The sequence below is a fragment of the Jejuia sp. G7-7 genome (genome assembly GCF_055808955.1).
This window is the reverse complement of record NZ_JBVVSZ010000002.1, coordinates 403,700-519,042: the sequence shown is the minus strand read 5'-3', so window position 1 is coordinate 519,042 and position 115,343 is coordinate 403,700. Positions and strand designations below refer to the sequence as shown.

The 115,343-nt window shown below is 32.7% G+C and carries 98 protein-coding genes, 1 tRNA gene and 10 pseudogenes (2 of these 109 running past the window's edge); 77 read left to right on the top strand and 32 right to left on the bottom strand.

Annotation, left to right across the window (positions count from 1 at the left end; all coding sequences use genetic code 11):
• Positions 1 to 138: pseudogene (locus tag AC0L5U_RS12550) on the bottom strand (glycosyltransferase family 117 protein) (it extends 3,192 nt beyond the left edge of the window).
• Positions 139 to 353: 215 nt separating this feature from the next.
• On the opposite strand from AC0L5U_RS12550, the gene AC0L5U_RS12545 reads away from it, so the two are divergent.
• A tRNA-Gln gene (locus tag AC0L5U_RS12545) sits at positions 354 to 426 on the top strand.
• Positions 427 to 664: 238 nt separating this feature from the next.
• On the opposite strand, the gene AC0L5U_RS12540 is transcribed toward AC0L5U_RS12545, so the two are convergent.
• Complete coding sequence (locus AC0L5U_RS12540) at positions 665 to 1,489, bottom strand: universal stress protein (protein ID WP_473416745.1); 825 nt, start codon at positions 1,487 to 1,489, stop codon at positions 665 to 667.
• 134 nt (positions 1,490 to 1,623) lie between these two features.
• On the opposite strand from AC0L5U_RS12540, the gene rimP reads away from it, so the two are divergent.
• The 3 genes from rimP (at position 1,624) to infB (ending at position 6,159) form a co-directional block, all read left to right on the top strand.
• The gene (gene rimP, locus AC0L5U_RS12535) at positions 1,624 to 2,085 is read left to right on the top strand and encodes a ribosome assembly cofactor RimP (protein WP_473416743.1); all 462 of its coding nucleotides are present in this window, start codon (positions 1,624 to 1,626) and stop codon (positions 2,083 to 2,085) included.
• Positions 2,086 to 2,098: 13 nt separating this feature from the next.
• Positions 2,099 to 3,331, top strand: a complete 1,233-nt coding sequence (nusA, locus tag AC0L5U_RS12530) for a transcription termination factor NusA (protein WP_473416742.1) — start codon at positions 2,099 to 2,101, stop codon at positions 3,329 to 3,331.
• A 74-nt stretch (positions 3,332 to 3,405) separates the two neighbouring features.
• Positions 3,406 to 6,159 (top strand): translation initiation factor IF-2, encoded by a 2,754-nt coding sequence (gene infB / locus AC0L5U_RS12525; protein WP_473416739.1) that lies wholly within the window; start codon positions 3,406 to 3,408, stop codon positions 6,157 to 6,159.
• An 82-nt stretch (positions 6,160 to 6,241) separates the two neighbouring features.
• Here infB and AC0L5U_RS12520 read toward each other — a convergent pair whose 3' ends face one another.
• Positions 6,242 to 6,625, bottom strand: a complete 384-nt coding sequence (locus AC0L5U_RS12520; RefSeq protein WP_473416738.1) for an SPOR domain-containing protein — start codon at positions 6,623 to 6,625, stop codon at positions 6,242 to 6,244.
• A 221-nt stretch (positions 6,626 to 6,846) separates the two neighbouring features.
• On the opposite strand from AC0L5U_RS12520, the gene AC0L5U_RS12515 reads away from it, so the two are divergent.
• The 27 genes and pseudogenes from AC0L5U_RS12515 to AC0L5U_RS12385 all read left to right on the top strand — a co-directional run bounded on the left by AC0L5U_RS12515 (position 6,847) and on the right by AC0L5U_RS12385 (position 48,792).
• Positions 6,847 to 8,139: a c-type cytochrome gene (locus AC0L5U_RS12515; RefSeq protein WP_473418286.1), complete on the top strand. Its 1,293-nt coding sequence runs from the start codon at positions 6,847 to 6,849 to the stop codon at positions 8,137 to 8,139.
• 73 nt (positions 8,140 to 8,212) lie between these two features.
• Complete coding sequence (locus AC0L5U_RS12510; RefSeq protein WP_473416737.1) at positions 8,213 to 11,479, top strand: TAT-variant-translocated molybdopterin oxidoreductase; 3,267 nt, start codon at positions 8,213 to 8,215, stop codon at positions 11,477 to 11,479.
• 28 nt (positions 11,480 to 11,507) lie between these two features.
• Complete coding sequence (gene nrfD, locus AC0L5U_RS12505; protein WP_473416736.1) at positions 11,508 to 13,250, top strand: NrfD/PsrC family molybdoenzyme membrane anchor subunit; 1,743 nt, start codon at positions 11,508 to 11,510, stop codon at positions 13,248 to 13,250.
• A 9-nt stretch (positions 13,251 to 13,259) separates the two neighbouring features.
• The gene (locus AC0L5U_RS12500; protein WP_473416735.1) at positions 13,260 to 13,793 is read left to right on the top strand and encodes a DUF3341 domain-containing protein; all 534 of its coding nucleotides are present in this window, start codon (positions 13,260 to 13,262) and stop codon (positions 13,791 to 13,793) included.
• A 9-nt stretch (positions 13,794 to 13,802) separates the two neighbouring features.
• On the top strand, positions 13,803 to 14,357 hold the full coding sequence (locus AC0L5U_RS12495) for a c-type cytochrome (RefSeq protein WP_473416734.1): 555 nt from the start codon (positions 13,803 to 13,805) through the stop codon (positions 14,355 to 14,357).
• A 20-nt stretch (positions 14,358 to 14,377) separates the two neighbouring features.
• Positions 14,378 to 15,766 (top strand): quinol:cytochrome C oxidoreductase, encoded by a 1,389-nt coding sequence (locus AC0L5U_RS12490; protein WP_473416733.1) that lies wholly within the window; start codon positions 14,378 to 14,380, stop codon positions 15,764 to 15,766.
• Between the two features lie 30 nt (positions 15,767 to 15,796).
• A complete protein-coding gene (locus AC0L5U_RS12485) occupies positions 15,797 to 16,870 on the top strand; it encodes a cytochrome c oxidase subunit II (RefSeq protein ID WP_473416732.1) in 1,074 nt (357 codons plus the stop codon).
• A gap of 26 nt (positions 16,871 to 16,896) precedes the next feature.
• Positions 16,897 to 18,690: a cytochrome c oxidase subunit I gene (locus AC0L5U_RS12480; RefSeq protein WP_473416730.1), complete on the top strand. Its 1,794-nt coding sequence runs from the start codon at positions 16,897 to 16,899 to the stop codon at positions 18,688 to 18,690.
• A 228-nt stretch (positions 18,691 to 18,918) separates the two neighbouring features.
• On the top strand, positions 18,919 to 23,607 hold the full coding sequence (locus AC0L5U_RS12475; protein WP_473416729.1) for an Ig-like domain-containing protein: 4,689 nt from the start codon (positions 18,919 to 18,921) through the stop codon (positions 23,605 to 23,607).
• A gap of 27 nt (positions 23,608 to 23,634) precedes the next feature.
• On the top strand, positions 23,635 to 24,591 hold the full coding sequence (locus AC0L5U_RS12470) for a PorP/SprF family type IX secretion system membrane protein (RefSeq protein ID WP_473416728.1): 957 nt from the start codon (positions 23,635 to 23,637) through the stop codon (positions 24,589 to 24,591).
• A gap of 18 nt (positions 24,592 to 24,609) precedes the next feature.
• Positions 24,610 to 26,496: an OmpA family protein gene (locus AC0L5U_RS12465; RefSeq protein WP_473416727.1), complete on the top strand. Its 1,887-nt coding sequence runs from the start codon at positions 24,610 to 24,612 to the stop codon at positions 26,494 to 26,496.
• Positions 26,497 to 26,620: 124 nt separating this feature from the next.
• Positions 26,621 to 27,643, top strand: a complete 1,023-nt coding sequence (ruvB, locus tag AC0L5U_RS12460; protein WP_473416726.1) for a Holliday junction branch migration DNA helicase RuvB — start codon at positions 26,621 to 26,623, stop codon at positions 27,641 to 27,643.
• A 170-nt stretch (positions 27,644 to 27,813) separates the two neighbouring features.
• Complete coding sequence (locus AC0L5U_RS12455) at positions 27,814 to 29,154, top strand: cytochrome-c peroxidase (RefSeq protein WP_473416725.1); 1,341 nt, start codon at positions 27,814 to 27,816, stop codon at positions 29,152 to 29,154.
• Positions 29,155 to 29,201: 47 nt separating this feature from the next.
• Entirely contained in the window at positions 29,202 to 30,122 is a 921-nt protein-coding gene (queG, locus tag AC0L5U_RS12450) for a tRNA epoxyqueuosine(34) reductase QueG (protein ID WP_473416724.1), read from the top strand.
• A 54-nt stretch (positions 30,123 to 30,176) separates the two neighbouring features.
• Complete coding sequence (locus AC0L5U_RS12445; protein ID WP_473416723.1) at positions 30,177 to 32,468, top strand: NADP-dependent malic enzyme; 2,292 nt, start codon at positions 30,177 to 30,179, stop codon at positions 32,466 to 32,468.
• Positions 32,469 to 32,551: 83 nt separating this feature from the next.
• A complete protein-coding gene (ruvA, locus tag AC0L5U_RS12440; RefSeq protein WP_473416722.1) occupies positions 32,552 to 33,133 on the top strand; it encodes a Holliday junction branch migration protein RuvA in 582 nt (193 codons plus the stop codon).
• Positions 33,134 to 33,139: 6 nt separating this feature from the next.
• A pseudogene (sov, locus tag AC0L5U_RS12435) lies at positions 33,140 to 40,383 on the top strand (T9SS outer membrane translocon Sov/SprA).
• Between the two features lie 63 nt (positions 40,384 to 40,446).
• Entirely contained in the window at positions 40,447 to 40,827 is a 381-nt protein-coding gene (gene gcvH, locus AC0L5U_RS12430) for a glycine cleavage system protein GcvH (RefSeq protein ID WP_473416720.1), read from the top strand.
• Between the two features lie 5 nt (positions 40,828 to 40,832).
• On the top strand, positions 40,833 to 41,192 hold the full coding sequence (locus AC0L5U_RS12425; RefSeq protein WP_473416718.1) for a VanZ family protein: 360 nt from the start codon (positions 40,833 to 40,835) through the stop codon (positions 41,190 to 41,192).
• Between the two features lie 134 nt (positions 41,193 to 41,326).
• Positions 41,327 to 41,974, top strand: a complete 648-nt coding sequence (locus AC0L5U_RS12420) for an energy transducer TonB (protein ID WP_473416717.1) — start codon at positions 41,327 to 41,329, stop codon at positions 41,972 to 41,974.
• 289 nt (positions 41,975 to 42,263) lie between these two features.
• Positions 42,264 to 43,058, top strand: a complete 795-nt coding sequence (locus AC0L5U_RS12415) for an energy transducer TonB (RefSeq protein WP_473416716.1) — start codon at positions 42,264 to 42,266, stop codon at positions 43,056 to 43,058.
• A gap of 134 nt (positions 43,059 to 43,192) precedes the next feature.
• Positions 43,193 to 45,287, top strand: a pseudogene (locus AC0L5U_RS12410) (gliding motility protein RemB).
• A gap of 21 nt (positions 45,288 to 45,308) precedes the next feature.
• Entirely contained in the window at positions 45,309 to 46,013 is a 705-nt protein-coding gene (locus AC0L5U_RS12405; RefSeq protein WP_473416714.1) for a DUF4178 domain-containing protein, read from the top strand.
• A gap of 6 nt (positions 46,014 to 46,019) precedes the next feature.
• Positions 46,020 to 46,919, top strand: a complete 900-nt coding sequence (locus tag AC0L5U_RS12400) for a DUF350 domain-containing protein (RefSeq protein WP_473416713.1) — start codon at positions 46,020 to 46,022, stop codon at positions 46,917 to 46,919.
• A complete protein-coding gene (locus AC0L5U_RS12395; RefSeq protein ID WP_473416712.1) occupies positions 46,919 to 47,674 on the top strand; it encodes a hypothetical protein in 756 nt (251 codons plus the stop codon). The genes AC0L5U_RS12400 and AC0L5U_RS12395 overlap by 1 nt, the downstream gene beginning before the upstream one ends.
• Entirely contained in the window at positions 47,637 to 48,476 is an 840-nt protein-coding gene (locus tag AC0L5U_RS12390) for a spermine/spermidine synthase domain-containing protein (RefSeq protein WP_473416711.1), read from the top strand. Before AC0L5U_RS12395 ends, AC0L5U_RS12390 begins: the two co-directional genes overlap by 38 nt.
• 10 nt (positions 48,477 to 48,486) lie before the next feature.
• Complete coding sequence (locus AC0L5U_RS12385; protein ID WP_473416710.1) at positions 48,487 to 48,792, top strand: S-adenosylmethionine decarboxylase; 306 nt, start codon at positions 48,487 to 48,489, stop codon at positions 48,790 to 48,792.
• Here the strand turns inward: AC0L5U_RS12385 and AC0L5U_RS12380 are convergent.
• Together AC0L5U_RS12380 and AC0L5U_RS12375 are read right to left on the bottom strand one after the other, a co-directional pair.
• Positions 48,789 to 49,046 (bottom strand): hypothetical protein, encoded by a 258-nt coding sequence (locus AC0L5U_RS12380; protein WP_473416709.1) that lies wholly within the window; start codon positions 49,044 to 49,046, stop codon positions 48,789 to 48,791. The two genes, AC0L5U_RS12385 and AC0L5U_RS12380, sit on opposite strands and share 4 nt — an antisense overlap.
• 134 nt (positions 49,047 to 49,180) lie before the next feature.
• Entirely contained in the window at positions 49,181 to 50,056 is an 876-nt protein-coding gene (locus tag AC0L5U_RS12375; protein ID WP_473416708.1) for an MBL fold metallo-hydrolase, read from the bottom strand.
• Between the two features lie 120 nt (positions 50,057 to 50,176).
• Between AC0L5U_RS12375 and cyoE the strand changes: the two genes are divergently transcribed.
• From cyoE to tsaB, 16 genes and pseudogenes are all read left to right on the top strand, one after another.
• Entirely contained in the window at positions 50,177 to 51,070 is an 894-nt protein-coding gene (cyoE, locus tag AC0L5U_RS12370) for a heme o synthase (protein ID WP_473416707.1), read from the top strand.
• A gap of 1 nt (position 51,071) precedes the next feature.
• Positions 51,072 to 51,652 (top strand): annotated as a pseudogene (locus AC0L5U_RS12365) (cytochrome c oxidase subunit 3).
• A 324-nt stretch (positions 51,653 to 51,976) separates the two neighbouring features.
• Positions 51,977 to 52,966 (top strand): cytochrome c oxidase subunit 3, encoded by a 990-nt coding sequence (locus AC0L5U_RS12360; protein ID WP_473416705.1) that lies wholly within the window; start codon positions 51,977 to 51,979, stop codon positions 52,964 to 52,966.
• A gap of 52 nt (positions 52,967 to 53,018) precedes the next feature.
• A complete protein-coding gene (locus tag AC0L5U_RS12355) occupies positions 53,019 to 53,399 on the top strand; it encodes a cytochrome C oxidase subunit IV family protein (protein ID WP_473416704.1) in 381 nt (126 codons plus the stop codon).
• 67 nt (positions 53,400 to 53,466) lie between these two features.
• A complete protein-coding gene (locus AC0L5U_RS12350) occupies positions 53,467 to 54,183 on the top strand; it encodes a hypothetical protein (RefSeq protein ID WP_473416703.1) in 717 nt (238 codons plus the stop codon).
• A pseudogene (locus tag AC0L5U_RS12345) lies at positions 54,170 to 54,915 on the top strand (SCO family protein). The gene AC0L5U_RS12350 and the pseudogene AC0L5U_RS12345 overlap by 14 nt, the downstream one beginning before the upstream one ends.
• Positions 54,908 to 55,435, top strand: a complete 528-nt coding sequence (locus AC0L5U_RS12340; RefSeq protein ID WP_473416702.1) for a DUF420 domain-containing protein — start codon at positions 54,908 to 54,910, stop codon at positions 55,433 to 55,435. The pseudogene AC0L5U_RS12345 and the gene AC0L5U_RS12340 overlap by 8 nt, the downstream one beginning before the upstream one ends.
• A 78-nt stretch (positions 55,436 to 55,513) precedes the next feature.
• Entirely contained in the window at positions 55,514 to 55,663 is a 150-nt protein-coding gene (locus tag AC0L5U_RS12335; protein WP_473416701.1) for a hypothetical protein, read from the top strand.
• 111 nt (positions 55,664 to 55,774) lie between these two features.
• Complete coding sequence (locus tag AC0L5U_RS12330) at positions 55,775 to 56,476, top strand: ABC transporter ATP-binding protein (protein ID WP_473416700.1); 702 nt, start codon at positions 55,775 to 55,777, stop codon at positions 56,474 to 56,476.
• Complete coding sequence (locus tag AC0L5U_RS12325) at positions 56,469 to 57,698, top strand: ABC transporter permease (protein WP_473416699.1); 1,230 nt, start codon at positions 56,469 to 56,471, stop codon at positions 57,696 to 57,698. Before AC0L5U_RS12330 ends, AC0L5U_RS12325 begins: the two co-directional genes overlap by 8 nt.
• A 2-nt stretch (positions 57,699 to 57,700) precedes the next feature.
• The gene (locus AC0L5U_RS12320) at positions 57,701 to 58,123 is read left to right on the top strand and encodes an ABC transporter permease (RefSeq protein WP_473416698.1); all 423 of its coding nucleotides are present in this window, start codon (positions 57,701 to 57,703) and stop codon (positions 58,121 to 58,123) included.
• A complete protein-coding gene (locus tag AC0L5U_RS12315) occupies positions 58,123 to 58,944 on the top strand; it encodes an ABC transporter permease (protein ID WP_473418285.1) in 822 nt (273 codons plus the stop codon). The genes AC0L5U_RS12320 and AC0L5U_RS12315 overlap by 1 nt, the downstream gene beginning before the upstream one ends.
• A gap of 13 nt (positions 58,945 to 58,957) precedes the next feature.
• Positions 58,958 to 60,079, top strand: coding sequence for an efflux RND transporter periplasmic adaptor subunit (locus AC0L5U_RS12310; protein WP_473416697.1), 1,122 nt, complete (start codon positions 58,958 to 58,960; stop codon positions 60,077 to 60,079).
• A 2-nt stretch (positions 60,080 to 60,081) separates the two neighbouring features.
• Complete coding sequence (locus AC0L5U_RS12305) at positions 60,082 to 61,422, top strand: TolC family protein (RefSeq protein ID WP_473416696.1); 1,341 nt, start codon at positions 60,082 to 60,084, stop codon at positions 61,420 to 61,422.
• Between the two features lie 22 nt (positions 61,423 to 61,444).
• Positions 61,445 to 61,939 carry a TlpA family protein disulfide reductase gene (locus AC0L5U_RS12300; RefSeq protein ID WP_473416695.1) on the top strand — a complete coding sequence of 165 codons (495 nt, stop codon included), beginning with the start codon at positions 61,445 to 61,447 and terminating at the stop codon, positions 61,937 to 61,939.
• Entirely contained in the window at positions 61,939 to 62,616 is a 678-nt protein-coding gene (gene tsaB, locus AC0L5U_RS12295; RefSeq protein WP_473416694.1) for a tRNA (adenosine(37)-N6)-threonylcarbamoyltransferase complex dimerization subunit type 1 TsaB, read from the top strand. Before AC0L5U_RS12300 ends, tsaB begins: the two co-directional genes overlap by 1 nt.
• Before the next feature lie 49 nt (positions 62,617 to 62,665).
• Here tsaB and AC0L5U_RS12290 read toward each other — a convergent pair whose 3' ends face one another.
• The 6 genes and pseudogenes from AC0L5U_RS12290 to AC0L5U_RS12265 form a co-directional block, all read right to left on the bottom strand.
• A complete protein-coding gene (locus tag AC0L5U_RS12290) occupies positions 62,666 to 63,481 on the bottom strand; it encodes a mechanosensitive ion channel family protein (RefSeq protein WP_473416693.1) in 816 nt (271 codons plus the stop codon).
• 86 nt (positions 63,482 to 63,567) lie between these two features.
• On the bottom strand, positions 63,568 to 63,921 hold the full coding sequence (locus tag AC0L5U_RS12285; RefSeq protein WP_473416692.1) for a DUF1304 domain-containing protein: 354 nt from the start codon (positions 63,919 to 63,921) through the stop codon (positions 63,568 to 63,570).
• The gene (locus tag AC0L5U_RS12280; RefSeq protein WP_473416691.1) at positions 63,918 to 64,955 is read right to left on the bottom strand and encodes a thioredoxin domain-containing protein; all 1,038 of its coding nucleotides are present in this window, start codon (positions 64,953 to 64,955) and stop codon (positions 63,918 to 63,920) included. The genes AC0L5U_RS12285 and AC0L5U_RS12280 overlap by 4 nt, the downstream gene beginning before the upstream one ends.
• Positions 64,934 to 65,956 carry a thioredoxin domain-containing protein gene (locus tag AC0L5U_RS12275; RefSeq protein WP_473416690.1) on the bottom strand — a complete coding sequence of 341 codons (1,023 nt, stop codon included), beginning with the start codon at positions 65,954 to 65,956 and terminating at the stop codon, positions 64,934 to 64,936. Before AC0L5U_RS12275 ends, AC0L5U_RS12280 begins: the two co-directional genes overlap by 22 nt.
• A 140-nt stretch (positions 65,957 to 66,096) precedes the next feature.
• Positions 66,097 to 66,297: a dodecin family protein gene (locus AC0L5U_RS12270; protein WP_473416689.1), complete on the bottom strand. Its 201-nt coding sequence runs from the start codon at positions 66,295 to 66,297 to the stop codon at positions 66,097 to 66,099.
• Positions 66,298 to 66,385: 88 nt separating this feature from the next.
• A pseudogene (locus AC0L5U_RS12265) lies at positions 66,386 to 67,293 on the bottom strand (NifU family protein).
• Positions 67,294 to 67,431: 138 nt separating this feature from the next.
• Here AC0L5U_RS12265 and AC0L5U_RS12260 point away from each other — a divergent pair.
• Positions 67,432 to 68,436 carry a PorP/SprF family type IX secretion system membrane protein gene (locus AC0L5U_RS12260; RefSeq protein WP_473416688.1) on the top strand — a complete coding sequence of 335 codons (1,005 nt, stop codon included), beginning with the start codon at positions 67,432 to 67,434 and terminating at the stop codon, positions 68,434 to 68,436.
• Between the two features lie 74 nt (positions 68,437 to 68,510).
• Here the strand turns inward: AC0L5U_RS12260 and AC0L5U_RS12255 are convergent, their stop codons facing one another.
• From AC0L5U_RS12255 to AC0L5U_RS12245, 3 genes are read right to left on the bottom strand one after another with little or no spacing between them, the layout of a single operon-like run.
• A complete protein-coding gene (locus AC0L5U_RS12255; RefSeq protein ID WP_473416686.1) occupies positions 68,511 to 68,891 on the bottom strand; it encodes a hypothetical protein in 381 nt (126 codons plus the stop codon).
• On the bottom strand, positions 68,888 to 69,661 hold the full coding sequence (locus AC0L5U_RS12250; RefSeq protein WP_473416685.1) for a VWA domain-containing protein: 774 nt from the start codon (positions 69,659 to 69,661) through the stop codon (positions 68,888 to 68,890). The genes AC0L5U_RS12255 and AC0L5U_RS12250 overlap by 4 nt, the downstream gene beginning before the upstream one ends.
• A 13-nt stretch (positions 69,662 to 69,674) precedes the next feature.
• Positions 69,675 to 70,391, bottom strand: a complete 717-nt coding sequence (locus AC0L5U_RS12245; RefSeq protein WP_473416684.1) for an SIMPL domain-containing protein — start codon at positions 70,389 to 70,391, stop codon at positions 69,675 to 69,677.
• A gap of 210 nt (positions 70,392 to 70,601) precedes the next feature.
• Here AC0L5U_RS12245 and AC0L5U_RS12240 point away from each other — a divergent pair, with 210 nt between their 5' ends.
• From AC0L5U_RS12240 to AC0L5U_RS12230, 3 genes are read left to right on the top strand one after another with little or no spacing between them, the layout of a single operon-like run.
• Entirely contained in the window at positions 70,602 to 72,770 is a 2,169-nt protein-coding gene (locus tag AC0L5U_RS12240) for a tetratricopeptide repeat-containing sensor histidine kinase (protein ID WP_473416683.1), read from the top strand.
• A complete protein-coding gene (locus AC0L5U_RS12235) occupies positions 72,771 to 73,505 on the top strand; it encodes a LytR/AlgR family response regulator transcription factor (RefSeq protein ID WP_473416682.1) in 735 nt (244 codons plus the stop codon).
• Between the two features lie 18 nt (positions 73,506 to 73,523).
• Positions 73,524 to 74,039: a gamma carbonic anhydrase family protein gene (locus AC0L5U_RS12230; RefSeq protein ID WP_473416681.1), complete on the top strand. Its 516-nt coding sequence runs from the start codon at positions 73,524 to 73,526 to the stop codon at positions 74,037 to 74,039.
• Positions 74,040 to 74,868: 829 nt separating this feature from the next.
• On the opposite strand, the gene murI is transcribed toward AC0L5U_RS12230, so the two are convergent.
• The 8 genes and pseudogenes from murI to AC0L5U_RS12190 all read right to left on the bottom strand — a co-directional run bounded on the left by murI (position 74,869) and on the right by AC0L5U_RS12190 (position 83,231).
• Positions 74,869 to 75,648 (bottom strand): glutamate racemase, encoded by a 780-nt coding sequence (gene murI, locus AC0L5U_RS12225; RefSeq protein ID WP_473416680.1) that lies wholly within the window; start codon positions 75,646 to 75,648, stop codon positions 74,869 to 74,871.
• Between the two features lie 159 nt (positions 75,649 to 75,807).
• Positions 75,808 to 76,314, bottom strand: coding sequence for an OmpH/Skp family outer membrane protein (locus AC0L5U_RS12220; RefSeq protein WP_473416679.1), 507 nt, complete (start codon positions 76,312 to 76,314; stop codon positions 75,808 to 75,810).
• A 350-nt stretch (positions 76,315 to 76,664) separates the two neighbouring features.
• Positions 76,665 to 77,348 (bottom strand): OmpH/Skp family outer membrane protein, encoded by a 684-nt coding sequence (locus tag AC0L5U_RS12215; protein ID WP_473416678.1) that lies wholly within the window; start codon positions 77,346 to 77,348, stop codon positions 76,665 to 76,667.
• A 175-nt stretch (positions 77,349 to 77,523) separates the two neighbouring features.
• Positions 77,524 to 80,151, bottom strand: a complete 2,628-nt coding sequence (locus tag AC0L5U_RS12210) for a BamA/OMP85 family outer membrane protein (RefSeq protein WP_473418284.1) — start codon at positions 80,149 to 80,151, stop codon at positions 77,524 to 77,526.
• Positions 80,152 to 80,205: 54 nt separating this feature from the next.
• Positions 80,206 to 80,805, bottom strand: a pseudogene (gene uppS / locus AC0L5U_RS12205) (polyprenyl diphosphate synthase); the annotation flags it as partial.
• 56 nt (positions 80,806 to 80,861) lie between these two features.
• Positions 80,862 to 81,518 (bottom strand): type IX secretion system protein PorG, encoded by a 657-nt coding sequence (gene porG, locus AC0L5U_RS12200; RefSeq protein ID WP_473416677.1) that lies wholly within the window; start codon positions 81,516 to 81,518, stop codon positions 80,862 to 80,864.
• 132 nt (positions 81,519 to 81,650) lie between these two features.
• Positions 81,651 to 82,535 carry an NAD kinase gene (locus AC0L5U_RS12195; protein WP_473416676.1) on the bottom strand — a complete coding sequence of 295 codons (885 nt, stop codon included), beginning with the start codon at positions 82,533 to 82,535 and terminating at the stop codon, positions 81,651 to 81,653.
• Between the two features lie 36 nt (positions 82,536 to 82,571).
• Positions 82,572 to 83,231 (bottom strand): CBS domain-containing protein, encoded by a 660-nt coding sequence (locus AC0L5U_RS12190; RefSeq protein ID WP_473416675.1) that lies wholly within the window; start codon positions 83,229 to 83,231, stop codon positions 82,572 to 82,574.
• Between the two features lie 89 nt (positions 83,232 to 83,320).
• Between AC0L5U_RS12190 and AC0L5U_RS12185 the strand changes: the two genes are divergently transcribed.
• The 7 genes from AC0L5U_RS12185 to pth all read left to right on the top strand — a co-directional run bounded on the left by AC0L5U_RS12185 (position 83,321) and on the right by pth (position 89,516).
• On the top strand, positions 83,321 to 84,034 hold the full coding sequence (locus tag AC0L5U_RS12185; RefSeq protein ID WP_473416674.1) for a pyridoxine 5'-phosphate synthase: 714 nt from the start codon (positions 83,321 to 83,323) through the stop codon (positions 84,032 to 84,034).
• A 73-nt stretch (positions 84,035 to 84,107) separates the two neighbouring features.
• Complete coding sequence (locus AC0L5U_RS12180) at positions 84,108 to 84,872, top strand: alpha/beta fold hydrolase (RefSeq protein ID WP_473416673.1); 765 nt, start codon at positions 84,108 to 84,110, stop codon at positions 84,870 to 84,872.
• 36 nt (positions 84,873 to 84,908) lie between these two features.
• Entirely contained in the window at positions 84,909 to 85,256 is a 348-nt protein-coding gene (locus tag AC0L5U_RS12175; protein WP_473416671.1) for a phage holin family protein, read from the top strand.
• Positions 85,257 to 85,350: 94 nt separating this feature from the next.
• Positions 85,351 to 86,679 carry a trigger factor gene (tig, locus tag AC0L5U_RS12170; RefSeq protein ID WP_473416670.1) on the top strand — a complete coding sequence of 443 codons (1,329 nt, stop codon included), beginning with the start codon at positions 85,351 to 85,353 and terminating at the stop codon, positions 86,677 to 86,679.
• A gap of 144 nt (positions 86,680 to 86,823) precedes the next feature.
• Positions 86,824 to 87,498 carry an ATP-dependent Clp endopeptidase proteolytic subunit ClpP gene (gene clpP / locus AC0L5U_RS12165; RefSeq protein WP_473416669.1) on the top strand — a complete coding sequence of 225 codons (675 nt, stop codon included), beginning with the start codon at positions 86,824 to 86,826 and terminating at the stop codon, positions 87,496 to 87,498.
• A gap of 74 nt (positions 87,499 to 87,572) precedes the next feature.
• Positions 87,573 to 88,805, top strand: coding sequence for an ATP-dependent Clp protease ATP-binding subunit ClpX (gene clpX, locus AC0L5U_RS12160; RefSeq protein WP_473416668.1), 1,233 nt, complete (start codon positions 87,573 to 87,575; stop codon positions 88,803 to 88,805).
• An 84-nt stretch (positions 88,806 to 88,889) separates the two neighbouring features.
• Positions 88,890 to 89,516, top strand: coding sequence for an aminoacyl-tRNA hydrolase (gene pth / locus AC0L5U_RS12155; RefSeq protein ID WP_473416667.1), 627 nt, complete (start codon positions 88,890 to 88,892; stop codon positions 89,514 to 89,516).
• Positions 89,517 to 89,534: 18 nt separating this feature from the next.
• Here pth and AC0L5U_RS12150 read toward each other — a convergent pair whose 3' ends face one another.
• Positions 89,535 to 92,069 carry a zinc-dependent metalloprotease gene (locus tag AC0L5U_RS12150; RefSeq protein WP_473416666.1) on the bottom strand — a complete coding sequence of 845 codons (2,535 nt, stop codon included), beginning with the start codon at positions 92,067 to 92,069 and terminating at the stop codon, positions 89,535 to 89,537.
• Positions 92,056 to 92,277, bottom strand: coding sequence for a hypothetical protein (locus AC0L5U_RS12145; RefSeq protein ID WP_473416665.1), 222 nt, complete (start codon positions 92,275 to 92,277; stop codon positions 92,056 to 92,058). Before AC0L5U_RS12145 ends, AC0L5U_RS12150 begins: the two co-directional genes overlap by 14 nt.
• Positions 92,278 to 92,344: 67 nt before the next feature.
• Here AC0L5U_RS12145 and AC0L5U_RS12140 point away from each other — a divergent pair.
• The 15 genes and pseudogenes from AC0L5U_RS12140 to AC0L5U_RS12070 all read left to right on the top strand — a co-directional run bounded on the left by AC0L5U_RS12140 (position 92,345) and on the right by AC0L5U_RS12070 (position 104,529).
• A pseudogene (locus tag AC0L5U_RS12140) lies at positions 92,345 to 93,282 on the top strand (bifunctional riboflavin kinase/FAD synthetase).
• The gene (locus tag AC0L5U_RS12135; RefSeq protein WP_473416664.1) at positions 93,272 to 94,585 is read left to right on the top strand and encodes an HTTM domain-containing protein; all 1,314 of its coding nucleotides are present in this window, start codon (positions 93,272 to 93,274) and stop codon (positions 94,583 to 94,585) included. The pseudogene AC0L5U_RS12140 and the gene AC0L5U_RS12135 overlap by 11 nt, the downstream one beginning before the upstream one ends.
• A gap of 32 nt (positions 94,586 to 94,617) precedes the next feature.
• On the top strand, positions 94,618 to 95,886 hold the full coding sequence (gene serS, locus AC0L5U_RS12130; RefSeq protein ID WP_473416662.1) for a serine--tRNA ligase: 1,269 nt from the start codon (positions 94,618 to 94,620) through the stop codon (positions 95,884 to 95,886).
• 142 nt (positions 95,887 to 96,028) lie between these two features.
• Positions 96,029 to 96,151, top strand: a complete 123-nt coding sequence (locus AC0L5U_RS12125; RefSeq protein WP_473416660.1) for a hypothetical protein — start codon at positions 96,029 to 96,031, stop codon at positions 96,149 to 96,151.
• A 175-nt stretch (positions 96,152 to 96,326) separates the two neighbouring features.
• Positions 96,327 to 98,102, top strand: a complete 1,776-nt coding sequence (locus AC0L5U_RS12120; protein WP_473416659.1) for a tetratricopeptide repeat protein — start codon at positions 96,327 to 96,329, stop codon at positions 98,100 to 98,102.
• A 14-nt stretch (positions 98,103 to 98,116) separates the two neighbouring features.
• The gene (locus AC0L5U_RS12115) at positions 98,117 to 98,383 is read left to right on the top strand and encodes a SemiSWEET family sugar transporter (RefSeq protein ID WP_473416658.1); all 267 of its coding nucleotides are present in this window, start codon (positions 98,117 to 98,119) and stop codon (positions 98,381 to 98,383) included.
• A 182-nt stretch (positions 98,384 to 98,565) separates the two neighbouring features.
• Complete coding sequence (gene ald, locus AC0L5U_RS12110; protein ID WP_473416657.1) at positions 98,566 to 99,660, top strand: alanine dehydrogenase; 1,095 nt, start codon at positions 98,566 to 98,568, stop codon at positions 99,658 to 99,660.
• Between the two features lie 155 nt (positions 99,661 to 99,815).
• Positions 99,816 to 100,537, top strand: a pseudogene (locus AC0L5U_RS12105) (zinc metallopeptidase).
• Positions 100,538 to 100,539: 2 nt separating this feature from the next.
• The gene (locus AC0L5U_RS12100; RefSeq protein ID WP_473416656.1) at positions 100,540 to 101,256 is read left to right on the top strand and encodes a Bax inhibitor-1/YccA family protein; all 717 of its coding nucleotides are present in this window, start codon (positions 100,540 to 100,542) and stop codon (positions 101,254 to 101,256) included.
• 77 nt (positions 101,257 to 101,333) lie between these two features.
• Positions 101,334 to 101,912 carry a hypothetical protein gene (locus AC0L5U_RS12095; RefSeq protein WP_473416655.1) on the top strand — a complete coding sequence of 193 codons (579 nt, stop codon included), beginning with the start codon at positions 101,334 to 101,336 and terminating at the stop codon, positions 101,910 to 101,912.
• A complete protein-coding gene (locus AC0L5U_RS12090; protein WP_473416654.1) occupies positions 101,885 to 102,565 on the top strand; it encodes a hypothetical protein in 681 nt (226 codons plus the stop codon). Before AC0L5U_RS12095 ends, AC0L5U_RS12090 begins: the two co-directional genes overlap by 28 nt.
• 41 nt (positions 102,566 to 102,606) lie before the next feature.
• Complete coding sequence (locus AC0L5U_RS12085; protein WP_473416653.1) at positions 102,607 to 103,104, top strand: MutS-related protein; 498 nt, start codon at positions 102,607 to 102,609, stop codon at positions 103,102 to 103,104.
• A 57-nt stretch (positions 103,105 to 103,161) separates the two neighbouring features.
• Positions 103,162 to 103,398, top strand: coding sequence for a hypothetical protein (locus tag AC0L5U_RS12080; protein ID WP_473416652.1), 237 nt, complete (start codon positions 103,162 to 103,164; stop codon positions 103,396 to 103,398).
• Positions 103,365 to 103,661 (top strand): hypothetical protein, encoded by a 297-nt coding sequence (locus AC0L5U_RS12075; protein WP_473416651.1) that lies wholly within the window; start codon positions 103,365 to 103,367, stop codon positions 103,659 to 103,661. The genes AC0L5U_RS12080 and AC0L5U_RS12075 overlap by 34 nt, the downstream gene beginning before the upstream one ends.
• An 88-nt stretch (positions 103,662 to 103,749) precedes the next feature.
• A complete protein-coding gene (locus tag AC0L5U_RS12070) occupies positions 103,750 to 104,529 on the top strand; it encodes an amidohydrolase (RefSeq protein WP_473416650.1) in 780 nt (259 codons plus the stop codon).
• Positions 104,530 to 104,555: 26 nt separating this feature from the next.
• On the opposite strand, the pseudogene AC0L5U_RS12065 reads toward AC0L5U_RS12070, so the two are convergent.
• The 3 genes and pseudogenes from AC0L5U_RS12065 to AC0L5U_RS12055 all read right to left on the bottom strand — a co-directional run bounded on the left by AC0L5U_RS12065 (position 104,556) and on the right by AC0L5U_RS12055 (position 106,915).
• Positions 104,556 to 106,168, bottom strand: a pseudogene (locus AC0L5U_RS12065) (Ig-like domain-containing domain).
• 73 nt (positions 106,169 to 106,241) lie between these two features.
• Positions 106,242 to 106,691, bottom strand: a complete 450-nt coding sequence (locus AC0L5U_RS12060; protein WP_473416649.1) for a ComF family protein — start codon at positions 106,689 to 106,691, stop codon at positions 106,242 to 106,244.
• Entirely contained in the window at positions 106,688 to 106,915 is a 228-nt protein-coding gene (locus AC0L5U_RS12055) for a hypothetical protein (protein WP_473416648.1), read from the bottom strand. Before AC0L5U_RS12055 ends, AC0L5U_RS12060 begins: the two co-directional genes overlap by 4 nt.
• 89 nt (positions 106,916 to 107,004) lie before the next feature.
• Here AC0L5U_RS12055 and AC0L5U_RS12050 point away from each other — a divergent pair, with 89 nt between their 5' ends.
• Positions 107,005 to 108,549 (top strand): glycine--tRNA ligase, encoded by a 1,545-nt coding sequence (locus tag AC0L5U_RS12050; RefSeq protein ID WP_473416647.1) that lies wholly within the window; start codon positions 107,005 to 107,007, stop codon positions 108,547 to 108,549.
• An 87-nt stretch (positions 108,550 to 108,636) separates the two neighbouring features.
• Here the strand turns inward: AC0L5U_RS12050 and AC0L5U_RS12045 are convergent, their stop codons facing one another.
• From AC0L5U_RS12045 to AC0L5U_RS12035, 3 genes are all read right to left on the bottom strand, one after another.
• A complete protein-coding gene (locus AC0L5U_RS12045) occupies positions 108,637 to 109,176 on the bottom strand; it encodes a DUF3575 domain-containing protein (RefSeq protein WP_473416646.1) in 540 nt (179 codons plus the stop codon).
• An 85-nt stretch (positions 109,177 to 109,261) separates the two neighbouring features.
• Positions 109,262 to 109,729: an Lrp/AsnC ligand binding domain-containing protein gene (locus tag AC0L5U_RS12040; protein WP_473416645.1), complete on the bottom strand. Its 468-nt coding sequence runs from the start codon at positions 109,727 to 109,729 to the stop codon at positions 109,262 to 109,264.
• 171 nt (positions 109,730 to 109,900) lie between these two features.
• Complete coding sequence (locus AC0L5U_RS12035; protein ID WP_473416644.1) at positions 109,901 to 111,265, bottom strand: saccharopine dehydrogenase family protein; 1,365 nt, start codon at positions 111,263 to 111,265, stop codon at positions 109,901 to 109,903.
• Between the two features lie 38 nt (positions 111,266 to 111,303).
• On the opposite strand from AC0L5U_RS12035, the gene AC0L5U_RS12030 reads away from it, so the two are divergent.
• Both AC0L5U_RS12030 and pckA read left to right on the top strand, forming a co-directional pair.
• Complete coding sequence (locus AC0L5U_RS12030; protein ID WP_473416643.1) at positions 111,304 to 111,690, top strand: DUF423 domain-containing protein; 387 nt, start codon at positions 111,304 to 111,306, stop codon at positions 111,688 to 111,690.
• A gap of 95 nt (positions 111,691 to 111,785) precedes the next feature.
• Positions 111,786 to 113,381 carry a phosphoenolpyruvate carboxykinase (ATP) gene (gene pckA / locus AC0L5U_RS12025; protein WP_473416642.1) on the top strand — a complete coding sequence of 532 codons (1,596 nt, stop codon included), beginning with the start codon at positions 111,786 to 111,788 and terminating at the stop codon, positions 113,379 to 113,381.
• 102 nt (positions 113,382 to 113,483) lie between these two features.
• Here pckA and AC0L5U_RS12020 read toward each other — a convergent pair whose 3' ends face one another.
• Together AC0L5U_RS12020 and AC0L5U_RS12015 are read right to left on the bottom strand one after the other, a co-directional pair.
• Positions 113,484 to 114,233, bottom strand: a complete 750-nt coding sequence (locus AC0L5U_RS12020) for a uroporphyrinogen-III synthase (RefSeq protein WP_473416641.1) — start codon at positions 114,231 to 114,233, stop codon at positions 113,484 to 113,486.
• 18 nt (positions 114,234 to 114,251) lie between these two features.
• The gene (locus AC0L5U_RS12015) at positions 114,252 to 114,851 is read right to left on the bottom strand and encodes a DUF4271 domain-containing protein (protein WP_473416640.1); all 600 of its coding nucleotides are present in this window, start codon (positions 114,849 to 114,851) and stop codon (positions 114,252 to 114,254) included.
• Between the two features lie 184 nt (positions 114,852 to 115,035).
• On the opposite strand from AC0L5U_RS12015, the gene AC0L5U_RS12010 reads away from it, so the two are divergent.
• Positions 115,036 to 115,343, top strand: partial view of a polyprenol monophosphomannose synthase gene (locus AC0L5U_RS12010; RefSeq protein WP_473416639.1) — the beginning only. 454 nt of this gene lie beyond the right edge of the window; the window shows 308 of its 762 coding nt (coding positions 1–308); it begins with the start codon at positions 115,036 to 115,038; its stop codon lies off the right edge, out of view.

The window sequence follows — 115,343 nt, the reverse complement described above, 5'->3', positions numbered from 1 at the left end:
AGCTGAAGTTAATATGTACTCTCCAGCATCCCAGAAACTAACCGTAGGTTCAACTGTTAAACTATAAGTTGTCAAGGCAATTAAAAAAGAGAACCAACCTAAAATGGTGTTCCATTTTTTAAAATTAAAATCTAGCATCTAAAATTTGTATTTGTTTGGTTTGGCGAATTTAATATATAAATATGAAACAAGAATAAATATTATACTCCCGTTAACATTAACGCTTTAGTTAGCAACCAGATTATACTAGAAACTTAAAAAAAAATGAATAGTACTAATCGAGGTGGGATATTTTTCAAAAAAATACTTGTAAAAATAAAACTTTATACTAAATTTGCAGCCTCAATTAAAATTGGCCTATGGTGTAACTGGCAACACGTTGGTTTTTGGTACCAAAGAGTCTAGGTTCGAGCCCTAGTAGGCCAACAGAAATTGAATAAAGTCCTTACTTTTAAAGTGAGGACTTTTTGTTTTTAATAATTTGGGCGTTAACATAAGGGTCGGGTTTTAAGTTGTAAGTCCTTGGTCGTGCCTTCATGTGGGCTTTTTTGTGTAATCCCTAATGGACTTATCTGCTATTTTTTTCATTTACCATATCATGATTACAAGTTTTTGAAGTGTCAATATTCGAATTTCAGATAACTTTACACCCTTGCAAGAGATTCTATATCTTAAAAGTAACCACAGGTCTACGCGCATGGTTTACCAAATCTTCACTAATGCTGCCATTAAAAAAGTGAGATAATCCTTGTCTGCCATGAGTACTCATACCAATTAAATCAGCATTTACAGACTCAGAAAAATTCATTATGCCTTTTTCAATAGTTTCATCATTATAAATATGAATGCTACAATAATTATGAGTTACTGTATCCAAAAACCCTTGAATTCGTGCTTTCGCTTCTGTAGTGGTAACAAATTTATTGGCTGTAACTACCATTAATAAATGCATTTCTGCTTTAAATAATTCAGCAAATTTTAAAGCTTTTAAAAACGGCACTTTAGATTCTTCTTTAAAATCAGAAGCAAAGACAAAACTTTCAATCTTAAACGTTTCGTGTCTTTTTTTAACCACTAAAACAGGTACTTCAGAAGTACGTACCACTTTTTCTGTATTAGAGCCAATAAGTAACTCCTTAAATCCACTCACACCATGAGAGCCCATGATAATTAAATCAATGTCGTTCTTTTGGCAAACATGGTAAATACCTTTAAAAATATCATGAAATTCAACATTCTCATGTATTGTAATACCTTCTAAGTAGTCTTTGTTCATTAAATTTTCAAACTTTTTATGTGCCAATTTCATAAAAAATACAGCCTCAGGTAAATCCCGATAGGTTTTTAAAGGATCTACCTCATGCAAGGGAAGATCTAGCACATTTAATAAATAAATTTCGCAATTATGTTGTTTGGCTAATTGGGCTGCTACTTCTAAAGCTTTTTCAGCTTGTTCAGAAAAATCGGTAGGGACTAATATTTTTTTCATAATTCTGGGAGATGTGTGCTTAATAAAAATAAGGATTAATTCTTTAATAATCAAGATAAAGTATTATATTTGCAGCGTTGAAAGGCAAAAAAATGAATATGAGGGGACGGAAAGTCCCCTCTTTTATACTAAAAATGTTTAGAAATACAGTAAAAGATTTATTAGAAAACGGATTGAACGAACGCCCAGATTTGTTTTTGATAGATTTTAGCATCAATGAAGCAAATCACATTAAAGTCATTCTTGATGGCGATAATGGCGTGTTGGTTGAAGATTGTATGTTTATAAGCAGAGCCATTGAACATAATTTAGATAGAGAAGACGTAGATTTTTCTCTAGAAATAATGTCTGCAGGTGCTACAGCGCCACTTGTAAATAAAAGACAATACAAAAGGCATATTGATAGAACGCTGAGTGTTAAAACAGATTCTGAAAAATTAGAAGGTATTTTAACCGAAGCTACCGATAGTTCCATTCTTTTAGAATGGAAAACAAGAGAACCTAAACCTGTTGGAAAAGGTAAGGTTACAGTACAAAAGCAAGCAAATATTGCTTATAGTGATATTGTAGAAGCAAAAGTTATGATAAAATTTTAATTTAAGTAGAGATATGGAGAATGTTGCGTTAATTGAATCTTTTTCAGAATTCAAAGACGATAAACTTATTGATCGTGTTACACTTATGGCAATTCTAGAAGATGTTTTTAGAAGTGCTTTAAAAAAGAAATTTGGAGATGACGATAATTTTGATATTATTGTAAATCCTGATAAAGGAGATTTGGAAATTTGGAGAAACCGTGTTGTGGTTGCCGATGGAGAAGTAGAAGAACCAAATCAAGAAATTTCGTTATCTGAAGCTCAAAAAATTGAGCCAGATTTTGAAGTAGGTGAAGATGTGTCTGAAGAAGTGAAGTTAATAGATTTAGGAAGACGTGCTATTTTAGCATTACGCCAAAATCTAATTTCTAAAATCCATGAACACGATAACACCATAATCTTTAAACAATTTAAAGATTTGGTAGGCGAAATTTATACTGCTGAGGTACATCACATTCGTCACAGAGCTGTGATTTTGTTGGATGATGAAGGGAATGAAATTGTATTGCCAAAAGACAGACAAATTCCATCAGATTTCTTTAGAAAAGGAGATAACGTAAGAGGTGTAATTGATAGTGTGGAGCTTAAAGGAGCAAAACCTACAATAATTATGTCTAGAAGTTCTCCTGTATTCTTAGAGAAATTATTCGAACAAGAAATACCAGAAGTATTTGATGGTTTAATTACTATTAAAAAAGTAGTAAGGATTCCAGGGGAAAAAGCAAAAGTAGCTGTAGATTCTTATGATGATAGAATAGATCCAGTTGGAGCTTGTGTGGGGATGAAAGGTTCAAGAATTCACGGTATTGTTCGTGAATTAGGTAATGAAAATATAGATGTGATTAATTATACAAATAACGAACAGTTGTTTGTTACAAGAGCATTAAGTCCTGCACGTGTTACTTCAATTAAATTGAATGAAGAAACAAAACGTGCAGAGGTAATTTTAAAACCAGAAGAAGTAAGTAAAGCGATTGGTAGAGGTGGACACAATATTCGTTTAGCTGGTCAATTAACTGGTTATGAAATTGATGTATTTAGAGAAGGTGCCGAGGAAGATGTTGAATTAAGAGAATTCTCTGATGAAATAGAAGATTGGATTATCGCAGAATTCAGTAAAGCTGGATTAGATACTGCAAAAAGTGTATTGGAACAAGATGTTGCAGATTTGGTTAAAAGAATCGATCTTGAAGAAGAAACAATTAATGATGTTATTAGAATTCTAAAAGAAGAATTCGAAGATTAAATACCAATTCAATATTCCAAGAAATTGGAACTGAATAGGTATTCATAGTATATTTGAGATTTTAAAGGCAATTTATGGCTGATACAATTAGATTAAATAAAGTTTTACGTGAGTTGAACATTTCTTTAGACCGTGCTGTGGAATTTTTAGATTCCAAAGGCGTGGAAATTGAAAAGCGTCCTACTACAAAGATTTCTGAGGAGACTTATAATATTCTTTCAGATGAATTTGAAACAGATGCGAATAAGAAAATGAAATCGCAAGCGGTAAGCGAAGCTAAGCTAAAAGAAAAGGAAGATTTACGTATTAAACGTGAAAAAGAACTAGAAGAAAAGCAAAAAGCTCAGGAAGCCAGAGAAAAAGCGCAACAAGAAGAAGTGGTTAAAGCTTCTAAATCTCTTTCAGGTCCAAAAACTGTTGGAAAAATAGATTTAGATGGTAAGAAAGCTGAAGAAAAACCAGCTGAAACTAAATCAGTTGAAGCTGAAAAGCCGATTGTAAAAGAAGAGGCTAAAAAGGAAGTTGCTAAAACTGAAACTCCTAAAGCTGATGAGAAACCAGTTGCTGAAAGACCTGCTGTTGAAGCCAAAAAAGAGACTCCAAAGAAAGATCCTAAACAGGTGCTTATCGATGGAGAATTGGTAACTCCAGAGGAAGAAGTAAAAACACAATACAAAAAGCTTTCAGGACCTAAAATTGCAGGAGATAAAATTGATTTATCAAAATTCAATAAGCCAAAAAAGAAGAAAGAAGATAAAAAACCAGATGCAAAAGCGAGCGACCCTAAGAAAAAGCGTCGCCGTATTAGTAAAGCTGGTCCAGGTGGTGGAAACGGACAAAATAGAGGTCCAGGAAACCGTGGGAATGATAGGTTCAAGGGGAAACCTGGTCAAGGTCGAAGAAATATTGTAAAAGAAGAGCCTAGTGAAGAGGATGTAAAAAAACAAGTAAGAGAAACACTTGAAAAATTACAAGGTAAATCTAACAAAGGTCGTGGTGCTAAAAACAGAAGAGATAAAAGAGATAAGCACAGAGAACAAACTGAAATAGATTTACAACTAGAAGCAGCAGAAAGCAAAATTCTTAAGGTAACAGAGTTTGTTACGGCTAGTGAAATGGCTACCATGATGAATGTTGGGGTTACTGAAATCATTTCAGCATGTATGTCTTTAGGAATGATGGTAACAATGAATCAGCGTTTAGATGCTGAAACATTATCTATCGTTGCAGAAGAATTCGGTTTTAAAGTAGAATTTGTAACTGCCGATATTGAAGAAGCTATCGAAGAGGTAGAAGATAAGCCTGAAGATTTAGAATCTCGCGCACCTATTGTTACAGTAATGGGTCACGTAGATCACGGTAAAACGTCACTTTTAGATTACATACGTGAAGAGAATGTAATTGCTGGAGAATCTGGTGGAATTACGCAACATATTGGTGCTTATGGTGTACAATTAGAAGGCGGTCAAAAAATCGCATTCTTGGATACACCGGGTCACGAAGCCTTTACAGCCATGCGTGCGCGTGGTGCTCAAGTAACAGATATTGCTATTATTGTTGCAGCAGCTGATGATGATATTATGCCACAAACTAAAGAAGCTATTTCGCATGCACAAGCTGCGGGTGTGCCTATTGTTTTCGCTATAAATAAAATTGATTTACCAGCAGCTAATCCTGAAAAAATTAAAGAAGGTTTAGCAAACATGAATTTATTAGTTGAAGATTGGGGTGGTAAAATACAGTCTCATGATATTTCAGCTAAAGTGGGAACTGGTGTAAAAGAATTGTTAGAAAAAGTATTGTTAGAAGCAGAATTGCTAGAACTAAAAGCTAATCCTAAAAAAGCAGCAATTGGTACTGTTGTTGAGGCATTCTTAGATAAAGGTCGAGGTTATGTATCAACAATATTAGTGCAAGCTGGTACTTTAAAAGTTGGAGATTATGTTTTAGCTGGACAGCATAGTGGAAAGGTTAAAGCAATGCACGATGAACGTGGGAATGATGTTGTAGCTGCAGGACCTTCAACGCCAGTATCTATTCTAGGATTAGATGGTGCACCACAAGCAGGTGATAAATTCAATGTATTTGAAGACGAGCGTGAAGCAAAACAAATAGCTACAAAACGTGCGCAATTACAACGTGAGCAATCTGTAAGAACTCAACGTCATATTACGCTTGATGAAATCGGACGTCGTATTGCACTTGGAGATTTCCAAGAGTTAAATATTATACTTAAAGGTGATGTGGATGGTTCTGTTGAAGCATTAACAGATTCTTTCCAAAAACTATCAACTGAAGAAATTCAAGTTAACATTTTGCATAAAGGTGTTGGAGCAATTACTGAAAGTGATGTATTGTTAGCTTCAGCTTCCGATGCTATTATTGTTGGATTTAATGTACGTCCTGTAGGAAATGCAAGAGATATTGCTGATAAAGAAGAAATAGATATCAGAACATACTCAATTATCTATGATGCGATAAACGACCTTAAGGATGCAATGGAAGGTATGTTGTCTCCAGAAGTTAAGGAAGAAATTACTGGTACTGCCGAAATTAGAGAAATATTTAAAGTTTCTAAAATTGGAAGTATTGCAGGTTGTATGGTTACTAACGGTAAGATTTTTAGAAATTCAGGTATTCGTTTAATTAGGGATGGTGTAGTTGTATATACTGGAGAATTAGCGTCGTTAAAACGATTTAAAGATGATGCTAAAGAAGTTTCTAAAGGTTACGATTGTGGTATGCAAATTAAAAACTATAATGACATTAAAGAAGGCGATATAGTTGAAGCGTTCCATGAAGTTGAAGTTAAGAAAAAGTTGAAATAATTTATAGTTCTATTTCCAAACAAAAAAGCGAACCAATCTAAATTGGTTCGCTTTTTTATATTTATATATTTAAGTTTAAATATTAACGTTTCTTCGGTTTAAAAATAAAAGCTGCAGGGAATTTGCGTTTAATTCTTTTCAAAGCACGATCGGCTTCCAGTCTTGTGCTAAAATTCCCAGCCCAAACCTTAAAATTTGGAGTTTCATAATGCATTACAGGTCGCCATTGACCATAAGAATTTGCAAAATCTTTTTGAGCATTTTGAGCTCCAGAACGACTCCCAGAATACACTTGTATTTTATAGCGTCTAGAATCGGTTTCGTTCCTATTCATTTCCTTTTTTAAAGTCAACAATTCTGTAATCCTTTTATCTTGATTTACAGTTACTTTACCTTCTTGAGAGTAACTGTAAAATGATAGTAATACTAAACATATAGCTGTTAGTGAAAGGTTTTTTAAATTCATGTAATTCATTATTTATTGATCTTATGCAAATGTATACGATATAAACGTAACTCATAGACGTTTTCTTATTTAGAATTTCTCTAAATTAGCAATTAACAGTTCCCTAACATTTTTCAAATCGACTTTTAATATTACTTTTGCCAGAGATTTTATAACTGTGTTTTTTCAATTGTTTAATGAAAAAACCATACCAAAGTTTAGAAGTTAATATAACCAACAATATGAAACAGGTGATACACCGTAGATTAAGCAATACTATTCTTCGTTTAAGCTTAATTGTATTATTAGCGTTTACAACATCACTTTCGGCTCAAGAAGGCGATCCAGCAAAAGGGAAATCTTTATTTAATGCAAATTGTGCTGCTTGTCATAAGTTAGATAAAAAAATGACAGGCCCTGCTTTACGTAATGTAGAAGCTAGATTGGCAGATGAACAAGGTTTAGATAGAGATTGGATTTATGCATGGATTAGAAATAGTGCAGGCGTAATTAAGTCTGGTGATGCATACGCTAACAAGATTTATAATGAATATGGAGGAGCTGCAATGACAGCGTTTCCACAATTATCTGATGATGATTTAAATAATATTTTAGCATATACAGCTGCAGAGCCTACAGCTCCTCCGACACCAGTTCCTGGAACTGAAGTTGTTGGCCAATCAGCTTCATCAGGAGGCATTTCAAACGAAATCATCTTAGGTGCATTAGCAATTCTATTTATTTTGCTAGCCGCAGGTTTGTACTTAGTAAATAAAACATTACGTCGTTTTGCATCTGCTCAAGGTATAGATGTTCCTGAGGGTTCTCAAAGAACACCACTTTGGAAAGCATTTTTACAAAATCAGTTTTTAATGATTGTGGTTGCAATCTTCTTTTTGTTGTCAAGTGCTTATTTTGTTTATGGGTATTTATCTCAAATTGGTGTAGATCAAGGGTATCAACCAGTACAACCAATTCACTTTTCACATAAAATACATGCTGGAGATAATGGTATTGATTGTAAATACTGTCACTCTTCAGCTAGAGTTAGTAAAACATCAGGTATTCCTTCGTTGAATGTTTGTATGAACTGTCATAAATCAATTTATGAATACAATGGAGAAACATCTCCAGAATATTCTAAGGAATTTTATGATGGTGAAATCCAAAAATTATATGCAGCAGCAGGATGGAATGATGCCGATCAAAAATATACAGGAGAATCTAGTCCAGTAAAATGGGTGCGTATTCATAACTTACCAGACTTTGCATATTTCAATCACTCACAACACGTAACTGTGGCTGGGGTTGAATGTCAAACATGTCACGGTCCTGTTGAGGAAATGGAAATTATGTATCAGCATGCGCCTTTAACTATGGGATGGTGTATTAACTGTCACAGAGAAACTGATGTAAACGTAAAAGATAATGCGTATTACGAAAAGATTCATGAAGAGTTATCTAAAAAGTATGGCGTTGAGAATTTAACGGCTGCTCAAATGGGTGGTTTAGAATGTGGTAAGTGTCATTATTAATTAAAAAGAAAAAGTTTTAGTTCTGAAGAAATTCTAACAACTAATAACTAACAACTAATAACTAGTAAACAATATGTCATCAAACAAGAAATACTGGAAAAGTGTTGAAGAGCTAAACGAGAATAGCTCTATTGTTGAGACGCTAAAACAAAACGAATTTGTAGAAGAAATTCCTACTGATGAATTTTTAGGTGATAAAGAAACATTAGAGTCAACATCTACTACACGTCGTGATTTCTTAAAATATGTTGGTTTTACAACAGCTGCAGCTTCTTTGGCAGCTTGTGAAGGGCCAGTAAAAAAATCGATTCCTTACGTTGTGCAACCCACAGAGATTATTCCAGGTGTTGCCAATTATTATGCAACTACAATTGCTGATGGATTTGATTTTGCAAGTGTTTTAGTAAAAACTCGTGAAGGTCGTCCAATAAAAATAGAAAATAATGCTTTAGCTGCTACTAATGGTAGTGCAAACGCTAGAGTAAATGCTTCTGTTTTAGGGTTGTATGATAGTTTAAGAGTTCAAGGTCCAACAAAAGGGGGAGAGGCTATTTCTTGGAGTGATTTTGATGCTGAAACTACTAAAGCTTTAACAAACGTTGCGGCAGCAAATAAGTCAATTGTGTTATTAACACAAACTTATGCTAGCCCATCTACAAATAAATTAGTCGCTCAGTTTTCTGAAAAATACGGAAATGTAAGTCATGTTGAATATGATGCAGTTTCTGAATCTGCTGCTTTGGATGCTTATCAAGCAAAATATGGAGAACGCGGATTAGCCAATTACGATTTTTCACAAGCAATGACTATTGTTTCTGTTGGTGCTGATTTCTTAGGAGATTGGCAAGGAGGAGGCTTTGATTCAGGTTACTCTAAAAATAGAGTTCCAGATCACGGGAAAATGTCACGTCATATTCAGTTTGAAGCTAATATGTCGCTTACTGGTGCAAATGCAGATAAGCGTGTGCCATTAACTCCAAGTCAACAAAAACAGGCATTAGCGAAATTATACAGTTTAGTAGTTGGTGGTGCAGTTGCTACTGATTTACCAGACCATATTAATGCTGCTGTTCAAAAAGCTGCTTCTGAATTGAAAAAAGCTGGAAGCAAAGGTGTTGTAGTTACAGGTATTCAAGATGTGAATGCACAAACAATAGCTTTAGAAATCAACGCTTCTTTAAATAGTAAAGCATTTGATCCATCTACACCAATTAAAACAAGACAAGGAAGTGATAAAGCGGTACTGCAATTAGTTGGCGATATGAAGGCAGGTAAAGTTGGAGCCATCATCATGAGTGGTGTTAATCCAGCATATACATTACCAAATGCTGCCGATTTCTTGGAAGGTTTAAAGAAAACAGAATTATCAATTGCTTTTTCTTTAAAAGAAGATGAAACATCTTCTGAAGCGCAATATATAGCTGCAGCCCCTCATTATTTAGAATCTTGGGGTGATGTAGAATTGAAAAAAGGACATTACGGGTTGATTCAACCGGCTATTCGCCCTTTATTTGATACTAAACAATTTCAAGACGCTCTATTAAAGTGGACTGGAAACGATAGTTCTTACCATGATTACATTAAAGCTACATGGAGTTCTAGTGTATTAGGCGGACAATCATTTAACAAAGCATTACATGATGGTGTATTTGTATATGGTTCATCAAACGGTACAAACGGAAATGCATTTGAAACTGTTGAAACAACTTCAACATCATTAAAAGATAAAAAGAAAAGAACATTAGTAGGAGGTATAATCCATGATGTTGCTGTAGGTGTTGGTATCAAAGATGAAGACAAAGATGAGTTTGTTACTTCAACATCTTCTAAAAGAATAAACAACGGGAATAGTTCATCAGCGATAGCTGGTGTTGTTGGAGGGGCAAGTGCTGCAAAAGCATTAGCGTCTTCTACTAAATCTGAAGGTTTAGAGTTAACATTATATACCAAAGTAGGTATGGGAGATGGGCAACAAGCCAATAACCCATGGTTACAAGAGTTTCCAGATCCTATTACAAGAGCATCTTGGGATAATTACTTAACAGTTTCTAAAGCTGATGCGGATGCCTTAGGTTTAGAAAATACTCATGTAGCTACTGGAGCATTGAATGGTAGTTATGCTACTGTTAATGTTAACGGTGTGTCTCTAACTGCTCCTGTAATCATTCAACCTGGGCAAGCAAAAGGTTCAGTTGGTTTAGCTTTAGGTTACGGAAAAACACTAGGTTTAAAAGAAGAAATGCAAACAGGTGTAAATGCATATCCATTATACCAAAACTTCAATACTACGCAATCTGTGACTGTTGAAGCTGCGGCTGGAGAACATGAATTTGCTTGTGTGCAATTACAAAATACGTTGATGGGTCGTGGAGACATCATCAAAGAAACTACGTTAGAAATTTTTAATACGAAAGATAGGGATGTATGGAATAAAGTACCTACTGTATCTTTAAATCACGAAGAAACTCCAGTAACATCTCCAGATGTTGATTTATGGGATGAATTTGATCGTTCAATTGGCCATCACTTTAACTTATCAATCGATTTAAATGCTTGTACAGGATGTGGTGCTTGTGTGATTGCTTGTCATGCTGAAAATAATGTACCTGTAGTTGGTAAAACTGAAGTACGTCGCAGCCGTGATATGCATTGGTTACGTATTGATAGATACTATTCATCTGAAGAAACATTTGCAGATGATGATACTAAAAAAGAAGAATTCTCTGGATTATGGGGAGAAAGTGGTTCATTAGGTGGATTTGGAGAATTAGAAAATCCTACTGATAATCCACAAGTAGCTTTCCAACCAGTAATGTGTCAACATTGTAACCATGCACCTTGTGAAACTGTATGTCCTGTGGCAGCAACATCACATGGTCGTCAAGGTCAAAACCATATGGCGTATAACCGTTGTGTAGGTACTAGATATTGTGCAAATAACTGTCCATATAAAGTACGTCGTTTCAACTGGTTCTTGTACAATGGAAATGATGAGTTTGATTACTACATGAATGATGACCTAGGACGCATGGTACTAAATCCAGATGTTGTAGTACGTTCTCGAGGTGTGATGGAAAAATGTTCTATGTGTATTCAAATGACACAAAAAACAATTCTTGATGCCAAACGTGATGGTCGTCAAATTAAAGATGGAGAATTCCAAACGGCTTGTTCAGCAGCGTGTAGTAATGGAGCAATGAGTTTTGGAGACATCAATGATAAAGGCAGTAAAGTTGCAAAACTTAAAGAAGATAATCGTATGTATCACTTATTAGAAAGTGTTGGTACTAAGCCTAATGTGCAGTACCATACTAAAGTGAGAAATACAACTGAAGCATAAATCTAATTAAAGAATCAATTATATAATTATGGCGTCTCATTACGAAGCACCTATTAGAAGACCTTTAGTTACAGGGGAAAAATCATACCACGATGTTACTGTGGATGTAGCAGCACCTGTAGAAGGAAAAGCCAATAAGCAATGGTGGATAGTTTTTGGTATCTCACTTGCCGCTTTTCTTTGGGGAATTGGATGTATCATTTATACCATATCAACAGGTATCGGTACTTGGGGTTTGAATAAAACCGTAGGTTGGGCTTGGGATATTACAAACTTTGTTTGGTGGGTAGGTATTGGTCACGCAGGAACACTTATTTCTGCGGTACTATTATTATTCCGTCAAAAATGGAGAATGGCAATTAACCGTTCTGCAGAAGCGATGACAATTTTCTCGGTAGTGCAAGCAGGTTTATTCCCAATTATTCACATGGGTCGTCCATGGTTAGGCTATTGGGTGTTACCTATTCCAAATCAATTTGGATCATTATGGGTAAACTTTAACTCGCCCTTACTTTGGGATGTATTTGCAATTTCAACATATTTATCGGTATCATTAGTATTCTGGTGGACTGGTTTATTACCTGATTTTGCCATGTTACGTGATAGAGCTATCAAACCATTTCAAAAGAAAATATATTCTTTATTAAGTTTTGGTTGGTCAGGTCGTGCAAAAGATTGGCAGCGTTTTGAAGAAGTATCATTGGTACTTGCAGGTTTAGCAACACCTTTAGTACTTTCTGTACATACTATTGTATCGTTTGATTTCGCGACATCAGTTATTCCAGGGTGGCATACAACAATATTCCCACCATACTTTGTTGCTGGTGCGGTATTCTCAGGATTTGCAATGGTAAACACACTTCTTATCATCATGAGAAAAGTGTGTAACCTTGAAGATTATATTACAGTACAACACATTGAGTTAATGAACATAGTAATCATGATTACCGGTTCTATAGTTGGTGTGGCTTATATTACAGAGTTGTTTATTGCTTGGTATTCTGGTGTAGAATACGAACAATATGCATTCTTAAACAGAGCAACAGGACCTTACGTTTGGGCATATTGGATGATGATGTCTTGTAATGTGTTTTCCCCGCAATTTATGTGGTTCAAGAAACTAAGAACAAGTATTATGTTCTCATTCTTTATCTCAATTGTGGTAAACGTAGGAATGTGGTTTGAGCGATTTGTAATTATTGTAACCTCTTTACATAGAGATTATTTACCATCTTCATGGACAATGTTTTCGCCAACATTTGTAGACATTGGAATATTTATCGGAACCATAGGATTCTTCTTTGTATTGTTCTTGTTATATTCTAGAACATTCCCTGTGATTGCACAGGCAGAGGTTAAAACGATTTTAAAATCGTCTGGAGAGCGTTATAAAAACATTAGAGAAAGAGGAGATAGTTTGGTAGGAACTGGAGCAGATGCTAGAACATCAGGTAATGTTGTTGTAAAACCTGTTGCCAAAGCCAAAGTTGAAGCGCCTTCTAAAGATGATAATTCTGAGAAAGTAAGTAATCTTTTAGGAAGTATTGGTGCTTTTGATGCTGATACTCAAACTGCTGATGATTTAAAAGTGATTAGTGGTATTGGTCCTAAAATGGAACAAGTACTAAACAGTATTGGTATTTATACTTACGAACAGGTAAGTAAGATGACGAAAAAAGAATACGACTTGCTAGATGAAATTACAGGTTCTTTCCCAGGAAGAGCAGAACGTGATGATTGGTCTGGACAAGCTAAAAAATTAATAAACTAAATATAGTCAATGGAAGCTTCAAAAGTTATTCACGCTATTTATACAGATGATGATATTTTAATGTCGGCCGTTAAAAAGGTTAAGGCAGAAAAACATCACATTGAAGAGATATATACACCGTTTCCGGTTCACGGACTAGACAAAGCTATGGGCTTAGAGCCTACACGTATTGCTATTACAGCTTTTATGTATGGTTTGGTAGGTTTAACAGTTGCAATTGTGATGATGAATTTTATCATGATTGAAGATTGGCCACAAAATATTGGTGGTAAACCTAGTTTTAGTTACATAGAAAACATGCCAGCTTTTGTGCCAATTATGTTTGAGCTTACAGTATTTTTTGCAGCTCACTTAATGGTAATTACATTTTATCTAAGAAGTAGAATGTGGCCATTCAAAAAAGCTGAGAATCCTGATCCAAGAACTACTGATGACCATTTCTTAATGGAAGTAGCTGTTCATGGAAATGAAAGTGAATTGGAAAGCTTGTTAGCGGAAACTGGAGCAGTAGAAATTAATTTAGTTGATAAAGAAGCGCATTAATATAGTTATATGAAAAGCTTGATTAAAATATTAGTAATAGCAGTTGTGTTCGTTGCAGTATCTTGTAAAAAAGATACAGCACCAAATTACCAATTCATGCCAAACATGTATGAATCTGTTGGTTATGAGACTTACGGCGAAAACGATATGTTTGTAAATGGAATGGAAGCAAGAACACCAGTTGAAGGTACTATTCCAAGAGGTTTTGTGCCATTTGATATAGAAAATTCTACCGCTGGGTATGATTTAGCAAAAGGGACGCTGAAAAGTCCATTGTCAGCTGATGACGTAGATTTAGAAACAGGAAAAGTGTTATATGATATTTATTGCGGCATTTGCCATGGTAATAAAGGTAACGGACAAGGCAAATTGGTAAAGCGAGAAAAGATATTGGGTATTCCAAGTTATGATGATGCTGGTAGAGCAATTAATGAAGGAAGTATTTACCATACTATTTATTACGGTAAAAATGCAATGGGTAGTTACGCGAATCAATTAAACGAAGAAGAACGTTGGCAAGTTGTCGCATATGTTTTGAAGTTAAAATCAGATTTAGAAAAGTAAGAAGATAAGATTATATAGATATGTATACATTTTCAAATAAATTAAAGACATTTTCTATCATACTAATTGTTTTAGGCGTATTAGGTGTAGGATATGGTTTTATGACATCTCATAAATCTTTTGAAGAAGTTGAGCACATGTTAGCTGAAGAAGCACATCATGGTGGTCATGGAGAAGAGGCTGCTCATGCTGCACCAAGACATGATGCAGATGCAGAAGATAATCATGCCACTAATTCTCATGATGAGAATGGACATGAAGAAGAAGCTCACGGCGCTCATGGAGAGGTAGATGCCCATGCAAAACATGTAGAACATGTTCAGCACCAATTAGCAAACAGACCTTGGTCTGCGCTTTACGTAGCAGCATTTTTCTTTATGATGATTGCATTAGGTGTTTTAGCATTCTATGCGATTCAGATTGCATCTCAAGCAGGATGGTCTCCAGTATTATTTAGAGTAATGGAAGGGATAACTTCTTATTTATTACCTGGTGCTCTAATAGTTTTAGGTATTGCTGTTGCTTCTCACTTTATTGGACACAATAATATATTCATTTGGATGGATCCTGAAGTTGTTGCTCATGATAAGTTAATTCAAGGAAAAACAGGATGGTTAAACATTTGGGGTTTCATTATTAGAGGTTTAATATTTATTGGAGGATGGTCAGCTTACAGACATTTTTCACGTAAATTTTCAATTGCTCAAGATACTTCCGATGATAGAAGCAACTTTAAAAAGTCATTCAGAATTGCTGCTGGATTCTTAGTATTCTTTATTTATACTGAATCTATGATGTCTTGGGATTGGATTATGAGTGTAGATCCGCATTGGTTTTCAACATTATTTGGATGGTATGTGTTTGCCAGTATGTTTGTAAGTGGAATTACAGTAATAGCATTAATTACTATCTACTTAAAATCTAGAAATTACCTAGAGTTTGTAAATGAAAACCATTTACATGATGTGGCTAAGTTTATGTTTGCTTTTAGTATTTTTTGGACATACTTATGGTTCTCACAGTTCATGTTAATTTGGTATTCAAATATTCCAGAAGAGGTAACTTATTTTGTAACACGTTTCCAAGATTATAAATTACCATTCTTAGGTATGGTAGTGATGAACTTTGTGTTCCCAATTTTAATGTTAATGAATGCCGATTACAAACGTATTCCTTGGTTTGTAGTTATGGCAGGTTTAGTAATATTATTTGGACATTATATAGATATTTTCAATATGATAATGCCTGCAACAGTAGGGGATAGATGGTTTATTGGAATTCCTGAAATAGGTTCTGTTTTACTATTTGCTGGATTATTTATTTTTGTAGTATTCACAGCTTTAACAAAGGCACCTCTTCTTGTAAAAGGTTATCCTTTAAGAAAAGAGAGTGAAGAATTTCATTATTAATTAAGTTATAAATAAAGACGACCGACAACAATGACTGCTTTATTAACAATTATAGTTTTAGTATTTATTTTAATAGCCATTTGGCAGATGGTAAAGATTTTCGATTTAGCACAAGCTAAAAGCGAAGACTCAACTGCTGGTGTTGCTACCGATAAGGATAATACATTAAATGGGTATTTAATGATGGGCTTTTTGGCATTCATCTATATCATAACCATTGTATGTGTTGTAAAATATGGTGATTTGCCATTAATGTCTAACTCTGCATCAGAACATGGTCCAACCATTGATAATTTGATGTGGATTTCCATGATTCTTATTTTCTTTGTACAAACAGTAACTCAGTTTTTATTACACTATTTTGCTTTTAAATATAAAGGCGAAAAAGGAAAGAAAGCCTTATTCTTTGCTGATAATAATAAGTTAGAATTTATTTGGACTATTATTCCTGTAATAGTTTTAGCGGGTTTAATTATCTACGGATTAAATACTTGGATTAACATTATGGGTGTTGATGAAAGTGATGATCCTTTAGTAGTTGAATTATATGCACAACAATTTAACTGGAAAGCTAGATATGGTGGTGCAGATAATACTTTAGGTAAATCTAATGTTAGATTAATTGATATAGATCGCGCAAATATTTTAGGCTTAGATGAATCTGATCCAAATGCTCAAGATGATGTGATTACTACAGAATTACATTTACCCGTTGGAAGACCTGTTCTATTTAAAATGCGCTCTCAAGATGTATTGCATTCAGCTTATATGCCACACTTTAGAGCACAAATGAACTGTGTTCCGGGTATGATAACGCAATTTGGATTTACGCCAACAAAAACAACTGTTGAGATGCGTGAAACCCAAGAAATGAAAGACAAGGTTAAAAGAATTAATGAAATAAGAGTAGAGAATAGTAAAGCATTAGTAGCTAAAGGAGAAGATGCTTTAGAACGCTATGAGTTTGATTACTTATTGTTATGTAATAAGATTTGTGGAAAATCCCATTACAACATGCAAATGAAAATTGTAGTTGAATCTCAGGAAGAATATGATGCTTGGATTGCAGAACAAAAAGCATTCAAGAACTCTTTAATTAACTAATACAAAAAGAAAAACGATATAAGATTATGTCAGCACACGCAGATACTCACGACCACGACGACGATCACGGACATCATCATAAAGAAACGTTTGTGACTAAATATATTTTTAGTCAAGACCATAAAATGATTGCAAAGCAGTACCTTATTACAGGTACAATTATGGGAGTTATAGGTGTAATAATGTCTATGATGTTCCGTATGCAAATCGCATGGCCAGAAGAACCAAATGTGCTTTTCGAAGCATTATTAGGAAAATGGGCTCCAGATGGCGTTATGGATGCTGATATTTATTTAGCATTGGTGACTATACATGGTACTATTATGGTATTCTTTGTATTAACAGCTGGTTTAAGTGGCACGTTTAGTAACCTTTTAATTCCGTTACAAATAGGAGCACGTGATATGGCATCAGGCTTTTTAAACATGGTCTCTTATTGGTTATTCTTCTTGTCAAGTGTAATCATGGTAATTTCTTTATTTGTTGAGGCAGGACCTGCAGCAGCAGGATGGACTATTTACCCACCATTAAGTGCTTTGCCATTAGCTCAAGGTGGATCAGGTATGGGTATGACTTTATGGTTAGTGTCTATGGCTATATTTATTGCTTCTTCTTTATTGGGATCGCTTAACTATATAGTTACTGTTATTAACTTAAGAACAAAAGGAATGTCTATGACTAGGTTACCATTAACTATTTGGGCATTTTTTGTAACAGCAGTTATTGGTGTTATATCGTTTCCAGTATTATTATCTGCAGCTTTATTATTAATCATGGATAGAAGTTTTGGAACATCATTCTTCTTATCAGATATATTTATTCAAGGTGAAGTATTACATTACCAAGGTGGATCACCAGTATTGTTCGAACACTTATTTTGGTTCTTAGGACATCCGGAGGTATATATTGTAATATTACCTGCAATGGGTCTGGTTTCTGAAATAATGGCATCAAACTCACGTAAACCTATATTTGGGTATCGTGCAATGATTGCTTCTATTTTAGCAATTGCATTTCTATCAACCATAGTATGGGGTCACCATATGTTTATTTCAGGAATGAATCCATTCTTAGGGTCTGTATTCACATTTACAACATTACTAATTGCTATTCCATCTGCGGTAAAAGCATTCAACTGGATAACTACGCTTTGGAAAGGTAATTTGCAGATGAATCCTGCGATGTTATTTTCGATTGGTTTTGTATCAACATTTATCACAGGTGGCTTAACAGGTATTATACTTGGAGATTCTGCGTTAGATATTAACGTACATGATACATATTTTGTTGTAGCTCACTTCCATTTAGTAATGGGTATTTCAGCGCTTTACGGAATGTTTGCTGGAATTTATCATTGGTATCCTAAAATGTTTGGTCGCATGCTAAATAAAAACTTAGGTTATATCCACTTTTGGATAACTGCAGTTTGTGCTTATGGTGTTTTCTTTCCAATGCACTTTATAGGTATGGCAGGTTTACCACGTCGATATTATACAAATAGTAACTTTCCATTATTTGATGATTTAGCAAACGTAAATGTAATTATTACCATTTTCGCTTTAGTTGGTGGTGTCGTTCAAATCGTTTATTTATACAATTTCTTTAGTAGTATTTTCTTCGGAAAGAAAGCGGTACAAAACCCATGGAGGTCTACCACTCTTGAATGGACAGCTCCTGTAGAACATATGCACGGAAACTGGCCAGGAGCTATTCCTCATGTTTACCGTTGGGCTTATGATTACAGTAAGCCTGGTCATGATGTTGACTTTGTACCTCAGAATATTCCACTAAAAGACGGAGAAGAGGAACTGCAGCATTAATATAATACATATCTTACAAAATAAAACCCACCTATAAGGTGGGTTTTCCTGTTTAAAAGACTTTTTTATCGATGAAATACAAAAATATTTCAAAAAACACGATGAAATACAAAAAAATCAGTTAAATTGCAGTCGGAAAATATCGATAACCTCTGCTTTTATCAATAGCATTGGGTTTGAAGTCACTTTCCATTGCTATTATAACATGATTTTAAAACTAAATCACCGATGAAAACAAAACCTACCTTAAAGAACGTATTGTTTTTTGCGTTTTTTATTTTAATGCTATTGGGTACGTCTATTACATTTTCCCAATGTCCTACTATTGTAGATACAAGCCCTCCACCAATATGTGATGCTTCGGGTTATACTTTTAACGATTTAAATACTTTTGCTACTGACTCTGGTGGCGGGATAGTATGGTATGATTTACCCTCTGGAGGAAGTCCTTTTAATATAAATCAGTTAGTTAGTGAGGGTACTTATTATGCTGATGATAATACTGGATCCTGTGGTGTTAGAGTATCGATTACTGTCGATTTTCAAGTTGATACATCAGGAGAAAATTTAGATAGAATTTACTGTACAAGCGAAAGTGCTACTATCCAAACTTATATTGATGATGTATTACAAGGAAGTATACCACCAAGTGGTTCAGTTGAAGTGTATAATGATTTTGATTTAACAAATCAGGCAAGCCCAACCGATGCAATTCCGGTAGGAGCTTCAAATTTTTATATCGTTTTTGTAGATAGTGGTGGATGTAAAAGCCAAATTGAAGTTGGTCAAGTTGGTGTTTTTAGTGCTCCTACTGATCCTACTCCTGCAAACCCACAAGCCTTTTGTTCAGATACAAATCCAGTAGTTGGAAATTTGGATCCAGGTACTACAGCAACAAATTTTAATTGGTATGCTAATATTGATGGTTCTGGAGATCCAATTTTGCCGGCATTACCATTAGCAACCCCTTTAGTTGACGGAAATACATATTATATCCAGATTAATGATATTTTTTGTGTAAGTAATGCGGTAGCAGTTACAGTTAATATAGATGATCCAGTAAATGCAGGAAATTCAGGAAATCTTGAATATTGTAATGATAATTTACCAGCTTCAGATTTTAATTTATATGATGAGTTAGGAGGACCAAAAGATGCAACTGGTAATTGGTCAGGGCCTTTGACTACATCAAACGGAAATTTAGGAACCGTAAATATTTTATCCTTAACTACTGCAGGAACATATACATTTACATATACAGTCCCAAGTAACGGTGTTTGTCCAGATGGAACAGCAAATGTTACCATTACAGTTTATGAAACGCTTACCTCAGGAGTACCATCAACAGTAAATCCAGCTTCTTTTTGTGAATCTGGGTTACCAACTGATTTTGATTTATTCTCATTATTAGAGAACGAAGATTCTAATGGACAATGGACAGCTGGAGCATCTAGTACAGATCCAGTAGTATCGTCACCAGTAGATTTTACAGGTTTTACACCTGGAACTTATAATTATACGTATACTCAAAATGTTTCACCAAGCCCTTGTCCAGAAGAATCTACTACAGTACAAGTCATAGTTTTGGTTGATCCAAATGCAGGAAATGCAGTTAATCAAACATTTTGTGAAAATGATTTAGCAGCAAATTCACCTTTTAATTTATTTGATGCTTTAGATGGTTCTCAGGATAACAATTCTGGAACATGGACAGATGTTGGAAATACAACCATTTCAAATTCAATAGATATTACAGGATTTACCGTTTCAGGAAGTCCGTATGTATTTAATTATACCATTGATAACGGAACATGTTCTGATACTGAGCAAATTTCAATTACTATTGAAGACGCTCCAGAATCAGGAACACCAGTAGTAACCTTTCCAGACTATTGTGAAGGTTCAGCACCTACAAGTTATAATTTATTCGATTTATTAGAAGGCGAAGATCAAACAGGAACTTGGTATTCTGGAACAGATAATACAGGAACTGCAATAACAAACCCGATAGATTTATCAGGATTAACCCCAGGAACATATAATTATACATTTGATGTTGATGCCATAGGAAGTTGTGATGATCCACTAGTTACTGTGAGTATTACAATCAATCCATTACCAAATACAGGTACACCAACTTCACCAACCTATTGTGAAAACGATTTGGCTGCAAATTCACCGTTAGATTTATTCGGTCAGTTATCTGGAGAAGATTCGGGTGGTACATGGTCAGACGATAATACATCAAGTGCCTTAACAGGAAGTGAAGTTGACTTAACACTTTTAACAATAGGGTCGTATAATTTCACATATACAATTACGGATGCTAATAACTGTACAAACAGTTCAACAGTTACAATAACAGTAGAAGACGCTCCAGAATCGGGAACACCAGTAGTAACCTTTCCAGACTATTGTGAAGGTTCAGCACCAGCAAGTTATAATTTATTCGATTTATTAGAAGGCGAAGATCAAACAGGAACTTGGTATTCTGGAACAGATAATACAGGAACTGCAATAACAAACCCGATAGATTTATCAGGATTAACCCCAGGAACATATAATTATACATTTGATGTTGATGCCATAGGAAGTTGTGATGATCCATTAGTTACTGTGAGTATTACAATCAATCCATTACCAAATACAGGTACACCAACTTCACCAACCTATTGTGAAAACGATTTGGCTGCAAATTCACCGTTAGATTTATTCGGTCAGTTATCTGGAGAAGATTCGGGTGGTACATGGTCAGACGATAATACATCAAGTGCCTTAACAGGAAGTGAAGTTGACTTAACACTTTTAACAATAGGGTCGTATAATTTCACATATACAATTACGGATGCTAATAACTGTACAAACAGTTCAACGGTTACAATAACAGTAGAAGATGCTCCAGAATCAGGAACAGTAAACACTCCAATTGAATTTTGTATAGCAGAAATAACCGCAGCCCAAACTTATAATTTATTCGATTTATTAACTGATGAAGACCAAGCTGGTTCTTGGAATGACGATGATGCTTCGGGAAATTTATCAGGCAATACTATAACAATAGATGGTCTAGCCGCTGGAACATATAATTTTACTTATGATGTAGATGCTATCGGAACTTGTGATGATGTAAATGTAACAGTAAGCATCATTATTAACGATACACCTGCTCCAACCGCGACTTCACCACAAGAATTTTGTGATACCGCAACACTTGCCGATTTATCAGCAACAGGAAATGGAATTAAATGGTATGACGCCCCAATAGGAGGCACGCTTCTAGCTGATACAGATGCTTTAGTAGATGCTCAAATTTATTATGCAACTCAAACAGATGCTACAACAAATTGTGAATCTTCAGTTAGAACAGCAGTTACTGCAACTATTTATCAAACACCAAATGCAGGAGATCCTAATGCAACAGTAATTACAGCTTGCAATGATAACAATTCTATTGATTTATTTGCAGGCTTAGATGGCACTCAAGATGCAGGCGGAACATGGCAAAATAATGATAGCGTAGGTGTTTTAACAGGGAATATTTTTGATGCTACAGGTGTTGCTGTAGGCATGTACCAATTTACATATTTGGTTACTGCATCTGCACCATGTGTTGATGATAGCGAAACAATAACAATTACCATTGAAGCACCTTTAAATGCAGGTGCAACTATTAATCCAAGCTTAGATATTTGTAGTAACAATGGCGCGGTAGATTTATTTACGTTACTTGGAGGAGCTAATACAGGTGGAACTTGGTCGCCAGTTTTAACAAGTACTACTGGAGTTTTTGATCCGTTGGTTGATGCAGAAGGAACTTACACATATACCTTAAATAATTCTTGTGGAACTTTTACAAATCAAGTAAATGTTTCAGTAACTCAAGCACCAAATGCAGGAACTGATAATGCTCTAGCAATATGTGTGATTGATGATGAAGTAGACTTATTTACTTTATTAGGGAATGCACAATCAGGAGGAACTTGGTCGCCAGCTTTAACAAGTGGTACAGGGGTTTTTGACCCCTCCGTAGATACTTCTGGGGTGTACACGTATACTATTACTGCAATTGCACCATGTTCGCCAGATAATACGGCAGAAATTACAGTAACCGTTAGTGATAGTCCGCCATTAGTCGTACTTGATCCAAATCCAGAATTTTGTTTAGTTAATAATCCAACTGTTGCAGATTTAGCCATTAGTGTTCAGGCAACAGGAACCATCAATTGGTATGAAGATGCAGCCTTAACAATGCCTTTAGATACAACCGATACTTTAGTTGATGGTGCAGATTATTTTGGAACTCAAACTAACGATACAGGTTGTGAGTCTTCTGTGAGTGTTCAAGTAAATGCGACTATAAATGATACTGCAATACCTACTTTAGATGATGCTGCTGAAGAATATTGTATCAATGATAACCCAACAATTAGCACGTTATCAGATAATATTGTTGAATATGATGCTAATGCAAATAACTTAAGATGGTACGATACTGCAACTGGTGATTCTGCAATTTCAGAAAGTACTACACTTGCTAGTATAACCTATTACGTAGCATTATTTGATGCAGTAACAGGATGTGAAAGTTCAGTAAGATTAGAAGTCACTCCAGATATAACCGCCTGTGGTAAAATTAAACTGCCCGATGGGTTCTCACCAAATGGCGATGGAGATAATGATACTTACGATGTTGATAATCTAGCCATTTTATATCCAAATTTCGTCATGGAAATTTATAACAGAAACGGAAACATTGTGTATAAGGGCAATGCTAATTCTCCAAGGTTTGATGGTACATCAAATCAAGGAAGGGTTGTTGCAAAAGGAGATTTACCAGTAGGTGTTTACTTCTATATTTTCAACTTTAATGATGGAGTTAATAAACCAGAACAAGGACGCTTATACTTAAGCAGATAATTTATAGATAAAGCAAAATTTAAGAAAATGAAACATTTAAATATATATCATAAAATAGCTGCTTTGTTAGGTATAATAATATTGTCTTTTCAAAGTAATGCACAACAAGATCCTCAATTCACACAATACATGTATAACATGAGTGTCATAAATCCAGCTTACGCAACTGCAGAAGAAGGTATTTTAAACTTAGGAGGCTTATATAGAACACAATGGGTAGGATTAGAAGGAGCTCCAAAAACAGGAACCTTTTTCGCCCATACACCCATCAATGAAAAAATTGAAATGGGAATATCTTTCACTAATGATAATATTGGAGATATTGTAAACGAAAATAACATTTTTGCAGATTTTGCCTATGTGTTACCTGTGGGTATTGAAACAAAAATATCATTTGGCGTAAAAGCAGGTGTAAGAATGTTTGATACAAATTTTACAGGCTTACAATTACAAAACGGGCCAGCAAGTGGAGATGTTGCTTTCAACGAAAACATAAATAGAGCGTTTCCTAATTTAGGGATTGGTGCATTCTTTTTTACCGAGAACTATTATTTAGGTTTATCAGCTCCAAATATGTTGTCAACTAAACATTTAGAAAATGAAAATGGTATTAAAGCAACAGGTATTGAAAGCGTACATTACTTTTTTACAGGTGGTTATGTGTTTGATATTAATAAAGATTTAAAATTGAAACCTGCATTTATGGGTCGTGCTGTAAAAGGAGCGCCCTTAGCATTAGACATTACAGCAAATGTCCTAATTAATGAAAAATTAGAAGCTGGTTTGGGCTATCGTTTGGGCGATGCTATGAGTGCTTTGGTTAATTTCAGAATTACACCCGATCTTAGAATTGGATATGCTTACGACTATACAACTACTAATTTAGGAGATTTTAATTCTGGATCGCACGAAATATTCATTTTGTTTGATGTTGATTTATTCGGATTTAAAAACGGATATGATCGCTCACCAAGATTCTTCTAACATTTAATACTAGGAAACATGAAAAAATATACATACATACTCGCAGGCCTTTTATTAATTAGTGGAATGGCAACTGCGCAAAAGAAAAATTTAAAGCGTGTTAATAAGCTTTTTGAAATGAGAGCCTATAAAGATGCTGCTGAAATTTACGAAACCAAAGAACGTAATCAAGAAGTGCTTCAAAATTTAGCCGATAGTTATTATTATAATGCAAGTCTACAAAAAGCCATTAAAACCTATAGAGAGTTATTTGTTGAATATGGCGATTCTATTGATATAGAATATCATTTTAGATTTGCTCAGGCTTTAAAAGGTGTGAAAGAGTATAAAGATGCAGATAAACATTTAAGCAGATATTACAACAAACCTGTTAATACACTTGCTTTTATAGAGCAAACAGATAAAACAACACCACATACCTTCAAATTAAAACAAATTGAAAACAGAAATTCTAGTAGTGATTTTGGTTTGTCGTTTTATGGCGAAGATAAAGTAGCTTTTGCTTCAGCAAGAAACTCAGAAAACCCAGCGTATTCATGGAATAACTTGCCGTATTTAGATTTATATAGTGGCACACTCAACAGTCAAAATGTTTTAGAAAATGTTGCGCCATTTTCGGAGTCTATTAATACCGAATCTCATGAAAGTAGTGCCGTATTTACTAAAGATGGCAAGACAATGTATTTCAATAGAACAAATACAACACGTAAAAAAACTGATGCCGAACGTATTGCACATATAAAAATTTATAAGGCTGAATTGGTTGATGGTAATTGGACAAACGTTACCGCATTGCCATTCACTTCAAACGCTTACAGTACTGAGCACCCAGCATTAAGTAAAGATGAAAAAACATTGTATTTTGCTAGTGATATGCCAGGAACTTTCGGGAGTTTTGATATTTATAAAGTGGCAATAAATGACGATGGTACTTATGGCGAACCTGAAAATTTAGGAGAAACTATAAATACAAAACACAGAGAGCAATTCCCGTATGTAAGTAAATATAATGTGCTGTATTTTTCATCAATTGGTCATTTAGGTTATGGGGGATTGGATGTTTTTAGAAGCAATATGGTAAATGGTAATTTTGATAAACCAGTAAACTTAGGAAGTACGATAAATAGTTCTTTAGACGACTTTGCATATGTTGTTAGAGAAAAGGATAACAAAGGTTTCGTGTCTTCAAATAGAACAGGTTATGATAGATTGTTCGGTTTTGCAAGAGAACAAAACCCTTTAACGATGTATCAAGTAGAAGGTATTGTGCAAGATTTAAATAGTAAAGCATTATTAGCAGGATCTTTAGTGACTTTGTTTGATGAATCAGATACTGTAATTCAAGATACTATAGTTGGAGATGATGCCTATTATAAATTTAAAATAGAACCGAATAAAAAATATAAAGTTCGCGGAACACGAAAAGCATACATTCCTCAGGATGTAGAGTTTTCAACTGATAGTAAAGGTAAAGTACAGCATGATATTTATTTGTCTTTAGAATCTTTTGCTGATGCTGAAGAGCGTGTTAAAGAAAAAGAAGATGGTAATGTACAAGTTGAATTAGATAAAATTTATTTTGATTTTGATGAAGCTATCATTCGTGAAGATGCAGCAGTTACTTTAAATGTCTTAGTGGATTTAATGAAAAAATATCCATCTATGGAAGTTGAAGTATCTGCACATACTGATGCCCGTGGTCCAGATCAATATAACTTAGATTTATCTAAAAAACGTGCAGCCTCAACTTTAGAGTATTTAGTAAGTCAAGGTATTGAACGCAACCGATTAAAAAGTATTGGTTATGGAGAAATGCAACCACTAAACGAATGTGTTAAAGAAGGTATTTGTGATGACAGAGAATACGATATCAACAGACGTTGTGAGTTTACGATATTAAAATAACCAACCACCAAATAATCTAACCAATTATTTAATGAAGCCTTTCTGCATTGGAAAGGCTTTTTCTTTATATTTGCTTGTGTTGAACTTGTTTCAGTACCTTTGTTATTAAAGAGATATTAACTTAATGAACGAAAACTTAGATCCAACAGACGATAATTTTTCCCCAGAAGAATTAGATGTAGAAAGAAAGTTAAGACCCTTGTCTTTTGATGATTTTACGGGTCAAGATCAAGTATTGGAAAACCTTCAAATATTCGTTCAAGCTGCAAATTTAAGAACCGAAGCTTTAGATCATACATTATTTCACGGACCTCCGGGGCTTGGAAAAACCACACTTGCTCACATTTTAGCTAATGAATTAGAAGTTGGAATTAAAGTGACTTCAGGCCCAGTTTTAGATAAACCAGGAGATTTAGCAGGATTATTGACAAATTTAGATGAACGAGATGTTTTATTCATAGATGAAATCCATCGATTAAGCCCCATTGTAGAAGAGTACCTCTACTCAGCAATGGAAGATTATAAAATCGATATTATGATTGAAACGGGTCCAAATGCAAGAACAGTCCAAATCAATTTAAGCCCGTTTACATTAATTGGAGCAACAACACGATCAGGATTATTAACATCTCCAATGCGAGCACGTTTTGGAATTCAAAGTAGATTACAATATTATAAAACCGATTTGCTAACTACTATTGTACAACGAAGTGCTATGATTTTAGATGTGCCAATTTCTATGGAAGCTGCAGTTGAAATTGCAGGACGAAGTAGAGGCACACCAAGAATTGCAAATGCACTATTACGTCGCGTTCGGGATTTTGCCCAAATAAAAGGCAATGGTAGTATTGATATTAAAATAGCAAAATTCGCATTAGAAGCATTAAATGTTGATGCCCATGGTTTAGATGAAATGGATAACAAAATATTAACTACTATCATCGATAAATTTAAGGGTGGTCCTGTTGGTATTTCAACTATTGCTACTGCTGTAAGCGAAAGTCCAGAAACCATTGAAGAAGTTTATGAACCATTTTTAATTCAACAAGGTTTTATCATGCGTACACCTCGTGGTAGAGAAGTTACAGAGCAAGCCTACAAGCATTTGGGGAAAAATAAAGGAAGTATTCAAGGCGGATTATTTTAGATTAGTTATGTCTAAATAGCTTTAAATCAAGTTTTTTCAAAGACAAAAATTGCACTTCATCGAAGTTTTAACAGCACAACTAATTTATAGGTTTTTTATCAAATTAATGTAAGGTTTTTGATATAGCGCGTTAGTTTTACATCATAAATAGTAACCCAAACCTATTTGATATGAAAAACCTTAAAACTTACAGTCTTCTGTTGTTATGTGCTTATTTTTTAAATTCTTGTGCAACAGATAATGATGATTACGTTGAAACACCATCGCAATCTATTCTAGAAAAACGTATTGTTGAAGTATTTGGTTCAAAAGAATCTTTAATCTTACCAGCTTCAAATAATTTTACCAAAATTCCTAGTGATGCTAAAAATAGTATCACAGAAGCAAAAGTGTCTTTAGGGCAGATGTTGTTTCACGAAACAATGTTAGGTAAAAACCCTAATAAAGATGAAGGAATGAATACCTATTCATGTGCAAGTTGTCATCATGCAGCTGCAGGATTTCAAAGTGGTATTCAGCAAGGTATTGGTGAAGGCGGTATGGGCTTTGGTAGCTTTGGAGAGGGAAGAGTTAAATCTCCAAATTACTTAGAAAGTGATTTAGACATACAACCTATAAAGAGTCCTAGTGTTTTAAATACGGCTTATCAAAAAGTGATGTTGTGGAATGGTCAATTTGGAGCTCTTGGAGATAATGTTGGTACCGAGGCAAATTGGACTGTTGGTACTCCAAAAGAAGCTAATACTTTTGGTTTTGAAGGTGTTGAAACACAAGCTATTGCTGGATTGGATGTACATCGTTTAAAAATAGAAAAAGATTTTATAATTAATTCTTCTTATAAAGTATTATTTGATGCAGCTTTTCCTAATATAGTTGAAGAAGAACGTTATACTAAATTAAATGCTGCACTTGCAATTGCTGCTTATGAAAGAACAGTATTAGCTAACGAGGCTCCTTTTCAAAAATGGTTAAGCGGAGATGATTTAGCTATGAATGAAGATGAGGCAAAAGGAGCTTTATTATTTTTTGGAAAAGGGCAATGCTATATTTGTCATTCTGGTCCTGGTCTTAACGGGATGGAGTTTCATGCTTTAGGTATGAAAGATTTAGTAGGTGAAAATATAATGACTGTTGTAGATGATGCTACTAAAAAAGGGCGTGGTGGATTTACTGGAAATAGTGAGGATGATTATAAATTTAAAACCCCTCAATTATATAATTTAACAGATGCTGGCTTTTATGGTCATGGTGGTACTTTTACATCTATCCGTGATGTAATTAGTTATAAAAACAAAGCAGTCCATGAGAATAGCGAAGTACCGTCAAATAAGTTATCACCATCATTTGTGCCTTTAAATTTAACTGAAGCTGAGATTGATTTGTTGACGTTATTTGTGGAGAATTCATTGTACGATGCCAATTTAAAGCGCTATCAACCAAAAAGTTTACCTAGTGGAAATTGTTTTCCAAATGCTGATACTCAATCTTCTTCAGATATGGGTTGTATATAACTTGAATTAATAAATGAAAATTGTAATTTAGGTGTTTTAAAATAAACGTGAATAAACTAAATTACTCAGATATTATAAAAACCGAAGCTAAACGCCTCGGTTTTTTGTCTTGTGGTATTAGTAAAGCAGAGTTTTTAGAGGAAGAAGCGCCTCGTTTAGAAAAATGGTTAAATAAAAATATGCATGGAGAAATGCATTATATGGAGAATCATTTTGATAAACGTTTAGATCCAACAAAATTAGTTGATGATTCAAAAAGTGTAATATCGCTATTGTTAAATTATTTCCCTAGCCAAGAGCAAACAGCTAATAGCTATAAGCTATCAAAGTATGCTTTTGGAACCGATTATCATTTTGTTATAAAAGATAAACTCAAGTCATTATTACATTTTATTCAAGATGAAATTGGAGAAGTTAATGGGCGTGCTTTTGTAGATTCTGCACCAGTTTTAGATAAGGCTTGGGCAGCAAAATCTGGTTTAGGATGGATAGGAAAACACAGTAATTTATTAACGCAGCAAGTAGGTTCGTTTTATTTTATTGCAGAATTAATTATTGATTTAGAGTTGGAGTATGACACTCCAGTTACTGACCATTGTGGTACGTGTACTGCATGCATTGATGCTTGCCCAACAGAAGCAATTACAGAGCCTTATGTAGTTGATGGTAGTAAATGTATTTCATATTTCACTATAGAATTAAAAGAAAATATTCCATCAGAATTTAAAGGAAAATTTGATGATTGGATGTTTGGTTGTGATGTGTGTCAAGATGTTTGTCCTTGGAATCGATTTTCAAAATCACATAATGAACCTTTGTTTAATCCGCATCCTGAACTATTATCTATGACCAAAAAAGATTGGGAAGACATCACAGAAGATACTTTTAGAAAAGTATTCAAAAAATCTGCCGTTAAACGCACCAAATTTTCAGGTTTAAAAAGAAACATCAATTTCTTAAAAGATTAGGTATTTACTTGATAGGATTGCTATATTTGTTCGTTTAGTTAATTATCCATTATCATGAGCGAAGAAAGCAAACGAAGAGAGGCACTTATATATCACGCAAAACCTACTCCAGGAAAAATAAAAGTTGTACCGACAAAAAAATATTCAAGTCAAAGAGATTTATCTTTAGCTTATTCTCCAGGTGTAGCAGAGCCATGTCTGGAGATTGAAAAAGATAAAAATAATGCATATCGTTATACTGCTAAAGGAAACTTAGTTGCTGTAATTTCAAACGGAACAGCAGTATTAGGATTAGGGAATATTGGTCCCGAAGCTTCAAAACCTGTAATGGAAGGAAAAGGCTTGCTATTTAAGATATTTGCAGATATAGATGTTTTTGATATTGAAGTAGATACTGAAAATGTAGATGCTTTTATAGAAACCGTTAAAAACATAGCGCCAACTTTTGGAGGAATTAATCTTGAAGATATTAAAGCACCTGAGGCTTTTGAAATTGAGAGACGTTTAAAAGAAGAACTGGATATTCCTGTAATGCATGATGACCAGCATGGAACGGCTATAATTTCTGCCGCAGCATTAATAAATGCTTTAGAGTTAATTAATAAAAATATTGAAGAAGTAAAAATAGTTATTAGTGGTGCTGGAGCCGCAGCTATATCGTGCTCTCGTTTGTATCAGTCTTGTGGTGCAAAGCGAGAAAATATGGTAATGCTAGACAGTAAAGGAGTGATTAGAGATGATAGAGAAAATCTAACATCTCAAAAAGCAGAATTTGCAACTCATAGAAAAATTGACACTTTAGATGAAGCTATGAAAGATGCTGATGTGTTTATTGGTTTGTCTATGGCAGATATTGTAACGCCTGCTATGTTGAAAGTTATGGCAAAAGATCCTATTGTTTTTGCTATGGCAAATCCAGATCCAGAAATAAAATACCAATTAGCTATAGATACTAGAGATGATATTATTATGGCTACAGGACGTAGCGATCATCCAAATCAAGTAAATAATGTACTAGGTTTTCCTTTTATTTTCAGAGGTGCTTTAGATGTACGTGCTACAGCAATTAACGAAGCAATGAAGATGGCTGCGGTTAAATCTTTGGCGGCATTAGCTAAAGAACCTGTGCCAGAACAAGTAAATGTTGCTTACGGACAAACCCGTTTAGCGTTTGGAAAAAAATATATTATACCAAAACCGTTCGATCCAAGATTGATAGCTGAAGTACCACCAGCTGTTGCAAAAGCAGCTATGGATAGTGGTGTCGCATTAGAACCAATTGAAGATTGGGGGAAATATAAAAACACACTCAGAGAGCGTTTGGGATCTGATAACAAGTTAGTAAGGTTGCTTTTAAATCGCGCTAAGTTAAACCCAAAACGCGTAGTTTTTGCTGAAGCTGATCAATTAGACGTCTTAAAAGCGGCGCAAATAGCCTATGAAGAGGGTATTGCTATTCCTATTTTATTGGGTAGAAAAGAAACCATTGAATCATTGATGGAGCAAATTGATTTTGAAGCTGATATTACAATAATTGACACAAAAACTGAAGCTGAAAATGAGCGCAAAAATAAATATGCTAAGGTGTATTGGGAACAACGTAAACGAAGAGGTGTTACGTATTATTCCGCGAAGCGTTTGATGAGAGAACGCAATTACTTTGCTGCGATGATGGTGAATGAAGGTGATGCAGATGCCTTAATTTCTGGTTACTCCCGTAGTTATCCTGCTGTTGTAAAACCAATGCTAGAGTTGATAGGAATGGCAAAAGGAGCAACGCGTATTGCAACTACAAACGTAATGATGACAAAAAGAGGGCCTTTATTTTTAAGTGATACCTCCATTAATATTGACCCTACTGCTAAAGATTTGGCTAAAATTGCGATAATGACATCCAAAGTGATTAAAACTTTTGGGTTTGAGCCTGTAATGGCAATGACATCGTATTCAAATTTTGGATCGTCTAGTAATGATAGAGCATCAAAAGTTAGAGAAGCGGTTGCTTTGTTACATCGAAATTATCCTGAGATGATTGTGGATGGTGAATTACAAACAGATTTCGCTTTAAATGATGAAATGTTAAGAGATCAGTTCCCTTTTTCTAAATTGGCAGGTAGAAAAGTTAATAGTTTAATTTTTCCAAATTTAGATTCGGCAAATATCACTTATAAATTATTGAAAGAGCTAAATGAAGTAGATTCTATTGGGCCAATAATGATGGGAATGAATAAACCAGTTCATATTCTACAATTACATGCTAGTGTTGATGAAATTGTAAATATGACTGCAATAGCTGTAATTGATGCACAACATAAGGAATTATGGCATTTAGAAAAAGAGATTTGATAGTATTGAAACGTAAATAATTTCATTACATTTGGCTGATACCGAAAGCCTAATTATTTTGAGTATATCAAGAGGGATTTAAAATGATTACACATATACAAGGAAAGCTTATTGAGAAAAATCCAACTGATGTAGTGATAGACTGCAATGGCGTAGGTTACTTGGTAAATATATCGTTACATACTTTTTCTCAAATACCTGACAAAGAAAGCCTAAAGTTGTACACACATCTTCAAGTAAAAGAAGATTCTCATACACTTTTTGGATTCTCTTCTTTAGCGGAACGCGAAATATTCAGATTGTTAATTTCTGTAAGTGGCATTGGTGCTAGCATAGCAAGAACTATGTTGTCTTCATTAACCCCAAAGCAGGTAAGAGAAGGTATTGCTTCTAGTGATGTAGCTTTAATTCAATCAATAAAGGGTATTGGAGCAAAAACTGCACAACGTGTCATTATAGATTTAAAAGATAAAATTTTAAAGATTTACGATATAGATGAAGTTTCGGTTTCGAAAGACAATACCAACAAAAATGAAGCGTTATCTGCTTTAGAAGTTCTTGGTTTTGCAAAAAAGCAAGCAGAGCGTGTTGTTGATAAAGTTATCATAACACAACCTGATGCTACTGTTGAAACCATTATAAAACAAGCTTTAAAAAACTTATAAAAGATTTTGACTATAACTAACCATAGCTATTACAAATCGATTAAAAGATATTTTGCCCTAATCGCCCTCTTACTTTTGTCGGCATCTGTATGGTCTCAACAGCCTGTTCAAGATTCCGTAAAAACAGGATTTAGTTTGGGAACAATCAAAACCGCTAGGCCTAATAGCATAGAGTCTAAATATACGTATGACCCTATTACGGACAGATATATTTATACCGAAAAAATCGGTGAGTTCAATATTAATTATCCCGTAATTTTAACACCCAAAGAATTTAAGGATTTAGTTGCTAAAGAAAATCTAAAAAATTACTACAAAGAAAAGATTGATGCTTTTGATGGAAAGAAAGATGGTGCAGCAGACCAACAAAAAAATTTATTACCCGAATTTTATGTAAACTCAGGGTTTTTTGAGTCTATTTTTGGAAGTAACACCATAGAAGTTGTACCTCAAGGTTCTGTGGAAATGGATTTGGGAGTACTGTTTTCAAGGCAAGATAATCCTACGTTTTCGCCTAGAAATAGAAGTAATTTTACTTTTGATTTTGACCAACGCATTAGCTTAAGTTTATTAGGTAAAGTTGGTACAAGGCTGCAAGTAAATGCCAATTATGATACCCAGTCTACATTCGATTTTCAACAGATTGTTAAATTAGAATACGCTCCAACCGAGGATGATATCATTCAAAAAATTGAAGTTGGTAATGTAAATATGCCATTAAATAGTTCCTTAATTACTGGAGCTCAAAGTTTGTTTGGTGTTAAAGCGCAATTACAATTTGGTAGAACTACTGTAACAGGTATTTTTTCCGAACAACGCTCGCAAGCCAATACAGTAGTTGCCCAAGGTGGCGGTACTTTAGAAGAATTTGACTTCTTTATTAGAGATTATGATGAAAACCGTCACTTCTTTTTAGCACAATATTTTAGAGATACTTATGATGAATCGTTGAGAAACTATCCATTTATCAATAACCGAGGCTTGCAAATTACCCGTTTAGAAGTTTACATTACAAATAGAAGTAACAGAACAGATAACGTAAGAAACGTAGTTGCATTGCAAGATTTAGGGGAGTCTACTCCTGAAAACATATATATAGACCCATTACCACCTGGTTTTATTCGTCCAGATTTTAGTGTTTTTCCAGATAATGGAAATAATGGTTTTGATCCCACTACAATTGGTTCTGGTTCAATATTAACAGAAGCTATTCGTGATATTGCAACAGCTCAAACTGGTTTTGGAACGCAATCTGGTAGTGTTAATGAAGGATCAGATTACGGTAAAATTGAAAACGCCAGAAAATTAATCAATGGTCAAGAATATACTTTTAATGCGGAGTTGGGTTACATTTCCTTAAACCAACGCTTAAATGCTGATGAGGTTTTAGCTGTAGCCTATCAATTTACAGTTGCAGGGAAAGTGTTTCAAGTAGGTGAATTTGCCAATGATGGTGTAAATCCCAATCAAGTTGATACAAATGCACAAGGGCAAGTAACTGCTGTTACCAATAAAGCTTTGGTTTTAAAAATGCTTAAAAGTAGCATTACAAATGTACAGCAACCAATTTGGGATTTAATGATGAAAAACATCTACGATACAGGTGCTTTCAATTTAAGTCAAGATGATTTTACATTGAATATCTTTTATAATGAAGCATCCCCATTAAACTTTATTAGCCCTGTTGATGGTACATCATTTCCTCAATTTGACAATCATACGCCAACAATAACTGGTGATGATAAAGAAATTTCAGAAACAACATTATTGCGGCTTTTCAATTTAGATAAGCTGAATTTTAATAATGACCCTCAAGGCAATGGTGATGGTTTTTTCGATTTCGTGCCTGGCATAACGGTGCAACCTCAAAATGGAAAAATAATCTTTACAAAAGCAGAACCGTTTGGTAAATATTTATTTGATGTTTTAGATGATCCTAATAGTCCGGGTAATTATGAAGCGGATATTTATACCAACCCAAATCAAGAAAAATACGTTTACGATATTCTTTATAAAAGCACCAAAATCGCTGCTTTAGAAGAAGCTGAAAAAAATAAATTCAAATTAAAAGGTCGTTACAAATCTTCGGGAGGTGATGGTATTCCTATTGGAGCATTTAATGTACCAAGAGGCTCGGTAAGAGTAACTGCTGGTGGCCGTGTGTTGGTAGAAGGTGTAGATTATACAGTAAATTATCAATTGGGTCGTGTACAAATTTTAGATGAAGCTCTTAAGGCTTCAAATACCCCAATTCAAGTTTCTACCGAAAACAATGCAGTATTTGGTCAGCAAACAAAACGTTTTACAGGCATAAACGTTGAACATAAGTTTAATGATAATTTTGTTATAGGCGGTACGCTTTTAAACTTGAATGAACGCCCAATTACACAAAAAGCAAACTACGGTTCAGAACCCATAAACAATACTATTTTTGGTTTCAACGGGAATTTTTCTTCTGAAGTCCCTTTTTTAACTAGATTGGTCAATAAATTACCAAATATAGATACTGATGTGCCTTCTAATATTTCATTAAGAGGTGAATTTGCGTATTTAGCGCCAGGTGCTCCAAAAGGCACAAATTTAAATGGAGAAGCAACATCTTATATTGACGATTTTGAAGGTACACAAAATGCCATTGATTTAAAAGCGCAACAATCTTGGTTTTTATCTAGTAGACCAAAAGAATTAACAAACTCTCCTGGCGATGATCAAAATGGAATTCAAAATGGTTATGGTAGGGCATTTTTGAATTGGTATGTTATTGATCCAATATTTTATAGTGTAAGACGTCCAGATGGTATTTCAGATGAAGATTTATCAAGTTTATATACCAGTCGTGTATTTATAAATGAATTATTTCCAGAACAGGATTTAGTACAGGGGCAAAATTCTGTATTGAATACTTTAGATTTAGCCTACTATCCTACAGAACGTGGACCCTACAACTTTCAACCTGGAAGTGAAAATGGTGTTTTAACTAATCCAGGCCAAAGTTGGGCAGGTATTACCAGACAATTAACTTCAACAGATTTAGAACAGGCAAATGTTGAATATATTGAGTTTTGGTTGCAAGATCCGTTTCAGGAAAACCCTTCAAATACAGGTGGTAAGTTAGTATTTAACTTAGGAAATATCTCAGAAGATGTTATAAAAGATGGTAAAAAATTATATGAAAATGGTTTGCCAAATGATGGAGATATATCTATACTAAAACAAAACCCAACTTTATGGGGTTCAATTGTACCTCTTAATCAATCATTGATTTATGCATTTGATACTACTGGAGAAGAACGTGCTAATCAAGATGTAGGTTATGATGGCTATAGTGATCTAGATGAAATTATTGAATTTGGAAGTGCTTTTGGAGAAGATCCATCAAAGGATAATTACACCTATTTCTTAAATACCGATGGAAATATTTTTGAGCGTTACAAACAATACAACGGTGTTGAAGGAAATACACCTGATACCTTTACTGATACAGATAGAAGTGCAAATACACAACCTGATGTAGAGGATATTAATCGAGATAACACTATGAACACCATTGATAGTTATTTTGAATATGAATTAGATATCACACCAGCTACTTTAAATTTAAACAATGAATTTATTGTGGATACTAAAAATGTTGAAGCACAAAGTGAAGATAATCGTAGGGTGCTTGAAAATGGAGATATAGTGTATCCTAAATGGTATTTGTTTAGAATTCCAGTAACTAAAAGTACAAAAGCTGTTGGCGGAATTACTGATTTTCGTTCGGTTCGTTTTGTTAGAACGTATTTAAAAGAGTTTACTCAAAATACAGTATTTCGTTTTGGAACTTTAGATTTAGTTAGAAGTGATTGGAGACGTTACAATCAAACTTTAGAAGTGGATAATGACGACCCATCTGATGATAATACCGATTTTTCAGTAGGTATTGTAGGCACCATTGATAACGAAGGCTCATATGTAAGACCACCAGGAATTGAACCAGAACAGCTGTTTAATAACAATACCGTTGTAAGGCAAAATGAGCAATCTCTGGTAGTTAATGTTTGTGATTTAGAAACAGATGATTCTAGAGCTGTTTTCAAAAACATTAACATAGATATGCGTCAGTACAAACGTTTAAGAATGTTTTTACATGCACAAGATGATGAGGGAGGTTTTACTGATACAGATCCATCTAAACCATTAGTTGGATTTATTCGTATTGGTAATGATTTAAATGACAACTACTATCAAATTGAAATACCTTTGGTTAAATCTCCTAATGGATCAATCGATAGAAGAGATGTTTGGCCTTTAGAAAATGAAATTAATTTATCAATCGATGTTTTGGGCAAAATTAAAGCACAAGGTATTTCCGATGGTACGTTAACAGATGGTTTTCCTGCTTTTTATGATGTTGTTGGTGATGAGGTTTTGCCTGTGAATGATCAATTTTCGGGTTATGTTACTGGCCAGCAACGTGTTGCTGTAAAAGGAAATCCTAATTTTGGAGATGTAAGAACTTTAATGGTAGGTGTAAAAAATGCCACATTGAATGATGCCTGTGCTAGTGTTTGGTTTAACGAATTGCGTTTGTCAGATTTAGATAACGAAGGTGGATGGGCTGCAGTATTAAGTGTAGATACTAATTTAGCAGATTTTGCAAATATTAGTGCTACAGGGAGACAAAGTACTTCTGGGTTTGGTACTATCGAGCAAGGGCCAAGTCAACGTGCATTAGAAGACGTTAAACAATACGATGTTGTAACCAATATAAATGTTGGGCAATTGTTGCCAAAAAAATGGGGAGTGCAAATTCCTTTTAACTATGCGCAAAGTGAAGAGTTGATTACGCCAAAATTCGATCAATTTTATAAAGATTTAAAATTAGATGATCGTCTAGATGCTGCTGCTGATGATGCCGAAAGAGAAACCATAAAAGAACAATCAGAAGATTATACCAGACGACAAAGTATTAACTTTATAGGTGTTAGAAAAAATAGAACCACAGAAAAAACACCACGTTTTTACGATGTTGAAAATTTCACGTTTAATTATTCATACAACAAAGTAGAGCATCGCGATTTCGAAATAGAAAACGCAGTAAATAAAACAGTAAGAGCTGGCGCTAATTATGCCTTTAACTTTAACCCTGTAACAATTGAGCCATTTAAGAAAAATGATTCTTTATTTACAGGTAAATACTGGAAGTTCTTAAAGGAATTCAATTTTAATTTATTGCCTACAAGTTTTGCAATAAATTCAGATATCAACAGACAGTTTAATCGTCAAAAGTTTAGAGAAGTAGATTTAGCAGCAGGTAATATTGGCTTAGAGGAATTATTCCGAAGAAACTATACCTTCGATTTTCAATACACCGTTAATTATAATTTAACTAAGGCATTACAATTAAACTTTACTGCTGCCAACAACAATATAGTAAGAAACTATTTTTTAAATGATGATTTAATTGCTGGCGAACAAGACAAAAGACTAGATGTTTGGGACGGTTTTCTAGACATTGGAGACCCTAACCGACAAACACAAAGCTTGGGTATTACTTATCAATTGCCATTAAATAAAATACCAACCTTTAGTTTTATTGATGCTACGTATCAATATAATGGCGATTTTCAATGGCAAAAAGGTTCAGATTTATTTGGTAATATTACTGGAAGTGATGGTAATTCTTATGATATTGGTAACTCGATTCAAAACTCTAACACTCATAATTTAAACACAAGTTTAGATATGAATCGCTTCTACCGACACATAGGTTTGGTGAAAAACCAACACGAACTGTAAGAACAAGAACACGAGCAACTGGAACTCCAGGTGCTCCTGGTACTCAACCAAAACAAGTTACAAAACCTAAAAGTGGTAATAAAAAAGGTACTAAATGGCTTAATGCTGGGATTGACATCTTAACCAGTATTAAACGTGTTCAAATAAACTATTCTGAAAATAATGGTACGTTTTTGCCAGGTTATACGCGAACACCAGGTTTTGTAGGGACTTTAAAACCTACATTAGGCTTTACCTTCGGTAGTCAAAGTGATGTTAGGCAAGAAGCTGCTCGAAGAGGATGGTTAACGTCTTTCCAAGAGTTTAACCAACAATTTACACAAACTCATAGTGAGCAATTAGATATTTCTGCAAGCTTAGAGCCTGTTAGAAATTTAAAGATCGATATTACTGGAAATAAAACCTATTTTGAAAATTTTGCTGAGAATTTTAGAGTAGACCAAACTACTTCTGAATATATTAGTCTTACACCAAACACCTTTGGAAACTTCAATATTTCTACCATATTAATAAAAACCGCATTTGGTAAAAGTGATGAAACAGGTTCGGATGCATTTAACGATTTTAGAACTAATCGATTGCTTATTGCAAGGCGCGTTGCTGCTGCAAACGGTGCTGATGTTAACGATGTTGATGCTGAAGGCTTTCCTAGAGGTTTTGGAAAAAATAGTCAAGCTGTATTGTTACCAGCCTTTTTAGCGGCTTATAGCGGTCAAGATGCAGGAGGGATAAAGCTTGATGCTTTTAGAAGTGTGCCTATCCCAAACTGGGACTTAAAGTACACAGGTTTTATGAAGTTTAAATGGTTTAAAAAGCGTTTTAAACGTTTTTCTATAACGCATGGTTATCGTTCAAATTATAACATCAATCAGTTTCAAACTAATTTAGACTATACATCTCCAGATTTTAGTATTGATTATGATAATCAAATCCCCGAGACTAAAGATCAATCAGGTAATTATAAAAATGAAAGACTATATAGTAATATTAATTTAACAGAAATGTTTAGTCCGTTAGTGCGATTAGATTTTGAAATGAAAAATTCAATCAAAATTCTTGCTGAAATTAAAAAAGATAGATTACTCTCTTTGAGTTTTGATAACAACTTACTAACTGAAGTTTTAGGAAATGAATATGCTATTGGTTTAGGATACCGTATTAAGGATGTACGTATAAAATCTAAAATGGCGGGGCCGAAAAAACGAATTGTAAGTGATTTAAATATGAAAGCAGATATCTCTGTGAGAGATAACAAAACTATTGTGAGGTATCTAGATTTAGAAAATAATCAAATTACTTCAGGGCAGACTATTTGGGGGCTAAAATATTCAGCTGATTATGCTTTTAGTAAAAACTTAACAGGTATTTTCTATTTTGATTATGCCTTTGCAGAATACGCGATTTCTACAGCGTTTCCGCAAACAACCATTCGCTCAGGATTTACATTACGTTATAATTTTGGTAATTAACACATTCCTGTTTGAAATGTAGTTTTGAATAAATACATTTGTGAAAACTTTTAAACAACTACAATGAATATTCCATCAGAATTAAAATATACAAAAGACCACGAATGGATTAAAATCGAAGACGATTTAGCTGTTATTGGTATTACCGATTTTGCACAAAGCGAATTAGGAGACATCGTTTATGTTGAGGTCGAAACTTTAGACGAAACTCTAGATGCAGATGAAATTTTTGGAACAGTTGAAGCTGTGAAAACAGTTTCAGATTTATTTTTACCATTATCAGGAGAAATCGTTGCATTTAATGAAGGTTTAGAAGATGAACCAGAAAATGTAAATTCTGACCCATACGGTGCTGGTTGGATGATTAAAGTGAAGTATTCTGATGCCTCTCAAATAGATAGTTTAATGTCTGCTGAAGATTATAAAACGCTTATTGGTGCTTAAGCGATATGCACTTTTTTGCACTACCTTACTCAATTGCATTAGCTACTGTAAGTTTAATACATCTTAAAAATGTCCCAGATGTTGGGGTAGACCATAGTGATAAAATTTTTCATTTTTTGGCGTATGCTGTAATGTGCTTGTTGTGGTATATTGTATTTAGGTATAGATATAATTTCACTTTAAATAAGTCAATAAAGTATGCAGCTATTTTAGCAATTGTTTTTGGTATAATTATTGAAGTACTACAAGGAACCTTAACCACAAAAAGGTCTTTAGATGTTTACGATGCTATTGCAAACAGTTTAGGAGCCTTAATAACAAGTCTGGTAGTATTACTAAAACATAGAATACAAGTTAAAAATTAATAAAAAGGCTTGCTTTTTTGCCAAATAAGTGGTTATTTTAGCAATCTGGAAAAACGATAAAATTATGGAACCTAAAAAATCCGAAAGCTAACGTAGCAAGAAACAGTTCTCTGTATTTCGCCATTGGTTTAGCATTGATGCTATTTTTAGCAAATTACGCTATCAATTACAAGACCTATGATAAGTCTGATATTGATATTGGAATGGTAGATATGGAAGAAGAATTAGAAGAGGAAATTCCATTAACACAACAAATAGTAACACCACCACCGCCACCTCCGCCACCTGCAGCTCCAGAAGTTATTGAAATTGTAGAAGATGAAGAAGAAGTGGAAGAAACTGTAATTGAGTCTACCGAGGTAGATCAGGAAACTGAGATTGTTGAAGTTGAAGAAATAGAGGTTGAAGCTGTAGATGAAGATATCGAGGTGCCATTTGCGGTTATTGAAAACGTACCAGTTTTTCCAGGATGTGAAAAAGGTAATAATGCCGCAAAGAAAAAATGTATGTCTGATAAGATTTCAAAATTTGTGAATAGAAAGTTTAATACTGAATTGGCAAGTGAATTAGGACTATCAGGAAGACAGCGTATCAATGTTATTTTTAAGATTGATAAAACAGGTAGTATTACTGGTATTCGTGCTAGAGCACCACACCCAGGTTTAGAAAAAGAAGCAAAACGTGTAATTGGACAACTGCCTAAAATGAAGCCAGGTAAACAACGTGGTAAAGCAGTAACAGCGCCATATTCGCTGCCTATTATTTTCCAAGTGCAAGACTAGACAGACGTCTACGCAAATAAATATATAAACCTCGAAGCATTGCTTCGGGGTTTTTGTTTAACATCTTTTCTAAAAAAATAATTAAGTAATTTGAGTGAAATTTTAAAATCCCGTAACATTTAGTGTTACGGGATTTATTTTTGGTATGCTTATTGTGTTTTTGTCATAATATTAACATTTTAACTATATCATGAAATGCGCATACACTAACATATGTTTTCTTGCATGCGAAACAAGACATTAGTGATGTGAATTACATTTGACTGTAGTTTTAAAAAAATCACAACAAATGAAAAATTCAAAACAATCTCACGAACTCATTCGGCAAAATGAGCAAACCGTGAAACAATCACAAAAGCATGATGCAAATTTACAAAAAAACTCCACGCTCTATTTTCAAGTTGGGCTAATTGTGTGTTTATTGGCTGCATTTGGCTTATTAGAAATGCAATTTGAAACTTACATTCCAAACTATTCGGAAGGGACTCCAGTATTGGTAGATAATTTTGAAGTAGATATCGAAAATTTCAAGATTTATGAAGAGCCAAAAACAGAGGTAAAACCAAAAACAGAAGTAAAAAAGGTATTATTAATAGATGAGCCCAAAATTGTAGAAGATGATCATATCATGAAAGAGGCTTTAAAAATTGAAACTTCTGAAACTATGACTTCTGATGCACCTTTTGATGATAGTGCACTTGAAATTGAAAAACCCGAAGATGTTATTGTAGATTTTGTACATCTTGAAAATGTTCCTGTTTACCCAGGATGTGAAAAGAAAAAGACAAATCCAGCAAAGAAAAAATGTATGTCTGATAAAATCACACAATTGGTGCAACGAAAATTCAATGGAAGTGATATTGCTTCAAATTATGGTTTAACGGGTAAACAACGTATCGATGTTCAATTTCAAATTGATAAAACAGGACATGTAACTGGTATTAAAACCATAGCACCACACCCTAAACTGGAAGAAGAGGCAAAACGTGTTGTTAATAAAATACCAGAAATGAAACCTGGAAAACAACGTAATGAACCAGTTAGTGTTAGGTATACGCTTCCTATTATTTTTATGGTGGAGTAATATTATAATTTAGCATGCAATAAGCCGTTATCTGTTAAAGGATAATGGCTTTTTTTATTGGTGTACAATTCAGCAACCATTATCTTCGTAAAATATACTATCTTTCAACCCAAAAACACATCATATCTTATCATATGAAGCAGTTTACAGCCCTTCTACTTTTCTTAATTCAGTTTCAAGCCTTTTCCCAAGACACAAATTTTTATGAAAAACCACCAGTTTTTCCAGAATGCTCGAGTGTTTCCATAGATTCATTACAAAACTGTTTTGATATTAACGTGTACAAACTGATTTCAAAGAATTTTAAAGTACCTCAGAATGTATTGGATAAAAAATACAAAGGAGAAGTTGTTGTGTTGTTTGAAGTTGATACAACAGGACAATTTCGGGTTATGTATGTGGATGCCATGTATAAGGAATTAAAAGAAGAAGCAAAACGTGTATTTGGATTGTTTCCAAAGATAACTCCAGCAACCTATAATGGACGACATACTTATAAGCAGTATTCAATGCCTATAAAGATTCCGTTAGAAGACTATAAGCCAATAAACTCTGGTGATTTATCAAAAGACAATGAAATTTCAAAGATAGAAGCTGCTGCAAAACAAGAATTTGATAGTGTAAATGCAACTTTAACAACATATTCCAATAAAGCTTTATCAAGCCAATTAAATATTCAGTTTACACATAGTGATTATGCTCGATTTGATCGTGCTATGAATTTGGTAGGCACTAACAGCCACACGGCATCAAAGCCATTTTTATATGATGAGGTTTCTAAATATCATGATTTTGAGGTAGAACGGAAGTCCCTCACTAAAGATGCCGAAACATGGGCAGGTAAAAAATTATGGAATGAACATTTAGTGCAGGTGGAAGGTAAAGATTATTGGTTCACCATCGACCCTATTTTTGATTTACAAACAGGAAGTGATTCAGAAGGCGGTTCAACTTACAACAATACCAGAGGATTTATGGTGCAAGGTGGATTGGGCAAAAAGTTTAATTTTTATACCACAGTTTTGAAAGCCAAGGTCGTTTTGCCGATTATGTCAATAGATACGCTGAAAGTTTAAAAGCATTTGGGCCAGACCCCGCTATTATACCAGGTAGAGGTATAGCTAAACGTTTTAAAACAGATAGTTACGATTACCCAGTTGCTGAAGCGTATTTGTCGTATTCACCAGCTAAATTTTTGAATGTGCAATTCGGACATGGAAAAAACTTTATAGGCGATGGCTATCGCTCTTTGTTGGTAAGCGATGTTACCAGTCCGCACCCTTTTTTAAAACTAAATACTAAGTTTTGGAAAATAAAGTATACCAATACATTTATGTGGATGAAAGACGTGCGTGATGAAGTAGTGCAGGATAAGGCTTTTTTAACCAAATACATTGCCAACCATTATTTAAGTTGGAATGTCTCAAAACGTTTTAATTTAGGGTTGTTTGAATCTGTATTGTGGACCAATAGTAATGATAGAGGTTTTGATGTGAATTATTTAAACCCAGTTATTTTTTACCGTGCCATAGAATTTGAAACTGGTCAAGGTGCAGGAAATGCATTATTAGGAGCTACCGCAAAGTACAAGTGGAATGATAATGTGAATCTATATGGGCAGTTTATTTTAGACGAATTTTCGTTAGGCGATATTAAAGGCGGCGAAAAAGCTGGAAAAATAAATATGGGTATCAATTAGGGGTAAAATATTTTAACGCCTTTAAAGTGGATAATTTGTTGTTGCAATTTGAGTACAACCGAGTGCGACCATACACGTATTCGCATAACACGATTGTTTTGAATTATGCACATAATAATCAACCGTTAGCGCATTTATGGGGCGCTAATTTTAGTGAAGTGATATTCATTGGTCGCTATCGTTACAAACGATGGATTGCAGATGCTAAGGTTATCTTCGGAAATAGAGGATTAGATTTCAACAACGGTACAGATAACTTTAATTATGGAGGTGATATTTATCGTGTTGAAGGCGATAGACCTTTTGATACTGGTGTAGAAGTAGGTCAAGGCATTAAAACCAAGTCTTTTTATGCAAACCTTAAAGCAGGTTATTTGATAAACCCTGCATCTAACATGAAACTATTTACGGATATAACAGTTAGAAATTTTAACCCAGAAGCTACAACAGTAACTACCTTTAAAAATAATACAGTTTGGTTAAATTTTGGGATTAGAACCGATTTGTTTAATTGGTATTTTGATAATTAATGTATTTAAAACTGACACTAAATGTCTATTGATTTAAAGAAGGGCTACACATTTTACTTTCAAAATAAAAAATGGAAAGTTACTGAAGTATACAAAATTAAGTGGGATGATGGTACAAAAACTAACGAGTATAAGGTAAAGTCTGATAGAGGTACTATTAAGTATTTAGAAATTGAATTTGGCAAGAATAATAAAGAGTTATTTTCTTTCTGGACTAAAGAACCTAAGCACAGTTTTCTAAAGAAAAGCCAAAATATTGTTGGCGATTATGTTGAAATTGGTAGCGCAAGATTTCCAAAAAATATTTCGTATAAAGGTGTTGATTATGAATTTGATGAGCGTAATGATGGGATATGTAAATATGATTTTGAAACAGAGAAAGTAAACTGTTTAGAATATACTAATGCAGATGATTCTAAATTTTTGGCATTAGAGTTCTGGGATGATGAAATCGAAGTGTCAACAGGAGTACCAATTAAAAACAATGATATTACTCGTGTTGAAAAGAAGTTAGGTGCTTTAGGTGCTACACCAATTTTAGATTTTATTTGGAAATATATAAAAGTAATTATTTTCGGTTTGTTCTTTTTGGTTATGATGTTGGTTACACAATGTGATAGAAGAAATTCTTGGAATGATAATTCTCAATATTCTAATGATTCTACAAAAGTGAATCGTTCAAATGGCTATTATAGAGGTAGGAATTCTGGAGGTTTTGGTAAATAATTAAATATGGAAAAACACACTTTACTTTGGATTGGGGAAACATTATTTTACATCTTGATGTTTTTTTTGCTTTTTGTGATTTCAAGAACGTTATTTAAGCTTAGAAATAGAAAAATTGATATAGATGAGGAGTTGACCGACAAGGATAATGTTGCCTTTTCAATACTAACTACAGGTTATTTTATAGGCGTACTTATTATTTTTATTGGTGTAATTCAAGGCGAGTCTTATGGATATGTTGAGGATGCTATTTTAGTGATATCCTATGGTTTGGTTGGTAATTTATTATTAATTATCTCTTCAGTATTTAATGAAAAGGTAGTTTTTGCGAAGCAATTCAAATTTTATAAAGAGATTATTAGAGATGAAAATAAAGGCACAGGTTTTATTGAAGCAGCTAATTTTATTGGTTCAGGTCTAATAATATATGGTGCAATACATGGAAAATCCCCCAATTTGTTTTCAGGTTTAGGAGAAACTGGACATTACCTTTCTGGATTTTTAACCTTAGTTGGCTTTTGGCTTGTTGGTCAAATTATACTTTTTGTTTTTTTGAGTGTATACAAGAAAATATCTAGATATAATATATTGAACGAAATTGAAAAAGATAATAATGCAGTTGGGATTGTGTATGCAAGTATTTTTATTTCTGTTGCATATTTATATTCGCAAGCTATAAAGGGAGATATAGTTTCTTGGTGGTTGGTTTTTGAAAATGTATTGTATTATTTAGGGTTAGGGTTGATTTTGCTACCAATTTCAAGATTGTTTGTAGATAAAATTGTTTTACCAAAAAGTAGTTTAACAGATGAAATTGTTAATCAAGAAATCCCAAATCAAGGTGCGGCATTAATTGAAGCATTTGCTTATATAGGTAGTGCCGTATTAATTAGTTATTGTATTTGATGGCTTCTGCAAAACAGAAACGACTTTTACTTTTTCTAGGGCTTTTTGCAACAGGTCTTTCTGGTATTGTAGCAGAGTATTGTTTTGCCACATTGTCTACTTATTTTGTTGGAGATTCTGTAAAGCAATGGGCTATCATCATTTCTTTGATGCTCTTCAGTATGGGTATTGGTAGTAGAATTACCAAATATTTTAATGGGAATGTATTTCAACTATTTATTTTAACAGAATTTGCGTTGTCCCTTATTGTCTCTTTTTCGGCGGTAAGTACTTATTATTTTGCTTCGTTTATAGAATACATTGGTATCTATATTTATACCATGGCAATTATTACTGGAATTTTAATAGGGATGGAGTTGCCCTTAGCGATGCGATTAAATGACGAATTCCAATCTTTAAAACTTAATGTTGCCAATATTCTAGAAAAAGACTACTATGGTAGTTTAGTGGGTGGTTTGTTTTTCGTTTTTGTGGGCTTACCGTATTTGGGTTTAACCTATACGCCTTTTGTTTTAGGGTTTATAAATTTGATAGTTGCTATTTTATTACTTTACTTTTTTAAAAATGAATTAAAAGTTAAAGTTCAAAAATTATTTTCAATAGCTTCAATACTGCTTGTTGGAGTGTTGATTTTAGGTATTACGTTTTCGAATGCTATTATTCTGCACGGAGAGCAAAAGAAGTATAAGGATAAAAATAGTGTTTCAGGAGCAATCTATGTATCAAAAAATAGTGGTTACCAAATGGAAAAATGATTATTGGCTGTATTTAAATGATAATTTACAGTTTTCGACTTTTGATGAACCTATGTATCACGAAGTGTTGGTGCACCCTGTAATGCAGTTATTGCAAATACCCAGAAATATACTTGTTTTAGGAGGAGGGGATGGTTGTGCGGTTAGAGAACTTTTGAAATACGACGCAATTGAAAAAATCACATTAGTTGATTTAGATAAAAAACTAACAGATCTTTTTATAAATACACCTGTTTTAGCGGCAATAAATGAACAGTCTTTAACACATTCAAAAGTTGAAATAATCAATGAAGATGGATTTCAATTTATAAATGAAGACCATTCGTTTTACGATTTAATTATAGTGGATTTACCAGATCCGAGAAATATTGAGTTATCCAGATTATACTCAAAGGAGTTTTACAATATGTGTAATTTAAGATTAACACCAAACGGAGGCTTAATCACACAAGCAGGAAGTCCATATTACACACCTTTTGCATACAAATGTATTGATAAAACCATTCAGAATGCTAATTTTACAACATTGCCATTGCATAATCAAGTGTTATCAATGGGAGAATGGGGTTGGGTAGTTGGCATTAAAAAAGAGATGCCTAAAGAAAAAATGCTTTCAATTTTGCAAGATTTTAATGCTAAAAAAGTATCAACTAAGTGGCTAAATAAAGAAGGCATGCAATTGATAACATCTTTTGGAAAAGATTTTTATCAGAAAAAAGTATTAGATTCAATTGAAATTAATCAAATTAGTAATCCAGTATTGTATCATTATTATGAAAAAGGAAATTGGGATACCTACTAAATAGTTAAATGTGATTGAAAAATATATAGACATAGAAGCAAAAATGTTTCATTATGAAGAGTGGGTAACTTCAACTGACATTGAATATCTTAAAACTTCTTTTGAAGATAGATTACTTAAATCAGGCTTCACAATTGTGAATTTCGTGGAGCATTATTTCCCTGTAAAGGGTTATACCTGTGTTTGGGTATTGGCAGAAAGTCATTTAGCAATCCATACGTTTCCTTCAAAAAACAAAAGTTATATTCAGATAAGTAGTTGTAATGAGAGGAAGTTGGAGGTTTTTAAAATGTTCTTGTTAAAAAAGGACTTCTAATTTGCAAAATTGTGCGAATCGTGTATGACGTTGTCCTCATTGTCATAAATTATAATGCGTGATATTTTTTCCTTAATTACTTTTTTGAAATCCCAATTGCCTTCCAAATTATAAGCTTTGACATGATTAAAATCAGATACGTATAATTCAATCATCCTATCTTTATATATTAATCTTATACCTGTTAAAACTCTAGGTTTTGAATCAAAAAATTGATATCCGGCATAATCAGAATATTTAGGAGCACTTATCATTTTTTTTATCTCCTTGCCAACGTAATCTTCATAATGATTAGTCTTAATGTTATTACAAGAATTTAAAAGCAATAGTGTAAATATCAGTTTTACTATAATAAGGTTGTTTATTTTATTCATTCATTAATTTTTATTTATTCTAAATGCTCTTTAAAACTCTTATAAAAAGTCCTCTTGATTTTTTCAGAAGAAATAAAACAACATCCATAATCCAAATCATCGTAGGTTTTAGTAATCGCTTCGTTAGCCGCCACTTCATCTTCAGTTTTATCTTTTTTTATTTCAGCTAAAACATTGGCTTTTACAGATTCTAGCATCTTTAAAAATGTTTCATATTCTGCTTTATTTGATAATTTACCATGACCAGGAATTATTTTTGTATTCTCATCAACCAACATTAATCCTGTTTTTACAGCATTTATATAGCCATCAACACTTCCTCCAGATTTTAAATCCATGTAAGGATAGCGTCCGTTGAAATAAGTGTCTCCTGTGTGCAATACATTACTTTCTGTAAAGTATAATAAGGCATCTCCATCAGTATGCGCATTATCTACATGAATAATCATAACATCTTCGCTATTCATTTGTACCGTTAATTTGTCATTAAATGTAATTACTGGTAAAGCTATTTCAGGACTTTTTTCTTTTAAACGCTTTTTTACATTTTCATGTGCCATAATAGTAGCACCAAGATTTCCAAAATTTTCGTTTCCACCAGTATGGTCTCCATGGTGATGTGTATTCATGACAGTTTTAATAGGTTTATTACTCAATTTTTTAATGGCTGCTATAATTTTAGGTGTTAAAGGGGCGAACTGTGTATCGATTACTAAAACCCCATCTTCTCCAATAGAGATGCCAATGTTGCCGCCTGCTCCAATAAGCATATAAGTGTTTTCTGTAAGTTTTATGGTTTCAATGTTTACTTTGTCAAATCTACCTTGAGCACAATTTGAAAGACTAATTAAAAAGAAAAATAGAATGGTAAACGATTTTAAAAGTCTCATAAATTTTGGATTAGGTCGCTAAGTTGCTTAAAGATATTAAAAATACACTTAAGATTGCTCAAATAGGTTTTAAGACCTATCTTTGCACTCGCATTAAAAAGCAGTAAAGCACGTTAAACTTTGAGTAGTACAAAATCCTCAATAGCAGCACCTTCGGTAATTACAGATTTTAAAGAAATCACTAAAATGCGTTTGGCATTAAGTGTGGTATTTTCTTCGCTAGCGGGTTACTTATTAGGTGTTGAAACTGTAGATTATAAAACTTTGGTGTTACTTGCTTTTGGTGGCTATTTTATGGTTGGTGCTTCTAATGCTTTCAATCAAATTATAGAAAAGGATTTAGATGCGTTGATGAACCGTACTAAAAACCGACCAATTCCTGCGGGACGTATGTCGGTTACCACAGCATTTATAATCGCTTCAATTTTTACGGTATTAGGGATTGTTATTTTATACAGCATTAATAAGCAAACCGCTATGTTTGGTGCTATTTCTATTTTCTTATACACTTGTGTCTATACACCTTTAAAAACAAAAACACCATTGGCAGTTTTTGTTGGTGCTATTCCGGGAGCTATTCCATTTATGTTAGGTTGGGTTGCTGCAACAGACGATTTTGGTATAGAACCAGGGACGTTATTTGCGTTGCAGTTCTTCTGGCAATTTCCTCATTTTTGGGCCATTGGCTGGTTTTTGTATGAAGATTACAAAAGAGGTGGCTTTTACATGTTGCCTACTGGAAAACAAGATAAAGGTACTGCGGTACAAACCATTATGTATACTATATGGACTTTGGTAGTTTCTATTATACCTGTTTTTGGTTTTACAGGAAGATTACAACTTTCTGTTATTGCGGCAATAGTTGTTTTTCTTTTAGGATTATGGATGCTGTATTACGCCATTCGATTATTTAAATTGATGACTGAAAAGGCTGCAAGACAATTAATGATAGTAAGTGTATCTTACATTTCATTAGTGCAAATAGTATACGTTATAGATAAATTTTTAGGTTAAAATGGATTTAACTCAAGGTACAGTAAAAGAAAAAATAGTAGAGCTAAAAAAATGATGCTTTGGTTTGGTATCATTTCTTTAATTATGAGTTTTGCAGGATGGACAAGTGCTTTTGTAGTAAGCAGTTCTAGACCAGATTGGTTGAAAGATTTTGTGCTACCAAATGCTTTTATAATTAGTACAATTGTAATTGTTTTGAGTAGTATCTCGTTTATTTTAGCAAAAAAGGCTTTAAAAAACGGACAACATAAAGCGACATCGCTTTGGTTGTTTATCACGCTTATTTTAGGCGTTGTGTTTATTTTGAGTCAGTTTTCTGGATTTCAGCAAATTATAGATTTAGGTTATAATTTTACTGGGCCAACCAGTAATGTAACTATGTCTTACATTTATTTAATAGCTGTTGTTCATATTTTACATGTTGCAGTTGGACTAATTTGTTTATTGATTGTAATTTATAATCATTTTAAACAAAAGTACAGTCCGGATAATATGTTAGGTTTAGAATTGGCTGCAACCTTTTGGCATTTTATAGATATATTATGGGTTTACCTGTTCTTGTTTCTTTATTTTGTGAGGTAAAAACTCAGTAAATATGCTCTTAAAATACTGGTTTGTAGCGGTGTTAGCAGATAAGTGCGTTAGGGATTGAGGTATTTGTTGAAGCTCCCCGACCATAGGAGGGAGCGAGTGCCGAAAGCCCGACCGTAGTGACTCCTGCAAGGTTTTTTTCTAACCTTGTTGGTACGGAATGTAGGTAACGCCCAAATAGAAATACAAGTACCATTAATTTTTAAAGCGGTATATTTTATTAGAAAAATAAATTGATTATTTTTGTGCAACTTTTAACAATACGATTTTAGTTTGTTTTAGACTACAAACTAAATGGTATACTAACCAGAATATATGAGTACAGCAGTAGCAGAAGGCAAAGCTTGGGGTGGAGGAAATCAACCTTTACAGGCGAGTTACGGTAAAATGATGATGTGGTTTTTCATTGTATCGGATGCTTTAACTTTCTCAGGATTTTTAGCAGCTTACGGTTTTTCAAGATTTAAATTTATTGATGCATGGCCAATTGCCGATGAGGTGTTTACACACTTTCCATTTTTACACGGTGTAGATGCGCCGATGTATTATGTGGCTTTTATGACGTTTGTGCTTATTATGTCGTCAGTAACAATGGTACTTGCCGTTGACGCTGGACATCATTTAAATAAGAGTAAAGTAACAATTTATATGTTTTTAACCATTATTGGTGGTTTGATATTCGTAGGTTCTCAGGCATGGGAGTGGAATACATTTATTAAAGGAGATTACGGTGCTGTACAAACTAAAGGTGGTAATATTTTACAGTTTGGACAGTATGTTGATGTTGATGGAGAACAAGTATTTAAACGTGTTGCTGTAAGAGATTTTGCGGTAGACGGGCATGGAGAACGTGTAATACACGAACGTAAAAACGGACTTTGGTTTGTTAATGAAGGTACATTGCCGAATTATACTGTTGATGAAGTGGTACATGGGTTACAAGCCAACAAGGATATATTAGTAAGAACCCAAATTATTAATGAGGAAGGTGAAAAGACAGTATTGTCTAGAGCCGAATCTGTTGACCAAATCATGAAAAATGGTAAGTTGGTTGTAGAGGGTGCGAATTTGCATGTAAACGAATATGGTTCGCCGTTATTTGCTGATTTCTTTTTCTTTATTACAGGGTTTCACGGATTTCACGTATTTTCAGGTGTAGTAATCAATATCATTATTTTCTTTAACGTTGTTTTAGGAACTTATGAAAGACGTAAAAGCTATGAAATGGTTGAGAAAGTTGGTTTATACTGGCACTTTGTAGATTTAGTTTGGGTATTTGTATTTACATTCTTCTACCTAGTTTAATTATTTAGAAAAGAGTTTTTTCCAAGTTATTGGGATTTAAAAAGATTATAAAATGGCACACGAACATAAATTAGAAATATTTAGAGGACTTTGGAAATTTAAGTCTAACACTCAAAAAATTTGGGGTGTATTAGCGTTTTTAACTTTTGTAACAATTATAGAGGTTGCTTTAGGTATCCTTAAACCAGAATCTTTAATGGGTTCTTTTTTAGGTATGAAGCTTTTAAACTGGATTTTCATCATATTAACCATTGTAAAAGCTTATTACATTACTTGGGATTTTATGCACATGCGTGATGAAACAAAAGGGCTGAGACGCATGGTGGTTTGGACTGCTATTTTCTTAATTCTATATTTAATTTTTATTTTATTACAAGAAGGCGGTTACGTGTTTGATGTATATGATGATGGTTATATAAAAAGAGATTTTTAAAATACTATTAGTGTTAAAAATATACAATTAAGGTGGTTTTTATAACCACCTTTTTTATTTTTGCAGAATGAGTAAAAAAACAATCAAAAAGAATTTAATTTTAGCAGTTTTGTTTCTTTTACCTGTGGCATTTGTTTTCATTATGTCCATATCTACAGAGAATTATGAGACCTTAGATATTGTAAAGTCTGATGTTATAGAAATTCTTCCAGAATCTAGTTCTGATATAAAATTAAAAGAGCATTTAACGGTGTTGGCTTTTTTTGGAAAGCACCCTATGGGACGTTCTATTGAAGCCTTAAACCTTAAAGAGATTGTTTACGATAAGTTCAAGGGGTTTAAAAAGTTTCAAGTTGTTGTAGTTGTTGCAAAAGATGCTAAAGATGAAGCCGAAGCATTATTCAAGGAAATTGCATCTTACGAAGATTTAAGATTCTGGCATTTCGTGCATTTAGAAGACCAGGATATTCAAAATACATTCCGAAGTTTAAAACATGATTTTAGTTTAGATGCTAACTTATCTACCGACAAGATTTTTGTTGTAGATACCGATTTGAATCAGCGAGGTAGGATTGATGCCAGAGATGATAATGAAAAAGGTAAAAACAAACCCGCTTACAGTATGAACTATTACAGCTGTATTGAAGTAGCTGAACTAAAAAATAAATTAGCCGCCGAAGATTTACGTGTGTTATTTACAGAATACAGACAAAAGCGAAAGGGAGATTTTAATTCTGATAAGAGAAGGTCTGACGATTTAAAAGGAAGTGATGAAGAAAACTAATTATTCATACATAGGGATTGCATTCGTAATTTTGGTGTTTGGTATTTTATTTATACCTAAAATAGTAGATAGGATAAGTGATGGCGATATTTCTAGACAAGAAAGTAGAAGTGACCAAAAACCAAAAATTGAAAAAACGAAGCTTTCAGATTTGGTTTTTATTGATAACAACGGCCAAAAAAGAAAAGTGCCAGCGTTTAGTTTTACCAACCAAGATGGAAAACTCATTACAAACAAAGATTACGAAGGGAAAGTATACGTTATAGAATTCTTTTTACAACCTGCCCTACTATTTGTCCGAGGATGAATTCCAACTTAATTCAAATTCAAAATACCTTTAAGGATTTTGAGAATTTTGGCGTAGCCTCGTTTTCGATAAATCCAGAACATGATACTCCTGAAGTCTTAAAAGCATATGCTGAAACATACAGTATTACAAACCCCAATTGGAATTTATTGACCGGAACTAAAGAAGCGATTTATAAATTGGCAAACGAAGGGTTTTATATTTACGCTGCCGAAAATTCAGAAGTAGAAGGTGGTTTTGAACATTCAGGGAACTTTGCATTGATTGATAAAAATGGATTTATCCGTTCTAGAAAAGATGAACATGGTAATCCAATTATATATTACAGAGGTATCATTTCAGAAGAAGAACAAGCGGATGATGAGGGCGTAAAAGAACAAATTAGCGCTTTAAAACAGGATATTAAAAAATTGCTTAATGAGTAACTCAAAAGAATTATTAAACGAGAAAAAGTATAATAAGCTAATTGTTATCTTATCGATAGCAATACCATTAGCCGTAGCAGCACTTTTTGGGATTAAAATAGATGCAGAATTGCCTATTTTTTTACCTCCTATTTATGCATCTGTTAATGCTGTAACAGCTTTTGTTCTAGTATTGGCATTTATTGCAATCAAAAATAAAAAGATAAAATTGCACGAACGTTTAATGAAGTTTGCTATTATATTATCAGTATTATTTTTGTTAATGTACATAGCGTACCATATGACAAGTGATTCAACAAGTTATGAAGGTGGTTATAGTTTATTCTATTATTTTGTTTTAATAACCCATATTCTATTATCTGTTGCTGTGATACCTTTTGTTTTGATAACTTATGTAAGGGCAATAACCAATAATATTGAAAAGCATAAAAAAATAGCTAGAATTACATTTCCATTGTGGTTGTATGTAGCAATTACAGGAGTAATTGTATTTATTATGATTTCCCCTTATTATGTATAACTTTATATATAATGAAAAGTAGAATACTCTTTTTTATTTTTTTACGCTCTTTTTTTAAAGAGTAATGCCCAATGTGCTATGTGTCGTGCTGTTTTAGAAAGTGAACAAGGACAAACAACTGCAGAAGGTATCAATAATGGTATTGTGTACTTAATGGCAATTCCTTATATCCTTGTGGGCGGGATAGGCTATTTTATATATCGTAAATTTTACTCAAAAAGTAATTAAAAGCTTAGCTTAATAAAGTTAAAAAAGTAATAAAAGTTTTTTTGGCTTTTATTGTAACATTTCTTTGCACTTCTAGTCTAATTAGAAAGTACTTCAATAATCAATCAAAAGATGCTAAAAATTAACGCATTACACAAATCCTATGCAATAGGAGAAACTAGCTTACATGTTTTAAAGGGAATAGACCTATCTGTTGAATCAGGCGAGATGGTTGCTATTATGGGGTCTTCTGGTTCAGGAAAATCTACTTTACTTAATATCATAGGGATGCTGGATATTGCCGATTCTGGCGAGTACATTCTTGATGGATTACCAATTGATAATTTGACCGAAAAAAAGGCAGCTGTTTACAGAAATAAGTTTTTAGGTTTTATTTTTCAATCCTTTAATTTGATTAATTACAAAAATGCTTTAGAAAATGTAGCATTGCCTTTGTATTATCAGGGTTTAAAACGAAAGAAACGCCAAGAGTTAGGTATGTTTCATCTTGAAAAAGTGGGTTTAGCAGATTGGGCACATCATTTACCAAAGGAATTATCGGGTGGTCAAAAACAGCGCGTTGCCATTGCAAGAGCATTAGCTGCAAATCCTAAGTTATTATTAGCCGATGAGCCTACTGGAGCTCTGGACACTAAAACTTCCTATGAAATCATGGAATTCATTCAACAATTAAATGATGAAGGTAAAACAATATTAATGGTAACACATGAGGAAGATATAGCTAATATGTGTAAGCGAATTGTAAGATTGCGTGATGGTGTTATTATGGAAGATAAAAAAGTAACACAAGTAAGAGCAAGTCAATATGTTTGATTTAGACCTTTGGCGGGAAATATTTCAAAGTATAAATAAAAATAGAACTAGAAGTTTATTATCTGGTTTTACTGTTGCGTTCGCGATTTTATTATTTGCTATCCTTTTTGGAATCGCCAATGGATTAGAAAATACATTTACTGAGGCTTTTGGAACAGATGCTAATAACTCTATAGTTATTTACCCCGGAAGAACAACTAAAGCACACAATGGTTTACAAGCTGGTAGAAGAATACGTTTTAAAAATGAAGACCATGAATTTATGCTTGATAAATTTGGAGATAAAGTGCAATACATTACTTCTAAAGTTAATAGAAATGTAGTGGCCTCCTTTAAGAGCGAGAAAAATAGTTACCAACTAAGAGCAGTTCACCCAGAGTACATGTTTATTGAAAACAATCAAGTTACTGAAGGGCGCTACATTAATCATAATGATTTAAAAAATAAAACAAAGGTCGCTATTATAGGTAGAATTGTTAATGACCAATTATTCAGAAAAGAAACCGCTATTGGTAAATATGTTAATTTAAGTGGAATTCCTTATAAAGTAGTAGGTGTTTTTACAGATGATGAGGGAGATAATGAAGAACGTGTTATTTATATTCCAATAACAACAGCGCAACAAGTATATGGAAATAACGATTATATTGATTTTTTGCATTTAACCTATAATCCAGAAATGAGTAATGATGAAGCACTTTCTTTTGGAACTTTGATCACTAAAAGTTTTAAAGAACGTTTTTCAGTTGCCAGAAGCGATCAAAGAGCAATACGTGTTCAGAATATGGCACAAGGTACAAAGCAAGTAGATATGTTAACCTCTGGATTAACACTTATCATTTTAGTTATAGGTTTTGGAACTTTAATAGCAGGTATTGTTGGTATTAGTAATATCATGATTTTTATTGTAAAAGAGCGTACCAAGGAAATTGGTATTAGGAAAGCTTTAGGAGCATCTCCAAAATCTATTGTTTCTATAATTCTTTTAGAGTCTGTATTAATTACCGCTATTGCCGGATATATTGGGTTGTTAATAGGAGTAGGGGTTTTAGAATGGATTGGACCCAGTTTGAAAGATTATTTTATAACTAATCCAGGAGTAGGAAATAGTGAAGTAATAGGAGCTACTATTACTTTGATTTTAGCAGGAGCTATTGCAGGGTATTTGCCAGCAAAAAAAGCTTCAAGAATAAAACCCATTGTAGCCTTAAGAAACGACTAACTATGTTTAGATTTTTATTAGATAGAGATACATGGCAAGAAGTTTTTGATAGCTTTAGTAAAAATAAACTAAGGTCTATTCTTACTATGGTAGGTGTCTGGTGGGGCATTTTATTGCTTATTGGATTGTTAGGATCAGCAAGAGGTTTAGAAAATTCGTTTAATCGTTTATTTGGAGATTTTGCAACAAATAGCGTGTTTTTTATGGGTAATGTTACTAACAAACCTTTTAAAGGTTTTCAGGAAGGAAGACGTGTTCAGTTAACAATACCTGACATTAAAAAAGTTGAAGAAAATGTTGAAGGTGTCGAGTTTGTTGTTCCTAGAAACATGAATTCAGCCGTTGTTACTAAAGATTTTCTTTCAGGAACTTTTAATGTTTTTGGAGATTACCCTTTATTAGATAGAGTCCAAAAAAGAAGTTAATCCATGGTAGGTTTATCAATCAGAATGATATTGATAACCATAAAAAAGTAGCTGTAATTTCAGAAAGTATTTATAAACAATTATTTGATAAAGATGAAATAGCTGTTGGAGCTTATATTCAAATAAATAAAATTAATTATACAGTTATAGGTATGTATGATCCAGGGAACATGAGATTTGGCCCCTCCGAAGATATTCATATCCCCTTTACTACTTTTCAAAGAGTATATAATAGAGGCGATAAAATTGGCTTTATGATGATTACAGGGAAACCTGAATTTGATATTGTACAAATTCAAAAAGATGCAGAATTAATGCTAAAAAACCTTAACGATGTTCATCCCAAAGATGACAGAGCCTTCCGTAGTTTCAATTTAGGAAAAGAGTTTGCCAAGTTCACAGGTTTTTTAGGAGGGATGCAATTTTTAACATGGTTTGTAGGGATTGCTACTTTAATCGCAGGTGTTTTTGCTATCGGAAATATTTTATTAATAACTGTGAAAGAGCGTACCAAAGAAATAGGTGTAAGACGTGCATTAGGAGCTACACCTTTTGAAATAAAAAGACAAATAGTTGTAGAGGCAGTTTTTTTAACAATGGTCGCTGGTGTTTTTGGAATCATTACTGGAGGATGGATTTTAATAGCTTTAGATGCTGCATTTGGACAAGGATCAGATGCTACATTAGTCAATGCATCTGTCTCCATAGGGGTGGTTTTTATCTCCCTGTTAATATTAATTGTTTTAGGAACTTTAATAGGGTTAATCCCAGCATTTAAAGCCACAAGTATAAAACCCATAGAAGCATTAAGAGAAGAATAAACAATCAAAAAAGATGAACAAAACAGTAAAAATTATTTTAGTATTAATCGTTGTGATACTTTTAGCCTTCGTGTTAAAGTATTTTAAAGATGCCAATTCAAAAGATATTGTAGATTATAAAGTAGAAGCACCTTTTTATACCTCTATAAATACAAAGGCAGTTGCTACAGGTAAATTAAACCCTGAAGAAGAGATTGAATTGAAACCTCAAATTTCAGGAATTGTAAATAAAATTCTTGTTGAAGAGGGCGATATCGTTAAAAAAGGAGATTTAATTGCGACTATTAGGGTTGTCCCTAATGAGCAAAGTTTGGTAAGTGCTAAAAGTAGAATAGCGACTTCAAAATTATCTTTTGAAAATTCAAAAGTTTTATACACTAGAAATAAAACCCTTTTTGAAAAAGGTGTTATTTCGCAACAAGATTTCGAGAATAGCGAACTGTCTTTCAATCAATCAAAGGAGGCAATGGCACAAGCCCAAAACGATTACCAAATTATTAAAAGAGGTTCTATTTCTGGTGGAAGTGCTGCAAATACAAACATTGTTGCACAAATACCAGGTACTATTTTGGAGATACCAGTTCGTGAAGGCGATCAAGTTATACAAAGTAACAATTTTAATGCAGGTACAACTATAGCTACTATAGCCGATATGAGTTTAATGATTTTTGAGGGTAAAGTTGATGAAGCTGAGGTTGGTAAACTTCTAGAAGGTAAGGAAATAAAGGTAATTTTAGGAGCGATAAAAGATAAAGAGTTTCCTGCCACGTTAACTTTTGTAGCACCAAAAGGAATTGAACAGAATGGAGCAGTTCAATTTACTATTAAAGCTGATGTTAAAATTGATACTACTACAAATATAAGAGCTGGGTATAGTGCCAATGCAGAAATTGATATTGAAAATAAAGATAGTGTATTAGCAATTAAAGAAGCTTTATTGCAATATAATAGAATTACTGAAAAGCCTTTTGTTGAAGTAATGACAGGCGAAAATAAATTTAAAAAAGAGAATGTTGAACTTGGATTATCTGATGGTATAAATGTTGAAATAATTGAAGGTGTAAAAGAAGACGATAAAATTAAGGTTTGGAATAAAGCTTCAAAGGATAATGAAGACGACGAAAAAGATAAGTAAGAATGATGAAACAAATTAAAAATATAATTTTAATAGGGTTTGTTTTTGTTGGGTTATCTGCGTTTTCTCAACAAAAAAAGTGGACACTTCTGGAGTGCGTTAATCATGCTTTAGAAAACAATATTACTGTAAAGCAAAGCGAAAATAGTTTACTAATTAATGAGCAAGATGTTATTGCTGCAAAAGGACAGTTTTTGCCTTCTGTTAGAGCGAATGCTGGACATAGTATTGGTGTTGGAACACAACGTATAGATATTGGTAGCAATCAAGTTGTTATTGATAGAACAACAAACGTTACTAATTTAGGATTGGGTGTTAATCAAACGATATTTGATGGGTTTAGGTTAACTAACTTACATAAACAATCTCAATTAAATCTTGAAACTAGCAAGTTAGAATTAGGACGAATTAAAGATGATATTTCACTTAACGTAGTTAATTCTTATTTAAACGTTTTGTTTAATAAAGAACGTTTAGAAACTGCACAGGCACAAATGCAATTCTCTGAAAAACAATTAGATCAGGTCAAAGAATTAGTAGATGCAGGTGTGCAACCAAAAGTTAATATTTATGATGCAGAGGCAACTTTAAGTACAGATGAGCAAAATGTAACTATAGCTGAAAACAACTATAATTTGTCATTATTAACATTATCTCAGTTGCTGCAATTACCATATGATGGTTTTAATGTTGAAATTATAGAAGTTGATACACCTTCTGAAGCTTTACTTTACAGTAATATTTCTCCAATATTAGATTATGCACTTGAACATAGAAACGAAATAAAAGTTGCAGAAATGAATATTGAAAATGCGGAATTGGGGACTGAAATTTCCAAATCTGGATATTATCCAACGGTTACTTTTAATTACAATTTTGGGACAAATGCGTTTTTTACCAATATTACTGATATGGAAGAAAGTCTATTACATCAGTTAGATCAACAAAAGGCGCATAGTTTTGGTTTAAATGTTGGGATTCCTATATTTTCTAGATTTCAAAATAAAACTTCAGTTGCAAGATCAAGAATTCAAGAAGAAAATTCAAAGTTAGGTTTACAGCGCGCTAAATTAGATTTAGAGTCTAATATACAACGTGCTTTTACAGATGCGCAAGCAGCTTATAAAGCTTTTGAAGCGGCAAAAAAGTCATTAAAATCTCAAGAACTAGCTTTTGAAAATGCTCAACAACGTTATAATATTGGAGTAATGAATGCATTTGAGATAGAGCAATCTAGAGTAAGATTAATAAATGCAGAATCTGCTTTAATAAATGCGAAGTATGATTTTGTTTTTAAGACAAAAGTTTTAGACTTTTACATGGGAAAATCTTTAACTAACTAGAGATTTATTTTTAATGTATCTCATGAAAAAAATCACTTTACTTTTTATAGTTTTAGTAACTTTTAGTACAAATGCTCAAAAAAAACAACTTTGGGCTAAATCGTTCTTAAATAAAAAAGCACCAGAGCTAGTTGTAGAAAAGTGGTTATCTGAAACTCCAAATACCGATGGTAAATTCATTCTCTTAGATTTTTGGGCAACTTGGTGCGGACCTTGTAAAAAAGCAATCCCGGAATTGAATAAATTTCAAGAAAAATTCATTGAGAATTTAATAGTAATAGGTATAAGTGACGAATCTCAAGCTAAAGTTGAAAGGATGTCAAAACCTGTTATGAAGTATTTTAGTGCTATTGATACTAAAGAAAGATTAAAGAGAAAATATAAAGTGCAAGGAATTCCGCATTGCGTTTTAATTGATACTAAAGGCATTGTACGTTGGGAAGGGTATCCAAGTTTAAAGGGTTTTGAGTTATCTTCTAAAGTTATTGGAGATATTATAGAAAAATATAAACAGTAATGGGTATAATTCTTAGTTTAGAAACTTCAACTACAAACTGTTCAGTTTCGCTTTCAAAAGAAGGTAAAACTATCGCAATAAAAGAGAATAGTAGAAATGGGTATTCGCATGCCGAAAAACTTCACGTATTTATTGATGAGGTTCTAAACGAAGCAAAAGTAAAACGAGATAACCTGGATGCCATTGCAATAAGTAAAGGGCCAGGGTCTTACACGGGTTTGCGTATTGGGGTTTCAGCAGCAAAAGGGCTTTCTTTTGCTTTAGATAAACCTTTAATTTCTATTCCAACTTTAGAAGCTTTAGCGCATCAAATTTCTGTAGATGATGGCATCATTATCCCTATGCTAGATGCGAGACGTATGGAGGTGTATTCAGCTATTTTCGATTCAAATTATAATCAAATTAGAGCTACTGAGGCCCAAATTCTGGACGAAACATCTTTTGTAGATTATTTAGATCATCAAAAAGTATATTTTATTGGCAATGGAGTTGAAAAAACAAAAGCATTAATCAAACACCCTAACGCTGTTTTTATAGAAGATAAATTGCCTTCTGCTAATGAAATGAGTTTATTGGCTTTTAATAAATTTAAAATAAACGATATCGAAGATGTTGCTTATTTTGAACCCTACTACTTAAAAGATTTTGTGGCTTTGAAGCCTAAACCTAAAGCATAAAAAAACCTGTCAGTTGTCTAACAGGTTTAATATTTATTAAAGCTTATTCTTAAGCATCTTTATGTATTTCAACGCTGTGAGGGTAAGGAATTTCTATACCAGCTTTGTCAAGTGCTAATTTGCATTTTTCAATAGTACCAAAATAAACATCCCAGTAATCTGCTACTGTCGAGTAAGGTCTCACAGCAAAATTCACAGAACTATCTGCAAGTTCAGATACATTTACAGAAGGTGCAGGGTCTTTTAAAACCTGTGGATTATCTGTTAATACTTTCATTAAAACGTCTTTAGTTTCTTTAATATCAGCATCATAACTCACTCCAATGGTTAAATCTACACGTAATTTTCCTTCAGTAGAATAATTTGTAATGTTACCATTAGATAAAGCACCATTAGGGATGATTATTTCTTTATTAGTAGGTGACACTATTTTTGTTGTAAAGATTTCAATTTCTTTTACAACACCTAGTTCTCCTTGAGCTTCAATTAAATCTCCAATTTTTATAGGTTTAAAAATCATGATTAAAACCCCTCCGGCAAAGTTCCCAAGAGAGCCTTGTAAAGCCATACCAATAGCTAAACCAGCAGCGGCTAAAATTGCAGCAAATGATGTTGTTTCAATACCTAATTTTGCTAAAATTGTTAAGAATAAAAGTATTTTTAAAATCCAACCAATTAAATTGAGTAAAAACTTTTGTAAACTTTCATCGTAATTTTTCTTGGTCATTACTTTGGCAATGCCTTTGGTTATTTTTTTTATAATCCAAGAACCAATAATCCAAATTACTATAGCTCCAACTATTTTTAAACCATAGTCTACTACAAATCCTTGAGCGAGGTTTACCCACTTGTCTAAATTTTCCATATTTTTTTAGTGTTTTTAAGTTTTGCAAAATTAAAAACAAATACTTGAATTTTTAATTTTAACAATGAAAAAATGATTAATTAATTTTAAATAAAAGTTGTAATAAGTGCAATAATTGCAGGAATTGCTTGTACATAAAACAACTTTATTTGCTTTGTTGAGTAAGACCCATAAATACCTGCTATGGTCACACAAATAAGAAAGAAAATAGCAATTTTAATATCTTTTTCTATAATTGAAAATATAAGCCCTGCTGATAAAAACCCATTATAGAGCCCTTGATTGGCCGCTAAAACTTTGGTGTCTTCTGCAAATTGTTTGGATTTTAAACCAAATGCTTTAATACCTTTTGGTTTAGTCCATAAAAACATTTCTAATATTAAAAAATAGAAATGTTCTAAGGCTACAATCGAAATTAAAATTAGGGTTAGAGTACTCATTTTTCTAGTAGTTTAGTAGCTTTATTAACATCAGAAACAGGTAGTTTACATGCTTTATTGACGCATACATAAATAAGTGTTTCTTTTGGGTTGTATCTGTTTTGTAATAAAGGCATGTTGTTTTCTGAAGTAGCTCCAGCAACTAATTTGTTGGGAATATAAGTTTGGTTTAAATCTGAAATTTTTTGTTTCGCATCTGTTCCAACAATAGCAACTTCGTAATAAGGATTGGTGTAATTTAACATTAAATCAAACCAATTGGAATAGGATGATGGATATTCAGACATTTCTGGTTTCACATTGTTCAACATTGTCATAGCCGATTCAGCAAACTTTTTATTATCAAAATAATGTGATAATTTGAATAAGTTTTTAGCCATTATTGAATTGCTACCTGGAATTACATTATCGTGATATACAATATTTCTTGAAACTAAAGAGGTGTCTTCATTTGATGTGAAAAAGAATAATTTACTAGCATCGTCATAAAAATGTGCGTAAGTATAGTTTGTTAAATCTTGTGCATTAGTTAACCATTTTTCGTTTAAAGTAGATTCATAAAGTGCAATAAACGCATCAATTACCGTAGCATAATCTTCTAGGTAACCGTTAATTTTGCTTTCGCCCTCTTTAAACGTATGGTTCAATCCACCATGTTTTCTTAAAACCTTAGAAATTATAAAATTTGCATTCTTTTCAGCAGCTTTTATATAGGCCTCATTTTGAAAAACACGATAAGCATCCACATAACCTTTTAGCATTAATCCATTCCAAGAAGTTAATGCTTTATCATCCATTCTTGGTTTTGGTCTTTTGTCCCGGGTTTCTGAAAGTTTAGATTTCCATTCGGTTTTCTTTTCGTTTAGTTGAATCTTAGTAAGATTGTATTTTTTTAAAATTGAAGCGTCATCCTCTTTTCGAATTAGAACATAATTACCATCTTCCCATAGTCCGAAATTATTTATGTTATAATAGTCCGAAAACAAGTCAAAATCATCTGCTAAAATATTTTTTAGTTCTTCTTTTTGCCACACATAAAAGCACCTTCTTCTAATTCGCCTTCAGGAGTATCACTGTCTGCATCAAAAGAAGCATAGAAAGCACCTTCGGGAGTAGTCATTTCATTCTTAATGAATTTTAAAGTTTCATCTACGATATTTTTGTACAATTCATTTTTTGTTAAGAGATAAGCATCGGCATATAAACTTACCAATTGCCCATTATCATAAAGCATCTTTTCAAAATGAGGTACATGCCATTTTTTATCTGTTGAATATCTTGAAAACCCACCTCCGACTTGATCATATACACCACCATAAGCCATTTTAGTAAGTGTAAGATTCACAAAATTCAACAATTTTCCATCGTTATTTTGATGTGCATATCTTAACAAGAAATGATAATTATTTGGCATCATAAATTTGGGTTCTCTATTCATGCCTCCAAAATTGGTGTCAAATTGTTTAGACCAATTGGAAACGGCATTTTCAATGAAAGCTGTTTCAAAAACTGGAGCATCGCTATTTGGTTTTACAAGAGCAATAGTTTTTATACCAGTTTCAACATTTTCTGCTTGTTCAAATAACTTATTTGGGTCTTCTTTGTAAATTTTAGAAATTTGATTTAGTACATTTACCCATTGCTCTTTTGGGAAATAGGTACCTCCCCAAAACGGTCTTCCGTCTGGCAGAGCTATAGCGTTTAAAGGCCAGCCGCCACTTCCTGTCATTAATTGAACGGCATTCATATAAACTTGATCTACATCAGGACGTTCTTCTCTGTCAACTTTAATATTTATGAAGTTTTTATTCATTACTTGTGCCACCAAGCTATCTTCAAAACTTTCTTCTTCCATCACATGGCACCAATGGCAGGCAGAGTAGCCTACACTTATCAAGATTAATTTGTTTTCAGCTTTTGCCTTTTTTAAAGTTGCGTCATTCCATGCATGCCACTCTACAGGGTTATGAGCGTGTTGCAATAAATAAGGACTAGTTTCTTCAATAAGAGCGTTGGTGTATTTATGATGTTCCATGGGTTTGGAATTCTGACCTTTACAGTTCATCAGAATAATTAGTAAGAATATTGCGGAGTACTTCATGCATCAAAGTTAGTTAAAATTGGGCATAAAAAAAGCGTTCAAATTTTGAACGCTTTTTTTATTGTGAGTTAAATTTATTTTACTTCAAAAGTAATTTTAACGTTTACTCTAAAGTCTATAACCTCTCCATCGTCAACACTAGCACTTTGATCTTGGATGTATACAGAACGAATATTTTTTACACTTTTTGATGCTTCTTTTACTGCTTTTCTAGTTGCATCTTCCCAACTTTTTTCTGAGTTTGCTAGAATTTCAATTACTTTTAATACTGCCATGATTTAATCGGTTTTTAATTAATAAATATCTGTTATCAAGATTGTTTATTTGAGACACAAAAAAGCCAACAAAGTCACTTTAAATCTATTAGCCATTTATAGCTTCAACAATTTCTACTTTTCCAGGAAGCATTTGTTTTAGCATATTTTCAATACCATTTTTTAGAGTAAACGTTGAAGAAGGACAGCCACTACAAGCGCCTTGAAGCAATACGCTAACGCTTTTGGCATCAGCATCATATTCTATAAATTGAATATTTCCACCATCACTAGCAACCGCTGGTTTCACATATTCTTCTAAAATATTTACAATTTCTTTTGAAATATCGTCCATAGCTTCAAATTGTTGATCCAGCTGTGGAGAGGTTTTTGCATTGCTTCCTCGGCTCCTGGAAGTACAACGTCTTTGCCTTCTTCAAGAAATTTTCTAACAAATTCTCTTACTTCAACAGTAATTTCTTGCCATTCGGTCATGTCATATTTTGTAACAGAGACATAATTTTCTTCAATAAATACACTTTTTACAAACGGAAAATGAAATAATTCTGTAGCTAATGGCGATAATTTAGCATCATCAATAGAAGTAAATTCAAAAGTAGATGTTGCGATTTTTTTATTGCATACAAACTTCATTACTGCTGGATTTGGAGTGCTTTCGGCATAAACCGTCACAGGTGTTTTCTTTACGGCAACAGCATCTTTTTCATTGATGACAATACCACCATCGTTTAAATAAGATTCAATTTGTTCAGCTACTTCATCCTGTACATCATTCCATTCTACAATATTATAGCGTTCTACGGCGATAAAATTTCCAGAAATGTATACCTTTTTTACGAATGGTAAATAGAATAACTGTTGTGCTAAAGGCGATGATTTTGCCTCGTCTATATTATTGAATTCAAAACTTTGATGTTTAGTAATAAATTGATTTAATTCAAATTTTACTATGGTATTGTTGGTTGTTTCTTGCACAGAAACCTTGAAATTGCTCATTTTGGCTATTTTTTTACAAAAATACTAAAAGAAAACCTAGATATGTATATATTTGAGTTTAGTTAAATGCTTTTTGTATGTAATTTTTTTGCTAAAGAAGCGTTTACTAAAAACCAGTTTACCTAGATATTGCAACCTATGAAATTGAAATACGTTTTTATATTATTGATTGGAATGCTTTGCGCTCCGAACTTTAATGCACAGGAAGGACTTCCTATATACACCGATTACTTAACTGATAATTATTATTTAATTCATCCATCTATGGCTGGTGTTGCAAATTGCGCAAAAGTACGTATGACGGGAAGACAACAATGGTTTGGACATGAGGATGCTCCTAAATTATTGTCTTTAAGTGTAAATGGACGTATAGGAGAATCGTCTTCTGGAATAGGAGGGATTTTATATGCTGATAAAAACGGATATCATTCCCAAACTGGAGCTTATTTAACATACGCACATCATTTACAGTTTTCAAGAAGTGAAGTAGATTTAAATATGTTGTCTTTTGGATTAAGTGCTGGTTTTATTCAATATCAATTGGATGAAACTACTTTTCCTTTTGATGGAGCAGACCCAATAGTTCAGGGTGTTGTGCAGAGTGCAACAAATTTCAATATCGATCTTGGGTTCTCTTATCACTATTTAGATTATTATGCCCATGGTACAGTTAAAAATGTGCTTGAGAATGCTGGTATAAATAACGACATTCAAATTACAAGTAACTTAAGACGTTTTTTATTATCTGTAGGAGGTGTTTTTGGAAAGTTTGGTAGCGAATGGAGTTTTGAACCTTCAGTAATGTACCAATACAGAGATGGGACTAAAGAATCTATGATGGATTTTAACGCTAAAGCTTATAAACAAATGGAATTTGGTAAGCTGTGGGGTGGTGTATCTTACCGTCAAAGTTTTGATGGTGCTGAGTTTTTAAATAATTCTGGAGGTGTTAGTAGTCAAAAATTACAACAGTTTACGCCTATTTTGGGTGTGAATTATAATGAATTTATGTTTGCTTACACGTATACCTATCAAGCAAATTCTGTGGTGTTTACAAGCGGTGGTTTTCATCAAATTACTTTAGGGTATAACTTTAACTGTAGAAGAGAACGTTACCATTGTAATTGCCCTGCTGTGAATTAGAAAGCAGTATTAAAAATGAATGTCAAACTGTTCAGAGGTTTCCAAACAGAATGACAAATCACTCTATATTAATTCTACCAAGTATATTTTTTCTTTTTAGCTTGAGTTTTTATAGCCTTTGTCATAGCATTTTCCAATCCGTTTGATGTTGTTGTTTTTTTAGAAATAAACGCTTTACGTTTTGTGTTTAAGTCTTGAATTTGCTTTTGAATTGCTTTACGCTCTGCTTGTTTTTTAGCAACATAAGCTTTTATTTCAGTTGCATTTTTGTCTTTTAATTCATCTGGTAACGCTTCTTTTTTAAGATCTTCTACAACTATTTCTTCCGTTTCAACGGCATCTACTAAATCCCATGTGGAATTTTTATATAAATGAGAACTCTTGCTAACGGTACGTCCTACTGCATTTGCTTTACTATATCCACTTGCGTTTGCGTCTTGTTCTGCCTGCATCATCCTTTTTCTTTACCTCTTTGCCCGTAAGCTACATACGTTTTATTCAACTTTATATTGAGTTGTAAAATTTCATCATCATAGGGTGAAGCAACGTGTACGGTAGATTTGTTGTGGTTTATCGCCATGTAATCGCCATAGGTTAGAGTTGCTCCATCTTTCCAATAGCTAGAAATCCCTTGGTTATAATCACCACAAAAAATGGTGTTTACCGTAACATCTTTTTCTTTTGCATTTGTTGAAGCATTTTTATAACTCACTTTTCCTTGAGTAAAAGGCTCGTTTCCTGCGATGAAAATTAGTTTTAAATCATCGTCATTTTTACCCCAATTTAATTGATTTAAAGAGGTTTGAATAACTTGACCGCAATATTCATTGCCACCATTTGTGGTTAGTGAGAAAAGTTCTTTAGAAATCTCATCTAAATCATCACTAAAGGCTAAAACTTGTTTTATATAACCTTCTTCAGCATTCAGTCTATCGTTTCCGTATTCGTATAATGCAATTTGTAAATTTGGTTTTTGAGTACCGCATTTAGCATATGATAATTCGTTTACAATTTCCCAAAGTTGTGCTTTGGCTTGGTCTATTAAGCCATCCATACTATTACTCGTATCTAATAAAAGTGCAACCTTTATAAATTGTTTATTGGGTTCTGGATGTGTGATTTCTGTGTTGTTTAAAGCAATATCTCGCTTTTTATTGTTTGCGTTACATGCTGTAAAGCTTAATACTGAAAGGCAAAATGCCAGTACTTTGATTTGAGTTTTCATAATTTTTATTTTTTTAATTTAATATGAATTTTGCCATAACTGTTTCTGTTATGGATATTGATTTTAGATTTAAGTCTTGGAATTTTTTTCTTTCTGAACCATAGCCAACTACATTTACTGTATTTGCCACATTAAGATTGTTTCCATAATAATTGTGATTTGGTAAATTTTTAATTTCCTGAATAAACAAAGCTTTTCCAATAGTTTGTCCAATAGCATCCGCATAGCCTGAAGCCTTTTCTTTTGCAGTTTTTAGAGCCTTTAGTTTGGTTTCTCTTCGGAATTTTTCAAGCTCAGAATGGCTTGTTTTAGTTATTGAAATATTGGAAATATCGCATAGGTCTAAAGCTTCATAAACTTCTGCTAATGTTTTACCACTATTCACTATTAATTGATAATGTTTAATCTTTGTAACTTCATTGTCGCCAAAAAATTTCCGAGTATATCTACCATTAAAATCTAATACTGTTAAGTTTTTTTCTAAATTGATACCTAAAGATTTTAAAGTTAACAGCATCTGATTTTCTTGAGCTTCAATACTTAACTTTCCTTTTTTATCATGTTCATTTAAAATAATTTTCAAGAAAATTTCATTCGGAATAATTTCGGTTTCAACCGTTCCAGTAACTTCAATAAAAGGCTGATCTATAAAGTTTTTTGTTCCGCTTTGAGAAAAACCTAAAGCTGATATCAGTAGTAAAAAGATGAATAATTTTGAATTTAGTTGCATTGTGATTTCTTTTTTTGATTAATTCTGTAAATCTATTCCCAAAGTATTTTATAAAAAAAGCAGAATGAGTAAGGCGGCCATTTCAATGAGCGAATAGAGGAGTTGAATGTGTAAAGAAGAGGGATTGTGAGGTAAAAGTGAAGATTCTTCACTTTTACAATTTTAATATACCAACGAAAGTGCGTAAGTTTAGCTTCTATAAAATAGTTGATGCAATTACATTTTAAATACATATTGCTTTTATGTTTGACGTTTAGCGGCTTTGGGCTGCAAGCGCAGGATTTTAATCTTGTAGACGAGACACTTCAGTTTACTGTAAGAGGTTCGGTTATTGAGCAAGATACTCGAGAGCCAATTGCTAATGTTAATATTGAGGTTAATGGTGGTTCTTACACAACTACCGATATGTTTGGTAAATTTAGAATTCAAGCAAGAAAGGGTGACGAATTAACAATAAGGCATAAGGATTTTGAAACAGTATATTACATCATTAAAAGTAACGAGCGCATTATTGTTGAGGTTGAACCTAGTAAAGAGGAGAAATTTATAAGCAAGCGCTCTAAAAAATCTGAAGCACCTCAATTTAATTGGTTTATAGATTCCGCTGAAACCTATCTTAAAAAGGATGCAAAAAAGAGTATTCAGTTTATAGCCGAAGCATTAGATTTAAGTAATTCTAAAAAAGAAAACGCAGAAGCCTATGAGGTTTTAGGCGATATTAATGGGTACTGGAAACAGCCAGATTTAGCAGTTTCAAATTATAGAAATAGCTTAACTAATACGAGTACAAATGAGGTTAGGTTAAAATTGGCGGAAGCTTATAAGCAAAATAAAAATTACCAAGAAAGTATTCAGGAATATAATAGTATCAATAAGCGAGAACTTTCAAACTACCAATTGGTGACGCTTTATGAAGGTTTGGGAGATGTGTATCAAATCATCAATAACTATGATGCTGCGGTTAAAGCTTATCAAGAAGGGTTAAAGAAAGCGCAAAAGCATTTAATAGCACCAAAAGTAACTGATTTGAATTCTAAAATTGCTCAAGTTTTAAGTAATAAAGGTGAAGTAGCTGAAGCCGAAGAATATTTTGACAAATCTTTACAACTTGCAAATACCCAAAACAAAAGAAGAGCACTAGAAGAAAAAGATAAAGTTGCCGATTTTAAAAATAGTAATAATTTATATTCAAGTGAAATTGAACTCCGTAAACAGGCTCTAGAAGATATTAATGATATAGAAACTGATTCTATTTTAGATAACGAGAGCACCTTAACATCTCAAAGACAAAATTATAAAATAGGGAGAGCTTATGCGCAACAAAACGATTATGATAACGCAATTACCTATTTGGAAAAAAGTATTGAAGAAGCCAATACTAGAGAAGATTTAATTGTAAAAAAAGATGCCACGAGAAGATTATCTGAGGTTTATGAGACAACGGGAGACTTTAATAAGGCACTTTTAGCTTATCAACAGTATGTAGATGTTGTAGATAAACTTGTTGTAAAAAAAGAGCAGCAAATATCTCAAGCTTCAAGATTTAGTAAAGATTTGGTGGCAAAACAAAACAGAATTACAAGTTTAGAAAGCGATAGAGAACTTTCAGAAAGTAATTATTTGCTCACTATTGAGCAATCCAAACGTCAAACAATAATTATCTATTCGCTAATAGGTGGTGTTTTTCTACTATTGCTTACCGCATTTTTAATGTTTAAATACATCAAGCAACAGCGTTTGGCTAATAATTTGTTGGCCTTAAAATCGTTGAGAAGTCAAATGAATCCGCATTTTATATTCAATGCTTTAAATTCTGTAAATAGCTTTATTGCTTCAAATGATGAACGAACTGCCAATAAATATTTAACCGATTTTTCAAAACTAATGCGTTCCGTTTTAGAAAATAGCGAAGAAGATTTTATTCCGTTAGAGAAAGAAATTGAACTATTGCAGTTATACACTCAATTAGAACATTTTAGATTTCAAGATAAATTTGATTATACTATAAATGTTGATGAAAAAATTAATGTAAACGATTTTGTAATTCCGCCAATGTTGTTACAACCCTATATTGAAAACGCCGTATGGCACGGGCTGCGTTACAAAAAGGAAAAAGGACAATTGAACATTGATATTTCACAAACCAATAATGATGAAATACAAATTACAATTGCAGATGATGGTATTGGACGAAAAAAATCAAAAGCTCTAAAAACAGAACACCAACAAAAACAAAACTCTAAGGGGATGGGCAATATCAAAAAGCGTGTTTCAATTTTAAACAACATGTATAAAGATAAAGTAGACGTGTTTGTTGACGATTTTCAAGATGAAGAAGATGCAGGAACTAAAGTAGTTGTAACTCTTAAAAAGGATTAAATGAAGCTAAAAGCAATAATAGTAGAAGACGAAGAAACTAGCAGACAAATTTTAAAAAATTACCTGCAAAAGTATTGCCCGAATGTTGAAGTTTTTGGAGAAGCTGAAAACGTAGACGAAGCTTTAGTTTTAATTCGAAACAACGATTTAGATCTCGTATTTTTAGATGTAGAAATGCCCTATGGAAATGCCTTTGATCTTTTAGAAAAAGTAGGCGATGTAGATTTTGAAACCATTTTTGTGACTGCCTACAACCATTATGCTATAGAAGCTTTAAATGCACACGCTTCATATTATTTAATGAAACCAATTTCTATAGATGAATTGATAAAAGCGGTAGATTATGTAACCGAAATAAAAATCAAAGAAAACGCATTACAAGACGAGGTGCTAATACCCAAAACATCGGCAATTAATGGTAAAATTACCATCCCACAACAAAGCGGATTTGAGGTGTTAAACACCGCTGATATTTTATACTGTAAAGCCGATGATAATTACACCGAAATCTATCTCAACAACAACAAACGAAAAATAGTAAGTAAAACGTTAAAATATTTTGAAGAAGCCTTAAGTAACTCAAGTTTTGCCCGTGTACATAAGTCGTATCTTGTAAATGTAAACGAAGTAGTAAAATACCAAAAAGGAAAAGGCGGAAGCGTGATATTAAGTAACGGAAAAGAAATCATGGTATCAGCTTCCAAAAAATCAGATTTACTATCTTTTTTCAAATAACCAGTAACTAATCAAACCATGCCAGTAATAAAACCAGTAAGAGGAAAAACACCTATAATCCCAGAAGATTGTTTTGTAGCCGAAAACGCAACTATAGTAGGAGAAGTCACTATGGGAAATCAATGCAGCATTTGGTTTAGTGCCGTAGTACGTGGCGATGTAAACTTTATAAAAATGGGCAACAAGGTAAACGTCCAAGATGGTGTGGTTATCCATGGTACCTATCAAAAGTCTGCCACAACCATAGGCAATAACGTTTCAATTGGTCACAACGCCCTTATTCACGGTTGCACTATTCACGATAATGTTTTGGTAGGCATGGGTAGTATTATTATGGATGGTTGCGTGGTAGAAAGTAACAGCATAATTGCTGCAGGAGCTGTAATTACCCAAAATACTAGAGTAGAAGCAGGCAGTATTTATGCCGGTGTTCCAGCAAAAAAAGTAAAAAATGTTAGTGAAGCACACGTTTCTGGAGAAATTAACCGAATTGCAGATGCTTATATTAAATACTCTAGTTGGTTTAAGGAGTAGTTTTGTGGCGTTACCCCAAAAAGGAGTCGGACTTTATTCGTTGGTTTATATTTTGAATTAATGAACTCATGAATGTAAATATTTCGGCAGTCGCTTTTTAGTTTAGTACAGGTGCAACAACCCAAAAAGAGCTTCAATCCCGAAGCTTCGGAACCTCAATCTCTAACGTTAACCCATCTGCATAAGCAGTATCTAGTTTGTAATTACATTAGTGTTCGCAAATGTAAAAGTTTTGAAAAGAAAGTTGGAATTTGCTACTTTTTATATGTTATATCCTCATGTTAGCATCAGTTTTTTAATTTTCATCGTTATTCATATTCATTAGGGTCATGTAGCCAAGCACATCATATGTATCGTATTTTTTCTGATATTTTAATCTAATTCCAATGTCTTTGTAATCGGTATCAATTTCAAGAACGCAATCAGCTTTATTGTCACCATATGGTTTAGAAAAATCGCATTTTTTTATATTAAGTACATATGTATTCATGTTATCGGTTAATTCTATCAATTTAGCATTAAGACCTTTCCTAATTCGTATTTCAGGATGATTGTATGAGGAGCCTTTTTCTGGGGGGTTATTTAAAATCTCGTGTCCAATTTTTAGAATTCTTTCCTCATTAATTTGTTCAAAATTTGAGCAGGAAAAAGTAATGCGAGAGTCGCTGTAGTTAGGAAATATCTCATTTTTTAATTGGTTCTAACTAGTTACATAATAACTTTTATGTTTCATATCCCGTAAATAAATCAGGATATGGTAAGTTCTTTATCGTTGTTATCCCGTAAAGATAATTTTTTTGTCACTACCTAATTAAATGTAAAACTTCAATTAAAAATCCAAATATTCAACACCAAATTTAGAATCCAAAAGAGTGGTCATAACCTCAACATTCCCATTAGTAAAAAACTCGTTTTTCACTCTTAAAATCGATGTATTCAGTAAATTATATTTTTCCAATACTACCTTAGTCTGCCTTGCAACTGCTTCCCCAGAATCTATAATTTTAACGTGCTTAGGTAATAAATCTATTAATATTGGTATCAAATAAGGGTAATGTGTGCAGCCTAAAACTAGGTAATCAATATTAGCAGTTAGCATTGGTTTTAAATATTCTAATAAAAGTGCTTTCATTTCATCAGAATGTAATTTACCACTTTCAATAAGCTCTACAATGCCTTCTCCAACTTGTTCAATAACTTTTATATGATTAGCAAACAGTCCAGAAGTTTTGGAAAATAAAGCGCTAGATAAAGTGCCTTTTGTAGCTAGAATACCTATGGCATTTGTTTTAGTGTTTAAAGCAGCAGGTTTTATAGCTGGCTCAATACCAATAAAAGGGATATCATAGTTTTGGCGTAAGTAATCAATAGCATTGGTAGTAGCGGTGTTACAGGCTACAACTATAAGCTTACAGTTTTTACTTATCAGTAACTCTGTATTTTTAATACTTAATTCTGTAATTATTTTAGGGCCTTTTGGGCCATAAGGTGCATTTAAACTATCGGCTAAATAAATAGTGTTTTCATTTGGCAAAAGTTGATGAATCTCTTTCAATATGGAAGTGCCTCCAACTCCAGAATCAAAAATACCAATAGGATTATTACTCATTTAATTTAAAACTTAAACCTTGCTAAGGTATATAAAGAGATCCTGATTTTCATCAGAATAAGTTCAACTATTTCATTGCAATTAAATGTAATGAAAGTTTCACTAAATAAAAAAGCTGCTTCGTTAAAAGCAGCTTTAAGTAAGTTATTTATGAGTAGATTAAATTCCTAAAGACTTTTTTACGTCATCTAGTAAATTTTTACCATCTGCCATGATAGTTACACCTTGTGAAGAGTCTAAAACATAATCAAAACCTTGTGCTCTAGCTACTTTTAAGATAGCTGTTTTTGCATCGTCAGTAATAGGTTTTAATAAATCAAACTCTTTTTTCTGTAAATCTTGTTGAGCTTTTTGTTGGTACTCACGGATACTTTGTTCCATTGTTTGTACTTCTTTTGCACGAACTGTATTTTCTTCTTTAGTTTTTGTAGCTGCTTCAGAATCATAAAGTTGCACTTTCTTTTGGAATTCGGCACCTAAACTTTGTAATTCAGTTTGATAGGTTTTAGAAAGAGTTTCTAAATCAGCTTTAGCTTTTTTCATAGCAGGCATTGCTTGAATCAATTCTTGTGTGTTTATATGTGCAATTTTGCTTTGAGCACCAGAAAAGCTGATGGTTCCTATACATAAAGCAGTTGCTAATAAAATTGTTTTTAAATGTTTCATTTTCAAAATAGTATTAATGTGTTATAATTTTTAAATTTAATTGTTATTCAAGCTATCTTTAGCTTTTTGTCTGTCCTCGAGTATTTTCTTCTTTTTTGCTTCTAGAGCTTTTTTACGGTCTTCTCTGTCTTTTAGTTTCTTTTGTCTGTTCTCTTCAATTAATTGTGCTCTAGTTTTTGTTTCAGTTTTTGCACTATTAGTTGTTGTTACTTCTTTTTTATCTCCATCTTCATTTTGAGTAGCTATTGCTTTGTTTCGAGCATCTAATTTTGCTTGTTTCGCTTTTTCTCTATCTTCTATTATTTTTAGACGTTTAGCTTCTGCTTCTTTTTTCTTGGCATTGCGCGCATCTAATATTTCTTGTCTGCGTTTTTCAACTGCACTTTCACGTGCTTGTTTTTTTCTTCTAAAGCCTTTTCGCGTTCCTCTAATTCATAATTAATTTCTGGAACTGCTTCTTCACTTTCAGCTGCTTTTCTTTCAGCTTTAGACTGTGCTTGTTTTCTTTTAGACGATCTTGTGATGGCTCTTAAAACTTGCTCGCTAATATCGAACCTATTTGCTGAATACAACATCACAACATCTGCAGATTTATCAAAAATAAAATCATATTTCCTACTTGCTGCCATATCTTGAACTGCTGCGAAAATTTGATCTTGAATTGGCTGCATCAACTGTTTTTGTTGAATCATTAAATCGCCATTTGGTCCAAAACGTTTCTGCTGATAATCTAAAATTTCTTTTTCTTCAAATGTGATGTCTTCCTCACGCTCCTCAATAAGTTCTTTAGTTAAAAGTACTTTCTCGTTACTTAGGTCTTTACGTTTTTGAGCAATTTCAGATAATTTACCTTGAATTTCGTTTTTCCATTTTTGGGCTTTATTATCTAACTGGCCCATGGCTTCCTGATATTCGGGAACTTTCTCTAAAATATACTCGGTATCAATATATGCAATTCTTACACCACGTTGGGCATGCACCGAAATACTCAGCATAACTACTAATGTCAATAAAAAAAGAACTTTATTTTTCATCTGTGTTTCTGTTTTATATTTTATAAATTCTAAAAACGACAGATGATTTCATGTTTTCTGTCTACTTTTTGAATCGTATCTTCAAAATTAACGAAATTTAATCTTAAAAATTTTAATTCTCATTCAAATCATCAAAGTGTTATTAGAAAATATCGTGCCAAAACTAATTTATCAGTTAAAATTGTTGTCCAATAATAAAATGTGTTTCCCAATTTCCAGCAGATCCTGGCTGTCCTGGAATGTCATCAAAACGACGTCCAAAGTCGATACCTAATAAACCAAATGCTGGCATAAAAATACGAACACCCAAACCAGCTGAACGCTGAAGGTTAAACGGATTAAAATCTCTAAAACTATTAACTGATGAACCACCTTCCATAAAACCTAAGGCATAAATCTTGGCTGAAGCTGCTAATGTAATAGGATAGCGTAACTCTAATGAAAACTTGTTATAAATACTTCCACCGTCTCTGGTAGAAAGGGATTGATTTGGATAACCTCTTAGCTGCACAACTTGTCTGCCATCCAAAGCAAAGTTTCCTAAGCCATCACCACCAACAAAGAAACGTTCAAAAGGAATTACCCCTCTATCATTATTATAGGCACCTAAAAAACCAAACTCCACACTTGGCCTCAGTACTAAATCATTTTTACCCACCTTTGCAAGAGATGTATACCAATCTGCCTTGAAGTTAATTTTATAAAACTCTAGCCATTTAAAACGTTGTTGGTCTATTTCTGTATTTCTAGCATTTGCAGCTATTCTGTCTGCTTCAGGTTGAGAAGAGTCATTTATAATTAATGTATTCGCATCTTGCTCATCCTTTAACTCAGAATAATCAACGCTATCAAACAAAGAATACGGTGGAGAAAATTTACCCGTTATTGAAAAATTTGAACCCCCAGTTGGGAATATAGGATCTACTCTTGTATTATTTCTTGATAAACCAACAGTATAGGATAAGGTTTGTGCACTACCATTACTGAAACTAAACAAGCCAATGTTATAGTTGTTAATGTCATAATGTTGATAACTTACAGATTGCGATAACGTAAAATAATCATCAGGTACAGATAAACGTTTTGCTAGTCCAAAAGTGATTCCCGTAATATTAAAACTTTGATTTTTATCAGGCCTTCTGCTTAAAGGGTTAAATCTAAATTGTTTTGAATGAGATAGTGAAGACGAAAACTGTACAGGACGTTTACCTCCTAACCAAGGCTCTGAAAATGAAAAGCTATAGGTTTGAAAAAATTGACTTGCTTGTAAACGTAATGCTACTTTTTGACCATCTCCCATTGGGATCGGTCTGTAAGCCTTTTTATTAAATATATCTTTTATAGAGAAATTATTGAAACTTAACCCAAGAGTACCAATAAAACCACCACCACCATAACCACCTTGTAATTCTATTTGACTAGATCCAGTTTCTTTAACTGAGTATTCCATGTCAATAGTACCTTCGTTTGGGTTTGGGTTATTAAAATTAGGTGAAATTTCTTGAGCATCAAAAAAGCCTAGTTGTCCTAATTCACGAACTGTACGCACCACATTGGCTTTACTGTATAATTGTCCAGGACGCGTTCTTAACTCTCTATATATTACGTGGTCATTCGTTTTGTCATTTCCAGTAACAGATACATTATTAAAATAGGCAGGCTTTCCTTCAGAAACACGAATTTCCATGTCAATAACATTATTATCTGCACTGACTTCAACTGGGTTTATAGATGAAAACAAATACCCATTATTTTGGTATAAATTCGCAATGTCATCACCATCAGGTTTTGTGTTATCTTGAATGCGTTTTTCGAGCAATACTCCATTGTAAGTGTCTCCTTTGTTAATTCTTAGATACCTATTCAATTGTCTGTCTGTGTAAATAGTATTACCAATAAATTTGATGTCTCCAAATTTATAAAGTTCCCCTTCTTCTAATTTAATATGAATTGAAATAGTTTTATCATCATTTACACTAATACTATCAGAAATTATACGAGCATCACGATAGCCGTTTTCAGCAAATTTATCCACAACACTAGATAAATCTGCCTGATATGCAGAATCAATAAATTTAGAACGTTTTAAAATTCGTAATCGATTGATTTTTTTAGTGCTCTTCATTGCTTTTCTGAGTACCTTTTCTTTTAAAGCAGTATTTCCTTCAAAAGTAATATCTTTAATTTTTACTTTTTCACCCTTATCTATAGCAACTACCATATTAACTCTGGCTTTTTCTATGGTATCTTTTACTTCAATGGTGTTTATGTTAACCTTAGTATTGTAAAAACCATCTTTTTTATACTTCTTAACTAAAAAGTTTTTTGTAGTAGTGATAAGGTTTTCGGTAACTTTTGTTCCTTTTTTTAGTTTATTGTCATTTATAATACCTTCAATTTTACCTTTTTTAACACCGGTGACTTTTACTTCAAGTAATTGTGGCAAATCGGATAAGTGAATTTCTAAGAATGCCGAGTTACCTTCAATATTTTTAAGGTATATTTCAATATCACTAAAAAGTTTTGAGTTCCAAAGTTTTTTTATAGCATTTGCAATATCTTCTCCTGGAATGGTAATTTCATTGCCTTTTCTTAAACCAGAATATGCGACTATAGTTTGTTCGTTAAAACTAGTGTCTCCAGAAACAGAAACACCACCTAAAGTGTATTTTTTACCATTATCGTATTGTATGTCCTGCCCATAACCCGTGAAGCTAAACGCAATAATTACTATTGCAATACATTGTTTTAAGTTCGTTTTCAATAAAAATGTATTAGCTAAGTTGTTCACTTGTTTTCCCAAATCGTCTTTCTCTTTTTGATATTCTATAATAGCTTTATACAAATCTTGTTTTGTAAAATCTGGCCAAAGTGTATCAGTAAAATACAATTCGGCATAAGCTATTTGCCAAAGCAAAAAATTACTAATACGTTGCTCTCCGCTTGTTCTAATAAGCAAGTCTACGTCTGGTAAATTTTGCGTGTAAAGATGCTTATTTATAATTGATTCATCAATATTTTCGGGCGAAATTATGTTATTTTTAACTTTATTGCTAATTTCTTTAACGGCGTTTAACAATTCTTCCCTAGAACCGTAGCTTAATGCCAAAGTTAACGTCATTCTGCTATTGGCTTTTGTAGAGTTCATAACATCTGTTAACTCTTTGTATACTTGCTTTGGTAGTAAATTTAAGTTGCCAATAGCTGTTAGTTTTATGTTGTTGTCTTGAAGTGTCTTTATTTCCTTTTTTAATGAAGAAATTAATAACTTCATAAGGGTTTTTACCTCTAATTTTGGTCGTTTCCAGTTTTCGGTAGAAAATGCATAAAGTGTTAAATTATTAACACCTAATTCTGCACATGTTTCAACAGCTTCTCTAACAGATTTAGTACCGTTTTCATGACCAAAAGCTCTTAGCATGCCTTTTTGCTTTGCCCACCTACCATTACCATCCATTATAATAGCGATATGCTTGGGTAAAGCTTTAAGGAGTATATTGTCTTTTAAATCCATTAGTTGACGCAATAACAGGGGTTTTGACCAAAGGTGTAAGTTAAGGTAATTCCAGAAAATACATACCAATCATTATTATTTATATTCCCAAATTGAAAAGATTCTCTAAATTTTGCATCAGGGATATTGCCATCAATTTCATCTGTGAATGTAAAGCGAGCACCAACTTCAGCTCCTAAAATAAAATTTTCTATAAAACGCATTTTGAAACCTAATGTCATTGGTATGCCCCATGCCCAACTTTTACTATTTTCAGAAGTAAGAACACCACTATTAAAGTAATTATTATCATGGCTAGCAATACTTATCCCAGTATATAGGTATGGTGTTGCTACAGGCTTTCTATTATGTAAATTAAAGTCTAAGAAGGTGAATTCCATACCTGCTGATACTTCAAAGATATTGGTATTAAAGCTATAACTACGTTGTTGACGTCTTGGATCGTCTGAGTTAGTATCTACGCCTTCAAGCTCACTAAAAATCATAGTTATTCTGTAAGAATGTCTCGCACTTCTGTTCCATTTATAAATACCACCAAAAGCTGATTGATTAGGTGAAATATAATCGGTTGCGCCAACATCTCCAATAAAGTTACTCCCTCCTACAAAAATACCAATTTCATTGATTTGAGAGAAACTTAATTGCACTGTTAACATGCTAATAATTAATAGGTTTACGTACCGCATAGCCATTTAAAGTTTGCAAATATAATAAATAAGATGAGCCTATTACAATTTGAATTGAATAGTATGAGTGTAAAACTGAATTTATAGTGAATTATTGCGTAGTTAATTGCGGTTGTCTTCTCCCCAAAGCATTTTTTTACGGAGTGTTTTTAAAAAGCTTTCATCTAATAAATCAATCATTTTTATTTTAAAGTCTGCTTTTCTAATTGTGATAATTGTATCATTATCTAAAGTCGCAATTCTTGAATCTAGAGATATTAAATGTTGCTCTTCACGACCGCTTACTTTTAGTTGAATTTCAGTAGAATCTGGAATAACTAAAGGTCTTGCGCTTAAATTATGCGGTGCTATAGGTGTTAAAATAAATGTATTCGCACCCGGAGTAATTACTGGGCCGCCACAACTCAGAGAATAGCCAGTAGAGCCTGTAGGTGTGGAAACTATTAAACCATCACTCCAATAAGAAGTTAAGTATTCATCATCTAAAAGTGTTTCAACAGTTATCATAGAAGTAGTGTTTTTTCTGCTGACTGCAACTTCGTTAAGTGCAAAATTTACTTCTAAAATATCTTTGTTTTCGGGAGAAGTTTCAACAGCCAACAAACTACGCTCTGAAATTTTATAGCGACCGTCTATGATATTCTGAATTGCTTTTTCAATATCTTCAACTTGTATAGTGGCTAAAAAGCCTAATCGCCCTGTATTTATACCAACTATAGGAATGTCAAGTTGCATTACAAACATAATGGCACGCAAAATAGTACCATCACCACCAATACTTATTAATAAATCATACGATTCATCTAAATCATCAAAAGTTTTAAAAGTATCGTAAAATGCTCTTTTTGAAGAGACGGATTTTATAAGTTCTGAAAATTCGGCTTCAATATAGACTTCAATATCTTTTTTTGACACATAATTTAGTAATGTATCTACCGAAGTCAATGTGTATTTATTATTGAAACGTCCAAAAACGGCAATTTTCATGTGTTTGTTTTTATTAATTTTCAGTTGCTAAACACCTTAAATGTTTAGGTATCTATTTAAATAATCCGATCGATCTTTTAAGCTTTGCGTAAAACTATCTTCTTCATGACCAGATGCAATATTATAGCTGTAGCGTCTAAAAGTTTGTATTATGTCATTTAAACTACTATTGCCAATTTTAAGGGTGACTTGTACAATGTCGTTTTGCATTTTTGAAACAAATGCCCCTAAAAGCTTACCGTTATTAGATTCTACAATTTGGCTAATTTCACTAAAAGAATAATCGTTAATACCTTTTTCAACTACTAAAATACCTCCAGCTTCATAGAAAAATGGTGATTCGTTAAATAATCCTATAACATCATTAAGTTCATAATAGCCAAGATAATTACCTTGTTCATTTAAAATAGGCATAATATTCGCAGAGTTTTGAGCAAAAGCTTCTAAAACATCTAGCCACATGGTTTTTTCTTTTACAAAGAAATCTTCAATGGCATACAAGTAGTCTTTAACAGTTTTATTACTTTCAAAGCAATGCACATCGGTTTCAAAAAAAGTACCTAAAAACACGCCGTTTTCATCTTTAATAGGAATATGAGAATAGGTAAGCTGGTTGAAAAGCTGTTGCAATTCACTTATTTTACTGTCACTACTTAGTGGTTTTATATCATTTATAATGAATTCTGAAAGTTTCATATTGAATACTTGTTGTATTGCAAATTAATCAAAAAAATAGCATTTAAGCCTGTTCTACTTTGTATTTTTGTTGTTTAAATTATAATTTGATGACAAAGTTAAGTGTAAATATCAATAAGATAGCAACATTAAGAAATTCGAGAGGTGGCGAAGTGCCAAATGTGGTGGATTTTGCAAAAGATGTGCAACGTTTTGGTGCGGAAGGTGTTACTATTCATCCAAGACCAGATGAGCGCCACATTCGTTATCAAGATGCGAGAGATTTGAAACCAGAAGTTTACACCGAATATAATATTGAAGGTAATCCAGTAGCATCATTTGTAGATTTAGTATTAAGCGTAAAACCTACACAGGTAACTTTGGTGCCAGATGCAGAAGATGCTATTACAAGTAATGCAGGTTGGGATACTGTTAAACATAAAGACTTTTTAGTTGATGTGATTGCAGAATTTCAAAGTAATGGCATCAGAACTTCAATTTTTGTAGATCCAGTTTTAAAACAAATAGAAGGTGCAAAAGCTACAGGAACAGATCGCATTGAATTATATACAGAAGGATTTGCGCATCAATTTAGTTTGGGGAATAATGAAGGCATAAAACCCTATACAGAAAGTGCTATTTTAGCAAATGAATTAGATTTAGGTATTAATGCAGGTCATGATTTATCGTTGGATAATATTCAGTTTTTCAAAGAAAACATTCCTGACCTTTTAGAAGTATCTATAGGACATGCTCTAATTGCCGAAAGTTTATATTTAGGTGTAGAAAATGTAATACAAATGTATTTGCATAAGTTGAAATAAGTTTTTACCAGTATTCAATAATCATTAATTACACAACAGTTTTCCTTCTCATGGAGGGATTAAGGGAGGTTTTATGATATTACATTCAAATATTTTAGGAACAGGGAAACCATTAGTAATTCTACATGGGTTTTTGGGGATGAGTGATAATTGGAAAACTCATGGCAAAAACCTGTCTGAATTAGGTTTTGAAGTCCATTTAGTAGATCAGAGAAATCACGGACATAGTTTTCATGCAGATGAATTTAGTTATGAAGTACTTGCAGAAGATTTAAAAAATTACTGTGAAGCTAAAGAAATAGACGATATAATCCTCTTAGGGCATTCCATGGGTGGAAAAACAGCAATGTTATTTGCTACTGAATATCCGGAGTTAGTTTCAAAATTATTAGTCGCAGATATTTCACCACGTTTTTATCCTGTGCATCACGATGCAATTTTGGAGGGATTAAGTGCTCTAGATTTTGAAGTGATTAAAAATAGAGGAGCGGCCGATAAAGCTCTAAGTGCATATGTTTCAGACCTCGGAACTAGAATGTTTTTGCTTAAAAATTTGTATTGGGTAGAAAAAGGACAATTAGGTTTACGCATAAATCTAGAGGTTTTAAAAAATGAAGTTGCTGAAGTTGGAGAGTCATTACCGAGTTATGCAAGGTTTGAAAAAGACACCCTATTTTTACGAGGAGATCGCTCTGAATATGTAGGGGTTGGCGATGAAAGGATCATTAAAAATCATTTTCCAAAGTTTGAAATTGTAACAATCAATAATGCAGGACATTGGTTACATGCTGAAAATCCAAAAGATTTTTTTGAAGCTGTTGTTGAGTTTGTACAATAAATTATTTTGTACTTTTAAGATAAAATATAAATTAATATGAATCTAATAATCAGACTTTTATTGAACGCCATCGCCGTATTCGCATTGGCTCACATTTTAACAGGTGTGCAAGTTGATAACTATATTACAGCAATTATCGTTGCTTTAGTACTTGCAGTTTTAAATCTTTTAATAAAACCACTTTTAGTTATTTTAACCTTACCAGTAACCATAATTACTTTAGGCTTATTTCTACTGGTAATTAACGGATTAATAATTCTACTAGCTGATAAATTTATAAATGGGTTTTCTGTAGATAGTATCTGGTGGGCAATTTTATTTAGCATCCTATTATCTATACTACAATCGCTTTTGCATTCTTTATTAAAAAAAGATAAAAAATAGTCTCAAAACCAAGTAGTTAAAAACTTTGTTGGGTGGTAAAAAATATTGTATTTTTGCCACCCAATTTTAGATACACTAATTATAGTTATAAGAAATGAATATTACAAGAGAAAACGTAGATGCATTAAATGCGGTAGTAAAAGTTGATATCGCTAAAGAAGATTACAGCGATACAGTAGAAAAAATCTTAACAGATTACCGTAAAACAGCAAACATTCCTGGGTTTAGAAAAGGACATGTGCCAATGGGGATGGTAAAAAAACAATACGGAAAAGCTGTTTTGGTTGATGAGGTTAATAAATTACTTCAAGATGCATTAAATAAATATTTAACTGAAGAAAAGTTAGATGTATTAGGGCAACCTTTACCAAAGACTCAAGATGAAATAGATTGGGATGCTGATGGTTTTTCTTTTGAATTTGAATTAGGGTTAGCTCCAGAATTTGATGTAGAATTAAAAGGAAAAAAAGCTATCACTCATTATAATATTGTTGCTGATGATAAAATGATTAATGAGCAAATAGAGCGTATTCAAAAACAGTACGGAAAATTAGTATCTCAAAATACTGTTGAAAAAGACAGCGAGGTTACAGGGGTTTATGAAAATACTGAAGAAGATATTGATAACACAGTAACTTTAACATTAGATAAGTTTAAAGGTAAATCTACCGCTAAACAATTTGTTGGTGCTAAAGTTGGAGACGTTATTGTTTTAAAAACAAAAGGGCTTTATGAAGATGATCACGAGTTAATGCATGCGTTAAAAGTAGAGCACGATAAAGCTCACGGTTTAGATATTGAAGTGTCTTTCACAATAACAGAAATTAATAAAAGAGAATTAGCAGATTTAGATCAAGAATTGTTTGATAAATTGTTTCCTAATAAAGAAGTAACTTCAGTAACTGAATTAAAAGACAAGATTAAAGAAGATGCTGAAAAACAGTTCGTGCAGCAATCTGATCAAAAACTTTTAAATGATGTTACTGAGTATTTAGTGGATACCACAAAGTTTGATTTACCTGCTGAGTTCTTAACTAAATGGATGCAAACTGCTGGAGAGAAAGAGATGGATGAGGAACAAGCTAAAGATGAATACGAAAAGTCTGAAAAAAGCTTACGTTATCAGTTAATTGAAGGTAAGTTGATTGAAGGTAACGGTATTCAAGTAACGATAGATGATATAAAAGATCATGCTAAAGAAATGATCAAAGGACAAATGGCTCAATTTGGACAAATGAATCCTTCAGACGAAGAACTTGACGGAATAGCTGCTCGTGTTTTAGGAAACCAAGACGAAGCACGTAGAATTTCTGAACAATTAATTAGTCAAAAATTGATTGAATTATACAAAGAAAAAGCAAACTTAAAAGTAAAAGAATTAAGTTACGAAAACTTTGTTAAAGAAGTTTACGGCGATAAATAATCAAATAATAATTCATTATATTTATGCGCTTAAATCGTCAAGATTTAAGCGCATTTTTGTCTAATAAAAAAGTTTTTTAAACATAAAATAGTATTCACTTTGGTGTAAATCAAGGAGATAATCTAAAAAATATAGAAACCTACTATGGATTACGGTAAAGAATTCGAAAAATTCGCAATAAAAGATCAAGGCATTAGTAGCACGTACTACAATAAAATTATTAGTAGCATGTATCCTACTAATTTAACGCCAAATATCATTGAAGAACGCCAAATGAACATCGCTATTTTTGATGTATTTTCACGTTTAATGATGGATCGTATTATATTTCTAGGAACAGGAATTAACGATCAGGTGGCTAATATCATTCAAGCACAATTATTGTTTTTAGAAAGTACAGATGCTTCAAAAGATATTCAAATCTATATCAATTCTCCAGGAGGAAGTGTATATGCTGGTTTGGGTATTTATGATACCATGCAGTTTATCAAACCAGATGTTGCAACTATTTGTACAGGAATGGCGGCTTCAATGGGAGCTGTATTGTTGTGTGCTGGAGCAAAAGGAAAGCGTAGTGGTTTAACGCATTCTCGTGTTATGATTCATCAACCAATGGGTGGCGCACAAGGTCAAGCAAGTGATATAGAAATTACTGCAAAAGAAATTTTGACGTTAAAAGAAGAGCTTTATAAAATCATAAGTAAGCATTCAGGTCAGGATTACGACAAAGTATATGAAGATAGTGATAGAGACTACTGGATGAAAGCTGATAAGGCTAAGGAATACGGTATGATAGACGAGATTTTAGCTCGTAAATAATTTTTTTGTACTTTTATAAGTTCAAAAATCAAAAATGTGAGTAGTGAAACTACGCACTTAAAATATAACGATTAATGGCAAAAGAAGAATTAGAATGCTCGTTTTGTGGCAGGAAAAAACCCGAAACCAACTTATTGATTGCTGGTCTAGATGCTCACATTTGTGATAGATGTATAGAGCAAGCTCACGGTATTGTTTTGGAGGAATCTAAGCAAAACGATAGCAATGATTTATCTGCTGAATTAAAACTTAGAAAGCCACAACAAATCAAATCGTTTCTTGATGAATACATAATTGGACAGGAAATGACTAAAAAAGTCATGTCTGTTGCGGTTTACAATCATTATAAGCGTTTGTTACAACAACCTTCAAATGATGATATTGAAATCCAAAAAAGTAATATCATTATGGTTGGTCAAACAGGTACAGGTAAAACCCTGATGGCAAAAACTGTTGCTAGAATGCTTAATGTGCCTTTGGCTATTGTTGATGCAACCGTGCTTACTGAAGCGGGGTATGTTGGAGAAGATGTAGAAAGTATCTTAACGCGTTTGTTGCAAGCTGCAGATTATAACTTAGAAAAAGCCGAAAAAGGAATCGTTTTTATTGATGAAATTGATAAAATTGCTCGAAAAAGTGATAACCCGTCTATAACTAGAGATGTTTCTGGAGAAGGCGTACAACAAGCTTTATTGAAACTTTTAGAAGGTACTGTTGTAAATGTCCCACCAAAAGGAGGAAGAAAACATCCAGACCAAAAATTTATAGAAGTAAATACTGAAAATATTTTATTTATTGCTGGTGGTGCTTTTGATGGTATTGAGCGTGTTATTACTAAACGTTTAAACATGAAAGCTGTTGGTTATGCTGCGTCAATGTCTGATGAGGTTATAGATCAACAAAATTTACTACAATACATTATTCCAAAGGATTTAAAAGATTTTGGGTTAATTCCTGAAATTATTGGTAGACTTCCAGTATTGACATATATGGATCCGCTAGATGCTAAAACATTAAGAGCAATTCTTACAGAGCCTAAAAATGCTATCATTAAACAGTATAAAAAACTGTTTTCTATGGATGAAATAGAATTTACTATTACGGATGGTGCTTTAGAGTTTATTGTAGGTAAAGCTATTGAGTATAAGCTTGGAGCAAGAGGATTACGTTCGTTATGTGAAGAAATTTTAACTGATGCCATGTTTGAATTGCCAAGTAGTAATGACAAAAAGCTGAATGTTACCAAAGCGTATGCTGAGGATAAATTATCTAAGACAACACTTAAGAAATTGAAAGCGGTGTCGTAGATTTTAAATTAATAATCTATTAAAGGGCATTCTGTTTATTCAGAATGCTTTTTTATTTTTGATAATATTTTAAATGTAATATGTATGTGTAGGTTTTTATGGAATATTTTCAGATTTAAAAAACCTAAAGAAGAGCAAGACCCTATGAAGAAATTTTTAATTGTTGGTTTGGGTAATATAGGCGATAAGTATGCTGAAACACGCCATAATATAGGTTTTAAGGTTTTAGATCATTTTGCCAAAAAAGAAGACTTTTCTTTTGAAACGGAGAAGTTGGGGGCTATTGCTGCTTACAAACTGAAAGGTAGGACTTTTGTTTTTTTGAAACCGAGTACGTTTATGAATTTGAGCGGAAAAGCAGTTTCTTATTGGTTAACAAAAGAAAAAATTCCTTTAGAAAACCTTTTAGTTATTACTGACGATTTGAACCTTTCCTTTGGGAGTATTCGCTTAAAAACAAAAGGAAGCGATGGCGGACATAATGGCTTAAAAGATATTCAACATACATTAAATACAACCAAATACAATCGTTTTAGATTTGGGATTAGTGATGCTTTTAACAAAGGCAGACAAATAGATTATGTTTTAGGAGAATGGACAAATGAAGAAAATGACAAGCTTCCAGAACGCCTTGATAAATCTATAGAGTTAATTAAATCTTTCGTGCTCGCAGGTATAAACAATACCATGAATACTTTTAATGGGAAGTAATTTAATAATATCTCTTTCCTATTTTATAACTATTTTATGAGTATAAGTTTTATTTGTATCATACACGTTTAAAAAGTACATGCCAGCTTGTAAATGATCAAGATTAATGCTTTTTGTAATTCTTGATGCGCCACTAAATGTTTCAGTATGAATAAAACGACCTCTCATATCAAAAACTTCAAGTTTTAGGTTGCGTTCATCAGTATTAGTACTTGTATTCAGTTTAATGTTAAACTTTCCATTGTTTGGATTTGGAAAAACACTAAATCCAACAAATGTATCTTCAATTAATTCAAAAGAAGTAATACAAAACTCTAAAGACCAATCATTGAGTGTGCCTTCATCACCTTCAAAACCATCTGCAATAGAAAGCGACCAGTTGCCTTGACTATCCAGACCTTCAAAAGTACTCAAGGAGTTAGCAGGAATAAAAGTTCCTGTTGTTGGTGACGCACAATTCACACTTGTAGCATCATCATCAAAAGTAATATCAAAATCTTCATAACCCGTATCTCTAAAGCAGTTTTCAGACCAAAGGGTTGAAGTAGTCCCGTTAGGATGTTGCAGAGTAACAATTAAATCACTTATAAAACTATGAGTAATATCAACATTGGCTTTAATGCTGCTTAATGTTCCTGAATTTGGTACATTTATAATATTTGAAGTGGTTTGACCATCTAAAATGGATAAACCTAAATCTTGGCTAGACACATATTGTTCTTCACAAATTGTAGTAACCTCATATCCAATAGCAAAATCTACTGAGTTTACGGCGTAATAAATATTATTAACAGGTACAATCATTATTCTACACATAGGTGCAGCTATATTAGGTACGATGATGCTTTCCGATCCATCGTTAGGAGTATTGTTCGCTAAAACAGTATTAAAAGTTACACCTGCATCGGTTGATAATAGAATATTAACGTTTGATGTGTTTATGCCATTGGCATCAGTTCCTGCAACATCCCATGTAATAGTTTCAGTTGAGTTTTGTAACCAACTAATATCCGAAGTAGCTTGAGAGGTTATTGCAAAAGGACCAATAGGGCTTGAAGAAGAGCCAGCTCTAACTTGAATTTGCATTGTATCATAACTAGACTGACCTACACTATTGCTCATAGGGTCTCTGTCTCTAACAGTTAATGCCCAATTTAGTGTTCTTGTTATAGTTGAAGCAGTTTCCCAATCACTACCTAATCCTGGATTAGTTTGCGTAATTCTTCCATTTAAAACACTACTGAGTCTAGGGATATGCCTGTCTGACGAAGTTGAAGGCGGTAGAGATCTATTCATGGAACCATTATTTATGGTTGGGCCAAAATTATTATTATCTACTCTTCCGCTATCAGTTTGTTCCCAGCAATACGTATGTACATCGCTACCATCAGCATCAGTAGCAATGCCTTTTAAGATGTAAGGTGTTCCAGCGGGAATTATAAAATCACTTCCGGCATCAGTACTAGGAGGGTTATTAGTTATAGCTTCAGTTGATTGACAATTTTTTGTAGCTAGATTGTCTAATATTTGTTTAATACTGTGAAAGTGAAAATAAGGATCACTATTGGTTGCTACATTGTCTTCTCCTTGTAAACCTGCATAAGCCATAACTGTTGTGCCGCTTCCTGGTTCAGAGTTTACGCCAGTACCTTCAGTATCAAATGCCCATGTATGGTTAGCTCCCATTTGATGCCCAATTTCATGAATTACATAATCCAGATCAAAAGAATCACCTTCTGGTCTTGCATCTGGTGGAGAAGTAAAAGCACTACCTTTAGAACTATTTTCACATACACAGCCTATACAACCAGCAAAACCTCCACCGCCATCGTGACCAAATAAGTGACCAATATCATAAGCTGTATTGCCAATAGTTGACGTTAAGGTGTTTTGTAATTGTAAACTCCATCCATTGAGATTGTTAAAGTTACTTTCATCGGTGCCTACACCTGCATCAGAATAAGGGTCGGTAGTTGCATCAGTAAAAATTATTTCGGTAGCATCAACCAATTCAAAAGTAATAGCCATGTCTGCTTCAAAAATAGCGTTTACTCGAGTTAATGTAGCGTTTATTCCAGCTAAAGCACCACCAATGGTGCCTCCATGGTACGCTGTGTATTCTCCTGTAACTGATATGGCAATTCTAAACTTTTGAAGTATTTTATCGTTTGCACCACCTTCGTCTGTCAAAATAATGTTAGATTTTGATGCTTCACTTTTTAAAGCATCTAAAGTACCACATCTAAAGGCTTCTGATGTTTTGGTTTTACTGTTTTTTTGATAAACTACATATTCATTTGCACCTTTTTTTAAGGGTTGCATAAATACATCAGGTTTATTTAAATATGAAATCATAGTTTGCACTCCTTCTGGAGATACACTCATACTTAATCGAGCACCAGAGCCGTCAAGCGCATAGCCTTTGTAAGATTTTATATGCGGAAATTTAGCAGCAAGTTTAGGAGAAAAAACTGAAGATTCAATTACGTTAAACGATTTTAACGTTCCGTTTTCAACAGGGATTTTTAAAATGCTAGAATTACTTTTTTGCAAAAAAATTTGATACAGCGTTAAGGTTTTGTTGAAATAACGATGAATTCAAACTAAAATACTGCACTTTTGATGTATTCAGATTTAAATCATAAATAGTTTTAGTTTCAGTAGCGTTTTTTATAGCTTTCCAAGCAGAATTTTGTCCATGAAGAGAAAATACAACTAAAAATATTGCAAATGAAAAAACATAATGTAGTTTTGTTTTCATAACTATTCTAGGGGCTTTTAGTAACAAATCTAGCTTATTTCGATGAAATTAACAATTTTAGGCATTTATGGGTAAAACTATGAAAATTGAATCATATAAATCTAAAGTTCCCACGGTGGTAACCATTGGTACTTTTGATGGGGTTCATATTGGTCATCAAAAAATAGTAAAGCGTCTTATTAACCTTGCTAATGAAGAACGTTTAAATTCTGTGATTCTTACTTTTTTCCCGCATCCGAGAATGGTTTTACAAAAAGATTCAGACATAAAATTGATAAATACTATAGATGAGCGTAGCGAAATTTTAGAACATTTAGGGCTAGATTATTTACTGATAAAAAAGTTTACCATAGATTTTTCAAGACTATCTGCTGAAGAATTTGTAAAACAAATTTTAGTTGATAGACTGAATGCGAAAAAAATAATTATTGGTTACGATCATAGGTTTGGTAGGAATAGAAATGCTGATATTGATGATTTAATTAGGTATGGGGAAGCGTTTGGTTTTGAAGTAGAAGAGATTTCGGCTCAAGATATTAATGATGTCGCCGTTAGTTCTACAAAAATTAGAAAGGCACTTTTAAATGGCGAAATTATTAAAGCCAATAAATATTTAGGACACCCCTTTATGTTAACAGGAACTATTGTTAAAGGTAAAGGTATTGGAAAGCAATTAGGTTATCCCACGGCAAATTTAAACATAGAAGAGAGCTATAAAATTATTCCAAAGCAAGGTTCCTATGTGGTAAAATCGATAATTAATGGAGAACAGATTTTCGGTATGATGAATATTGGTGTTAATCCAACTGTTAACGGTAAAAAGGAATCTATAGAGGTTCACTTTTTAATTTTAATGAATCCATATACAATCAAAAAATTCAAATAGATATTTTAGAACGTATTCGTGATGAAGAGAAGTTTCAATCTATTGAAGCATTAAAAGATCAATTAAAAAAGGATCAATTATTTTCACTAAATTTTATAGAAAATCATCATGCTAAATAATTGGTTGTTTAGACATATTGATAATTCACAATTAGTAATTTTTAGAATCTTTTTTGGGGCACTTTGTTTTTTAGAATCTTTTGGAGCCATTCTTACAGGTTGGGTACAAAAGACATTAATAGCACCTAAATTTACATTTTCATTTATAGGTTTTGAATGGTTACAACCATTGGAAGGCAATGGCATGTATATCTACTATATTGTTATGAGCATATTTGGGTTGCTTATCATGATGGGCTACAAATATAGAATAAGCATTATAGGTTTTACACTACTTTGGTCAGGAACGTATTTAATGCAAAAATCATCATATAACAATCATTATTATTTATTGATGTTGATTAGTGCGATAATGGTTTTTATGCCTGCAAGTAGAGACGTTTCTATTGATGCAAAGTTAAATAAGTCTATTAAAACAAACGCAATGCCAAATTGGTGTAAACTCGTTTTTATTCTACAATTATTTATAGTTTATACTTATGCATCGGCAGCAAAATTATATCCAGATTGGTTAGATGGAACTGTCTTAGAGGTGTTAATGCGAGGAAAAAAATATTATCTAGTTGGCGAATTATTACAAGAAAAATGGTTGCAGCAAATATTAACTTATGGAGGTATTCTTTTTGATGGCTTAATAATTCCTTTTTTACTTTGGAAACCAACAAGGAAATGGGCTTTTATAGTGTCTATTGGATTTCATTTATTTAATTCAATAATATTCCAAATAGGTATATTCCCTTATTTAGCATTAGCATTTTATTTGTTTTTCTTTCCGCCTAAAACTATTAGAAATATTTTTCTCAAAAAGAGAGGTTTTTATAATGAAGATGAAGTGAAATTTCCATTATTCAAGAATGGTTTTATTGTGCTGTTTTCAATTTATTTCTTAATTCAAATCGTATTACCGTTGCGTCACCATTTTTTTAAAGATGATGTTCTTTGGACTGAAGAAGGACACCGACTATCATGGCGCATGATGTTGAGAGCAAAAAACGGATTGATAACTTATAGAATTGTGGATAAAAATTCCGAAGAAAATACTATTATTAATCTAGATGATTATCTCACAAAAAAACAACAACGAGGTGCAAGTACAAAACCTGATGTAATCTGGCAGTTTTCAAAACATTTAAAAGAAGATTTTAAAGCAAAAGGTAAAGATGTCGCTGTCTATGTAGATTGTAGAGTGAGTTTAAATGGGAAGCCACTACGAAGATTAATAAATCCCGATATTGATATTGCGAGTTTACCTTGGCAACCCTTTAAGCATAACGATTGGATTTTGCCCTCTAAAAAGAATTAAATCATTAAATTTGTGGCTTAAATTTTAGAAACATGCTACAAGTCCCATTTATAAAAGAAAATAAAAAAGTTGTAATTGAACGTTTAACAAAACGTAACATTGATGCTGCTAAAATAGTAGATGAAGTTATTACTTTAGATGAGAACAGGAAAAATTTACAAGCAAAACTAGATAATACACTAGCAGAGTCTAATTCAATTTCTAAAGAAATAGGATTCTTATATAAATCGGGAAAAGTAGCGGAGGCTAATGTTTTAAAAACCAAAACGGGAGAGCTTAAAGAAACATCAAAAACACTTACAGATAGTCTAAATGAAACTATTGATAGCCTAAAAAATTTATTGTTTCAAATTCCAAATGTACCTCATGAATCTGTGCCTGACGGAGTTTCAGAAGCGGATAATGAAGAGATTTTAAGAGAAGGTGATATTCCAAAATTACATAAAGATGCTCTACCTCATTGGGAACTAGCTAAAAAATACGATATCATAGATTTTGAGCTTGGTAATAAAATTACTGGTGCTGGTTTTCCTGTTTATAAAGGAAAAGGTGCAAGATTGCAACGAGCATTAATCGCTTATTTTTTAGATAAAAATACTGAAGCTGGTTATACAGAATATCAATTACCACATTTGGTAAATGAAGCTTCCGGGATTGGTACAGGACAATTACCAGATAAAGAGGGGCAAATGTATCATGTAACAGAGGATAATTTGTATTTAATACCTACTGCAGAAGTGCCTGGGACAAATATTTTTAGAGATGTGGTTTTAAATGAAGCCGATTTACCTGTCGGAATAACTGGTTATACTCCGTGTTTTCGTCGTGAAGCTGGAAGTTATGGCGCTCATGTAAGAGGTTTAAATAGGTTGCATCAATTTGATAAAGTTGAGATTATTAGGGTTGAGCATCCAGGCAAATCTTATGAAGCTTTGGATGGTATGGTAAATCATGTAAAAGCCATTATAGAAGAGCTTAAATTGCCTTATAGAATATTACGTTTATGTGCAGGAGATACTTCTTTTGCTTCAGCTTTAACATACGATTTTGAAGTCTTTTCTACAGCTCAAGATAGATGGTTGGAAGTGTCTTCGGTTTCTAATTTTGAAACTTTTCAAGCTAATCGTTTAAAACTAAGGTTTAAAAATGCTGATGGTAAAAATGAATTGGCACATACATTAAATGGTAGTTCTTTAGCGTTGCCAAGAATTTTAGCAGGTATTTTAGAAAACTACCAAACAGAAGAGGGTATAGTGATTCCAGAAGTACTTCGTTCTTATACAGGTTTTGATATTATTTGATAGAATATTCTTTCAAATAAATAAAAATAATCGATAAAATACATTTTTTTAATGTTGTTTGACGATTTTTAGTGGGTTTGCTTGGTGTTTTTTGTGATATTTCAGAATATAGCATAACCAAAATCAATTAACCTACTTAACCATGAAGAATGTAAAGCGCTTAGTTTTGCTTATTGCACTTATTTTTATCGCAAGTAAAGTTTTGTTTTCAGATTTTAGTTTAGAAAAATCTGAAAATGAAACGATAGCGGTTGTGAAAAAATAATCTTTTTTACACATCTTAAAGGCTGTCCCCAATCGAGTGATATTGTCGTTATTAATAACGATGGTTTAGTTAATAGAACATTAATTTTGGTTGGTTATGCCCGAATGTTTTATTTCGGGCATTTTTTAGTTTTGGTATCACTTCTCTTAAAACCACATTTTGTTATCTTTACCTTATGAGATTGATAACTTTTTTATACTTATTTACGTCAACAATACTGTTTGCTCAAAATGATGCTGCTGCCAAAGAATACTTTAAAAATGGCGATTTTGAAAAGGCATTGTATGAGTATAAAAAACTATATGCTAAGTCGCCTTCAAACATTAGTTATATCAAACAAATTATAGATTCGCATCAACAATTGGAGCAATATCAAGAATCTGAAGGTTTTTTATTGAAAATTATTGGTAGAACAAATTACCCAGCGTTTTATGTGGATTTGGGGTATAATTACCAATTAAAAAACAACTTAGAAAAAGCAGAGGAGAACTATAATATTGCCATAAATAGTCTTTTGGTAAGCCCAAATAATGCATTTTCAGTTGCACGTAGTTTTCAAAATTATTCACTTTTAAATAAAGCTGCCATAACATATGAGAAAGCGATGGAGCTTAAGCCGACGCTAAATTTGAAATTACCACTAGCAAAAATTTATGGAGAACAAGGTGAGATTGAGAAAATGATGCTCAATTACATCGATTTTGCAGAGAAAAACCCTATTTCGTTGAGCAATATCAAACGGGCTATAAGTGATTTTATAAGTGAAGATGGATACAACGAAAGTAATGTCGTTTTAAGGAAACTACTTATTAAAAAAATACAACAAGCACCTAATGTACTGTGGAATGAAATGTTGAGTTGGCTTTTTATTCAGCAAAAAGATTTTAGTAAAGCATTTACACAAGAGAAAGCTATTTATACGCGCCAACCCGAAAGTTTATCGCGTATTATAGATCTTGGCAAGATTGCAAAGCATGAAGGTAACATAGAAATAGCGCGTTCAGTTTTTAGCTATGTAGTTGAAAAAGCACAAGATATTGATACCAAATTATTGGCTTATTACGATTTGTTACAGATTGAAATTAATAAAAGTGATGCCAAATCTCATAAGGAATTGCAAAGTAAATTCTTAGAATTATTCAATACTTATGGCACATTCTCTCAAACTTTAGAATTGCAAATTGCATATGCACATTTTCTAGCATTCCATATGAATCAAACCAACAAAGCTACTGCTTTTTTAGAAGATGCCTTGAAATTACCGCTTAACGATATGCAAAAGGCCGAAATAAAGTTAGAGCTTGGAGATATTCTTGTGCTACAAGAAAAATTCAATAAGGCATTAATTTATTACACTCAAATTCAACGTAATTTAAAGAATAGTACAATTTCTCAAAAGGCACGTTTTAAAGTAGCAAAAACGAGTTATTATAAAGGAGATTTTAAATGGGCTGAATCTCAACTTAAAATTTTAAAATCTTCTACGTCTCAACTCATAGCAAATGATGCACTAGATTTAAAACTATTAATTTCTGATAATAAATATGAAGATTCGCTTCAAACAGCGTTGAAATTATATGCTAAAGCAGATTTGTTGGCATTTCAAAATAGGAATGATGAAGCCATCGTAATTTTAGATAGAGTTTTAAAAGAACATAAAACGGAACCAGTTATTGCTCAAGCTTTATACAAACAAGCACAACTTTTTGAAATTAAAAAACAGTATGATAACGCAGCAGAGAACTATCAAAAGGTTATTGATAATTATAAAGATGGTATTTTAATTGACAACGCTATATATTCTTTAGCTGAATTGTATATGACGCATTTAAACATACCAGAAAAAGCTAAAACCTTGTACAAAGAGATTGTTTTTGTACACGCAGATAGTATTTATTTTATTGAAGCCAGAAAGAAGTTTAGAAAACTTCGAGGAGATGCCATTAACTAAACAAAATAGAATTTATGGTCTTTGATTATAATGAAATTATTGGTTTTGCAGCAGCAACGCTTTCCACTATAGCATTTTTACCTCAAGTTTATAAAACTTGGAAAACAAAAGATGTTTCCAGTTTATCTCTTCCAATGTTGATTTTGTTTTTTATTGGTATTGTGTTGTGGCTTATTTATGGCTTTTTAAAACATAGTCCGTCCATGATTTTTGCCAATTCAATAACTGTAATTTCTGCAATACTCTTACTTTATTACAAAGTTACCTATTCAAAAAGATAATTACTATAATGGCTTTTTAGTGCTTTTTAAGAGGGTATCTTAAATTCCTAGTAAATCGATGTGATTTATTGAATTTATAAATTATTGTTAAAATTGGTATTGAAAATTCATAAAAAAAGCTATTTCATTGTTTATTTTCAATTCAAATTTTTAATATTGCACCTCTTAATAAATCTATTCTTATGAAAATTGGTGTTCCTATTGAAATTAAAAATAACGAGAATCGAGTTGGTATGACACCTTCAGGTGTTTTCGAATTAACTAAAAGAAATCATATTGTATTTGTGCAAAAAAATGCAGGTTATAATAGTGGTTTTCCTGATGAAGATTATGTAGATGCAGGTGCGACTATTCTTGAAACTATTGAGAAAGTGTACGATGCTGCTGAAATGATTGTAAAGGTTAAAGAGCCTATTGAAAAAGAATATGGTTTAATAAAAGAAGATCAAGTTGTTTTTACATATTTTCATTTTGCTTCTAGCGAAGTATTAACGAAAGCAATGATTGATAGTAAAGCGGTTTGTATTGCTTATGAAACAGTTGAGGATAATGATGGTGCTTTACCATTATTAATACCAATGTCTGAAGTTGCAGGACGTATGTCTATCCAACAAGGTGCAAAATATCTAGAAAAACCAATTATGGGTAGAGGTATTTTATTGGGCGGAATTCCGGGTGTGCCTCCAGCAAAAGTTTTAATTTTAGGAGCTGGTATTGTTGGACTGCAAGCTGCACGTATGGCTTCTGGATTAGGGGCTAATGTGTTTATTCTAGATATAAATATGAAAGCTTTACGTCATGTAAGTGAAGTAATGCCGAATAATGTTATTAGTGAATTTTCAAGTGAGTATAATATTAGAAAGCATATTGTTGATTCCGATTTAATTATCGGAGGTGTATTGATAAAAGGAGCAAAAGCCCCCAAATTAATCACTAAAGAAATGTTGAAAGATATGCGCCCGGGGACTGTTATGGTTGATGTGGCGGTAGATCAAGGCGGTTGCTTTGAAACTACAAAGCCAACTACACATCAAGACCCCACATATATTATTGATGATGTTGTGCATTATAGTGTTGCAAACATGCCAGGAGCAGTACCTTATACATCAACAATGGGATTGACTAATGTAACTTTGCCATATGTTATAAAACTAGCAAATGATGGATGGAAGAAAGCTTGTAATGATAATGGATCATTAGCAAAAGGACTAAATATTGTAAACGGAAAAATTGTTTATAAAGAAATTGCTGAAGCTTTCGATATGGAAATGTCTTAAGGATTTTATGAGTTTATGATTGAAGTGTCTAAGTACTTATAAATTAAGTTTTAGACGCTTTTGTTTTTATCAATATCGATAATATCTTTAGCTGACAAAAATTCAGTTTTATATATTGGTGTTATTTTTGCTACCTTTATTTTAAATATTAGATTATGACAGGTTATTATATATTAATAGGTGCTATTTCTATTGTCAGTTGGTTGGTAAGTAGTCAATTAAAAGGAAATTTGCTAAATATTCTAGAGTGCAACTGAGGAATGGAATGAGTGGGGCTGAAATTGCTGAAAAGATGTTGGCAGATCACGGTATTACCGATGTTAGAGTTATATCTACTCAAGGACAATTAACTGATCATTACAATCCAAGAGACAAAACCGTTAATTTAAGTGAAGTTGTATACAATCAACGTAATGCTGCGGCAGCGGCTGTTTCTGCTCACGAAGTTGGTCATGCTGTACAGCATGCTACGGCATATAGTTATTTAACTATGCGATCTAAATTAGTTCCAGTTGTACAAATTACCTCTAGTATGTCTCAATGGGTTGTGTTTGGAGGTGTTGCGTTAATGGCTTCTAATGCTATGGGAGTTATGGGTAAATGGGTAGCTATAGCAGGTTTAGTTATGATGAGTTTTGCAACCTTATTTAGTGTAATTACTTTACCTGTTGAATATGACGCAAGTAATAGAGCATTGGCTTGGTTAAAAAATAAAAATATGGTAACACCTGATGAGTACAAAGGGTCTGAAGATGCATTGAAATGGGCTGCTAGAACATATTTAGTTGCTGCACTTGGAGCTATTGCATCCTTACTATATTGGGCATTGAGAGTGTTCGGGGGAGTAGACAATAACATTAAAATAAATAAAATATAATTATGGATAATAATATTGAAAATCAATTTCAAACAAAAGCACTAGTAGGTCATTTAACCAATGAAGCACAAGTTGCATTTTATAAAAAAACATATGCGCATGTAGCCGGGGGTGTTTTAGTATTTGTTCTATTCGAATATTTATTACTTCAAAGTGAAACTATTGTTGATTTCATGTTGTCCATGACTGAAGGATGGCGATGGTTAATTATGCTAGGTGGCTTTATGTTGGTAACTAATTATGCAGAAAAAATGACTCTAAAAACTCCAGACAAAAACATGCAGTATTTAGCTTATGGAGTTTATATACTAGCGGAAGCATTAATATTTGTTCCGTTAATTTATATCGCTGCTTTTTACATGGAATCTGGTCCAGAAATTTTAAACCAAGCAGCAATAGTTACTTTGGCTTTGTTTACAGGGCTTTCGGCTGTAGTTTTTGTCACAAAAAAGGATTTTTCATTCTTAAAAACTGGTTTAACTGTTGGTTTCTTTATAGCTATAGGTTTAATTATTGCAGGTAGTTTATTTGGATTTAATTTGGGCTTATGGTTTTCGGTTGCTATGTGCTTATTGGCTGCTGGTTCAATTATATATCAAACATCTAATTTGGTACATAAATATACAAGAGATGATTACATTCCTGCAGCTTTAGGGTTATTTGCTTCATTGATGCTTTTATTTTGGTATGTACTTAGTATTTTTATGTCTAGAGATTAACCTCAAAAAATAAATTTATTATAAAGCTCTGAATTCGTTCAGGGCTTTTTTGTTACTTTACATGCTTTAAAATTAGAATGAAAACACCACAATCCTATTATAGAGAACATTCAGAAAAATACCAATCTGAAGTTAAAAGGTTGTACAAGCAAATGACTACCCTGAGTATGTTTAGGTTGATTGTTTTTGTTGCCGTAGCATTTGGTATATATGCGTTTTTTAACCAATGGCAAATAGCTCTTTTAATTGGTGTTTTTGGCGTTGCTATATTTATTTATTTCTTATCAAAATATACCGACGTAAAACGACAAAGAGATTTTAATAAAGCTTTGGTAGTACTAAATGAAGAAGAAATAAAGATAGCTTCAGGCCATTTTTATGATAGGGCAGATGGGAATAAATTTCAGGATCCAAATCATTTCTATAGTTTAGATATTGATTTGTTTGGTCGTGGCTCTTTCTTTCAATTTATAAACAGAACAACTATAAACGAAGGTACACTAAAACTGGCTGATAGTTTAAAAGCAAATGCTATTAACGATGTAGAGTTGCGTCAAAAAGCCATAGATGAATTGGCTTCCAAACCTAATGGCGACAGTTTTATTCGGCAAATGCAAGTTTGGTTCACGTGGAAACACCCGCTAAAATTATCCTAGCTTGGTTAAATAATTATAAATCGTTTTTGCCTAATGTAATGCGGTGGTTGCCTTTGGTATTCACTTTAGGCACCCTATTATTAGCTGTGCTTACTTACCTTAGTATTATTTCAAATCAAAGTATTATTGGCTATTGGTTATTCTTAGGTTTAGGAATTACTGGGGTGTATGTGAAAAAAATTAACGAATTGTCATCCTATACAGATAAAGTTAAAGATACGTTTCGTCAATACTCCCAGGTGTTAGATTTAATAGAAAATGAAACGTTTACCTCAGAATTACTAAAGCAGAAACAGAATAAAATTAAATCTGATGACGAAAAAGCATCTATTGTTTTTAAAAAATTATCAAAGTCGTTAGATGCTTTAGATAACAGAAATAATATTATAGGTGCAATTTTTGGCAACGGATTCTTTTTAACGGATATAAAGCATAGTTTTAGTATTGAAAAATGGATAGGGCAATATGGCGATAAAGTTTCAGATTGGTTTGAAGTCGTATCCTTTTTTGATGCTTATAATTCTTTAGGTAACTTTACATTTAACCATCCTGAATTTGTTTTTCCAGAGATTAAAACAAACGCTTCTGTAATAAAAGCAACAGCTTTAGGTCATCCTTTATTAAACAAAAAAAGCGTGTTGATAGTAATCTAATTATAGAAAACGAGCAGTTTTTTATTGTTACAGGAGCAAATATGGCTGGGAAAAGTACATTTTTAAGAACAGTATCTCTACATATTGTTATGGCAAACATGGGCTTGCCTGTTTGCGCAAAGTCAAGCGAATACACACCAGTAAAGTTGATTACTAGTATGAGAACATCCGATTCATTAACTGATGATAGTTCGTATTTCTTTTCAGAACTAACCAGACTTAAATACATCGTTGATGCTATTCAAAAAGAACCTTATTTTATTGTCTTAGATGAAATATTAAAAGGGACAAATAGTACAGATAAAGCTATTGGCTCAAGAAAATTTGTTGAGAAGCTAGTAGCATCCAATGCCACCGGAATTATCGCTACCCACGATTTAAGTCTATGCGAAATAGAAAAAGAATTAGGTGATGTGAAAAACTATTATTTTGATGCCGAAATTATCAAAGACGAATTATATTTTGACTACAAATTAAAACAAGGTATTTGTCAAAATATGAATGCATCATTTTTATTGAAGAAGATGAATATTGTTTGATGATTGGAGTGACTTTTTGAATATAATAGTGTCTGAATTATAAACAGATTTAAGATTATGAAAAATACAATTAGAGTTATATTAATAATAGCCTTTGCGTTACTAGGCAAATCTTTATTTGCGCAACAAGTAACTGTAAACGATAAGGTTTACGAAGTAAAAAAAGGTATGATTTATAATGATGGTGTAGACGTTACGAATGCCTTAACTGCGGAAGAAAAACTGAAATATTATCAATTTTCAAAAAGAAGAAACTTGAGATGGAAGAAGCAGAAGCTGCAAAGGAAAAATTAGAAAAAGCCGAGAAGCAAAAGGAAAAAGCTGAAAAAGAACAAAAAAAGGCAGAAAAGAAACAGAAAAAAGCAGAAAAAGCTCTAAAACAAAAAGAAAAGGCACAGTCAAACTATGAAAAAGCGACTAAGAAACACAAAGATGCCATTAAAAAATACGAAAAGTTAAAAAAGAAAGGCAAATTGTCTCCTCAAGATGAAGGAGATTGGTTAGAGAAAATCGAAAAGCTAAAATCTAAACTAGATAAAGCTAAAGGGAAACTCTAATTAATATTAGCTATTATAAATTACAGAACCTTAATATATTATACATGTTGAGGTTTTTTTAGTTTATACTTATTGGTATTTTAGCATTATGCAAGAAGAATTAAAAATAGCATTAATACAATCTGATTTGGTTTGGGAAAATCCAGAACAAAATCGGTTAAACTTCACGGAAAAGATAAATGCCATAACTGAATACATCGACCTCATTATACTTCCCGAAATGTTCACTTCTGGTTTTACTATGAACGCCCAAGCAGTTGCTGAGACTATGAATGGTAAAACTGTATCTTGGATGAAAGATTTGTCTGCAAAACAAAATACTGCTATTGTTGGGAGCATTGTTATTAGCGAAAACAATAATTTTTATAATAGATTACTTTTTGTTACCCAAAATGGAACAATAGAATATTATGACAAACGACACACATTTACACTTGTAGGAGAACACAAAACCTATACTGCTGGAACAGAAAAAGTAATTATAAATTTTAAGGGTTGGAAAATTTGTCCAATGATTTGTTACGATTTACGTTTTCCAGTCTGGGCAAGAAATAGTGAGGATTATGATGTTTTGCTATATGTAGCCAATTGGCCAACACCACGAATAGATGCTTGGGATGCATTATTAAAAGCCAGAGCAATTGAAAATATGAGTTATTGTATAGGCTTAAACCGTGTTGGTGTTGATGGTGTTGATGCTGAGTATAGTGGGAGTTCTGCTGGATATGATGTATTAGGCAAAAAGGTGACAGATTTACCGTTAAATAAAGAAAGTGTAGAAATAATTAAATTCAACAAGAAACACATTGAGCGTTATAGAAATAAACTTAAATTTCTTAACGATAGGGATGAGTTTGATATAGCCTAAAACTATTGACTGGTCTTATTTGAAATCTATTTTAAAGTAAAGTTGGTTTCGTCATCCCATCCTGAACGTACTTCTATTTGTTTTTCAGAGTGTTTTACAATTTCTGGATGAATCTTCTTCAAATAATTTCCAGTATCATAAATTTTATTGCCGTTAGTGTCAAAAATTACTCTGATAAAATAATTCCCAGGACTGAGATTTAGAAAGTCAATTGGTTCTTGTTTAGTTGAATATTCCTCATATTTTACGTCTCCATTTTTATCCGTAAGCTGAGCAATAATTGGGTAAACAGCATTAGATACAATCAAACGAAAATTGCCATAACTATCTTGTTTTTGCGTCCTTACCGAGTAATTAAGTGTGTCATTTGTGTTTTCAAAAAAATCGGTAAATGCATTTGGGAATACTTTCATATTATATTCATTACTTTCTGTCTTTTTAAAAGATAAAACATAGGTATTTGAAATAGAATCAAAGGTTTTAGTTTCAAATGTTACAGGAAGCGAATCTTTGTCGATAAGCTCTATTTTGGAAACGTCAAAATAAGAAAAAGGTATATTTCCAGAAATTTTAAAATCTTCGGTATAACGAATGCTTCCGTTAGGTTCAGAACTCATCAAAAGAGAGTCTCTTTCCTTATCACGGATTCTTACGGTATAATCTTTATTAAATTTAGGGTGTTCAATATTTAAAACTAAAGAATCTACTTCAAGTTTTGGATGATACCAATAAAATAATGTGTCCGTTTCTTTGTTTTTGGTAATGCGGGACTTGAAATCTTCTGGTACTTCAGATTTCATGTTAATTTTAACACCTGTATAGTCGCCTTCATATCCAATCATTATTTTTTCTCCATTGACCAATTGTGGTCTTGAAGGGTTGAAGTCAACAATTTCATTAAACAATCTTAAATTATAAGTAGAGTCTGTTGGAATGTCGATAAAGCTTTTGTGAAATCCAATTTGATCTGATTTTTGCTGAAATTTATTATCTCCATTTTTGTCTTTTAACGCAACCAATAGATACTTCCCAGCTTTTACATTTTCAATGGTATAAGTTGTTAAGCTGTCTAAAGTATTGGTAATGTATTTAGGAGTTTCTTTATAAATAATAGAATCATTAAAGACTGAATCCTTCTCGTATTCATAAAGCATCACAGAAACAAAAGTTTCCGGTTCGCGTTTAAGAGCATCTGTTATATTTCCAGAAACAGTTAAAGAATCAATATAATCGCCAGTAGAGAATACGTATCTGTAATAGGTGTATGGGTTGCCCTCGTTGTTGTCTTCTATACTATTTCCGAAGTTAAAAGCATAGGTGGTATTTGGAGGCAAAGTGTCATAAATTTTAATTTTAATAGATTTACTTGCGCTCCCTAAAGGTGTTATTTCAGGTTGATTTTTCATTGGTGGGAAATAATCAACTGCTTTTGTAAGTTCTTTATTTTGATAAATTCATTAAATTCAATCTCAATTTCTTTAGCTTTAAAATTGGTAGAATAGTTTTCTGGATAAGTACTAGTAATTACAGGTGGTTCTATATCTTTTTCGCCACCACCTGGTGTCCCACGATTTGCGCAGTTGATAAAAACACAGCTAATTATTACAATTAAAAGAAAGTTTATAAGCCTATTACTCATTGCCTAAATAAAATTTTACGCAAACCTACATAAATTTAGAGAGATTTGCTTCAACTACAAACGATAATATTCTTTAGGCTATTGCCATGGTAGCAATACTTATTTTAATATTTTTTGCCTGACTTAAAACAGAAATGCATGCTTCTAAAGTAGCTCCTGTTGTTATAATATCATCCACTAAAAGAATATGTTTGTTTTCTATGGTGGAAATATTTTTTAAAGCAAATAGTTCATCGCTATTAGTCCAACGTGTAAAGCGTTTTTTTGTGGTTTGAGATGTTGTGTTTGTTATTTTTATTAAAACATCATCCACATATTTGGAGTTTATAGCTTCTGCTATTTGTTGTCCAAATTTTGCCACTTGATTAAAACCTCTCTTTTTCTGTTTTTTAGGATGCATTGGTACAGGAATTACCATATCAATATTTTGATAAGCTTCGACCGTTTTAAGCTCACCACCTAGCCAATCTCCCAGAAGTACGCCAATATATTCATAACCTCGATACTTTAAACCATGTATCAATTGCTGAACAGGTCCTTTTTTTCATAACGAAACAAAGCAGTTCCGTTTTCAATTTTTGCACGTCCGCGTAGTGTGTTTTGAATGACGTTATCATTGTTAAAATGAAAATCGGTTACAGGTAAATCATGTCTGCAAATGATGCAAATGGTATTCTCATTATCCGATAGGTAATTGGAACAAGCGTAACAAACTTTAGGAAAAAATAAGTTGATGATGGATTTCAATTATTTTTAGATTTACTGTTTTTGTAAACTTAAATAAAAAAACAGTAAACATTTGAATTTGTTTTCTGCACTTTCATATTTTTGCACCTATGGCAAATCAAGATGATACATTCAAGAAGGTGATTTCGCATGCAAAAGAGTACGGGTACGTATTTCAAAGTAGCGAAATTTATGATGGTTTAAGCGCAGTTTATGACTACGCTCAAAACGGAGCGGAGTTAAAGAAAAATATTAGAGACTACTGGTGGCGAGCCATGGTGCAGATGAATGAAAATATTGTAGGAATAGATGCTGCAATTTTTATGCATCCTACCACATGGAAAGCTTCTGGACACGTTGATGCGTTCAACGACCCTTTAATTGATAATAAAGATTCTAAAAAACGCTATCGTGCCGATGTTTTAATTGAAGACTATTGTGCTAAAATTGAGACTAAAATTGAAAAAGAGGTAAAAAAAGCAGTAAAACGTTTTGGTGATGCTTTTGATAAAGAAGAATTCTTGTCAACTAACGGACGCGTAGTTGGATATCAAGAAAAGATAAACACTATTCTTGCTAGAATGGGAAAATCTTTAGGAAATGAAGATTTAGCTGATGTAAAAGCATTAATTGAAGAATTGGAAATAGCTGATCCATTAACAGGAAGTAAAAATTGGACTGATGTTAAGCAATTCAACTTAATGTTTGGAACAAAATTAGGTGCTTCTGCTGAAAGTGCTATGGATTTGTATTTACGTCCTGAAACAGCACAAGGTATTTTTGTAAACTTTTTAAATGTCCAGAAAACTAGTCGTTTAAAAATTCCTTTTGGGATTGCGCAAACTGGTAAAGCCTTTAGAAATGAAATTGTAGCAAGACAATTTATTTTCAGAATGCGTGAGTTTGAACAAATGGAAATGCAGTTTTTTATAAAACCTGGTACTCAAGCCAAATGGTATGAACATTGGAAAGAAACAAGAATGAAATGGCATTTATCCTTGGGGATGGGAGCTGATAATTACCGTTTTCACGACCATGAAAAATTAGCACATTACGCTGATGCAGCTGCGGATATAGAATTTAAGTTTCCGTTTGGGTTTAAGGAATTAGAGGGAATTCATTCTAGGACTGATTTTGATTTAAAAGCGCATGAAGAATTTTCAGGAAAGAAATTACAATATTTTGACCATGAAGAAAACAAAAGCTATGTGCCTTATGTACTGGAAACATCAATAGGTTTGGATAGAATGTTTTTAGCAGTATTTTCTAATGCATTACAAGAAGAAGCTTTAGAAAACGGAACTACTAGAACAGTTTTGAAACTACCTAGTGTTTTAGCACCAGTTAAGGCAGCAGTTTTACCTTTAGTTAAAAAAGATGGTTTGCCAGAAGTAGCACGTAAAATAGTTGAAGAACTAAAATGGGATTTCAATATTATTTATGATGAAAAAGATGCAGTTGGAAGACGTTATAGAAGACAAGATGCTAATGGTACTCCATTTTGCATTACTGTAGATCATGATACTTTAGAAGATAATATGGTTACTATTCGTCATAGAGATACGATGGAACAACAACGCGTTAAAATAGATGATTTAAAAGATATTATTAAAAAAGAAGTTGATGTTCGTAATTGGTTGATGAAGATGAAATAGTAAATTTCTAAGAAGACAATATTTTGAATAAAACAAAAAAACCAAGTATATCACTTGGTTTTTTTGTTTTATTTTTGCTAAATAGTATTAAAACCTATAGCCAAGATTAATACCGATTTTTCCAATAATTTCGTAATCGTATCTATCACTATTGAAAAGATTTCTTCCAAATCCTAAATTTAATTCGCCAACAAATCCACTATTGGTAATCCATTTTCCTCCTAAACCAATACCTAGAGCAAAATCAGTAATATTATCTTTTTTAAGTGTGGAATCAAAATTATTAGAAAAGAAATAATCATTAGTTGAGTTAAGCATTCCAAATCCTTCTAAAAAGAAACCAGCTGCGTATTTTTTTCCAAAATAAAAACGGTAATAAGGTGATATATAATAATTTACTTCATCATTAATATCGTCATCAAAAGGTAAAAATACATTTATACCAAAAGCAGATTCTTCATTTATTGTGCGTTCATAGGTCACATCAAAAGCACCAAGAACAAGGTATAGTCCGTTAATTTTTAATTCATTAAAGTTTTCTGAAGTTTGTTTAGTTTTTTCTTCTTGAGAAAAAGAAAATGCAAAAATTAGTAACGCAACAAGCGTTAACACTAAAGATTTTTTCATTAAGTATTTGTTTAAGTTTATTGTAAATAATTACATAAGAGATGCAATTTCACGAAATGAGTTGCGTAGAAAAAATGATTTTTTATCAGATTTTTATTTGTCTTTGAATTTGTTGCGCCAACGAAATAAAAGTCTCAGTTCTAGATACACCATTAATTTCTTGTATTGTATTCAAAGTTTGCATTAAATGGTCGTTACTTTGGCAAAGAACTTTTAAGAATACATTCCAATTACCAGTTGTGTAATGACATTCCAAAACTTCTGGAACTCGTTTTAAGAGTTTTATAATGAGTGGAGCATCTGCAGCCTTATCAAAATATACGCCCACAAAAGCCATGGTATCAAAACCTAAAACTTCAGGGTTTACTACAAATTTTGAGCCAGCTAATAAACCAGATTTTTCTAATTTACGTAAACGTTGGTGTATAGCAGCTCCAGAAATACCTACGTTTCTGGCGATTTCTAAAATAGGTGTTCGGGCATCGTCCATTAAGGTTCTAAGAATTTTTTTATCAATGCCGTCAATAGTGGTTGGTTTCGTTGTTTTTTTCATTTAAATTTCAAATTAAAACATAAAAGTAATAATTTGATTTCAATTAGGAATAAGTTTATTGCTTAATGATTACACCGAAGTTGTTTTTTAAGTTTTAATTTAAAACACAGAATTTGTAATTTACTTAATTTCAAGTAATTAACTAAAATAGGGATTGGTTTATTTATTATATTAATTATTCAAAGGATTATAGCCTAAATAAGGCGTAATTTTTTCTTGAAAAGAAATACCAAAGTCTTCTAATTCTTCTAAAATAGGTTTGTAAATCTCTTTCGTTATAGGAATTTGAACACCTGTTGCAATTATTTTTTCATTCAAAATAGCCAAAGTAGCCATTGCTAAAGGTAAACCAACAGTTTTAGCCATTGCTGTGTAAGTTTGATCTTCGCCAATGGCAACCATACTAGCGTCAATCTGGTGTTTTTTGCCATTGAGTTCATAACCAAACTTATGATACATTACTATCATATCCTTGTCATCTTCATACAAAGTCCAGCTATCCATTAAAATTTTTTGAAGTATTTGTGCTGGTGTAGCATTTTTAAGTTCTACTTTCTTATTAGGATTAAAAATATCTAATTCCATAAGTTTTTCCCATAATACATCGTCTTGGTCAATTTTTAGTTCATGACGCAGTTTTAATTCTACAGAGTCTTTATGACTATATGGTAAAAAAGCATTTGTGAAATCGCGATAGCTCATATTTTCGCTATCTTCAATGGTGAAGCTATCGTCAGTCATTCCTAGGCTTACAAAAATATTCCAAGCACGACTAAAGCCTACTCTCCTCATAGTACCTCTGTAAAGTGTTTTAATATTTTTCAATCCATAAGCCGTTTGGTATTTTAAAGAATCTCGGTTGGCATAGGCTTCAAACCTGCCATAACCTTCAATCTCTAAAAATTCGGTGCGCCTAAATAAACGTTGATAAGGAATGTATTTGTAACTACCTTCTTGAATAAATTTAGCAGTACCACCTTGACCTGCAGTAACCACGTTTCTGGGGTTCCAAGTAAATTTATAATTCCATAAGTTATTATCGCTTTCGGGCGCTACCAATCCGCCAGTAAAGGATTCGAATAAAATAATTTTTCCGCCCTTATCTCTAATATTGTCCAAAACTTTCATTGCACTCATGTGGTCGATACCTGGATCAACACCTATTTCATTCATTAAAATAATACCTTTTGATTTTGCTTCTTCATGTAATGCTTCCATTTCTGGGCTTACATACGAAGCTGTAACCATGTGTTTTCCTAATAAAATACAATCTTTAGCTACGACTTTATGAAATCGAGCAGGAAGCATTGAAACAACGATATCTGAATTTTTTATAGCATTTGAACGCTCCTTGTCATTAAAAACGTTTAATACAATTACTTGTGAATTTTGATGGTTTTTTGTGATTTTTTGTGCATTTGACACATCTAGATCTCCTACAATAATAAATAGGTTTTCAGAATCTGACTTCTGTAATAAATATTTTAATAGATAAGATGTTGACTTACCCGAACCTATGACTAAAATCTTTCGCATATTGCTAATTGTTAATTAGATTTGTTTAAACTTTTAGTATGAACAAAATTATTTTAATTACCTCCGCTGTTTTAGGTCTGTTATCAATAGTTATTGGCGCATTTGCTGCCCATGGATTGAAACCTTATTTATCTCCAGAGAATCTTCAAACTTTTGAAACTGGTGTGCGCTACCAAATGTATCACGCACTATTTTTACTTTTTGTTGGTAGTTCTCCGCTTGTAACTTCTGGATATAAAAACATCATATTTTATCTTGTTATTATTGGTGTTTTGTTGTTTTCGGGGTCTATTTATGGTCTTGCTACAGATAAACTTTCTGCATTTAATTTTAAATCCATTGGGTTTGTAACTCCAATTGGTGGATTGTTTTTAATTAGCTCATGGGTGGTTTTAATTATTAATTTCATAAAATTAAAGCAATAAAAATACGAATATTATATTTTTAGTCGAAAATTTTATCATAGTTTTGCTGAATAATTATTTTATTTTCAAAAATAACATCAAACTATAGTAAAGTTATGAGTACAATTTCGTTAGAAAAATATGGTATAAAAAAAGCTACGGCACACTACCAATTATCTGCTGAAGAATTACACACTATTACAATTGAAAAAAGGCAAGGTGTTGAAGCTTCTTCTGGTGCATTAGCTGTTAATACTGGAGAGTTTACTGGGCGTTCTCCTAAAGATAGATTTATAGTAAAAGATGTTATTACCAAAGATAAAGTTTGGTGGGGAGATATAAATATTCCGTTTTCAACCGAAAATTTTGATAAACTGTACGATAAGGTAGTTGATTATTTATCTGAAAAAGAAGTTTTTGTAAGAGATTGCTATGCTTGTGCAGACGAGAATTACAAATTGAATATTCGTGTTATTAATGAATATTCTTGGAGTAATATGTTTTCGCATAATATGTTTTTACGTCCTAATTCTGAGGAATTAGAAGGTTTCACCCCAGAATGGACTATAGTTAATGCTCCAGGTTTTATGGCAATTCCAGATGAAGATGGAACAAGGCAACATAATTTTGCAATATTAAATTTCACTAAGAAAATTGCTTTAATTGGAGGAACAGGTTATACAGGCGAAATTAAAAAAGGCATTTTTTCTGCACTAAACTTTATTCTTCCTGTTGATAAAAACACATTACCAATGCATTGTAGTGCAAATGTTGGTGCAGCAGGAGATACAGCTATTTTCTTTGGATTGTCTGGGACAGGAAAAACCACACTTTCTACTGACCCTAATAGAAGTTTAATTGGAGATGATGAACATGGCTGGACAAGCGAAAATTCTATTTTTAATTTTGAAGGAGGTTGCTATGCTAAAGTTATTAATCTGTCTAGAGATAAAGAACCTGAGATTTATGATGCTATTAAAAAAGGAGCGATTCTTGAAAATGTAATTTTAGATGAAAAATCTAATGTAGATTTTGGAAATACTTCAATTACACAAAATACAAGAGTAAGTTATCCAATTCATCATATTGAAAATATCAAAGTGCCTTCTGTAGGTAAAAATCCAAAAAATATTTTCTTTTTAACTGCGGATGCTTTTGGTGTTATTCCTCCTATTTCAAAATTAACGCCAAGTCAAGCAGCATATCATTTTATTTCTGGGTACACCGCTAAAGTTGCAGGTACAGAAGCTGGAGTTAAAGAGCCACAACCATCATTTTCGGCATGTTTTGGTGCGCCTTTTATGCCATTGCATCCCGCTAAATATGCAGAAATGTTAAGTAAAAAAATGATTGAAGCTGGTGTAAATGTCTGGTTAGTAAACACAGGTTGGACAGGTGGTCCTTACGGAATTGGAACTCGTATGGAATTGAAATATACACGAGCAATGATTAATGCTGTGTTAAATGGCGATTTAGGTTTGTATAACTATGACGATTACCATATCCATTCAGTATTTGGAGTGGCACAACCAAGAACTTGCCCTGGAGTACCAACAAGTGTATTGAGTCCCAGAGCAACATGGAACGACGATGTAGCATATTACACCACAGCTTTTAAATTAACTAATGCATTTAGAGAAAACTTTAAAAAATTTGAAAAACATTGTACAGAGGAAATTAGACGAGGAGGTCCTCAACGCTATGCGTTTTAGACTTTAAAAAGTTTGGATAATTAAAAAGGGATGAATTATAAAATTCATCCCTTTTTAATTTGTTATAGAGCGTGGAGCGTTGCGCTTCAATAGATGAGCGTTTTATTTTCCTTTATTTACTTTTTCAATATATTTCTCTAAGGCCATTGTCATAGAAGGTGTCTCAGGCGTTGGAGCAGATATATCTACACGTAAACCTTTTTCTTCAACAGCTTTAATTGTTGTATTTCCAAAAACAGCAATTCTAGTTTCATTTTGCTGAAAATCTGGAAAATTTTGAAATAAAGATTCAATTCCAGAAGGACTAAAAAACACCAATACATCATAAGATACATTAGCTAAGTCAGATAAATCGCTTACAACAGTTTTATAAAATGTTGCTTGTTTCCAGTCTACACCTAAAGCATCAAGGGTGTTAGGAACAGCAGGTTTTACTTTATCAGTATTTGGTAATAAAAACTTTTCGTCTTTATATTTTTTTATTAATGGAGATAATTCAGCAAATGTGCGTTTTCCAACATAAATTTTACGTTTTCTATACACTACATATTTTTGAAGATAGTAAGCAACTGCTTCAGACTGACAAAAATATTTCATGGAATCAGGAACATTGAAACGCATCTCTTTAGCTATTCTAAAAAAATGATCTACTGCATTTCTACTCGTTAAAATAATAGCAGTATAATTGTTTAAATCAATTTTTTGATGTCTAATTTCCTTAGCAGAAACCCCTTCTACATGAATAAAAGGTCTGAAATCTATTTTCACTTTTCGCTTCTCCTGTAAATCAAAATAGGGAGAATTCTCAATTTTAGGTTCTGGTTGAGATACTAAAATGGTCTTCACTTTCATAGGTTCAAAATAGTTAAATTATGTGCTAAAAACCGAGTATATAATTATATAGGGTGCGATTTCGAGAGCGCAAAGATACAAAATAAAATAAAACAAGTTATTTTTTATTTCATTTTGATACACTTTAAACGTTGTAAATAAACCACTTATATTCACTATAAAAAGCAAGATAATAGTACCCAAAATAATGTTTCTAGTTGGAGGAATACCAAACACCAAAATTGCGTTAATAGGCAGCAATAATAAGCCTAGATAGTTTTTGTAACTTATTTTTTGAAAGAGATAATTGTCAATTATAGTGTCAATTTCAAACAAGCTAGCAATTAAACGCTCCAGTAATACTTTAACAAGAATAAAAATCCCAATACCTACTATGAGTTTGACAACAAGCGTAATGTTAGCTTCAGTTTCACTAATAAAGTTTTGAATGCATAAAACAGAAAATATGGCGGATGAAATAATTAAATTCAAAAACAATAAACCATCGTAATAATCTAAAAATTTTTGATCCTTGCCGTAAATTTTTAAATATTTAGAGTTTCCTATAACCAAAACGAATTCTTCAAACCGTTTGGGAGCAATACTTTTTGCAATAGCTATTACAAAAAAGGCAAACAACCATTAAAACTGTAAATAATGTATATGAAGGTACTTCCCTTAGCATGGGTTAAAATTATCATAAAATTTGTAGAGATGGCAAAATATTACGAAATTTTTAAAAAAAGAATATCTTAAAAATGTACATTTGTCTGAGTATTTTCAATAAAGCAAGATAAATTTTATTGTTACTATATCATATTAAATGAAGGACGCAGTAGTTATTATTCCAACCTATAACGAGATTGAAAATATTGAAGCTATTATTAAGGCCGTATTTTTAGAATCTAGATACATACACATTCTTGTTGTGGATGATAATTCTCCTGACGGTACTTCTGATAAGGTAAAAGAACTTCAAACTGAATTTGCAGGTAGGTTACATTTAAAGCAAAGAGAAGAAAAACAAGGATTAGGTACGGCTTATATTCTTGGTTTTAAATGGAGTTTGGTTAGAAAATATAATTATATTTTTGAAATGGATGCTGATTTTTCACATAATCCAAAAGATTT

What these genes read in the sequence shown, in the direction of transcription:
- AC0L5U_RS12540 (WP_473416745.1), bottom strand. Translation starts at nt 1,489, where the DNA reads ATGAAAAAAATATTAGTCCCTACCGATTTTTCTGAACAAGCTGAAAAA.
- rimP (WP_473416743.1), top strand. Translation starts at nt 1,624, where the DNA reads ATGTTTAGAAATACAGTAAAAGATTTATTAGAAAACGGATTGAACGAA.
- nusA (WP_473416742.1), top strand. Translation starts at nt 2,099, where the DNA reads ATGGAGAATGTTGCGTTAATTGAATCTTTTTCAGAATTCAAAGACGAT.
- infB (WP_473416739.1), top strand. Translation starts at nt 3,406, where the DNA reads ATGGCTGATACAATTAGATTAAATAAAGTTTTACGTGAGTTGAACATT.
- AC0L5U_RS12520 (WP_473416738.1), bottom strand. Translation starts at nt 6,625, where the DNA reads ATGAATTTAAAAAACCTTTCACTAACAGCTATATGTTTAGTATTACTA.
- AC0L5U_RS12515 (WP_473418286.1), top strand. Translation starts at nt 6,847, where the DNA reads ATGAAACAGGTGATACACCGTAGATTAAGCAATACTATTCTTCGTTTA.
- AC0L5U_RS12510 (WP_473416737.1), top strand. Translation starts at nt 8,213, where the DNA reads ATGTCATCAAACAAGAAATACTGGAAAAGTGTTGAAGAGCTAAACGAG.
- nrfD (WP_473416736.1), top strand. Translation starts at nt 11,508, where the DNA reads ATGGCGTCTCATTACGAAGCACCTATTAGAAGACCTTTAGTTACAGGG.
- AC0L5U_RS12500 (WP_473416735.1), top strand. Translation starts at nt 13,260, where the DNA reads ATGGAAGCTTCAAAAGTTATTCACGCTATTTATACAGATGATGATATT.
- AC0L5U_RS12495 (WP_473416734.1), top strand. Translation starts at nt 13,803, where the DNA reads ATGAAAAGCTTGATTAAAATATTAGTAATAGCAGTTGTGTTCGTTGCA.
- AC0L5U_RS12490 (WP_473416733.1), top strand. Translation starts at nt 14,378, where the DNA reads ATGTATACATTTTCAAATAAATTAAAGACATTTTCTATCATACTAATT.
- AC0L5U_RS12485 (WP_473416732.1), top strand. Translation starts at nt 15,797, where the DNA reads ATGACTGCTTTATTAACAATTATAGTTTTAGTATTTATTTTAATAGCC.
- AC0L5U_RS12480 (WP_473416730.1), top strand. Translation starts at nt 16,897, where the DNA reads ATGTCAGCACACGCAGATACTCACGACCACGACGACGATCACGGACAT.
- AC0L5U_RS12475 (WP_473416729.1), top strand. Translation starts at nt 18,919, where the DNA reads ATGAAAACAAAACCTACCTTAAAGAACGTATTGTTTTTTGCGTTTTTT.
- AC0L5U_RS12470 (WP_473416728.1), top strand. Translation starts at nt 23,635, where the DNA reads ATGAAACATTTAAATATATATCATAAAATAGCTGCTTTGTTAGGTATA.
- AC0L5U_RS12465 (WP_473416727.1), top strand. Translation starts at nt 24,610, where the DNA reads ATGAAAAAATATACATACATACTCGCAGGCCTTTTATTAATTAGTGGA.
- ruvB (WP_473416726.1), top strand. Translation starts at nt 26,621, where the DNA reads ATGAACGAAAACTTAGATCCAACAGACGATAATTTTTCCCCAGAAGAA.
- AC0L5U_RS12455 (WP_473416725.1), top strand. Translation starts at nt 27,814, where the DNA reads ATGAAAAACCTTAAAACTTACAGTCTTCTGTTGTTATGTGCTTATTTT.
- AC0L5U_RS12445 (WP_473416723.1), top strand. Translation starts at nt 30,177, where the DNA reads ATGAGCGAAGAAAGCAAACGAAGAGAGGCACTTATATATCACGCAAAA.
- ruvA (WP_473416722.1), top strand. Translation starts at nt 32,552, where the DNA reads ATGATTACACATATACAAGGAAAGCTTATTGAGAAAAATCCAACTGAT.
- gcvH (WP_473416720.1), top strand. Translation starts at nt 40,447, where the DNA reads ATGAATATTCCATCAGAATTAAAATATACAAAAGACCACGAATGGATT.
- AC0L5U_RS12425 (WP_473416718.1), top strand. Translation starts at nt 40,833, where the DNA reads ATGCACTTTTTTGCACTACCTTACTCAATTGCATTAGCTACTGTAAGT.
- AC0L5U_RS12415 (WP_473416716.1), top strand. Translation starts at nt 42,264, where the DNA reads ATGAAAAATTCAAAACAATCTCACGAACTCATTCGGCAAAATGAGCAA.
- AC0L5U_RS12405 (WP_473416714.1), top strand. Translation starts at nt 45,309, where the DNA reads ATGTCTATTGATTTAAAGAAGGGCTACACATTTTACTTTCAAAATAAA.
- AC0L5U_RS12400 (WP_473416713.1), top strand. Translation starts at nt 46,020, where the DNA reads ATGGAAAAACACACTTTACTTTGGATTGGGGAAACATTATTTTACATC.
- AC0L5U_RS12395 (WP_473416712.1), top strand. Translation starts at nt 46,919, where the DNA reads ATGGCTTCTGCAAAACAGAAACGACTTTTACTTTTTCTAGGGCTTTTT.
- AC0L5U_RS12390 (WP_473416711.1), top strand. Translation starts at nt 47,637, where the DNA reads ATGTATCAAAAAATAGTGGTTACCAAATGGAAAAATGATTATTGGCTG.
- AC0L5U_RS12380 (WP_473416709.1), bottom strand. Translation starts at nt 49,046, where the DNA reads ATGATAAGTGCTCCTAAATATTCTGATTATGCCGGATATCAATTTTTT.
- AC0L5U_RS12375 (WP_473416708.1), bottom strand. Translation starts at nt 50,056, where the DNA reads ATGAGACTTTTAAAATCGTTTACCATTCTATTTTTCTTTTTAATTAGT.
- AC0L5U_RS12360 (WP_473416705.1), top strand. Translation starts at nt 51,977, where the DNA reads ATGAGTACAGCAGTAGCAGAAGGCAAAGCTTGGGGTGGAGGAAATCAA.
- AC0L5U_RS12355 (WP_473416704.1), top strand. Translation starts at nt 53,019, where the DNA reads ATGGCACACGAACATAAATTAGAAATATTTAGAGGACTTTGGAAATTT.
- AC0L5U_RS12350 (WP_473416703.1), top strand. Translation starts at nt 53,467, where the DNA reads ATGAGTAAAAAAACAATCAAAAAGAATTTAATTTTAGCAGTTTTGTTT.
- AC0L5U_RS12340 (WP_473416702.1), top strand. Translation starts at nt 54,908, where the DNA reads ATGAGTAACTCAAAAGAATTATTAAACGAGAAAAAGTATAATAAGCTA.
- AC0L5U_RS12335 (WP_473416701.1), top strand. Translation starts at nt 55,514, where the DNA reads ATGTGTCGTGCTGTTTTAGAAAGTGAACAAGGACAAACAACTGCAGAA.
- AC0L5U_RS12330 (WP_473416700.1), top strand. Translation starts at nt 55,775, where the DNA reads ATGCTAAAAATTAACGCATTACACAAATCCTATGCAATAGGAGAAACT.
- AC0L5U_RS12325 (WP_473416699.1), top strand. Translation starts at nt 56,469, where the DNA reads ATGTTTGATTTAGACCTTTGGCGGGAAATATTTCAAAGTATAAATAAA.
- AC0L5U_RS12320 (WP_473416698.1), top strand. Translation starts at nt 57,701, where the DNA reads ATGTTTAGATTTTTATTAGATAGAGATACATGGCAAGAAGTTTTTGAT.
- AC0L5U_RS12310 (WP_473416697.1), top strand. Translation starts at nt 58,958, where the DNA reads ATGAACAAAACAGTAAAAATTATTTTAGTATTAATCGTTGTGATACTT.
- AC0L5U_RS12305 (WP_473416696.1), top strand. Translation starts at nt 60,082, where the DNA reads ATGATGAAACAAATTAAAAATATAATTTTAATAGGGTTTGTTTTTGTT.
- AC0L5U_RS12300 (WP_473416695.1), top strand. Translation starts at nt 61,445, where the DNA reads ATGAAAAAAATCACTTTACTTTTTATAGTTTTAGTAACTTTTAGTACA.
- tsaB (WP_473416694.1), top strand. Translation starts at nt 61,939, where the DNA reads ATGGGTATAATTCTTAGTTTAGAAACTTCAACTACAAACTGTTCAGTT.
- AC0L5U_RS12290 (WP_473416693.1), bottom strand. Translation starts at nt 63,481, where the DNA reads ATGGAAAATTTAGACAAGTGGGTAAACCTCGCTCAAGGATTTGTAGTA.
- AC0L5U_RS12285 (WP_473416692.1), bottom strand. Translation starts at nt 63,921, where the DNA reads ATGAGTACTCTAACCCTAATTTTAATTTCGATTGTAGCCTTAGAACAT.
- AC0L5U_RS12275 (WP_473416690.1), bottom strand. Translation starts at nt 65,956, where the DNA reads ATGGAACATCATAAATACACCAACGCTCTTATTGAAGAAACTAGTCCT.
- AC0L5U_RS12270 (WP_473416689.1), bottom strand. Translation starts at nt 66,297, where the DNA reads ATGGCAGTATTAAAAGTAATTGAAATTCTAGCAAACTCAGAAAAAAGT.
- AC0L5U_RS12260 (WP_473416688.1), top strand. Translation starts at nt 67,432, where the DNA reads ATGAAATTGAAATACGTTTTTATATTATTGATTGGAATGCTTTGCGCT.
- AC0L5U_RS12255 (WP_473416686.1), bottom strand. Translation starts at nt 68,891, where the DNA reads ATGATGCAGGCAGAACAAGACGCAAACGCAAGTGGATATAGTAAAGCA.
- AC0L5U_RS12250 (WP_473416685.1), bottom strand. Translation starts at nt 69,661, where the DNA reads ATGAAAACTCAAATCAAAGTACTGGCATTTTGCCTTTCAGTATTAAGC.
- AC0L5U_RS12245 (WP_473416684.1), bottom strand. Translation starts at nt 70,391, where the DNA reads ATGCAACTAAATTCAAAATTATTCATCTTTTTACTACTGATATCAGCT.
- AC0L5U_RS12240 (WP_473416683.1), top strand. Translation starts at nt 70,602, where the DNA reads ATGCAATTACATTTTAAATACATATTGCTTTTATGTTTGACGTTTAGC.
- AC0L5U_RS12235 (WP_473416682.1), top strand. Translation starts at nt 72,771, where the DNA reads ATGAAGCTAAAAGCAATAATAGTAGAAGACGAAGAAACTAGCAGACAA.
- AC0L5U_RS12230 (WP_473416681.1), top strand. Translation starts at nt 73,524, where the DNA reads ATGCCAGTAATAAAACCAGTAAGAGGAAAAACACCTATAATCCCAGAA.
- murI (WP_473416680.1), bottom strand. Translation starts at nt 75,648, where the DNA reads ATGAGTAATAATCCTATTGGTATTTTTGATTCTGGAGTTGGAGGCACT.
- AC0L5U_RS12220 (WP_473416679.1), bottom strand. Translation starts at nt 76,314, where the DNA reads ATGAAACATTTAAAAACAATTTTATTAGCAACTGCTTTATGTATAGGA.
- AC0L5U_RS12215 (WP_473416678.1), bottom strand. Translation starts at nt 77,348, where the DNA reads ATGAAAAATAAAGTTCTTTTTTTATTGACATTAGTAGTTATGCTGAGT.
- porG (WP_473416677.1), bottom strand. Translation starts at nt 81,518, where the DNA reads ATGTTAACAGTGCAATTAAGTTTCTCTCAAATCAATGAAATTGGTATT.
- AC0L5U_RS12195 (WP_473416676.1), bottom strand. Translation starts at nt 82,535, where the DNA reads ATGAAAATTGCCGTTTTTGGACGTTTCAATAATAAATACACATTGACT.
- AC0L5U_RS12190 (WP_473416675.1), bottom strand. Translation starts at nt 83,231, where the DNA reads ATGAAACTTTCAGAATTCATTATAAATGATATAAAACCACTAAGTAGT.
- AC0L5U_RS12185 (WP_473416674.1), top strand. Translation starts at nt 83,321, where the DNA reads ATGACAAAGTTAAGTGTAAATATCAATAAGATAGCAACATTAAGAAAT.
- AC0L5U_RS12180 (WP_473416673.1), top strand. Translation starts at nt 84,108, where the DNA reads ATGATATTACATTCAAATATTTTAGGAACAGGGAAACCATTAGTAATT.
- AC0L5U_RS12175 (WP_473416671.1), top strand. Translation starts at nt 84,909, where the DNA reads ATGAATCTAATAATCAGACTTTTATTGAACGCCATCGCCGTATTCGCA.
- tig (WP_473416670.1), top strand. Translation starts at nt 85,351, where the DNA reads ATGAATATTACAAGAGAAAACGTAGATGCATTAAATGCGGTAGTAAAA.
- clpP (WP_473416669.1), top strand. Translation starts at nt 86,824, where the DNA reads ATGGATTACGGTAAAGAATTCGAAAAATTCGCAATAAAAGATCAAGGC.
- clpX (WP_473416668.1), top strand. Translation starts at nt 87,573, where the DNA reads ATGGCAAAAGAAGAATTAGAATGCTCGTTTTGTGGCAGGAAAAAACCC.
- pth (WP_473416667.1), top strand. Translation starts at nt 88,890, where the DNA reads ATGTGTAGGTTTTTATGGAATATTTTCAGATTTAAAAAACCTAAAGAA.
- AC0L5U_RS12145 (WP_473416665.1), bottom strand. Translation starts at nt 92,277, where the DNA reads ATGAAAACAAAACTACATTATGTTTTTTCATTTGCAATATTTTTAGTT.
- AC0L5U_RS12135 (WP_473416664.1), top strand. Translation starts at nt 93,272, where the DNA reads ATGCTAAATAATTGGTTGTTTAGACATATTGATAATTCACAATTAGTA.
- serS (WP_473416662.1), top strand. Translation starts at nt 94,618, where the DNA reads ATGCTACAAGTCCCATTTATAAAAGAAAATAAAAAAGTTGTAATTGAA.
- AC0L5U_RS12125 (WP_473416660.1), top strand. Translation starts at nt 96,029, where the DNA reads ATGAAGAATGTAAAGCGCTTAGTTTTGCTTATTGCACTTATTTTTATC.
- AC0L5U_RS12120 (WP_473416659.1), top strand. Translation starts at nt 96,327, where the DNA reads ATGAGATTGATAACTTTTTTATACTTATTTACGTCAACAATACTGTTT.
- AC0L5U_RS12115 (WP_473416658.1), top strand. Translation starts at nt 98,117, where the DNA reads ATGGTCTTTGATTATAATGAAATTATTGGTTTTGCAGCAGCAACGCTT.
- ald (WP_473416657.1), top strand. Translation starts at nt 98,566, where the DNA reads ATGAAAATTGGTGTTCCTATTGAAATTAAAAATAACGAGAATCGAGTT.
- AC0L5U_RS12100 (WP_473416656.1), top strand. Translation starts at nt 100,540, where the DNA reads ATGGATAATAATATTGAAAATCAATTTCAAACAAAAGCACTAGTAGGT.
- AC0L5U_RS12095 (WP_473416655.1), top strand. Translation starts at nt 101,334, where the DNA reads ATGAAAACACCACAATCCTATTATAGAGAACATTCAGAAAAATACCAA.
- AC0L5U_RS12085 (WP_473416653.1), top strand. Translation starts at nt 102,607, where the DNA reads ATGGCTGGGAAAAGTACATTTTTAAGAACAGTATCTCTACATATTGTT.
- AC0L5U_RS12080 (WP_473416652.1), top strand. Translation starts at nt 103,162, where the DNA reads ATGAAAAATACAATTAGAGTTATATTAATAATAGCCTTTGCGTTACTA.
- AC0L5U_RS12075 (WP_473416651.1), top strand. Translation starts at nt 103,365, where the DNA reads ATGGAAGAAGCAGAAGCTGCAAAGGAAAAATTAGAAAAAGCCGAGAAG.
- AC0L5U_RS12070 (WP_473416650.1), top strand. Translation starts at nt 103,750, where the DNA reads ATGCAAGAAGAATTAAAAATAGCATTAATACAATCTGATTTGGTTTGG.
- AC0L5U_RS12050 (WP_473416647.1), top strand. Translation starts at nt 107,005, where the DNA reads ATGGCAAATCAAGATGATACATTCAAGAAGGTGATTTCGCATGCAAAA.
- AC0L5U_RS12045 (WP_473416646.1), bottom strand. Translation starts at nt 109,176, where the DNA reads ATGAAAAAATCTTTAGTGTTAACGCTTGTTGCGTTACTAATTTTTGCA.
- AC0L5U_RS12040 (WP_473416645.1), bottom strand. Translation starts at nt 109,729, where the DNA reads ATGAAAAAAACAACGAAACCAACCACTATTGACGGCATTGATAAAAAA.
- AC0L5U_RS12035 (WP_473416644.1), bottom strand. Translation starts at nt 111,265, where the DNA reads ATGCGAAAGATTTTAGTCATAGGTTCGGGTAAGTCAACATCTTATCTA.
- AC0L5U_RS12030 (WP_473416643.1), top strand. Translation starts at nt 111,304, where the DNA reads ATGAACAAAATTATTTTAATTACCTCCGCTGTTTTAGGTCTGTTATCA.
- pckA (WP_473416642.1), top strand. Translation starts at nt 111,786, where the DNA reads ATGAGTACAATTTCGTTAGAAAAATATGGTATAAAAAAAGCTACGGCA.
- AC0L5U_RS12020 (WP_473416641.1), bottom strand. Translation starts at nt 114,233, where the DNA reads ATGAAAGTGAAGACCATTTTAGTATCTCAACCAGAACCTAAAATTGAG.